The organism is Desulfocicer niacini (assembly GCF_054657595.1).
Window position 1 is genome coordinate 1 of the sequence record NZ_BAAHYK010000013.1, and the last position, 115,343, is coordinate 115,343.

The 115,343-nt window shown below is 48.6% G+C and carries 91 protein-coding genes and 3 tRNA genes (1 of these 94 running past the window's edge); 52 read left to right on the plus strand and 42 right to left on the minus strand.

The features are described 5' to 3' along the window. Positions 1-315 precede the first annotated feature (315 nt). From ACYQ2M_RS08595 to pdxA, 6 genes are all read right to left on the minus strand, one after another. Complete coding sequence (locus ACYQ2M_RS08595; RefSeq protein WP_459915924.1) at positions 316-8,391, minus strand: SDR family NAD(P)-dependent oxidoreductase; 8,076 nt, start codon at positions 8,389-8,391, stop codon at positions 316-318. 136 nt (positions 8,392-8,527) lie between these two features. Then, positions 8,528-10,192, minus strand: coding sequence for a PfaD family polyunsaturated fatty acid/polyketide biosynthesis protein (locus tag ACYQ2M_RS08600; protein WP_459915925.1), 1,665 nt, complete (start codon positions 10,190-10,192; stop codon positions 8,528-8,530). Between the two features lie 464 nt (positions 10,193-10,656). Continuing rightward, positions 10,657-11,550, minus strand: a complete 894-nt coding sequence (gene xerD, locus ACYQ2M_RS08605; protein ID WP_459915926.1) for a site-specific tyrosine recombinase XerD — start codon at positions 11,548-11,550, stop codon at positions 10,657-10,659. Between the two features lies 1 nt (position 11,551). Next, positions 11,552-13,678: a Tex family protein gene (locus ACYQ2M_RS08610; RefSeq protein ID WP_459915927.1), complete on the minus strand. Its 2,127-nt coding sequence runs from the start codon at positions 13,676-13,678 to the stop codon at positions 11,552-11,554. Between the two features lie 68 nt (positions 13,679-13,746). Further along, the gene (gene uvrA, locus ACYQ2M_RS08615) at positions 13,747-16,599 is read right to left on the minus strand and encodes an excinuclease ABC subunit UvrA (RefSeq protein ID WP_459915928.1); all 2,853 of its coding nucleotides are present in this window, start codon (positions 16,597-16,599) and stop codon (positions 13,747-13,749) included. Positions 16,600-16,625: 26 nt separating this feature from the next. Next, positions 16,626-17,636: a 4-hydroxythreonine-4-phosphate dehydrogenase PdxA gene (gene pdxA, locus ACYQ2M_RS08620; RefSeq protein WP_459915929.1), complete on the minus strand. Its 1,011-nt coding sequence runs from the start codon at positions 17,634-17,636 to the stop codon at positions 16,626-16,628. A gap of 682 nt (positions 17,637-18,318) precedes the next feature. Between pdxA and dnaA the strand changes: the two genes are divergently transcribed. Together dnaA and ACYQ2M_RS08630 are read left to right on the plus strand one after the other, a co-directional pair. Beyond that, positions 18,319-19,731 (plus strand): chromosomal replication initiator protein DnaA, encoded by a 1,413-nt coding sequence (gene dnaA, locus ACYQ2M_RS08625; protein ID WP_459915930.1) that lies wholly within the window; start codon positions 18,319-18,321, stop codon positions 19,729-19,731. Between the two features lie 36 nt (positions 19,732-19,767). Next, positions 19,768-21,147, plus strand: coding sequence for an FAD-binding oxidoreductase (locus ACYQ2M_RS08630; protein ID WP_459915931.1), 1,380 nt, complete (start codon positions 19,768-19,770; stop codon positions 21,145-21,147). Positions 21,148-21,362: 215 nt separating this feature from the next. On the opposite strand, the gene ACYQ2M_RS08635 is transcribed toward ACYQ2M_RS08630, so the two are convergent. The 9 genes from ACYQ2M_RS08635 to ACYQ2M_RS08675 all read right to left on the minus strand — a co-directional run bounded on the left by ACYQ2M_RS08635 (position 21,363) and on the right by ACYQ2M_RS08675 (position 29,728). Beyond that, on the minus strand, positions 21,363-21,584 hold the full coding sequence (locus ACYQ2M_RS08635; protein WP_459915932.1) for a hypothetical protein: 222 nt from the start codon (positions 21,582-21,584) through the stop codon (positions 21,363-21,365). 2 nt (positions 21,585-21,586) lie between these two features. Beyond that, entirely contained in the window at positions 21,587-23,248 is a 1,662-nt protein-coding gene (gene hflX / locus ACYQ2M_RS08640; RefSeq protein WP_459915933.1) for a GTPase HflX, read from the minus strand. A 129-nt stretch (positions 23,249-23,377) separates the two neighbouring features. Next, entirely contained in the window at positions 23,378-24,754 is a 1,377-nt protein-coding gene (gene dnaB, locus ACYQ2M_RS08645) for a replicative DNA helicase (protein ID WP_459915934.1), read from the minus strand. 269 nt (positions 24,755-25,023) lie between these two features. After that, the gene (gene rplI, locus ACYQ2M_RS08650; protein WP_459915935.1) at positions 25,024-25,479 is read right to left on the minus strand and encodes a 50S ribosomal protein L9; all 456 of its coding nucleotides are present in this window, start codon (positions 25,477-25,479) and stop codon (positions 25,024-25,026) included. 140 nt (positions 25,480-25,619) lie between these two features. Continuing rightward, the gene (locus tag ACYQ2M_RS08655; RefSeq protein ID WP_459915936.1) at positions 25,620-26,591 is read right to left on the minus strand and encodes a YybS family protein; all 972 of its coding nucleotides are present in this window, start codon (positions 26,589-26,591) and stop codon (positions 25,620-25,622) included. Positions 26,592-26,610: 19 nt separating this feature from the next. Next, complete coding sequence (rpsR, locus tag ACYQ2M_RS08660) at positions 26,611-26,862, minus strand: 30S ribosomal protein S18 (RefSeq protein WP_459915937.1); 252 nt, start codon at positions 26,860-26,862, stop codon at positions 26,611-26,613. Positions 26,863-26,864: 2 nt separating this feature from the next. Then, positions 26,865-27,311 (minus strand): 30S ribosomal protein S6, encoded by a 447-nt coding sequence (gene rpsF, locus ACYQ2M_RS08665; RefSeq protein ID WP_459915938.1) that lies wholly within the window; start codon positions 27,309-27,311, stop codon positions 26,865-26,867. 340 nt (positions 27,312-27,651) lie between these two features. Then, positions 27,652-29,466 (minus strand): ABC-F family ATP-binding cassette domain-containing protein, encoded by a 1,815-nt coding sequence (locus tag ACYQ2M_RS08670; RefSeq protein ID WP_459915939.1) that lies wholly within the window; start codon positions 29,464-29,466, stop codon positions 27,652-27,654. A gap of 10 nt (positions 29,467-29,476) precedes the next feature. Then, positions 29,477-29,728: a hypothetical protein gene (locus tag ACYQ2M_RS08675; RefSeq protein ID WP_459915940.1), complete on the minus strand. Its 252-nt coding sequence runs from the start codon at positions 29,726-29,728 to the stop codon at positions 29,477-29,479. Positions 29,729-29,965: 237 nt separating this feature from the next. Here ACYQ2M_RS08675 and ACYQ2M_RS08680 point away from each other — a divergent pair, with 237 nt between their 5' ends. The 3 genes from ACYQ2M_RS08680 to ACYQ2M_RS08690 all read left to right on the plus strand — a co-directional run bounded on the left by ACYQ2M_RS08680 (position 29,966) and on the right by ACYQ2M_RS08690 (position 33,889). Continuing rightward, complete coding sequence (locus ACYQ2M_RS08680; RefSeq protein ID WP_459915941.1) at positions 29,966-30,640, plus strand: response regulator; 675 nt, start codon at positions 29,966-29,968, stop codon at positions 30,638-30,640. 177 nt (positions 30,641-30,817) lie between these two features. Beyond that, on the plus strand, positions 30,818-32,233 hold the full coding sequence (locus ACYQ2M_RS08685; protein WP_459915942.1) for an ATP-binding protein: 1,416 nt from the start codon (positions 30,818-30,820) through the stop codon (positions 32,231-32,233). Between the two features lie 249 nt (positions 32,234-32,482). Further along, the gene (locus ACYQ2M_RS08690; protein ID WP_459915943.1) at positions 32,483-33,889 is read left to right on the plus strand and encodes a DegQ family serine endoprotease; all 1,407 of its coding nucleotides are present in this window, start codon (positions 32,483-32,485) and stop codon (positions 33,887-33,889) included. A gap of 201 nt (positions 33,890-34,090) precedes the next feature. On the opposite strand, the gene ACYQ2M_RS08695 is transcribed toward ACYQ2M_RS08690, so the two are convergent. From ACYQ2M_RS08695 to ACYQ2M_RS08705, 3 genes are all read right to left on the minus strand, one after another. Beyond that, on the minus strand, positions 34,091-34,363 hold the full coding sequence (locus ACYQ2M_RS08695) for a DUF6812 domain-containing protein (protein ID WP_459915944.1): 273 nt from the start codon (positions 34,361-34,363) through the stop codon (positions 34,091-34,093). Between the two features lie 332 nt (positions 34,364-34,695). Further along, a tRNA-Ser gene (locus ACYQ2M_RS08700) sits at positions 34,696-34,787 on the minus strand. 48 nt (positions 34,788-34,835) lie between these two features. Next, positions 34,836-34,923: transfer RNA gene (locus tag ACYQ2M_RS08705), tRNA-Ser, on the minus strand. Between the two features lie 357 nt (positions 34,924-35,280). Here ACYQ2M_RS08705 and ACYQ2M_RS08710 point away from each other — a divergent pair. The 7 genes from ACYQ2M_RS08710 to mutL all read left to right on the plus strand — a co-directional run bounded on the left by ACYQ2M_RS08710 (position 35,281) and on the right by mutL (position 42,524). Beyond that, complete coding sequence (locus ACYQ2M_RS08710) at positions 35,281-35,745, plus strand: hypothetical protein (protein WP_459915945.1); 465 nt, start codon at positions 35,281-35,283, stop codon at positions 35,743-35,745. Positions 35,746-35,752: 7 nt separating this feature from the next. Then, positions 35,753-37,426 carry an arginine--tRNA ligase gene (gene argS / locus ACYQ2M_RS08715; protein ID WP_459915946.1) on the plus strand — a complete coding sequence of 558 codons (1,674 nt, stop codon included), beginning with the start codon at positions 35,753-35,755 and terminating at the stop codon, positions 37,424-37,426. A gap of 5 nt (positions 37,427-37,431) precedes the next feature. Further along, entirely contained in the window at positions 37,432-38,139 is a 708-nt protein-coding gene (locus ACYQ2M_RS08720; RefSeq protein WP_459915947.1) for an SPOR domain-containing protein, read from the plus strand. A gap of 2 nt (positions 38,140-38,141) precedes the next feature. Then, on the plus strand, positions 38,142-38,429 hold the full coding sequence (gatC, locus tag ACYQ2M_RS08725; RefSeq protein WP_459915948.1) for an Asp-tRNA(Asn)/Glu-tRNA(Gln) amidotransferase subunit GatC: 288 nt from the start codon (positions 38,142-38,144) through the stop codon (positions 38,427-38,429). Between the two features lie 12 nt (positions 38,430-38,441). Further along, on the plus strand, positions 38,442-39,917 hold the full coding sequence (gene gatA, locus ACYQ2M_RS08730; protein ID WP_459915949.1) for an Asp-tRNA(Asn)/Glu-tRNA(Gln) amidotransferase subunit GatA: 1,476 nt from the start codon (positions 38,442-38,444) through the stop codon (positions 39,915-39,917). Between the two features lie 251 nt (positions 39,918-40,168). After that, positions 40,169-40,354: a hypothetical protein gene (locus ACYQ2M_RS08735; RefSeq protein ID WP_459915950.1), complete on the plus strand. Its 186-nt coding sequence runs from the start codon at positions 40,169-40,171 to the stop codon at positions 40,352-40,354. Between the two features lie 4 nt (positions 40,355-40,358). Then, a complete protein-coding gene (mutL, locus tag ACYQ2M_RS08740) occupies positions 40,359-42,524 on the plus strand; it encodes a DNA mismatch repair endonuclease MutL (protein WP_459915951.1) in 2,166 nt (721 codons plus the stop codon). Positions 42,525-42,702: 178 nt separating this feature from the next. Here mutL and ACYQ2M_RS08745 read toward each other — a convergent pair whose 3' ends face one another. Both ACYQ2M_RS08745 and ACYQ2M_RS08750 read right to left on the minus strand, forming a co-directional pair. After that, a complete protein-coding gene (locus tag ACYQ2M_RS08745; protein WP_459915952.1) occupies positions 42,703-43,929 on the minus strand; it encodes a hypothetical protein in 1,227 nt (408 codons plus the stop codon). A 485-nt stretch (positions 43,930-44,414) separates the two neighbouring features. Next, positions 44,415-46,079 (minus strand): FG-GAP-like repeat-containing protein, encoded by a 1,665-nt coding sequence (locus ACYQ2M_RS08750; protein WP_459915953.1) that lies wholly within the window; start codon positions 46,077-46,079, stop codon positions 44,415-44,417. A 1,037-nt stretch (positions 46,080-47,116) separates the two neighbouring features. Between ACYQ2M_RS08750 and ACYQ2M_RS08755 the strand changes: the two genes are divergently transcribed. Both ACYQ2M_RS08755 and ACYQ2M_RS08760 read left to right on the plus strand, forming a co-directional pair. After that, positions 47,117-48,835, plus strand: coding sequence for an autotransporter outer membrane beta-barrel domain-containing protein (locus ACYQ2M_RS08755; RefSeq protein WP_459915954.1), 1,719 nt, complete (start codon positions 47,117-47,119; stop codon positions 48,833-48,835). A gap of 734 nt (positions 48,836-49,569) precedes the next feature. After that, complete coding sequence (locus ACYQ2M_RS08760; RefSeq protein ID WP_459915955.1) at positions 49,570-50,469, plus strand: hypothetical protein; 900 nt, start codon at positions 49,570-49,572, stop codon at positions 50,467-50,469. Between the two features lie 172 nt (positions 50,470-50,641). Here the strand turns inward: ACYQ2M_RS08760 and ACYQ2M_RS08765 are convergent, their stop codons facing one another. Together ACYQ2M_RS08765 and gatB are read right to left on the minus strand one after the other, a co-directional pair. Beyond that, positions 50,642-51,388, minus strand: coding sequence for a hypothetical protein (locus ACYQ2M_RS08765; protein ID WP_459915956.1), 747 nt, complete (start codon positions 51,386-51,388; stop codon positions 50,642-50,644). Between the two features lie 90 nt (positions 51,389-51,478). Then, positions 51,479-52,906, minus strand: a complete 1,428-nt coding sequence (gatB, locus tag ACYQ2M_RS08770; protein ID WP_459915957.1) for an Asp-tRNA(Asn)/Glu-tRNA(Gln) amidotransferase subunit GatB — start codon at positions 52,904-52,906, stop codon at positions 51,479-51,481. Between the two features lie 401 nt (positions 52,907-53,307). On the opposite strand from gatB, the gene ACYQ2M_RS08775 reads away from it, so the two are divergent. The 7 genes from ACYQ2M_RS08775 to amrB all read left to right on the plus strand — a co-directional run bounded on the left by ACYQ2M_RS08775 (position 53,308) and on the right by amrB (position 59,615). Further along, positions 53,308-53,499: a DUF2065 domain-containing protein gene (locus ACYQ2M_RS08775; protein WP_459915958.1), complete on the plus strand. Its 192-nt coding sequence runs from the start codon at positions 53,308-53,310 to the stop codon at positions 53,497-53,499. After that, positions 53,499-54,560: a tRNA preQ1(34) S-adenosylmethionine ribosyltransferase-isomerase QueA gene (queA, locus tag ACYQ2M_RS08780; RefSeq protein ID WP_459915959.1), complete on the plus strand. Its 1,062-nt coding sequence runs from the start codon at positions 53,499-53,501 to the stop codon at positions 54,558-54,560. Before ACYQ2M_RS08775 ends, queA begins: the two co-directional genes overlap by 1 nt. 4 nt (positions 54,561-54,564) lie before the next feature. After that, a complete protein-coding gene (gene tgt / locus ACYQ2M_RS08785) occupies positions 54,565-55,683 on the plus strand; it encodes a tRNA guanosine(34) transglycosylase Tgt (RefSeq protein ID WP_459915960.1) in 1,119 nt (372 codons plus the stop codon). Between the two features lie 277 nt (positions 55,684-55,960). Beyond that, positions 55,961-57,136 (plus strand): pyridoxal phosphate-dependent aminotransferase, encoded by a 1,176-nt coding sequence (locus ACYQ2M_RS08790; protein WP_459915961.1) that lies wholly within the window; start codon positions 55,961-55,963, stop codon positions 57,134-57,136. Positions 57,137-57,235: 99 nt separating this feature from the next. Further along, on the plus strand, positions 57,236-57,616 hold the full coding sequence (gene hypA, locus ACYQ2M_RS08795; protein WP_459915962.1) for a hydrogenase maturation nickel metallochaperone HypA: 381 nt from the start codon (positions 57,236-57,238) through the stop codon (positions 57,614-57,616). 95 nt (positions 57,617-57,711) lie between these two features. Next, a complete protein-coding gene (hypB, locus tag ACYQ2M_RS08800) occupies positions 57,712-58,380 on the plus strand; it encodes a hydrogenase nickel incorporation protein HypB (protein WP_459915963.1) in 669 nt (222 codons plus the stop codon). A gap of 386 nt (positions 58,381-58,766) precedes the next feature. Then, positions 58,767-59,615, plus strand: coding sequence for an AmmeMemoRadiSam system protein B (gene amrB, locus ACYQ2M_RS08805; protein WP_459915964.1), 849 nt, complete (start codon positions 58,767-58,769; stop codon positions 59,613-59,615). Positions 59,616-59,749: 134 nt separating this feature from the next. On the opposite strand, the gene gltX is transcribed toward amrB, so the two are convergent. Then, positions 59,750-61,159: a glutamate--tRNA ligase gene (gene gltX, locus ACYQ2M_RS08810; protein WP_459915965.1), complete on the minus strand. Its 1,410-nt coding sequence runs from the start codon at positions 61,157-61,159 to the stop codon at positions 59,750-59,752. Between the two features lie 489 nt (positions 61,160-61,648). Here gltX and rpmF point away from each other — a divergent pair, with 489 nt between their 5' ends. The 18 genes from rpmF to ACYQ2M_RS08900 all read left to right on the plus strand — a co-directional run bounded on the left by rpmF (position 61,649) and on the right by ACYQ2M_RS08900 (position 75,608). Beyond that, positions 61,649-61,837 carry a 50S ribosomal protein L32 gene (gene rpmF / locus ACYQ2M_RS08815; protein ID WP_459915966.1) on the plus strand — a complete coding sequence of 63 codons (189 nt, stop codon included), beginning with the start codon at positions 61,649-61,651 and terminating at the stop codon, positions 61,835-61,837. Positions 61,838-61,895: 58 nt separating this feature from the next. Continuing rightward, positions 61,896-62,129 (plus strand): acyl carrier protein, encoded by a 234-nt coding sequence (acpP, locus tag ACYQ2M_RS08820; protein ID WP_459915967.1) that lies wholly within the window; start codon positions 61,896-61,898, stop codon positions 62,127-62,129. Next, positions 62,126-62,590: a ribose 5-phosphate isomerase B gene (rpiB, locus tag ACYQ2M_RS08825; RefSeq protein ID WP_459915968.1), complete on the plus strand. Its 465-nt coding sequence runs from the start codon at positions 62,126-62,128 to the stop codon at positions 62,588-62,590. The genes acpP and rpiB overlap by 4 nt, the downstream gene beginning before the upstream one ends. A gap of 98 nt (positions 62,591-62,688) precedes the next feature. Next, on the plus strand, positions 62,689-63,921 hold the full coding sequence (locus ACYQ2M_RS08830; RefSeq protein WP_459915969.1) for a serine hydroxymethyltransferase: 1,233 nt from the start codon (positions 62,689-62,691) through the stop codon (positions 63,919-63,921). Beyond that, positions 63,921-64,388, plus strand: a complete 468-nt coding sequence (locus ACYQ2M_RS08835) for a deoxycytidylate deaminase (RefSeq protein ID WP_459915970.1) — start codon at positions 63,921-63,923, stop codon at positions 64,386-64,388. The genes ACYQ2M_RS08830 and ACYQ2M_RS08835 overlap by 1 nt, the downstream gene beginning before the upstream one ends. Positions 64,389-64,435: 47 nt before the next feature. After that, positions 64,436-64,912 (plus strand): transcriptional regulator NrdR, encoded by a 477-nt coding sequence (gene nrdR / locus ACYQ2M_RS08840; RefSeq protein ID WP_459915971.1) that lies wholly within the window; start codon positions 64,436-64,438, stop codon positions 64,910-64,912. Continuing rightward, on the plus strand, positions 64,909-66,015 hold the full coding sequence (gene ribD, locus ACYQ2M_RS08845) for a bifunctional diaminohydroxyphosphoribosylaminopyrimidine deaminase/5-amino-6-(5-phosphoribosylamino)uracil reductase RibD (protein WP_459915972.1): 1,107 nt from the start codon (positions 64,909-64,911) through the stop codon (positions 66,013-66,015). The genes nrdR and ribD overlap by 4 nt, the downstream gene beginning before the upstream one ends. A 35-nt stretch (positions 66,016-66,050) precedes the next feature. Beyond that, positions 66,051-66,710, plus strand: a complete 660-nt coding sequence (locus ACYQ2M_RS08850; RefSeq protein ID WP_459915973.1) for a riboflavin synthase — start codon at positions 66,051-66,053, stop codon at positions 66,708-66,710. A gap of 303 nt (positions 66,711-67,013) precedes the next feature. Continuing rightward, positions 67,014-68,237: a bifunctional 3,4-dihydroxy-2-butanone-4-phosphate synthase/GTP cyclohydrolase II gene (locus ACYQ2M_RS08855; protein WP_459915974.1), complete on the plus strand. Its 1,224-nt coding sequence runs from the start codon at positions 67,014-67,016 to the stop codon at positions 68,235-68,237. 18 nt (positions 68,238-68,255) lie between these two features. Next, positions 68,256-68,732 (plus strand): 6,7-dimethyl-8-ribityllumazine synthase, encoded by a 477-nt coding sequence (gene ribH, locus ACYQ2M_RS08860; protein WP_459915975.1) that lies wholly within the window; start codon positions 68,256-68,258, stop codon positions 68,730-68,732. 2 nt (positions 68,733-68,734) lie between these two features. After that, positions 68,735-69,151 carry a transcription antitermination factor NusB gene (gene nusB / locus ACYQ2M_RS08865; RefSeq protein ID WP_459915976.1) on the plus strand — a complete coding sequence of 139 codons (417 nt, stop codon included), beginning with the start codon at positions 68,735-68,737 and terminating at the stop codon, positions 69,149-69,151. 32 nt (positions 69,152-69,183) lie between these two features. Further along, positions 69,184-69,804, plus strand: a complete 621-nt coding sequence (locus tag ACYQ2M_RS08870) for an MBL fold metallo-hydrolase (RefSeq protein WP_459915977.1) — start codon at positions 69,184-69,186, stop codon at positions 69,802-69,804. Positions 69,805-69,829: 25 nt separating this feature from the next. Next, the gene (gene pabB, locus ACYQ2M_RS08875; protein ID WP_459915978.1) at positions 69,830-72,184 is read left to right on the plus strand and encodes an aminodeoxychorismate synthase component I; all 2,355 of its coding nucleotides are present in this window, start codon (positions 69,830-69,832) and stop codon (positions 72,182-72,184) included. A 67-nt stretch (positions 72,185-72,251) separates the two neighbouring features. Then, positions 72,252-72,491, plus strand: a complete 240-nt coding sequence (locus tag ACYQ2M_RS08880; protein ID WP_459915979.1) for a hypothetical protein — start codon at positions 72,252-72,254, stop codon at positions 72,489-72,491. A 168-nt stretch (positions 72,492-72,659) separates the two neighbouring features. Continuing rightward, positions 72,660-72,971 (plus strand): hypothetical protein, encoded by a 312-nt coding sequence (locus ACYQ2M_RS08885; RefSeq protein ID WP_459915980.1) that lies wholly within the window; start codon positions 72,660-72,662, stop codon positions 72,969-72,971. Positions 72,972-72,978: 7 nt separating this feature from the next. Next, entirely contained in the window at positions 72,979-73,605 is a 627-nt protein-coding gene (locus ACYQ2M_RS08890) for an HAD family hydrolase (protein WP_459915981.1), read from the plus strand. A gap of 148 nt (positions 73,606-73,753) precedes the next feature. Further along, on the plus strand, positions 73,754-75,031 hold the full coding sequence (sat, locus tag ACYQ2M_RS08895; protein WP_459915982.1) for a sulfate adenylyltransferase: 1,278 nt from the start codon (positions 73,754-73,756) through the stop codon (positions 75,029-75,031). A gap of 160 nt (positions 75,032-75,191) precedes the next feature. Then, complete coding sequence (locus ACYQ2M_RS08900) at positions 75,192-75,608, plus strand: DUF134 domain-containing protein (protein WP_459915983.1); 417 nt, start codon at positions 75,192-75,194, stop codon at positions 75,606-75,608. 50 nt (positions 75,609-75,658) lie between these two features. Here ACYQ2M_RS08900 and epmA read toward each other — a convergent pair whose 3' ends face one another. Genes epmA through ACYQ2M_RS08915 form a run of 3 tightly spaced genes read right to left on the minus strand, consistent with a single transcriptional unit; the run spans position 75,659 to position 79,675 of the window. After that, positions 75,659-76,567 carry an EF-P lysine aminoacylase EpmA gene (gene epmA / locus ACYQ2M_RS08905; protein ID WP_459915984.1) on the minus strand — a complete coding sequence of 303 codons (909 nt, stop codon included), beginning with the start codon at positions 76,565-76,567 and terminating at the stop codon, positions 75,659-75,661. A gap of 46 nt (positions 76,568-76,613) precedes the next feature. Continuing rightward, positions 76,614-77,933, minus strand: coding sequence for a histone deacetylase family protein (locus ACYQ2M_RS08910; RefSeq protein ID WP_459915985.1), 1,320 nt, complete (start codon positions 77,931-77,933; stop codon positions 76,614-76,616). 11 nt (positions 77,934-77,944) lie between these two features. Next, positions 77,945-79,675 (minus strand): hydantoinase/oxoprolinase family protein, encoded by a 1,731-nt coding sequence (locus ACYQ2M_RS08915; RefSeq protein WP_459915986.1) that lies wholly within the window; start codon positions 79,673-79,675, stop codon positions 77,945-77,947. A gap of 931 nt (positions 79,676-80,606) precedes the next feature. Between ACYQ2M_RS08915 and ACYQ2M_RS08920 the strand changes: the two genes are divergently transcribed. Then, positions 80,607-81,329 (plus strand): enoyl-CoA hydratase/isomerase family protein, encoded by a 723-nt coding sequence (locus ACYQ2M_RS08920; protein ID WP_459915987.1) that lies wholly within the window; start codon positions 80,607-80,609, stop codon positions 81,327-81,329. A gap of 135 nt (positions 81,330-81,464) precedes the next feature. Here ACYQ2M_RS08920 and ACYQ2M_RS08925 read toward each other — a convergent pair whose 3' ends face one another. Together ACYQ2M_RS08925 and ACYQ2M_RS08930 are read right to left on the minus strand one after the other, a co-directional pair. After that, entirely contained in the window at positions 81,465-82,718 is a 1,254-nt protein-coding gene (locus ACYQ2M_RS08925; protein ID WP_459915988.1) for a diaminopimelate decarboxylase, read from the minus strand. Positions 82,719-82,734: 16 nt separating this feature from the next. After that, positions 82,735-83,205, minus strand: a complete 471-nt coding sequence (locus ACYQ2M_RS08930; protein WP_459915989.1) for an Lrp/AsnC family transcriptional regulator — start codon at positions 83,203-83,205, stop codon at positions 82,735-82,737. Between the two features lie 356 nt (positions 83,206-83,561). On the opposite strand from ACYQ2M_RS08930, the gene ACYQ2M_RS08935 reads away from it, so the two are divergent. The 6 genes from ACYQ2M_RS08935 (at position 83,562) to ACYQ2M_RS08960 (ending at position 91,970) form a co-directional block, all read left to right on the plus strand. Continuing rightward, the gene (locus tag ACYQ2M_RS08935) at positions 83,562-85,082 is read left to right on the plus strand and encodes an HD domain-containing phosphohydrolase (RefSeq protein WP_459915990.1); all 1,521 of its coding nucleotides are present in this window, start codon (positions 83,562-83,564) and stop codon (positions 85,080-85,082) included. A 179-nt stretch (positions 85,083-85,261) separates the two neighbouring features. Continuing rightward, a tRNA-Pro gene (locus tag ACYQ2M_RS08940) sits at positions 85,262-85,338 on the plus strand. 529 nt (positions 85,339-85,867) lie between these two features. Continuing rightward, complete coding sequence (locus ACYQ2M_RS08945; protein ID WP_459915991.1) at positions 85,868-87,928, plus strand: Fe-Mn family superoxide dismutase; 2,061 nt, start codon at positions 85,868-85,870, stop codon at positions 87,926-87,928. A 246-nt stretch (positions 87,929-88,174) separates the two neighbouring features. Beyond that, the gene (locus tag ACYQ2M_RS08950) at positions 88,175-88,681 is read left to right on the plus strand and encodes a phosphate-starvation-inducible PsiE family protein (protein ID WP_459915992.1); all 507 of its coding nucleotides are present in this window, start codon (positions 88,175-88,177) and stop codon (positions 88,679-88,681) included. A gap of 132 nt (positions 88,682-88,813) precedes the next feature. Next, positions 88,814-91,495 carry a UPF0182 family protein gene (locus ACYQ2M_RS08955; protein ID WP_459915993.1) on the plus strand — a complete coding sequence of 894 codons (2,682 nt, stop codon included), beginning with the start codon at positions 88,814-88,816 and terminating at the stop codon, positions 91,493-91,495. A 1-nt stretch (position 91,496) separates the two neighbouring features. After that, positions 91,497-91,970 carry a tellurite resistance TerB family protein gene (locus ACYQ2M_RS08960; protein ID WP_459915994.1) on the plus strand — a complete coding sequence of 158 codons (474 nt, stop codon included), beginning with the start codon at positions 91,497-91,499 and terminating at the stop codon, positions 91,968-91,970. Between the two features lie 195 nt (positions 91,971-92,165). Here the strand turns inward: ACYQ2M_RS08960 and ACYQ2M_RS08965 are convergent, their stop codons facing one another. From ACYQ2M_RS08965 to ACYQ2M_RS09030, 14 genes are all read right to left on the minus strand, one after another. After that, the gene (locus tag ACYQ2M_RS08965; RefSeq protein ID WP_459915995.1) at positions 92,166-92,648 is read right to left on the minus strand and encodes a Crp/Fnr family transcriptional regulator; all 483 of its coding nucleotides are present in this window, start codon (positions 92,646-92,648) and stop codon (positions 92,166-92,168) included. A 53-nt stretch (positions 92,649-92,701) separates the two neighbouring features. After that, complete coding sequence (locus ACYQ2M_RS08970; RefSeq protein WP_459915996.1) at positions 92,702-94,501, minus strand: Na(+)/H(+) antiporter subunit D; 1,800 nt, start codon at positions 94,499-94,501, stop codon at positions 92,702-92,704. Further along, positions 94,494-94,742 (minus strand): hypothetical protein, encoded by a 249-nt coding sequence (locus tag ACYQ2M_RS08975; RefSeq protein WP_084066731.1) that lies wholly within the window; start codon positions 94,740-94,742, stop codon positions 94,494-94,496. Before ACYQ2M_RS08975 ends, ACYQ2M_RS08970 begins: the two co-directional genes overlap by 8 nt. Positions 94,743-94,974: 232 nt before the next feature. After that, positions 94,975-96,459 carry a monovalent cation/H+ antiporter subunit D family protein gene (locus tag ACYQ2M_RS08980; protein WP_459915997.1) on the minus strand — a complete coding sequence of 495 codons (1,485 nt, stop codon included), beginning with the start codon at positions 96,457-96,459 and terminating at the stop codon, positions 94,975-94,977. Between the two features lies 1 nt (position 96,460). Then, positions 96,461-97,987 (minus strand): proton-conducting transporter transmembrane domain-containing protein, encoded by a 1,527-nt coding sequence (locus ACYQ2M_RS08985; RefSeq protein WP_459915998.1) that lies wholly within the window; start codon positions 97,985-97,987, stop codon positions 96,461-96,463. A gap of 5 nt (positions 97,988-97,992) precedes the next feature. Then, the gene (locus tag ACYQ2M_RS08990; protein ID WP_459915999.1) at positions 97,993-98,427 is read right to left on the minus strand and encodes a cation:proton antiporter subunit C; all 435 of its coding nucleotides are present in this window, start codon (positions 98,425-98,427) and stop codon (positions 97,993-97,995) included. Between the two features lies 1 nt (position 98,428). Next, entirely contained in the window at positions 98,429-99,253 is an 825-nt protein-coding gene (gene mbhE, locus ACYQ2M_RS08995; RefSeq protein WP_459916000.1) for a hydrogen gas-evolving membrane-bound hydrogenase subunit E, read from the minus strand. Further along, positions 99,250-99,495 carry a Na(+)/H(+) antiporter subunit B gene (locus ACYQ2M_RS09000; RefSeq protein WP_459916001.1) on the minus strand — a complete coding sequence of 82 codons (246 nt, stop codon included), beginning with the start codon at positions 99,493-99,495 and terminating at the stop codon, positions 99,250-99,252. The genes mbhE and ACYQ2M_RS09000 overlap by 4 nt, the downstream gene beginning before the upstream one ends. A 19-nt stretch (positions 99,496-99,514) precedes the next feature. Continuing rightward, a complete protein-coding gene (mnhG, locus tag ACYQ2M_RS09005; protein ID WP_459916002.1) occupies positions 99,515-99,832 on the minus strand; it encodes a monovalent cation/H(+) antiporter subunit G in 318 nt (105 codons plus the stop codon). Then, positions 99,829-100,110: an MrpF/PhaF family protein gene (locus ACYQ2M_RS09010; protein WP_459916003.1), complete on the minus strand. Its 282-nt coding sequence runs from the start codon at positions 100,108-100,110 to the stop codon at positions 99,829-99,831. The genes mnhG and ACYQ2M_RS09010 overlap by 4 nt, the downstream gene beginning before the upstream one ends. Continuing rightward, the gene (locus ACYQ2M_RS09015) at positions 100,110-100,610 is read right to left on the minus strand and encodes a Na+/H+ antiporter subunit E (protein ID WP_459916004.1); all 501 of its coding nucleotides are present in this window, start codon (positions 100,608-100,610) and stop codon (positions 100,110-100,112) included. Before ACYQ2M_RS09015 ends, ACYQ2M_RS09010 begins: the two co-directional genes overlap by 1 nt. Before the next feature lie 135 nt (positions 100,611-100,745). Further along, the gene (locus tag ACYQ2M_RS09020) at positions 100,746-102,728 is read right to left on the minus strand and encodes a peptidase U32 family protein (RefSeq protein WP_459916005.1); all 1,983 of its coding nucleotides are present in this window, start codon (positions 102,726-102,728) and stop codon (positions 100,746-100,748) included. Between the two features lie 272 nt (positions 102,729-103,000). Next, positions 103,001-103,885, minus strand: coding sequence for an IF-2B domain-containing protein (locus tag ACYQ2M_RS09025; RefSeq protein ID WP_459916006.1), 885 nt, complete (start codon positions 103,883-103,885; stop codon positions 103,001-103,003). Further along, positions 103,882-105,186, minus strand: a complete 1,305-nt coding sequence (locus tag ACYQ2M_RS09030; protein ID WP_459916007.1) for an ArsB/NhaD family transporter — start codon at positions 105,184-105,186, stop codon at positions 103,882-103,884. Before ACYQ2M_RS09030 ends, ACYQ2M_RS09025 begins: the two co-directional genes overlap by 4 nt. 775 nt (positions 105,187-105,961) lie before the next feature. Between ACYQ2M_RS09030 and ACYQ2M_RS09035 the strand changes: the two genes are divergently transcribed. From ACYQ2M_RS09035 to serA, 6 genes are all read left to right on the plus strand, one after another. Further along, a complete protein-coding gene (locus tag ACYQ2M_RS09035) occupies positions 105,962-108,067 on the plus strand; it encodes a DEAD/DEAH box helicase (RefSeq protein ID WP_459916008.1) in 2,106 nt (701 codons plus the stop codon). A 267-nt stretch (positions 108,068-108,334) separates the two neighbouring features. Then, complete coding sequence (gene ettA, locus ACYQ2M_RS09040) at positions 108,335-110,017, plus strand: energy-dependent translational throttle protein EttA (protein ID WP_459916009.1); 1,683 nt, start codon at positions 108,335-108,337, stop codon at positions 110,015-110,017. A 14-nt stretch (positions 110,018-110,031) separates the two neighbouring features. Then, positions 110,032-110,901 (plus strand): DMT family transporter, encoded by an 870-nt coding sequence (locus tag ACYQ2M_RS09045; protein ID WP_459916010.1) that lies wholly within the window; start codon positions 110,032-110,034, stop codon positions 110,899-110,901. 292 nt (positions 110,902-111,193) lie between these two features. After that, positions 111,194-112,786 carry a peptide chain release factor 3 gene (locus ACYQ2M_RS09050; protein ID WP_459916011.1) on the plus strand — a complete coding sequence of 531 codons (1,593 nt, stop codon included), beginning with the start codon at positions 111,194-111,196 and terminating at the stop codon, positions 112,784-112,786. Positions 112,787-112,803: 17 nt separating this feature from the next. Beyond that, positions 112,804-113,889, plus strand: coding sequence for a 3-phosphoserine/phosphohydroxythreonine transaminase (gene serC, locus ACYQ2M_RS09055; RefSeq protein ID WP_459916012.1), 1,086 nt, complete (start codon positions 112,804-112,806; stop codon positions 113,887-113,889). A 21-nt stretch (positions 113,890-113,910) separates the two neighbouring features. Continuing rightward, positions 113,911-115,343 carry the 5' portion of a phosphoglycerate dehydrogenase gene (gene serA / locus ACYQ2M_RS09060; RefSeq protein ID WP_459916013.1) on the plus strand. 148 nt of this gene lie beyond the right edge of the window, so 1,433 of the gene's 1,581 nt are visible here — the first part of the coding sequence; the start codon lies at positions 113,911-113,913; its stop codon lies beyond the right edge, outside the window.

Sequence of the window (115,343 nt, forward strand, 5' to 3'; positions counted from 1 at the left end):
ATAAAGGCCCTGACCATTTTTAAATAATGGTCAGGGCCTTTTTTGTTTTTATAAATGATAATGACAAATTTTTCCCAGATAGTTTTTAACCTGAATTGTTTTTGGGGATCGGGATTTGACATAGTCCGGTAACAGCGGAAGCTTGCCTCCACCCATGGCAAGTCCTCAATAATCCGGGGTTATATAAGGGCTGCTTAGCCTTTAAATCCGAGTCGACTTATTGATAACTTACCACCGCCGCGGACAATTGGTTTACAACCGACTCTGTAGCTGCTGTCACGGCCTTCGCTGGGATAAAAACCTATGATTGAATGCTTATCTGGGTTCAAGGCAGATCATAAAATCTTCCATTTGATAAATACACAGCCCATCGGCAAGAAGTATGCCGTCCGCCTTGACGGTCATGGTTTCTTTATTGGCATCTTTAATATGAACCTGAAGTTCAATCTGCTTGCCCGCCGTGGTGATTTGACCTCGGTATATCCATTTGTGGGTGTGTGGGGGCATGCTTACCTGGTATTTTTGGGGATCGAATTTCCATGTTTTAAAGGCAAAATACTGCATGGTTTGTAAAAAGGATTCCACGCCCAAAGAGCCTGGACAAACCGGGTCCTGGTAAAAATGTGCCTTGAAAAACCACTCCTGTGGGTCCACAATTTTGCCGGCCCTGATATATCCTTTTTTATATTTCCCCCCCCTGGGGAGGAAGATATCCACCGAATCAATCATTCTTAGCGCTTTTGCAGGCATTTCATCCGGAGAATCCACGTTGGTATCCTCAGGTGTTAACGGAGCTGAATCTTTGAAGCGTTGCAAAAATATAGATTTCTTCTGCTCATCGGTCAATTGAAGGACCAGGGCAGAGTTCTTGATGCCGGTTTGATTGGAAAGGGATGACCGGGTGAAAAAACCAAAGTTGGTGTGTCCCTGGTAGAGCATTGTCCCTTTGTTGAGCACCTCCAGATCAAAGTCCTGGATGATCAGTCCTCCGGCTTTGGACACACCGGTGAGACGGCTTCGCATGGTCAAAGTTCCCATGGTACGATGCACCGAAGAGAGCAGTTTACCCTCCCCCCCCAAATTTCTGAAATAGAGCCTGTCTTGGCTGTGCAGGGCAGAACCGGCATAGGCAGCAAGCCATCCGCAGGGTTGCAGTGCGATTTCAAGGAGAATACAAAAAGGCAGGGTTTCTGATCTGGCTGCCTTGAAATACCAGCCATCGTCGGGCATATCAAATTCTGCCTCAATCCATCCCCCCGGTTCCATGTGCCAGGCTGGATGCTCGGTCTTTATCACCCGGTCCATGAAAAAATAAGGGGGGCCCGGCAGCCGGGCAATTTCCCGGTCTTTATCAAAAATTCGGTATGATTTGCCAAAAGCCTTTGACGGATCACCCACGGCAAAGGCCAGGATTTTTTCCCTGGAAAACAAAGGTTTATCCATGGCAATGGGCATATCCGTTCCCATTATTTTTACAATGGAAGATGTTTTCCGGCAATTGCCCTGGGACACAGTGTTCTGTGTTGATTGTTGCCCAGGCTTTTTCTTATCCATGGCTTCCCCGGGAGAAGATAAAACAGATGGTAATTTTTTATTCTTGAATTTGTCCACCAGAGTGGGGTCCATCACCGCTTCAAATCCAGTGATACTGGCAAGCACCTTGCCCTGTTCATCAATAAAGGTGAAATAGCCCTTGATATTGTGGGCGGTTTGCTCATTCACCGTCAGGAGAATGGTGACATCGCCATGGTGCTCCATTATGTTCTGGTAAATTCGTATATTGGCGACGTAGGTGGGAAGGCAGACCATGCCAAGGGTTTCATGGCACCAGATGATGGCCGCCTGGAAAGCAGAATCCATGATCAGAGGATCCAGTATCCATTTCTTCCGGTGTGGGGAGGCCATCCATGCCCCGGGGGCCGGTGCATGGGTTGCCACAACTTCAATGCCCATGGCGGAACATCCCACAATGGTTTTGATGCCATGAAGATCCCGCCCGTGGAACAGAATATCATCATATACCTTGTCCACGGACAGAGCACTTGGTGGCAGGCTTATTTGCCGGGATTTATCCAGAACCGGGGCAGAGGGCAGCTGACTGTCCAGCAAGATAGTTCCATTGACGTGCATGGTGGTGGTTTTTGTGGAGATAATTTCGCCTTGTACCATGAAGCCCACAGCCCTGGGGCTGCATTTTCCCACCTTAATATCAACAGCTTCTTCCTTTTCCCCCGGTTTTATCCCTTTGAGTACCCGGACTCCATCCATTCCCGTACATACAAGCCCGGGGTGGGAATGGATGGCTGCATGGGCCAGCCACTCCATCATCAAGGCAAAGGGTACCACCGGTTCCCCTGCAATGGTGTGGGAAGCCAGTACCGGGCAGGATTGAAGGCCTGTCATCTGGGTCATTACCGTTGTTTTTAAAGATGTTGAAAGGATGTTTTTTCCCTTTATCGGAACAGGTGAATGGTTTATACTGCAAGATTTATTATCGTTTTTGTTTCCAGGATCGGGGGATGGCTCCCGGGAGATAAGCCCACCCACAACCACCTCAACAGGCCCGGGATTCTCCGAGGTCATTTCCTGCACCAGCATTTGCGCTCCGGTTTTCAAGTCTATCAGGGGAATTCCCCTTTTGTGGAATTCTTTTTTAAGTGAAGTTGTGACCATGCCTCCTTCCCAGGGCCCCCAGTTCATGGAGAGTATTTTACAGCTGGTGTGACGCCTTGCAAGGCCCTGGGCTGTTTTATTTAAAATCTCATTGGCCATGGCATAGTCCACCTGGCCAGCGTTACCGGCCCGGGCTGCCACAGAAGAAAAGAGAACTAAAAATTTAAGTTTGTCCAGAGGGCAGGCTGCCAGAAGATTAGAGAGTCCCTTGACCTTGGTTTCAAATACTTGTTCAAATTGTTCAGGGGTTTTATCCTGAATAAAGCGGTCCGCCACCACACCGGCCCCGTGGATAATTCCGGTGATGGTCCCGTGTTCTGTTTTTATCTCCTGGATGAGCCTCTTGATTTTTTCTGTATTTCGTATATCCACGGAAGTATACTGAACCCTGGCTCCGGCAGCTTCCATAAGATCGATATTGTTATTCATCTCCCGGTTGGCTGATAATTGGCGAAAAGCTTTTTCCAGCACTGCAGGGGTGGGACGTTGATCTTTAAAATGGTGGGTGAGCATGGCTTTTTTTATCTCCCCTTCATTGGAAAGGGGCTGCAGCCATTGGGGTTCTGCGCTGGGGGGTGCAGAACGACCTGCAAGTATGATGGTGGGGGAAAAACAGGTGGCAAGTTCAATGGCACATTGGGCCGTTACCCCCCTGGCTCCGCCGGTGATGAGAAAAACATCCTTTTCGGTCACGTTGGTAGCCCCTGGAATTGCTGATGCCTCAATGCTTTGGGGCACGACAACTCCCTGGGGGTTGATTCCCATTTCAACGGGACCATGGGCGGTCATGAGCCCAACCATAAGGTCGGCATGGGAGATGGCAAAGGCAGGATCTTCGGGTAGATCAAAGGCCGTGCAGTTAACCTTGTCCCATTCCAGATCTGCAGTTTTTGAAAGTCCTGCAAGGCCTCCGCACAGGGGGTGATTAAAAGGGCTTGATCCAAATCCCAAACTTCCATCCATAAAGGAGATGGTGGTGAAAAAAGCATGCTCTTCAGCGGCAGAGCTGCTAAGGGTTGCACCGCTTTTTCTGGCCAGAAGAAAAGCTTTTTTTAGAAAATCGGCACAATCCATTTCTGATTTGCCGGGGATCAGCACAAGGCCGGCCATGTCACTGATGTCTTCTTGTTCCAGCAGGGCATCCACGGACAGACATTTTGTCTGTACCGATTTTTTTTCCAGGGCATTTTTCAAATGTAGGGCAATGCCCTGGTCATCCTGGGTCAAATAAATTTTCTGGCCTGTTTTAAGAGCAATTTCCCCCTTGATGGCGGTGTCAATGTCATCCTGGGGGAGATATTTAAGCGATATGATCTGTCTTAGGGCTTTTTTTTTTAGCCCCGTTTCCCGGGGGGAATCGGATGTTTCAGATTGATTTTTAACCGCTGTTGTCATGGAGTAAGGTGATTCCGGTCCAGGTTGCGGTGCCATTGCGCTGCCTTTTGCCACGGCAACCGGTGATAATGTTGTGGCAATCTGCTCCAGGGTTTTTAGTCCTGCCATTTCATCGGGGGAGATGGTTGCCATTTCAGGAAGGGACTCCTCCAGCCTGGATAGTATCTCCACCCGTTTGATGGAATCAATGCCAAGATCGGATTCAAGATCCATGGTCGGTTCCAGCATTTCCACGGGAAAACCTGTCAGTTCACTGATGGTTTTCATCACCACATCCATGACGGGTAAGGCCGGGATTTTTTCCCCGGAGGATTTCTCCGGTGCCCCGCCATTGAGGGGGATCATGGGCCGGGATGCCTGAACCGGGGTGTGGTTATCTTCCGGTGCAATGGCATCCATGACATCTTTCAATGTTTTCAAGGTTCCCATGTTGTCCGGGGAGAGACTGTCTGCCTGGGGAAGCATTTTTTCCAGTTCAGACATGATTTCCACCCGTTTGATGGAGTCGATGCCAAGATCGGATTCCATGTCCATATCCATGTCCAGCATCTCTTCGGGAAATCCGGTGAGACGGCTGACACAGGCCATGATCAGTGCTGGTATATTTTGTTGATCTTTCCTGGATGTCTGTTCTTTTGTCAGGGGAAGTATTTCCCCGGCCAGGGCCGTGGATGTACTCTCTTCTGGCATCCGTGGTGTACTGGAGTGGGCAGCCACAGCTTCTGAAGAAACCGGTTTTTCATGAATGTAAGGTATCGTTGCCTGGCGGGGTTGACCCTGAACCCCATGGCCATTATTTCCAGATCCATTATCCCGGGGGGAGTAGATGTCTGTATTTGTAACTTGTGCGACATCCCATTGTCGGGGTATGGCAGCAGGTGGCTGGGGGATATGGCCCACCATGGATGGCTGTTCAGGCTGGGCTTGGGAATGGTGACCCGGGGGGTGTTGAGAATAATGGGGCAATGATCCCGCCGTAACAGTGGTCACGGTGTCGGCAAACATTCGTGTTTGCTGCATCATATTCTGGAGTGCCTGGCTTGCTGCCGTCTGGGTGTCCAGAAATTTCTCATGTGCCCGGGCAGTGCCTGCCTGGAGCTCCTGCATGGATTCAAGCCCCTTATGGACCAGTTGCATGGCATGGTAGGCCATGGATGTTTGTGAATTGTGGGAGTCAGATGAGGGAAAATGATTCCCATTGTCGGGGGAGTGCATATCAGCTCCTTTGGCCCCCGTCCCGGTTAATGGTTGGGGACGGCAAGGTGTAGTTCTCCCTTCATTCCGGCATGGATTGCCAGGGGTGGAAGATTTTTTCTCCAGGGCCGGGGAATTGGGTGTTGTTAATGATGGTGTCTGGAAAGCGGGCATCCGTTGGGGTGCTGCATCCCCGGGGGAGGACAGGGGATTGTTCCCGGTATCCATGGCAGAAATTTTGGTTGATTCCTTTGTTGCGGGGTCTATTTCCATGAGGGGCGATGGGGGAATTTCGGTGAAGGGAGCAGGCTGCACATTGGCACCTGAGATGGGGATTCTCATTATTTTCTTTTCCGGTTTTAATCCCTTTTCTTCCCATTTATCCAGTTGAACACCATAGCCCGCCGCTGCAAGGGAGCAAAGTACACCGGCAAGATCTGCAATGCCCTGTTTTTTTCCATAGGAGGCATCCAGGGCAAGGCACTTATGGGGATGCCCCTGGATAATATTACGGGTGAGGCCTGAAAGAACGGTTTTGGGTCCCACTTCAATAAAGGTGGTGATGCCGTTTTCCACCATGCCCCGGATATTTTCCATAAAATGGACAGGGTTCAGAAGTTGTCTGCCTAAGAGGTTCCGGGCCTTGTCAGATTCTCTGGGATACACATCACCGGTGGTGTTGGAAAAAACCGGGATTGATCCTGGGTTGAAATTAATCGATGCCAGAAATTTTTCAAAGGGTCGGGCCGCATGGTCCACCAGGTGGCTGTGAAATGCTGCTGCCACGGGAAGTTTTACGCATCGCATTTTTTTTGCCCTGCATGCCCTGGATGCTCGCTTGATTTCTTCTGAGCTGCCGGACAATACTCCCTGGTCAGGGCTGTTTCTGTTGGCCAGAATCAGATCCAGTTTTTCATCCAGGATAAGGGATTCTATGTCATCCAATGGGGCTTTAATCGCCAGCATACTGCCGCAGTCTTCACTGTTTTTGGCATTTTTTGCCATATATTTTCCCCGGGCCACGGCCAGGTTGAGAAAATCCTCTGGGGTAAGCCATTTCGAGGCACAAAGGGCAGATAATTCGCCAAAACTGTGGCCGCAACTGGCATCAGGTTTAATGCCAAAGTGCTCCAGTACCCGTGTCATGGCAAGGCTTACACCACCGATGGCTGGTTGTGCAATGTCTGTGCGGCGAAGCATTTCCTCCGAGGTTGCTCTGTCCCGGACGTGGGGTGGCGGGGCAAAAACAAAGTCGCTGAGACGGTGTTCAGCTTTGTTTTCCTTGGCAAAAAGGGTGTCTGCGGTTTTTAACGCCTCCATGGCCTGGGGAAATAGGGCGCAAAGATCCCGGCCCATGCCCACATACTGACTTCCCTGTCCGGGGAATAGAAATCCAAGCTTTTTTCCTTGCCAGGGATTGCATCCAAAGAAAATATCATCTTTTTCCCAGTCAGCCGTGTGATTTTGTGTTAATTGCTTCATGGCCTGTTTGATTTTTTCACGGGGATCATGGGATTCTTTTAAAATCAGCACAAGGCGAAGTGGTGCAAGGCAGGAAAAGTGTTGGCGCATGTGGGCGGTTTCCCATGCCATGATCTGTGAACGTTCTCCAATATCCCATTTATCATAATCGGTCAGAGTTTCCAGAAATTTTGACATGTCGGCCTGGAGGGTTACCATGTCGTTGCCGCAAAAAGTGGCCAGTTGGATGGAACCATCCCATGAAATATGCTTCTTTTCAGGGGTATATTCCTCCAGAACCGCATGGAAATTGCTGCCACCAAACCCAAAGGCACTGACCCCGCATCGCCGGGGGCGGCCGTTCATGGGAATCCATGGTTTTGATTGGTCATTGAGATAAAAACCCGAGGCATTGAGATTTAAGTCAGGATCAGGTTCCCCGGCTTTGAGGGTGGGGGGAATTACCTTGTGGTGAAGGCTTAACACTGCCTTGATCATGCCTGCCACCCCGGCGGCGGCCTTGGTGTGGCCGATCATGGATTTAACGGTGCCAAGGGCACAATGGGGAAGGCCATCTGTGGTGTCCATGAGTTGTTTCAAGGCAGTGAGCTCAATTTTATCCCCCACCCGGGTTCCGGTGCCGTGGGCCTCGATGAGTTCCATGGAGTCAGGGGAAATGCCCGCCTCTTTATAAGCAGCATTAAGTGCCCGTAATTGTCCCGGGGCATGGGGGGCATAAATGCCGCCGGTTTTACCGTCACTGGAGGTACCAATGGATTTTAATACCGCATAGATCCGGTCTTTGTCCCGTTCTGCATCTTTCAGACGCTTTAACACCAGCATGCCTATCCCTTCACCAAGTACCGTGCCGTCGGCATCCTTGGAAAATGGCCTGGCATCGCTGGTATGGGAGAGTACGCCGGTTTTGGAAAAGCACATATGCATGAATATATCATTGAGGGTATCTACCCCCCCTGTGAGGGAGATATCGCACTTACCGGTCTGAAGCTCCATGCAGGCCGTGTGGATTGCCCCCATGGAGCTTGCGCATGCTGCATCCACAACGGTGTTGGTGCCCCCCAGGTCCAGGCGGTTGGCAATGCGGCCAGCCACCACATTGCCGAGAAGGCCGGGGAAGGAATTTTCCTGCCATTGTGCGTGGCCACCGGAGATACGTTCCAGGATTTCCCGGGACTTTTCCGGAGGAACCCCGGAATCCTTTAATGCTTTTTTCCAGATGGGATGGCTGAGCCGTGCCCCCAGTGGGATGACCAGTTCCTGGGTACCGGTGACCCCCAGAATGACATTGACGCGATGACGATCAAAATTAACGCCCCTGCCAAGACCTGCGTCCTGCATGGCCATGTCCGCCACCATGAGTCCCAGCAGCTGGGAGGTGTCTGTGGCTTCAAGATTGTTGGGGGGCATGCCGTATCGTGTCGGGTCAAAGGATACCGCAGGGATAAACCCTCCCCGGCTGCAATAGGTGTGATCAGGGGTGGCCGGGTCTTCATTGAAATAATCTTTAAGTTTCCAGTGGGTCTTTTCCGGAATCGAGGTAATGGCATCTTCTCCGTTAAACAGTAGTCGCCAATATTGTTTTAAACCGCCTGCTCCTGGAAAAATACAGCCCATGCCGATGATGGCCACCGCATTATTATTTTGCAAAATCCCTCCCTTTGACATAGGTGGATGTTTTTACTTGTCTCTATAAAAAAACTTATGGTTTCTCCTGCCGTATCACGGGAAACATAACTGTTTATGAGTGCTTTTGGCAGAAATGGGGATGATTTTCACAAAAATTTTACATTGGATGGATAATTGACATGAGGCTGGATCTATCCATGGGTTGAAACCGGGCGACATCAATGGGTACATCGCTGCACTGGCTTGAAAGCCATGCGGCCCGGGTACAGATGCAGGCCCCAGCAAGCAGGTTAAGGGCAATGTCCGCCACATATCGATTTTCATGATTTTCCAGAAAGCTGCCCTTTGCCCACTGGTTAAATGCTCCCATGGCCGGACCGCACCAGATCTGGTAGTCCATTCTTCGCTGGGCATCTCCGTTGATGGCCCACCGGGAGGCCTGCCCCAGGTAAGACCGAAATACCAGGGCCATTTTGTATCGGGGATCTTGTTCGGCCCGTTGTACTTCCTGGATATTTCTGTGCAGGAAAAATTCCCGGGTGCTCTGCCAGGTATCCTCAAAGCTTGCCTTGAGGATTTTTTCTTCCACTTCCTGTTGCAGGGCAGGCGGTACCGCATCAAAAGAATCACATGTCTTGTAAATGGAATATAATTTTTCCGCCCGGACGGAAAACATGGTTCCCCGTTTGAGCACCTGAACCCGGGCACCGATTTCAAACATGTCCGCCGCCGGAGCCATGGCCACATCTGCCTGCTCTGCCCGGGCCAGAAGTATCTTAACCTCGGGAGATGTGCCGGATTCCCGGCACGACTGGTTGACGGACCCGGTGAGGATATAGGCGGCCCCCATCTGGAATGCCGCTGCTGCGGACTCGGGGGTGGAAATACCCCCGGCAAACCCCACACACAGGGGTTCCGGGTATTGAAATTTTTGATTGAATTCATCTCTCAGTGAAATCATGGTGGGGAAAAGGGAAATGGCCGGTCTATTGTCGGTGTGTCCCCCGGAATCGGCTTCTGCTGTGAGATCCTGGGCCATGGGGATCTCCTGGGACAGGTCTGCCTCTTCCGGTGTTATCAGCCCCATTTGCAGCAACTCCCGGACCATCTTTTCCGGGGGAGGCGAGAAAAATTGCCGGGCCACTTCAATGCGGGACACTTTGGCAATGATCTGGTTGGGGGTATGGATGGTGCCGGAAATGTCCCGGTGAAGGCCCTTGAGGCGATAATAAACCAGGGGCAGGGTGATGCGCATGAAGGCGGCGGCGCTGATGCGTTGGACATGGTGATTTAAATAAAGATTCACAGTGGCCATCTCCATCTCCGGGTCCCCGTGGGAGTGGATGAGATTGCAGCCAAAGGAAAGATCACCAAGGGAAGCGTTCATGTGCTGAACCGCATCTTCCACCCGTGCAAGCGACAGCCCCCCGGCTCCGAAAAAGCCCATCATGCCCTGCCGGCCCATGGCTTCCACCATCTCAACGGAGGTGATGCCGTTGGCCATGGCACCAGCGATGTAAGGATATCGAAGGGCATGGCGCTGTTTAAATCCATGATCCCCCAGCTGTTCCAGCGTAAGGGGCGAGGCCGATGCCTTTATGGGAAATCCATGGGGATGTTCGCCTGCATATCCATCCGGGGAAATCCTTTCTTTAAGAACGGCCACACCGCCCCGGGCGCCCCCGGGTATGCCGTCCATGTCAACAATATAGATGGGGTGGTGAAGGGCCGTCAGTGCTTGTCTGATACCCTGGGCGCCTTTTACCGGGGCGTTTTGTCCAGGGGTCCACCATCCCCGAAAATCAGGAGTTTCATATGTCATGGCTCATCTCTCTTATTGCCTTGATTTTCGCACTTTTAGCTGTTCGTGAAAAAGGCGAAAGGATGTAGGCATATTTTATATGTTTATATGAAAATACCGACAGCAGGGCCCCCAACGGTCATCCGCTTCGGCACGATCGGAGCTAAAGGCGAACAGCCTTTTTGCCCTGCCGATTGTAACGAAGCGCAGACTGTTTGAGGACAATCCAGCCCTAAAGTTTCTGCGCTTTAGTCCGGCAGGCCAAAAGGGCCACCGATGGTCCCGAGCCGGACCGGATGACCTTTGGGGGCGGCATAATGCTATTTTCATTATTCGTTGTGTCGGTTGACCGACATGACTGTTATTTAAAAATTTGTTAAATAGCATGATTGGTGGTGTTAATCAATTGGGGTTTGACCATACTATCGGCCAGTCGACATCATTGGTGGAGCAATGGGGTCTGGAATTCCACTTATTAAAGAATTTTAGCCCCGGGGATGATATTTTTGGTGCATTTCAGTGAGGTAGGTACTTGACACATGGGTATAGATCTGGGTGGTGGAGATGTCTGAATGGCCAAGCATGGTCTGAACGGATCTAAGATCCGCCCCGCCCTCCAGCAGATGGGTGGCAAAGGCATGGCGGAAGGTGTGGGGGTAGACATTAGAAGGAATTCCGGCCATGTGGGCATACTTTTTAATGATTTTCCAGAATCCCTGCCGGGTCATGGGTTTTCCGGCCCGGGCCACAAAAAGATAGCGACTGGTCAGATTTTTTAATAATTGGGGCCGTCCCCGTTCCAGCCACTCCTGGGTTCTTTCCCGGGCATGAGAGCCTATGGGTACCATCCGTTCTCTGGACCCTTTCCCAAACACCTTCACAAAACAGGCGTTGAAATTAATGTCCTGGACTTTCATGTTGATAAGTTCAGATACCCGGAGGCCCGCCCCGTAAAGAATTTCCAGCATGGCGGCATTGCGTAGCTCCCGGGGTTTTTTAAGGTCCGGCAGTTCAAGCAGGGTCTTTACCTGGGCAAATCCCAGGATATCAGGAAGGTGTCTGCCTGTTTTGGGGATGTTCATGGCATCGGTGGGATTGACGGTGATGCGGTTTTCCTGGATGAGAAACTTGAAAAATCCCCGCACAGATATGAGGTGCCGAGCCCGGGAGGGAGCTGACAACCCGGTTTTTTTAAGATCCACGATCCAGGCCAGAAGCACTGTGGTGTCAATGCCCTGGACAGTGGTGATATGATTTTCGGCAAGGAACCGGGTGAACCGGGCCAGGTCTGCCCCATAGGATTCCAGGGTGTTTTCAGCAAGTCCCCTTTCCAGGGAAAGATGCTCAAGATAATAGTCCAGGGTCAGGTCAATGTTCAATTCAGGATCCCATGGCCCGGGTTTTAAGGGAAAGGGCAATTCGTTTACGGGGAATATCCACTTCCATGATGGTGACCCTTACCTTCTGATGAACGCTCACAATGTCCGACGGGTTTTTCACAAAATGATCGGCCATGTTGGACACATGTACCAGACCGTCCTGGTGCACCCCGATGTCCACAAAGGCACCAAATGCTGTGACATTGGTGATTATGCCCGGCACCACCATGCCTGGAACCAGATCTTTGATTTCATGGATATCTTCGGCAAAGGCAAAGGGAATAAATTGCTGTCTGGGGTCCCGGCCCGGGCGTACCAGCTCTTTGGCAATGTCTTTAAGGGTGGGCATACCCATGTCAGGGGTCAGATATTTTTTCAGATCAATGGATGCCACCAGGGCATCATTACCCACAAGCTCCTTAACGGACACCCCCAGATCCCTTGCCATGGTCTGGACGATTTTGTAGGATTCCGGGTGAATGCCGCTGGCATCCAGGGGATTGGTGCCCCGGGGAATTCTTAAAAAACCTGCGGCCTGTTCAAAGGCGCGGGGACCCAGGCGCGGCACCTTTAAAAGTTCCCGCCGGGTTTTAAAGGGGCCGTTTTCCAGGCGGTACTGTACAATGTTGGCGGCAATGGTTTTGTTCAGGCCCGCCACCCGGCTTAAAAGCTCTTTACTGGCGGTGTTTACGTCCACCCCCACCTGGTTGACGGTGTTGATCACCACATCGTCCAGGCACTGGTTTAACTCCTTTTGGTCCACATCGTGCTGATACTGACCCACACCAATGGATCGGGGGTCCAGTTTGACCAGCTCCGCAAGGGGGTCCATGAGCCGCCGTCCGATGGACACCGCCCCCCGCACGGTGAGATCATGGTCCGGGAACTCCTCCCTTGCAATGGGTGAGGCTGAGTATATGGATGCCCCGCTTTCATCCACCAGGATCACCGGAATTTTTTTTGAAAGGTTCAATGCGTTGACAAAGGTTTCTGTTTCCCGGCCAGCGGTGCCGTTGCCGATGGCAATGGCTTCTATGTCATGGGTGGTTATCCATTTCCTGATTGCTTGTCCAGCCTTTGCAGCACCTGATCCCAATGGAAAGATTACCATGTGATCCACAAGGTTTCCCTGTCTGTCCAGGCACACCATCTTGCACCCGGTCCTGAACCCGGGGTCAATGGCCAGCACCGCCTTCTGTCCTAAAGGAGAAGACAATAATAGGTTTTTGAGATTTTCGGCAAACACCTTGATGGCCACGGTGTCAGCCCGCTCTTTCAAGGTTTTTAAAGTTTCATTTTCCATGGCCTTTCCCAGCAGGCGTTTGTAGCTGTCGGATATGGCCATGGCCATGTGTGGGGCAGATTGAACGGCGGGATTGAGAAATCGTTTTTCAAGCAAATCCATGGCTTTTTCTTCAGGGGGCAGGGCATGCAGGGTGAGAATGCCTTCTTTTTCCCCCCGGAGCATGGCCAGAATGCGGTGGGACGGAGCCTTTGATCCGGGTTCGGACCATTCAAAATAATCCCTGTATTTAACGCCGTCTGTTTCTCGATTTTTTTTAACCCGGGTGGTCATCTGGGCCTGGTTCAAAAACAGATGGCGCATGGCTGTACGAAGGGCTGGGGTTTCATTGATGGTTTCCGCCACAATATCCCTGGCTCCGGCCAAGGCGTCTTCCGGGGAGGTGATCCCCTTTTCCCCATCCACAAATTGTTCTGCCCTTTCCATGGGGTCCCCTTTTTGGAACGACAAGATAAATTCAGCCAGGGGCATGAGCCCTTTTTCCTTTGCCATGAGGGCCCGAGTTCTCTTTTTGGGCCGGTAAGGCTGGTACAGATCTTCCAGTTCCGCCGGGGTGGCGGCTGTTTTTATGGCTTCTTGCAGCTGGGGGGTTAATAATTCCCGGGTGTCAAGGGAGTTCAGAATGGTCTCTTTTCTATCCTGCAGTGCCTTAAGGTGTGCCAGGGCATCCCGGATGGTGGTGATGGACACCTCGTCAAGGGAGCCGGTGTGCTCTTTTCGATATCTGGCAATGAAGGGAATGGTGGCCCCCTGTTCCATGAGGCCCGCCACGGCAGCCACCTGCTCTTTTTTTAAACCCGTCTGCTTGCTGATGGTATCGAACATGGTATGATGGATCCTTATTTTATATAACCCGCATGTCCTGGCGGACATACCGAATAATGAAAACGGCATTATGAGTTGCAGCAAGTTGAATGACCGTGATCGTTGTTTAAAATTTTTGCCAGAAATTTTCCGGTGTGGGAAGCAGCTACCTTTGCCACGGCTTCGGGGGTGCCGCAGGCCACAATGGTGCCGCCGCCATCACCGCCTTCGGGTCCCAGATCAATGATATGGTCGGCATATTTAATGACATCCAGGTTATGTTCAATGACCACCACGGTGTTGCCATAATCCACAAGTTTACTCAACACCGACAGCAGGCGGTTGATGTCATCGGTGTGAAGGCCGGTGGTGGGTTCATCCAGGATATAAATGGTTCGCCCGGTGTTTTTTTTGCTTAACTCCCTTGCCAGTTTGATGCGCTGGGCCTCTCCACCGGACAGAGTGGTGGCTGCCTGTCCGATTTTAATGTATCCAAGCCCCACATCCGCCAGGGTCTGCAGCTTGGTTCTGATGGCGGCGATCTTGTCAAAGAATTTAAGGGACTGATTGACGGTCATGTCCATGACCTGGGCTATGTTTTTTCCCCGGTATTTTATTTCCAGGGTTTCTCTGTTGTAGCGCTGTCCCTTGCATACATCACAGGACACGTACACATCGGGCAGGAAGTGCATCTCAATTTTGATGATACCATCCCCTGTGCAGGCCTCGCACCGCCCCCCCTTGACATTAAAGCTGAACCGACCCGGCTTGTAGCCCATGGCCCTGGCATCCGGGGTTTTGGCAAAGAGTTCCCGGATGTGGGTGAAAATGCCGGTGTAGGTGCCGGGATTGCTCCGGGGGGTTCGTCCGATGGGGGACTGGTCAATGTGAATGACCTTGTCCAGGTGGTTAAGACCCTCCACCCCGGTGTGGATGCCGGCAGGCATGCGTGATTGATATAACCGGTTGGACAGCAGTCGAAACAGGGTGGTTAGAACCAGGGTGGATTTGCCGGAGCCTGATACCCCGGTGACACAGGTGAAGCACCCCAGGGGAAAGTGTACATCAATTGATTTCAGGTTGTTGGCAGCAGCACCCCGGATGACAAGTTCATGCCCGTTGCCCCGTCGTCTTTCCGTGGGAATTTTAATACGTCTGGCACCGGACAAGTAGGCACCGGTGAGGGAATCAGGGGTTTTCAAAAGCTCCTGGGGGGTTCCTGAAAACACCACATTCCCACCGTTGATACCCGCCCCGGGCCCCATGTCAATGATGTGGTCCGAGGTGAGCATGGTTTCTTCATCATGTTCCACCACCAGTACGCTGTTTCCAAGATCCCGAAGATTTAAGAGGGTGTCCAGAAGCCTTTTATTGTCCCGCTGATGGAGCCCGATGCTGGGTTCATCCAGCACATACAATACCCCGGTGAGTTTGGAGCCGATCTGGGTTGCCAGGCGAATGCGTTGACTTTCCCCGCCGGACAGGGTGGTTGCCGAGCGGTCCAGGGTGAGGTAGTTGAGCCCCACGTTCTTTAAAAACGACAGTCGCTGGCTTATCTCCCGGATGATGTGCCGGGAGATGATTTGATCCTTGCCCGGAAGGGTTAATTCCTTGAAGAAAACAAGGGCCTTTTCCACGGACAGGGCGGTGATGTCGGAGATGCGCTTGTCCGTTATCCGCACCGCCCCGGAGGCATCGTTGAGTCTGCTGCCCTGGCAGTGGGTGCAGGTGGTGAAGTTCATGTAGGCCTTGATTTCTTCTCTGGCTCCGTGGGAATCGGTGTCATGGTACCGACGTTTCAGGTTGGGAATGATGCCTTCAAATTTTTTTTGGTAAATCACCCGACGGCCCTGTTTTTCAAAATAAAAAGGAATTTCAGTGCGCCCGGACCCGTGGAGAAGAACTTTCTTAAACTTTGCAGACAGTTTGGAAAAAGGGGTATAAATATCCTCGCCGTAAAAACTAGTCAGGGCATCAAGAAATTCGGCAAACTGAACCGAATCCCGGCCATTCCAGGGGGCCACGGTGCCCTCTCTCAGGGACAGGGCTTTGTTTGGCACAATGAGGTCCGGATCAAACTGTGTCACCGCCCCGAGGCCATCACAGTGGGGGCAGGCCCCCTGGGGGGAATTAAAGGAAAAGGTGGCCGGGGTGAACTCGCCATAACTGATGCCGCAGACGATGCAGGATGCATTTTCACTGAACAGGCTTTCCCTGTTCCGGGTAAGATCCAAGAGCTTTACAATGCCGTTGCCGAAAATAAGGGCAGTTTCCAGGGAGTCTGTGAGGCGCTTTGCCATGCCGGATTTTATGACCAGACGATCCACCACCACATCAATGGTGTGTTTGATGGTTTTCTTAAGCTCCGGGACCTCTTCCACAACATACATTTCATCATTGATTCTTACTCTGGCAAAACCTTCTTTTTTTAACTTTTCAATGGTTTTTACGTGGCTTCCCTTCTGGTTGACAATCACCGGGGCCATAATAAGGATGCGGGTGTCAGAAGGCAGTTCAAGCACCTGATCAACCATCTGGTCTATGGTCATGGAAGTGATGGGTTGGCCGCACTGATGGCAGTGAGGTTTGCCCACCCGGGCATAGAGAAGTCTTAAATAATCATATATTTCCGTCACCGTCCCCACGGTGGATCGGGGGTTGTGCCCGGCACTTTTCTGTTCTATGGAGATGGCAGGTGAAAGGCCCTCTATTAAATCTACATCGGGTTTTTCCATCTGTCCCAGAAACTGTCTGGCATAGGTTGAAAGTGATTCCACGTATCGTCGTTGTCCTTCGGCATAGAGGGTGTCAAAGGCTAGGGTGGATTTGCCGGAGCCGGACAGCCCGGTGATGGTGACAAGCCTGTTTTTGGGGATTGAAAGACTGATATTTTTTAGATTGTGTTCCCTTGCACCTTTGATAATAATGTAGTCAGAATTCATGATTGATGGGGTCCGGGTTTGAAAGATCATGTGGGGCGGCACATTTTTGCCTGGAGTGCAGCCATTTTAATGGCCTGGACCAGGCTTTCATGGTTGGCTTTACCCTGCCAGGCAATGTCATAGGCGGTGCCGTGGTCCACGGAGGTGCGGATGATGGGCAGGCCGAGGGTTGTGTTTACGCCGTCATGGAAATGAATCATTTTAAAAGGAATCAGGCCCTGGTCGTGGTACATGCACACCACACCGTCATATTTGCCCTTGGAGGCATGAAAAAAAAGAGTGTCCGGGGGATGGGGGCCGGTGGCATTTATGCCTTCATCCCGTGCCTGGGCCACCGCCGGGGTTATGAGATCCCGCTCTTCCGGGCCAAATAAAGAATCTTCTCCGGCATGGGGATTGAGACCGGCCACGGCCACGGCAGGATGGTTGATACCGAACCGGTGTTCCAAAGCATGGGCTGTGATGCGGATGGTTTTGAGAATATTATCAATATTTAATAGTTGACTCACCCGGGACAGGGGTTCATGGATGGTGACAAGCACCACCTTTAGTGTATCCCCTGCCAGCATCATGGCATAGTTTTCGGTGTGTGTGGCATGGGCGATGAGTTCCGTGTGTCCATGGAAGGCAGAGCCTGCAAGTTTCATGGCCGTCTTGGTTATGGGGCATGTCGCCATGGCATCAATGCTGCCAAGGGTTGCCATTTCAACTGCGGTGTCAATGTAGTCTATCATGGCCCTTCCCGTGGCGGTAGTGGGGTGTCCCGGAGTCAGGTCTTTTACTGAAAGATGAGAGCGGCAGATAAGGTTGATGATCCCAGGGGTATCAAGGGCCTGATCTGGCCTTTTAATCTCTCGGATTTCAAGGTTGGTGCCGGTGAGCTCAATGGCTCTGGTCATCATGCCCGTATCCCCGAGAACCACGGGAAGGCATATCTGTGAAAAATTAAAATTTTCAAGGGCACTGGCAATGATTTCAGGGCCGATACCAACGGGATCTCCCATGGTGACACCGATGACAGGATGTTGTTTGTTCATGATTGACAAGCTTCCATTTTTATGTCTGGCACCAGCACTTTGGCATGGTACCTGTTATGATCAGATGTTTAAATATAGTACTCACCCGTCACTGGATGGTCAAGTTTTTTAGATGGGTTTTTGCTATCACTCGTGTGAAACCACCGGAACCACGGCGTGATTATTAGATTTTTGTGAGTTTGATGAAAATCAAAGAAATTAATAGATATCGGTAGATTTGAAGAGAAAAGGAAAAACTCATAGGTGAAATTAAGATGGAGAATGTTAGAAAATTCCATGAAATAATAGTCCCTTATGCCATTGGGCTTAAAATCTGTAAATTGGATGTTTCACGGGTTGATTTTCTTTTAAAACAAGTGCTTATTGTTTTGTTTTTTTTAAATGCCTATCTGGATTGAATACAGGATCATTGAATTTGACTGCAAATTGACAATGGAATAAAAAGAAAACAATCATTATCCGAAAAAATGGAAGGGTGTTCTAACCTGCCAGAATTGATTTAATTGGCAAAAAATATGCCGTTGAGATGTCTATATTTGGAAGTGGTTCCCATTATGATCATGCTTGACAGATCCGGGTTTTCTGAACAATACAGGAAAACTTAAGGTTCCTGCCCACCATACATTAATCATAACCTCACAGATTTTAAATATAAATTGCCCGGGACGGTCATTGGAGTTCTATGGAGTCTTTTTGGAAAAAAGTTAAGTTGAAGATGAAGGGGTTGCTGCCGGACCACAGTTACAGAATGTGGGTGGGACCCATGGAGTTTGTTTCTGCCCGGGAAAATATCATCATTCTGTCATGTCCCAATCCCTTTTCCCAGCGAAGGGTGAAGGATCATTACCTTGCCGGTATTGAAAAAGAGTTCCAATCTCTCGGGGTGAAGGATGCCTGCCTGGAACTCCAGGTCCATGATCCAAAAGCCGCAAAACGCCTTCCAGACAGGGCCGGCAAACAAAAATCTTCCCGGATTCAGGCACTGGATGTTTCCGTGCCACCTGTGGCGCCACCGCCTCGACTTCCCCGGCAGCTCACCCTGCCCGGGCTGGGTAATCCCTTTGATTCTGGGCGACTGTTAAAAAAAACCTATACATTTGATAAGTTTGTGGTGGGAAGCAACAATGATTTTGCCTATTCTGCATCCCTTTCCCTTGCCCAGGGCGGTGCCAATGGAAATGGGGCACTTTATCTTGTGTCTGACACCGGGCTTGGCAAAAGCCATCTGTCCCAGGCGGTGGGACACCACGCCATCCATCAAGGGGTGACAAATAAGGTTTTTTATGTGACTGCGGAGGATTTTACCAATGAGATGGTTTCATCCCTGAAAAATAACCGAATCAACAGTTTCAAAGAAAAGTACAGAACTCGCTGTGATGTACTCATCCTTGAAGATGTCCATTTTCTGTCCGGAAAAAGCGCAATCCAGAATGAGCTTGCCATGACATTGGATTATCTTCTGGATGCGGAGAAAAAACTTATTTTCAGTGGATGCTATCTCCCCGGGGAAATTCCCAAAATGAATGAGCAGTTAAAGTCCCGTCTCAGTCTTGGACTGGTCACCCGGATTGATGCACCGGATTTCAAGACCCGGGTGAAAATTTTGAGAAAAAAGGCGGCCATGGGAAACACACCCATGCCCGGAGAAGTGCTGGATTACCTTGCCCAGGAATTGTGTGACAATGTTCGACAGCTGGAAAGCGGTCTTTCCGGGGTTACTGCCAAGGCATCACTGATGGGAGAAAAAATTGATATAAATCTTGCCAGAAGTGTGCTTTCCAATATTTCACGCAGTAAACAGCAGATCACCGTTGATGCCATCAAAGATCTGGTGTGCAGGGAATTTAAAATTGCCGAATCGGATCTTGTTTCTGCCTCCAGAAAGAAAATTTTTGTTCAGCCCCGGCAGATCGCCATTTATCTGGCCCGGAAATACACAGATCAGCCCCTGAAGAAAATTGGCAGAAGCTTTAACCGCTACCATGCAACCGCCATTTACTCCATCAATGCCGTGGAAAAAGCCATGAAAAAACAAGGCAGCTATGCGGAACAGATGAATTACCTGTATAAAAAAATTGAAACCGTCAAGGCATGATGGTCGGGGGGTATGATTAAGAACCAGGGGAATAAGATGGGAATGCGGGCAGCCGATGTGGATGCATTGGAAAGAATTGTGGGCCTTGACGGCCTGGAAAGGGGCAATGAAGAGCTTTTCTGCCATTCCTACGATGCCACCGGATGCTCTTTTTTGCCCGATGTCGTGGTGTTTCCGTCAAGCAGCGATCAGGTTTCCCAGGTGCTTAAACTGGCTTCGGAACGTCATTTTTCCGTTATTCCCCGGGGCAATGGTTCGGGCATGACAGGTGGAAGCCTTCCCCTTGAAGGTGGGGTGGTACTTGCCATGGGGCGCATGAATCGTATCCATGACATTGATCAAAATAATTTCACAGCCAGCGTAGAACCGGGGGTGATCACCGGAGATTTCCATAAAGCCGTTGAAAAAAAAGGGCTTTTTTATCCTCCCGATCCGGCAAGTTCGGCTTTTTGCACCCTGGGGGGAAATATTTCAGAGTGCGCCGGTGGTCCCCGGGCCGTTAAATACGGAGTGACCCGGGATTATGTGTTGGGCCTGGAGGCGGTGTTGCCCACGGGGGAGATTATTCACACAGGGGTTAGGACTGCCAAGGGGGTTGCAGGGTATGATCTCACACGGCTTATTGTGGGCTCCGAAGGCACCCTTGCCGTGGTGACCCGGATGATCCTGCGTCTGATTCCTCTTCCTGAAAAAATTGAAACTCTGTCCGCCTGTTTTGCAGATATGCACCAGGCCGCCTGCGCAGTATCTGCCATTATCCGCCAGGGCATTGTGCCCCGCTGTGTCGAATTTTTGGATCAATCATCTCTGAGACTGGTACAGGATGTCCTGGGGCCGGACGTTATTGTGCCCGGAACCAGAGCGCTTCTGATTCTTGAGGTGGACGGTAAAAAGGACATGGTCAAGGCCGCTGCCCATGAACTCAAATCTCTGTGTGCCGTCATGAAAGCCATCAAGGTGGTTACGGCCCGGGGTCCCGGAGAGGCGGCAGAGATCTGGAAGGCCAGAAAAACCCTTTCTCCACTGCTTTATAAACTGGCACCCCATAAGATAAATGAAGACATTGTGGTGCCCATCAGCCGCATTCCTGACATGGTGGGGTACATTGAACAGCTTCAAATACAATCAGGCTTGACCATTGTCAGTTTCGGGCATGCCGGAGACGGTAATATTCATTGTAATATCATGTATGATAAAAGGGATGCGGGGCAGTGTCAAAGGGCACAAAAGGCCGTGGATGCCCTGTTCGATCAGACCTTGAAACTGGGGGGAACCATCACAGGCGAGCATGGGGTGGGGATTACAAAAAAGAAATATCTTGCAAAGGAAATAGGTCCGGTGGAAATTTCGTTGATGAAGCAGATCAAGCAGCTGTTTGATCCTGAAAACATACTGAATCCGGGGAAGATTTTTTAATCCGGGTCCTGTCCCCTTGCAAGTCAGGTCCTGGATTTTGGGGATCGTCCAATCCGGGAGGGGGAAGTCGGGCTTAGTTTACCGGCACTTATCTGAACCCGTTACTCCAGCAATTGTGATGGGTGACCCATGTTGTGATCTAACCCTGATTTTTGTAATCGGGGAGGAGATCAAAGCATCCGCTGCTTTTAACAGCAGCGGTGACAGATGCCCGATTATTGCATTCGTACCGGAAAATAATTGAGTATCAGCAGCTCTTCAAATATGTCAATACCGGGGTTGTGGGTGTGCTCCAAAGCACATTGGATGGAGGCGGAGCAATAACGGGTGCAAACTTCATCTGTTTTGCAGAATTCTCCAAAACAATCCAGGTTATCCTGTGAGTCCTCCAAGGTCGTGTCATGTGCAAGATCCTCAACAATACGTTCAAATTTCATATTTATTCCTGTGTTTCCCGGGTATGATAGGGTTTTTCTGTGATCAATTCGTATATCATGGATTCCAGGCGGCTTACAAGGGGTTTAAGGGTTTCCCGTCGGGTGGCGGAAATCCGTATGCCCTGGTTGAGCAGCCAGGGGTTGTCAAACCCGCTGATGTCCATGAGGTCCTGTTTATTAAATACAAACAGAACCGGCAGGTGATCCAGGGAGAGCTTTTTTAAAATCTGCTCAACGGATTGAATCTGCTGTTGATATCTCGGGTTGCTGATATCAACCACATGGAGCAGAAGATCCGCCTCTTCAAGCTCCTCCAGGGTGGCGTGGAAGGCGTCCATTAATTCATCCGGAAGATCCTGGATAAATCCCACGGTGTCAGTGATGATAACCTCAATGTCTTTGGGGAACCGCAACCGGCGGCTGGATGGATCCAGTGTGGCAAAGAGCTTGTTTTCAGCTGTGATGCTGCTTTGGGTCAGGCTGTTTAACAGAGTGGATTTTCCCGCATTGGTGTACCCCACAATGGAGATCACCGGCACCCCTTTGCGGTTGCGCCGGGCCCGCTGCTGGGATCGCTGTTTTCTTATTTTTGCAAGATCCTTATTGAGCTTTGCGATGCGTTCCCGGACCCGTCTTCGGTTAATTTCAAGTTTTGTTTCACCGGGGCCTCTGCCACCGATGCCTCCGGTAAGTCGGGACATGGCTGTGTTTTTGGTGACTAGGCGGGGCAGCATATACTGCATCTGAGCCAGTTCCACCTGGAGTTTACCCTCCCGGCTCCTGGCATGATTGGCAAAAATATCCAGGATAATCTGGGTGCGGTCCAGTACCTTCATTTCCACAAAATCAGTGATGGATCGGATCTGGGAGGGACCCAGTTCCCGGTCAAACACAATCATGGTGGCGTGCTTCTGTATGGCCTGTATGGTGAGTTCGGCAAGTTTTCCTTTGCCCACCACAAACTTGGGATCAATTTTTTTGCGTCTCTGGATGGCGGTGTCAATGACCTGGACCCCGCTGGATCGACAAAGCTCCTTGAGTTCCTCAAGGGATGCCTTTGCCTCTTTGGGATTGTCCGTGGTGACATGGATGAGCAGGGCCTTTTCCATGCCTTTTTCTGCAGTGTAAAGGGCATTAAGGCGACTTAATTCCGATTCCAGGGCCTTGATGACTGCCGTACAGTCCATGGCAAGAGCATCTGAAAATATGGGAGGCGTTACCTCATAGGGCAGCCCTTCCTCCCGGGGAAGAATGTGCCCGGGGTAAATTTTTCCGGGCTCCCCCGTGGGGGTGACGGTGACGGCGGCCATGAAGTCCAGGCGCAGCAGTGCAAGATCGGTGAGATCATCCCGGGAAAGGGGATCATCCTTTAAATGGGTATGTATACACCGAATGCCCTTGAGCTGGCCGGGCAGGGCACGGTAATCCGGGGTGTCCGGGATGACAATGCCATGGGCATCCCCGGCAATGACATGGATGGTTTTTCCGGACCGGTCAATGAGAATTCCCACCTGCCTTCCAATGTCGTGGGAGATGGCTGTAAGTTCCCGGATCTGCTCTTTAGAGATGAGATATTCAGGTTCGGTGCGGTGGAGGTATAGATTTTCCAGCTGCCTTATCTGGGTGGCCTTGAGGCCTGAGATATTGCCGATGATTTTTTTCATGTGGCTCTTTGGTTCGTTAAAAATCGGGGGTTAGGATTTGGGTGCTTGGTACAAGTTTTTGGGTGGTTCTTAACGGCTAACTGGGTTTTTAATGGATCTTTGTTGGAATCGGCCCTTCTGTCATTATGGCTATTCGTAGTTTTGGTATGAGCCTGTTGCCAGCTCTTCAAACCGGGTGTATGCACCGACAAAGGCCATGTGGGCAGTACCGATGGCACCGTTTCTGTTTTTTGCAATGATGATTTCGGCCTTGCCTTTGTTGGGATTGCTTTCTTCTTTGTTGTATACCTCATCTCTGTATATAAAGGCAATGATATCTGCATCCTGTTCCAGGGCGCCGGATTCACGAAGGTCGGACATCAAGGGGCGCTTTTCCGCCCGTTGTTCCAGCATGCGGTTGAGCTGGGAAAGGGCGATGACCGGAATTTCAAGTTCCTTGGCCAGGGCTTTTAGTGCCCGGGAAATTTCGGCAATTTCCAGATCCCGGCGGTCGGAATGAAAAGGGGCCTTCATCAGCTGGAGATAATCAATGATGATAAGTCCCAGTCCCTTATCCATTTTTAGACGGCGGGTCTTGGCCCGGATTTCCATGGCGGTGATGTTGGGGGTGTCATCAATGAATATGGGCACTTCGTTGAGTATTCCTGCGGCATCCGTGGCATTTTGCCAGTCTTCCTGGCTAATGAATCCGGTTTTTAACCGGTTGGAATCAATGCGGGCCTCGGAGGTGAGCAGGCGCATGGACAGCTGTTCTCTGGACATTTCCAGGGAGAACACCGCCACAGGTACCCGTTCTTCTATTGCCACATTACGGGCCAGGTTCAGGGCAAAGGCGGTTTTTCCCATACTGGGCCGGGCCGCCAGGATAATGAGATCTGATTTTTGCAGACCCGATGTCAGCTGGTCCAGGCGGGGATATCCAGTGCTCAGACCGGAAAGACCGCCACTGGAACCCTGGCGTTCTTCCAGCATATCAATGTTGAGATTGATCAAATCCCCAAGGCTTGCAAAATTCTTGCTGGACTTGGATTCTGAAATATTAAATATGGCGTTTTCTGCAAAATCAATGATATCAACCACATCCCCCCGATCTTTCATGCAGCGTTCCACAATGGCCGTGGCGCTTTTTATCAGGGTGCGAAGGGACGCTTTGCCCTGGATGATCCGGGCATAATGAAGGGCGTTGACCGCCATGGGGGCCGCATCGGCAATGGCGGCAAGAAAGCTTGCACCGCCGATATCTTCCAGCTCATCTTTTTCTTTGAGCCGGGTGGCCACTGTGACAAGATCCGCAGGTTCATCCCGGTTAAACAGCTCAATGATGGCATGGAAAATTTTTTCATGGGCTTTCTTATAGAAATCCTCGGGCTTAAGGATATCCACCACGTCAAGCAGGGTGTCGTTGTCTATGAGTACGGCACTGAGAAGGGATTCTTCCGCTTCCAGGTCATGGGGAGGGGTTTTGTTTAGCAGGGGATCAATATTTTTTTGTCTGGGATTTACCATGGCATTGGGATCTTCGGGGGTTATATGATGAGTGAAAACGGCTCAGGTAAATCTTTCAGCACTTTTGTACGATAGTTTTTCAACATCAATGCCTTGCTGGGGTGATTCTAAAATAAATTAAAACATCTCTCCCGTTGGCATAAAAAGGGGGGAGAAGGGTCTTGGCAGTTCCCCATATTTGTTTGTTTGAACCTGTATAACATAATGCACTGATGGCATGTGAGCAGATCAAAATGGACAAATATGGGGTGCTGATCGAATATTTACCCTTATTCTGTTTTGTCTTCCGGCATTACCTTTACGGTGATTTCCGGTTCAACATCTTTGTAAAGCCTTACAGGCACCTTGTACTCGCCTGTTTCTTTGATGGGTTCCACAAGGAGGATGGAGCGACGTTCAATGATAACGTCCTGGGCATCCAGGGCAGCCTTGATGTCATGGGAGGTGACAGAACCGTAAAGTCGAATCTCTTCAAACACCTTGGCTTTGATGATGCATACGATGTCCTTGACTTTTTCTGCCATTTCCTGGGCCAGTTTTTTCTCTTTGGCAATCTGAAGATCAAATTTGGCCCGGGCCTGCTCAATCACCTTGCGGTTCTGGGGGGTTGCAGCAATGGCCTTGCCCTGGGGAAAGAGATAATTTCTGGCATATCCCGGAGCAACTGTGCATTCGGAACCCACAATGCCCAGTGTGTCTATAGTTTCTTTGAGTATAACTTTCATTTTAACCTCCGATAAAGGTTCAGTCTGTTGTCAGACCGTGTTGTTTTTTTAGGGGGATGGACAAAAAACCATGCCGGAAGTTAACGCGTCGGCAATTGTGTTTCAGGCTGATTGTCCTCTTTTATATCAGTTGTCCCAGACTATTTTACGGTGGTTTCGGTGATGTCTATTTTCCTGAAATTAACCCATGTGTCAAAAAAACCAAGTCCCACCACCACCAGTAGAAAGATCTGCTGAAGGGCAATGATGCTGTAAATGAAGATCTTGAGCATCCGTGGAAATTTTTTTTTTTCAAAAAAGAAAGAGACAATGGCAATGCCCTGGAAAAAATAAATAGGCATCAATACAATCAGGAAATTCAAACTGATAATCTTTAATGGCCTGGCCGGAAACAGCAGGCAGATGCCAAAGGCGATGACCAGCCACACCAGGTGTTCCGGTGCCTTCCACCGATTAAGGTTGGTAAGATGGGCAAGGTGAACCCCTTTGCCAGCAAGGATTTTCCTGATGAAAAGAATATTGCTCCAGATGACAACCAGAAGCATTGAGATGATCAGGGATGGAAGAATCCGTACCAGAACATATTTAATGGTGTCCATGGAATCGGCAAGCATGTCCATGTTTTCCTGGGGAATTCCCATATTGCTGTACAGCTGCATGGTCAAGTCAAGGTTGGCTCCCACATAGGTTGACACCATGGGAAGAAGTGCTTTTCCTGTGAATAAACTGTGGGCAAGAATCAGGAACATGCAACCTGCAAGGATCGTAAGCCCCGTGTAAAGCCCTGTTCGGGCAACGGAAAAGTTTCTTTCCATGCATTCACCCATCATGAAACCGGTGAGCAAAAGAGCACCGTAAAACAGTGTGTCAATGGATAGTTCCCCTGAAGCCGTTGCAATGACTCCAAGTACCAGCGTGGCAATGATCGCACCGGATGTCCTGCCCAGCTTAAGCCGATAGAACAGAACCGGCATGGGCAGGAGCATGGCCATTAAAAATCCCAGCAGAGGTACATAAATGGTGATCGATACGATCACCAGACATGCGGATACACCAGTGAGAATATCTCTCAATGGGCCGGTCCAAGCATTGGGGTGGGGTAACTGATCCATGTATATTCGCTTTGGCAGACTAACTGAGTTTACCTACATAGGGCAGAAAGGCGATGGTTCTGGCCTGTTTGATGGCTGCCGATAATTTTCTCTGATGCTTGGCACAGGTGCCGGTGATACGTCGGGGAATGATTTTTCCCCGTTCGGTGATAAAAGGTCGCAAGGCCTTGGCATCTTTATAATCAATTTCAAGGGTGCTGTCCGCGCAGAATCTGCACACTTTACGGCGCTGGAAAAATCTTTTTTTGGTGTTTTTTTTCTGGAAAGCCATGATTAATTTTCCTCCTGTGCGTCGTCGGCGGTTTCAGTGTCTTCCGTGGTGTCAGCCTCTACGTCTTCGGTGGCTTTTTCGGTATTTTCCGTTGCGGGTTTTGCTTCTTCTTCGGATTCCGCCGCTGCGGCAATTTCCTGTTCCAGATCGCTGGGATTTACATTTTTTTCCAGGAGCACCGTCATGAATTTCATGATTTTGTCATCCAGGCGGAAGTTACGCTCAAGTTCGGTGACCAGTGCACCGTTGCCGCCATAGGTCATGCACACATAATGCCCCCTTGCTTTTTTCTTTATTTCATATGCAAGCTTCCTGTTTCCCCAGTCATCAAAGTCAACGAGGATACCGTTTTCCTGTGCCAGCAGGTTTGTGAATTTGTCGAACAGATTTTTTCTTGCATCTTCCTGGAGATCAGGATCTGCAATAAAGATGGTTTCATACCTTCTCATGTACGCTCTCCTTGCGGATTACAGCCCCGTTTTTTTGTACGGAGCAAGGATAAATCGAGTGAAACCGGACCACCCGGTTTCCGTGTCAGATCTTGGTGTGCCCTCTGATGGACATCAGTTGTTTGTATTTTAGGACCAGAGGTCAAACAAGGACTTCAGTGAAGTTCATGTTTAAATACAAACAATAATTATATCATCCAATTGTTTACAGGTCAAGATTGTTTTTTTGTCGGTTCCTTCCGCAGAGTGGTCGAAGTGGTGTCAGGCTTTTTTCATCAACGGGCCTGGATAAAATGGGCGGCCAGTTGCCCTTAATACCGTAAATGAAAAAGTGGGGAGGCTATGACTGGGATTTTAGGTCTTCCAGGGTCTCCCATCTGGCGTAGAGGGACTCCACCTTTTCCTGGGCTTTTTGAAGGTGGGTGTAGGCCGTTGCCAGTGCTTCGGGGTCTTTCATTGTTTCAGGGGCCTCGGCAGTTTTCTGGATTTTTGCCACCTTTGCCTCGGCCATGAGAATTTCTTCCTCCATGTGGTCCAGCTCATACTGGTGTTTGTAAGAAAAACCGGGGGCCTTTTTAGGGGAGGCGTCCGGGGTTTTGCGGGAACGGGGGGGGTGTTTTTCCGGCGGGGCAGCTGGTGGTTTTATCTGCTGTTTAAGGCACTGATTGTAATCGGCAAACAGGTTGGCCCCTCCTTTTCCGTCAAGGAAGAGAATGGTGTCGGTGACCCGGTCCAGGAGAAAACGGTCATGGGAAACGATGACCACAGCCCCGGGAAAGTCCATGAGGCTCTCTTCAAGTACTTCAAGAGCAGGGATGTCAAGATCATTGGTGGGCTCATCGAGCAAAAGAATGTCCGCTGGCTGCACCATGAGATTGGCAATGAGGATACGGGCTTTTTCACCGCCGGAAAGCCGTTTGACTGGAAGGGTCAGCTGATCGGGAGTGAAGAGAAATCGTTTGGCCCAGGAGACAATATGAATGCTTCTGTTTTGAAACATCACCGCATCTCCCGCCGGTGACAGGGCCTCTTTCAGGGTGGTTTCCGGGTCCAGGTGGGATCTTGTCTGGTCAAAAACAGCCACTTTTAAGTTGTCCACCCTTTGCAGGGTACCGGTGTCCGGGGCGGTTTTATTTTCAAGGATATTCATGAATGTGGTCTTGCCGCTGCCGTTGTTTCCCATGAGGCCCAGTCGGGTTCCCGGGGTCAATTTCAGGGAGATATCCTGGAACAGGGTGCGACCCTGTATGGATTTTCCCATGTCTCGGCAGGTCAGCAGTTGACGGGTTTTTCGCTGGGTGGTATCAAAATCAATGTCCAGTCGCCGGGTGCGCAGATTCATACGTTTGACCATGGCAAGTTCGGCTCTGAGGACTTCTGCCTGATCAATGCGGTACCGGGCCTTGGTGGATCTGGCCTTGGCCCCCCGGCTGAGCCATTCGGTTTCCCTGCGCATTTTGTTGGACAAAATGGTTTCCTGACGGCTTTGGGCCTCCAGGAAATTTCCCCGCTGCTCCCGGAATGTCAGATATCCCCCGGAAACCGACAGGTGGCCATCGGGATAACAGCGGCCAAGTTCCATGATGTCTGAACATACATTTTCAAGGAAACACCGGTCATGGCTCACCACCACAAAGGCAAAGGATGGCTTTTTCAAGATATCTTCAAGCCAGAGAATGCTTTTTATGTCCAGATGGTTGGTGGGTTCATCCAGAAGCAGCAGATCCGGCTCCAGAATAAGTGCTCGGGTGATGGCCAGGCGTTTTCTCCATCCGCCGGACAGGTTTCGGCATTTCTGATTCTCATCGGGAAACTCCCCCAGGCCTGTGGCACGTTTCACCCGTCGGTATCGTTCTGGATCATCCACAGGTTCCTGGTTCAATGCATCAAAGAGCGTCTGCTCAATGGTTTTATCTCCATCCAGGATATCTTCCTGGGGAAGGTATGTTATGCGGGTGAGCGGTTTTATGTATTTTTCTCCCCGGTCCGGCACATCTTCGCCTGCGATGAGTTTGAGCAGGGTTGATTTTCCACTGCCGTTACCGCCGATAAGGCCTCGTTTTTCTCCGGCCTTGAGATTGAAGGAAAGGTCATCAAATATGGGGGTATCTCCATAGGTTTTATGGAGCGATCTATAGCTTAAAAGAAGGGTCATGGGTACCTGGTTATGGTGTTTTTTTTGTGGAAGCCGGGTGTGTGTGCCCCTGATATCTTTTGATCATGCGGGCCACAATGCCGACAAAAAGAGCAAGACCAATGAGAATGATAAAGGATGCTGAAAAAAAAGTCATGACAAAGGATATGGGGTCTTTGAGTTTATAGGCGGCCACAAGGATATTAATGCCGAACAGGGTGAAAAAAATACAGATAAGGGAAAGGGCCGTCTGCAGGGGCCACCAGTAGTAAGCTTTTGTCATTATGGTTGTTTATTCCTGAAGGTCACAGTGTTGTATCTGTTGGGTCGCATGGCCGTTTTTTTAAAATTTTAGTTGTTGCAGCGGTTTGTTGTTATGTGGGTTATATTATAGATCAACGGATGTGTAAAGTGCTTTGGATTTCAAGTTCAGGGATGACGATGTTCAGAACAGCCACTTTGAATTTGATGTTTCCGTTTTTTTTTGATGGGTTTTCGGAGAGCTTTAAAAGGGGGTGAAATGCGAATTCTTTTAGTAGAAGATGATAACAAGATTGCCGAGTTTATCACCAGAGGGCTGGATTCCGCCGGGTATGTGACCGACCGTGCCGTGGATGGATTTGACGGCTTAACCATGGCACGTTCCGGTGACTATGATGTACTGGTGGTGGATGTGATGCTGCCGGAACTGGATGGCATCACATTGATTGGTAAATTAAGACATGAAAAACTAAACACCCCGGTGATTATTTTAAGTGCCAGGGACAAAGTGGATGACCGGGTCCGGGGTTTGGAGGCCGGGGCCGATGATTATCTTACCAAGCCCTTTGCCTTTACGGAGCTTCTGGCAAGAATCCAGGCGCTTTTGCGCCGGGCCGGGGGAAATGTGGAGCCCACCCTGCTCTCCTATGAAGATTTGAGCCTTAATTTGATTTCCAGGGAGGTGAAAAGAGGAGCGGATATTATTGATCTTCAGCCCCTGGAATTTTCCCTGCTGGAATATCTTTTGAGAAATAAAGAGCGGGTGGTATCTAAAACCATGATCATTGAGCATGTGTGGAATTATAATTTTGATCCCATGACCAATGTGGTGGAAGCCAGAGTTTGTCGCCTCCGGGAAAAGGTGGACAAAGCCTATGGGGTGAAGTTGATCCACACCGTTCGGGGGGTGGGTTATGTTTTGCGCCGGGGTTGATTTGTGCCCTGGATGCCAAGCCCTGTCTCCATTGCCTCTCCACCAACTATGATAAATAAACCGTTTTGTGACCAAACCGGAAAAATGGAAATGCGTTCCGTGGCGATGTTATGGTTCTGTCCGACAAAATAGATATTAAACCTGAAACTTGATCATCCAGTGAAAGAAGGAAAAATAATGCGGGTTCCAAGAGTATTTCATACCCTGGCTTTCCGGCTGACCATCTGGTATGCCGGGATTTTTGTTGTTTCTTCGTGTGTGGCATTCATGCTGTTTTATTTCCTGGTGTCCCGGACCATTGTGACGCACATGGATGATGAACTGGGTGGTATTGCCGCACGGTTTTCCACCATTCTTTCGGTGCAGGGGATGCCCGGCATTAAAAGGCTTGCTGCCCTGGAGGCCCGGGCCGCCGGAGAAAAAAAGGTTTTTTTCCGACTGCTGTATCCCGATGGAGAGGTGTTTGCATCTTCTTATATGGCCTATTGGGAACGGATTCCAATTTCAAAATTGACCCTGGAACGACTGGTGAGCACAACGGCGGATGTGTATGACACCGTTCATGTGAAGGGGCAGGGGCAGGGTATTCGGGTGCTGTATCACATGGTGGGCAACGGGGTGGTGCTGCAGACCGGTCTTTCCATGGACGCCTATTCTGGCTTTTTCAATGCCTTTGGCGGTGTCTTCATTGGCGCCATGGTTCTGGTGATTCTATTTTCTGCCGTTCCTGGCTGGTTCATGGCCCGAAAGGCATTGGCAGGGGTGGCGACGGTTACCCGGACGGCAGCGGTGATTTCCGGGTCCAGGTTGTCTGAGCGGGTGCCGGTGACTGGGCATCAGACGGAATTGGATCAGCTGGCCACAACCTTTAACGGCATGCTGGACCGCATTGAAAGCCTTGTGAAAAGCATTCGAGAAATGGGGGATAACATTGCCCATGATCTTAAAGGGCCGGTGACCCGGATTCGGGGGCTTGCCGAGGTGACCCTGGTGCATGGCACAAGCCTTGATGAATATCAGGCCATGGCAGGATCAACCATTGAAGAGGCCGATCGACTGCTGTCCATGGTCAATACCATGCTGGTAATTGCCAGGACCGACAGCGGGGAAGGGCGGTTCCATATGGCGGCGGTGGATCTTGGTGAGCTGGTGACAGAGGCATGTCAGCTGTTTTCTCCGCTGGCAGAAGATGGCGGCCTTGTGTTGGACAAGGTTCTGGGGGAAAAAATGACAGTATGGGCCGACCGGGGGATGATGCAGCGCTGTCTGGCCAATCTGCTGGACAATGCCATCAAATATACACCCTCCGGGGGCAGGGTGACGGTGTCGGTGAATCCCGGAAAGGGACAGCAGGTTGAGGTCACCGTGGAGGATACCGGTATTGGTATTGCTCCTGAAGATCTGGACCGTGTATTTGATCGTTTCTTCCGGGCTGATCCGTCCCGGAGCTGCGGGGGTACAGGTCTTGGATTGAGCCTGGTCCGGGCTTTGGCCCGGGGGCATGGGGGGGATGTTCTTGTGACAAGCGTTCCGGGTCAGGGCAGCACGTTTACCCTTGTGTTGCCCTTGTCCCAGGATGGACGGGGGGGGTAATTGACTCCATTGCCCTGCCTGTTATGACGGTTGGCCGATTTCATGGGCAGTGTCGGGTTTTTTGCATTTATTACCAAATGGTAATGTTTAAGTCATTTAACCATCATCTTTGTGCATTATATTAATGCCATTAAAGGAAAACGGAATTGATTCTATTTTTCCACCCCTGATAGTTCCTGGGGCATTGGAAACGGAATAATTCCCATGCCATGGAAATGGCTTTGTTATTACTTGAATTCGGAGGGTGTTATGAAAAATCTCAAAAAACAGATGATGGTTATTGCCCTGGTGCTTACCCTGATGGTGCCGGTGATTTCCTTTGCAAGGGTGAATATGGTGCCCGCAGACTTCAGTCAGCTGGCCGAGGATGCAAGACCCGCGGTGGTGAATATCCGCACCGTTAAGACCATACAGGGCGGTGGACGGGTATTTAACCATTTTTTTGGTCAGCCTTTTGATGATCGGGATTTTTTCCGGCAGTTCACCAATCCTTTCAACCGTCGGGGGCCTTCCCGGGATTACAAGGAGAACAGCCTGGGTTCCGGTTTTATCATTGACCGGAAGGGTTATATTGTGACCAATTACCATGTCATTGATGGGGCCGATGAAATCCAGGTCAAAATGTACAATGACAAGGAATATGCTGCCACGGTGGTGGGGGGGGATCCTAAGACGGATCTGGCCCTCATTAAAATAGATGCCAAGGGGCTTGTGCCCCTGAAGCTTGGCAATTCCGATGATCTTAAGGTAGGTACCTGGGTGGTGGCCATCGGCAGCCCCTTTGGGCTTGAACAGACGGTGACGGCAGGTATAGTAAGTGCCAAGGGCCGCATATTGGGTTCTGGTCCCTATGATGATTTCATCCAGACCGATGCGTCCATTAATCCGGGGAACAGTGGGGGGCCTCTGCTCAACATGGATGGCGAAGTCATTGGTATCAACACCGCCATTATCAAATCCGGCCAGGGTATCGGGTTTGCCATTCCATCTGATCTTGCCCGGGGCATCGTAAAACAGCTGCAGGACTCCGGGTCTGTTACCCGTGGTTGGCTGGGGGTGGCCATACAAGATGTGACGCCGGAGCTTGCCCAGTATTATGGTATCAAGGTTACAGGGGGAGCCCTGGTGGCCCAGGTATATGATGATAATCCGGCCCAGAAGGGCGGCATTAAACCCGGGGATATTATTGTAAAGGTCAATGATACCCAGATTAAATCCAGTCACGATCTGTCCAGTGCCATTGCCGGATTCGGCGTTGGGGAAAAGGTGGTGGTGACCTATATCCGGGAGGGACAGACCAGGCAGTCAACGGTGACCCTTGATAAGAGAAGTGATGATGATCGCTTGACAGTTGGTGCCAGCAATGGATTTGATGAGCTGGGAATGAGATTTGCTTCCACAACGGACGAGGCGGCACGGCCCTATGGGTATGCTTCGGGAACAAAGGGGATTGTGGTGGTGGAAATTGAGCCCGGCAGCAAAGCGGATCAGGCCGGCATCCGGGAAGGAGACCTTTTAAAAGAGGTCAACCATCGGCCCATTGAAACACAAAAGCAATACCTGAAAGCCATGGAAACAGTGGATAAAGGCGAATTGTTTCAGCTGCTTTTCAGACGGGGAAATGTCAGTTTCATCGCTGTTCGATTGACACGCTGATTTTATAATGGGGAGGGTGTTGCATGCCTCCCCATTATATATGAAACTCCGTTCAATAGGCTGTAATTATGAGGGTCTCAATTTTCGTTGTGGCTGGTGGTCATGTTGGTTTATAAGAAAATCCGGGCTTGGTAACAGCGTGGCTCACCCGTCATAGTTGAGGGCCAATGAGGTCGGGCTGTCGTCAAGCCCAATGTTTATTTATTGATCTTCATCCGGTGCTGCCCAGAGGATGTGGTCTCGGTTTATGAACAGGGTCTGGTGAAATACCGGGGTGTCACTGGCCTCTTTTTTAACGGAGACGGAAAACAGTACAAGAAACCGTTCCGGGTTTTCTGTGACAAGGTCGCTTACCCGTTCATAGCCCGGGGTTCGATTGAGATTCACGTGGCCTTTGACGTGGGTGCCGTCTGTTAATTTTAAACGGACCACCCGACTGTCAACTTCTCTGTTGATAGGTTGTGTGTGCTCCATATTGGCATCTCCTTTCCCGTGGTCGTTTTTCTTTGTTCCATGCGGATACCTTAGCGAATTCCTGTGGTTTGGGCAATACGTAAATAAGCTTGTTCCTGGGGAACGGCCGTATGCGGTATGGATATGTGGGTCTTGCCCAGATATCTGATTTATGGTGATCCGGGTGAAGCTTTGTTAACAGGTATAAATAAATCCAGCTGATTCAAGAATTTTATTTGGATGAGCTGGATTTTTTTGTCTGTGGTATGAATGAGCTGAAATTTTATTTGACCCTACCAAACGAAAAAAGGGTTGACACCATGAATGGCATCAACCCTTGAATCGCTTGTAAATGGCGGAGAAAGAGAGATTCGAACTCTCGATGGAGTTTTATCCCCATACTCGCTTAGCAGGCGAGCGCCTTCAGCCACTCGGCCATTTCTCCACATCTTTAATGATTCTGTTCAGAAATAAAATAGAATCTTGTTTCTGATGGCGGAGGAGGTAGGATTCGAACCCACGAAGCTTTGACACTTAACGGTTTTCAAGACCGCCGCCTTCAGCCGCTCGGCCACTCCTCCCAACAGATCTGAAGGTGTATATCATGTTGTTTTGAGCAGGTCAACACCCAAATTATTTTTTTTGCTTTCCCGTTTACTTTCCTGAAAAGGGCATTGAATGGTTGACAGGGGATGAAGTTCCGCTATATTAGAAGGTTTGTTGTAAGTGATTAGAATTTTGTTCTTGATTATATCCATTGAACCTGATCCCATTTTTTTAAGATGACCTTGCTCCCAGTATAAATTGTACGCAAGTCGTTTGTTTTAATTCGTTTCTGATAAGGTAGATAAGGTCGGGGATCGGCGGTTTAATGTTTACAGATTCGTTAATATTCAAGGGAACTCAAAAAATCCGAGTTCATAACCAGGGAGAAAAAAATGAAACAAAAATTTACCTTCATCATTGATGAAAAAAAAGAGAACATTACGCTCCAGGAGGCGGGTGAGGCGGATCCCGGTGCCTTTATAAGTGTCCATGAAGAGCGCTACCCCTATGAGGATATAAAAAATGCCCTGGAAGGGGGGCAGGATCTTTTTATTGAAATCCTGCGCCGGAAAAATCTTTTTCCTCCCTTTGATCTCAGCGTAAAGATATTTGAAACCCTGAAAGCCTTTTTAACGGAGGGGCATGGAGACAAGCTTGTCATAGAATATGAGGACATTGAAGCCTTTCCCAAGGAGAACGAAGAGGTGGATGAGGTGGATGATGCCGACGTGGATGAGCTTGAAAGCCTGCTCAAGGATGAAACGGAAGACCTCACTGAAGACGACATTAAAGAGATCGACGGAGATGACGATACGCCCAAATTTCAATTGGACAATAACTCTGAGCATGAGAATTGATTAGACAATGAAGAAAACAATAAAAGATATTCTTGTGGGTGCAGCCCGACGGGCTTTTGAAGCCGGTCTCTTGAACTCTGATGTCCTGCCGGACATGGAAATTGAGGTGCCCCGCCATGACAATCATGGTGATTTTTCCTCCAATGTTGCCATGGTTTCAGCCTCGGTGCAGAAAATGGCCCCCCGGAAAATTGCCGAAGCCCTGGTGTCCCATCTGGACGACACCCGGGGCATTATTGATAAATGTGAAATTGCCGGTCCCGGATTCATCAATTTCTTTGTAACTCCTGCTGCCTGGCATCCCCTTATTGCAACGGTGTACGAAAAAGACCATGCATTTGGTGCCGTTGAAGTGGGGAAGGGCAAAAAAGTTCAGGTGGAATTTGTCAGTGCCAATCCCACAGGACCGCTACATGTGGGCCATGGCCGGGGAGCGGCTGTGGGGGATGCGGTGGGTAATATTCTTTCCTTTGCCGGGTATGAGGTGCAGAAGGAATACTACATCAACGATTCCGGCAGACAGATCCGAACACTGGGGCTTTCGGTCTGGCTTCGGTTGTGTGAGGCCATGGGCCGAAAGATTTCCTTCCCCGAGGATTGCTACCAGGGGGAGTACATCCGGGAGATTGCAGCTGAAATTATCACCCTCATGGGGAAAGATATCGCTGAAAAGGAAGAAAAAGAAGGGGTTGAAATCTGCGCCAGATACGCTGCCGATAAGATTTTAGCAGGTATAAAGGACGATCTGGCCACATTTGGTGTTTGTTATGATCAATGGTTCAGCGAGCAGAGCCTCTATGATTCAGGTCGGGTACAAAAAGCCATAGAAACCTTCCGGGAAAAGAAGGTTATCTATGAAAAGGACGGTGCCCAGTGGTTTAACACCGAAGCCTTCGGGGATGAAAAAGATCGGGTGGTGGTGAGACAAAACGGTATCACCACCTATTTTGCCTCGGATATTGCCTATCACATGGAAAAATTTGAAAGGGGCTTTGACCGGGTCATTGATGTGTGGGGAGCAGATCATCATGGATACATCAACCGCATCAACGCCTCCATTGACGCTTCTGGGTTGTCCAGTGATCGCTTTGATGTGATTCTGGTTCAGTTGGTGTCTCTTTTAAGGGGAGGCGTTCCGGTGGCCATGTCCACCCGGGCCGGGGAGTTTGTCACCTTAAAGGATATTGTGGATGAGGTGGGCAGGGATGCGGCCCGTTTTCTTTTCTTGAGCCGCAGTTATGATTCCGGTCTTGATTTTGACCTTGAGCTTGCTAAACAGCAGACCAGCGAAAATCCCGTGTATTATGTGCAGTATGTCCATGCCCGCATTGCCGGTATCATGTTAAAGGCCGTGGAGCAGGGGATCCTGAAAACCGATGAAATGCCCTGGCAGACCATTGATATTTCCTGTCTCACCGAAGTCGAGGAAATTAAATTGATTAAGGCCCTGGCCGCATTCCCAGAAGCCGTGGAAAAAAGTGCAGCAACTTTGCATCCCCATGTGGTTTTCACCTATCTCATGACCCTTGCATCCACCTTCCATGGATATTATAACCGCCACAAGGTGATCACCGATGACAGCAGCACCACCCTTGCCAGACTATGCCTTGTGGGGGCGGTTAAAAAGGTGATTCGGAATGCCCTGGCCTTACTTGGCGTGTCTGCACCGGAAAGGATGTAGGGTATATGTTCGTCCGGGCTGTCATGGTGTCGATGGGGCTGTTTTGCCTTTGTGGCATCATGTTCTTCACCGGTGTGATGGTGGGGCGGGAAACCGTTCCTGTTCATTTTGATACCCGCCCACTCCAGAAAAAATTGGCAGAACTGGCCAACAGGGAAAAAAGGGAAAATCCCCCAGAAAAGACAGAGTTGGCATTTTATAATGAATTGAAAAAAAAAGTTTCAACGGATTTTTCTCTGTCTCAGCAGCCCTGGGAAAAAAAAGATGCTGGTGTTTCAGGCAGAGATGTTCCGGATCTTGGGGGATCACAGGAGCCGGTGCCCATGAAAAAAGCCTTGAAAGCTAGGACCCGGGCCGTGGAATCCACTGAAACTGAGCTAGACCAAGGATTAGAGGGCCAGGGGATATCCCCCGGAAGCGGGACAACTCCGGTTCAGTTACAAGAACGGTCTGAAAGCAAAGTCGTTTCCCGCCCACTGGAGGGTGCCTACACCATTCAGATCTCTTCCTTCAGGCAGCTTCTGGATGCCATAAAGCGTATGGAAACCCTCAAGGTAAAGGGTTTTAGCCCCCATCGTTCCATTGCGCTTGTGGACGGCAATGTATGGCACCGGGTGAGGGTGGGGACATACCCGGACAGTGTTTCTGCGGAAAAAGCCCTAAAGGTCCTGGAATCCCGGGGCGTTTATGGCATAATTATACAAAAGGAATAAGAATGAAGATCACCAGAAAAGATATTGAATATATCGCACACCTGTCACGACTGGAGGTGGATGATACCCTTGTGGATAAATTTGCCGATCAGGTGAGCCGGATACTGCAGTATATAGATAAACTCAAAGATGCCGATGTGTCCGGGGCGGAACTCATGTCTGGGGCATCCATGGATCACAATGTATTCCGGGAGGATATTCCCCATACCCCGCCGGGCCCCGACATTACCCTTGCCAATGCCCCGGAGCGGGAAGATGATTTTTACATAGTGCCCAAAGCGGTGGGGTAGAGGAGAATAAAAATGCACTTTCATGAACTGACCATATCTGATGCCAGAAAATTATTGGATACAAAGGAGATCTCCTCTGTGGATCTTGTCACGGCATTGTTAAAACGCATTGATGTCTGTGAAGCCGATATTAAAGCCTTTATCACCGTGGATGAAAAAGGTGCCCTTAATGGGGCAAAAAAAGCCGATGAACGCCTGGCTGCCGGAGAGTCTACCCCTCTTCTGGGTATTCCCCTGGCATTGAAGGATCTGCTCTGTACCAAGGGCCTTGCCACCACCTGTGCTTCTAAAATCCTTGAAAATTTTGTGCCTCAATATGATGCCACTGTGGTGGAAAAAATCAAGGATGCCGGGGCCGTGATTCTTGGAAAAACCAATTTGGATGAGTTTGCCATGGGGTCTTCCACGGAAAACTCCGGTTTTCACATCACCCGGAATCCCTGGCATCGGGATCATGTGCCCGGCGGTTCCAGCGGCGGATCTGCGGCGGCTGTGGCGGCCCGGATGTGCACGGCGTCGTTGGGGACTGACACCGGAGGGTCCATACGCCAACCGGCCTCCCATTGCGGTGTTGTTGGGATTAAACCCACCTATGGCCGGGTTTCCCGGTTTGGCCTGGTTTCCTATGCATCATCCCTGGACCAGATTGGACCCATCACCCGGGATGTCCGGGATAGTGCCATTATGCTCAATGCTCTTTGTGGTCATGATCCCAGAGATACAACTTCGGCCAATGTGGATGTGCCGGATTTCACAGAAGCCATTGATGCTTATAGTGCCGAAGGACTCAAGGGAATGACCGCCGGGATTCCCAAGGAATTTCTTTCGGTAAAGGGGCTGGATCCCGATGTGGAAAAGGCGTTTTACCATTCGGTGAAACAGCTGGAATCTCTGGGGATGACAATGAAGGAAATCTCCCTGCCCCACACCGATTATGCCGTGGCCGCCTATTATGTCATTGCACCCTCTGAAGCCAGTTCCAACCTGGCACGGTTTGACGGGGTGCGGTTTGGCTACCGGGATACCAATGCCACTGAGCTTATTGACATGTACAAAAAAACAAAATCCAAAGGATTTGGAGATGAGGTGCAGCGCCGCATCATCACCGGCACCTATGCCCTTTCTGCGGGGTACTATGATGCCTATTACGGCCAGGCCACCAAGGTGCGCTCCATGATCCGTGAGGATTTTTCCCGGGCCTTTGAGACATGTGATATCATTGTATCTCCGGTGGCTCCCACCCCAGCCTTTAAAATAGGTGAAAACGTGGATGATCCTTTGACCATGTATCTCACAGATATCTTTACCCTTTCCACCAACATGGCAGGTCTTCCCGGCATTTCGGTTCCATGTGGCCATGCCCAAACAGGATTACCCATCGGGTTTCAGATGATGGCCAGCCGGTTTGATGAGATGGCCCTGGTGCGGGCGGCCTATGGACTGGAGCAGGCCCTGGATCTGAAGAAACGATTTCCAGAAATGGGTTGATTGTTTTTGAATCAGCAGGGTGATATGTGCTTTATTGCCAGTGCCAGGCTGCTCCGGAATCAGCGTTGCAATTTAAATCAGTGAAACTCGATGATCAAGTTTTTTATATTGACATATATTGGGAGGGGGCAGGGTTGGCATTATTATTAGTTCTGGCCTTGCATAGATCTTGGTCAATAACGCAAATAAGCCAAGCCTGATCCCGTTTTCCCACAAAAATTTGATCTTTGAGTGAAAAAAGGAGGTTCGATATGACCACATTACAACCCCAGGGTGAAAAACTTCGAAAGGCAGTACAGTGGGTATCTGACGAAAGACAGAAAAATACAAAGATATCTGTTCCTGCAATAGTGGATCAGGCCTGTGTCCGGTTTGATCTGAGCCCCGAGGATTCCGAATTTCTGTCCCGGTTTGTGAAATCCTCCCAGGAAGGGTGAGATCATGGGTGATATCCGCGTCCTTCCCGAACTCATCACCAACCAGATTGCCGCTGGAGAGGTGGTGGAACGCCCGGTGTCCGTGGTGAAAGAACTCATGGAAAATGCCCTTGATGCCCATGCCACCCATATCCGGGTGGAGGTGGACCGGGGAGGCCGGGATCTCATCCGGGTATCCGATGACGGGGACGGTATGTCCCATGACAATGCATTGTTATGCATTGAACGTTATGCCACCAGCAAGATCGCTACGGCAGATGATCTTTTTTCCATTGCCACCCTGGGATTCCGGGGGGAGGCCCTGCCCTCCATTGCATCTGTATCAAAGATGACCATCACCACCCGGGAGCAGGGAGCCGACTATGGCACCCGGCTTTTTCTAAGCGGGGGTAAACTCATGGAGGTGTCTGAGATTGGTGCAGCTCCAGGTACTGTGGTGGACATCAGGAGTCTTTATTTTAATACCCCGGTGCGTCGTAAGTTTTTAAAGACCGTTAACACAGAAATGGGACACATCGCCGATGCCTTTGCCGCCATGGCCATGGGGGCCGTGGGGGTGGGGTTTTCTTTGATTCACAATGGACGTTTGGTTAAGGATATCAGTTGTGATCAGGCCCTTGAGTCCCGGGTGGCATCGGTTCTGGGAACAGATGCCTCCGTGCAACTTTATCCACTTGATCTGCAATTCAATGGCGTTGGAATTAAGGGCTATATTGCCCATCCTGCCCACACCCGGTCCAGTTCCCAGCGTATCCGGCTGTTTGTCAATGGGCGAATGGTGACGGACAAAGGCATTGTATCGGCCCTTCTCCAGGGGTTTCGCGGCAGGATTATGAAGGGCCGCTTTCCCATGGCAGTGTTATTTCTTACGTTGCCCTTTGATGGTGTGGATGTTAATGTGCATCCCTCAAAACTTCAGGTGCGTTTTGTCAACGGCAAAGGTGTGTATCATGCCGTTCGCCGGGCGGTGTCTGATGCTTTGGTTCTTTCCGAGCAGAAAGATGCTTCCCTGGTATCACGGGAAATGCCATCTGCCATGTCAACCTCCCAGAAGTTGTCATCTGTTGATGTCACCTTCGCAGAATTTGATTATGAATTTCAAGTGCCCGATGACCAGGATGGCATTTCGCATTCACAGCCATCAGTGAAGGAAGGGGAACCTGGTAACGAAATCCAAAGCAAGATCAAGTTTGAGAACGATTCCACGACAGTTCCAGCATCACTTTTTAAATGGGGCCGTTCTGCCAATGCTGAGAATTATCAGAAGGCTTCATTTTTTGATATTGAAGCTGCTTCAGATAGTAGCCTAAAAACCCATGGGGATACTGTAAAAAAAAAATCTGATGATAGCCTTGATATCAAAAAGTTATCAACAGAAGCGATTAAGATAAAGGCTGGCCTGGAAGACGGACCGGTGGAACATGGTTCGGTGGAAGATGACGTGGACGGAGGTTCGGTTGAATTTGAAAATAAACAGGGAAAAACCATTTCCCCTCGTACTGAATTGTGTTTGAGTACGGATGCAGCAATTTCCAATACGCTGGCAGATTCCCTGGATATGACGCCCGGGCTGAAATCCCACGCCCGCATTGTGGGGCAGGTGCTGGGGACTTACATTGTCATTGAAACCCTGGAGGGGGTTGTGTTCATTGATCAGCATGCTGCCCATGAGCGTATTGTTTATGAATCACTTAGAAAGCGATCCAAAACCTTCAGGCCGCCCTCCCAGCATCTGCTGGTTCCCGAAGTCCTTGACTTGAATTTTTCCCAGAGTGCATTGTTGGAAAAAATGATCCCGGCCCTGTGCGAATTAGGCTTTGACATCGAACCGTTTGGGGGGACAACCTTTGCCCTGAAGGCCGTGCCTGCCATCATTGATCATTGTGATGTAAGACAATTGATTCAGGATATGGTGGATAGCATTATGGAGTCAGGCCTTGAATCAGGTGATGACGCCATTCATGGGGAAGCTTGGTTGGAGGATTGTCTTGTCCTCATGGCCTGTCACAATTCGGTTCGGGCAAATCAGACCATGAACGAAGTGGAGATGGCGGATCTTATCTGTCGTCTGGATGAATGTGAGAATGCTTTCTATTGTCCCCATGGCAGGCCCATTCGGGTGGTGTGGTCCCAACGGGATTTTGAGCGAATGTTTAAGCGAGTTGTTTGAGTTGGTAACTCGTAGTAAATTAAGACTTTTGGCAAGGAAATATACAAATCAGAATGTTTCCTACCGGGCACATTATCTTGTGGGAATCTGGGAGTAAACGTAAAATAAGGGGATCGAATAAAATTCGATCCCCTTATACAGTCATATTACAACTTCAAATTCAGGAATAATTTTTTGCTTAGAAATTAACCTGAAGTCTTGCAACCATGATTTCCTGCTCTTCAGTAAACATGGGGGTTGCACCATTTTCGTCATAATCTGAGTAGAAGTAGGCAAGAGCAAGTTCAGTGTTGGTGGCCAGCATGTAGGATGCCCATACGTTGAAGGAAGTGATATCATCCACATCTGTTACGCTGTCTTCTTCGGGGGTAAAGTAACCAACCTTGGCACCCAGAGAAAGTCCATCCATTACTTTGAAAGCACCAAACAGGGTGATACCCTGAACACCAGCACTGTCGCCAGTGGGATCAAAGGGGCTGAACCAGTTTGCGTTGCTGTCAAACGCGGTTACATCAGCATCAAAGGGGGTGTTGGAGGACATGGGAACAAAAGATGCCCAGTCACAAATATTGGTCAACTGCACTTCGTTGGCATCGTCGGTACCCAGAGCGTAGAGAAGCTCTGCACCCATGCTGAAGGCATCCGTAAGATTGGCACTGCCCTTGAGGTAGAACTGAGTTCCCATATAATCAATGTTATTACCAAAAGTATCGTTATAATCACCAGTGGCAAAATCAAGTTCCGCTGTCAGGTCAACCATACCAAGCTTAGCACTGCCGTTGAAACCGAACATTGTCCGTGAATCATCCATGGCAGTTCCATCATCTTGTATGATGGCATACAGATTACTGGAAAATGCATCTGTGTCATAGCTGAGATTCATTGCATAAAAATCGGTATCTTCGTTGGCACCATCATCATTCAGGCTTCCGTTTTCATCGGCTTTTCCATAAATCAGAGAAACCTTTACCGGAAGTTTCAAGGTCAATTTAGCGGCTGTTGCATTGGCATCCAGTACTTCCATGATTCCCAGAGCCAGATACTGCTGTCCAACTCTCAGAGCCCACATCTCTTTGTCAATGTTGAGAAAACCACGATCGATATCAAGTTCAGAGCTGTCGCCAGTACGGGGCCGAACAACATATCCAGGACCATAATTCAGACCCCAGGAACCTTCTCCGTAATCTGCTCTCATCTCAACATAAACATCATCTGCAACATTGATTCTTGTACCAATTCTGAATCGTTGATCAATGTTGTTGGTTTCGTCACCGTTGAGGTAGTTGTTGTCCCAGGCGCGAACCCGGAAGGATCCATACAGGGAAACCCTGTCATCAGCAAATGACGGTGCAATGAACATCGCCACACATACCACTGCAAGAATAGCAATAGCCAGTTTTTTCATCTTCGTTTTCCTCCTACAAAAAACTAAGGTGATTTCGCTTGTTTTAAGCGAACAATTAAATGTTGCCGGAACATAATCCTAAAAATATAAAAACAAATTATTTTACATTCTCAGTCTAGCTCCCCTCAGCAACTGCTTGCATGGATGATGATTCCTGACGTCAGAAAACACCATATTAACCCATACTGCTCAGTACCGATATCAGCACACGAAAAAGATGTCAAGCAATAAATGATTTGTTTTTCGGTGCAGTCAAAGTATTGTCTTCATAAAAGTGATTATATTTATTTGTCAGGCTTGGTCATAACTTGGGCCACTCGCCATCATTGCGGGCCGACGGGGTCAGGCTATGCGGTATTAGAGCCTGAGTTTTTTTCAGGTTCTATGGTATTATCAGTTATCTGTGTCTCAAGGCAGATTTCAACAAAAGGCTCAATAACACAAGCCTGATCCCACCTTTATATGGCCCCTGTTGTGAACAAGCCCTATCTGTCATTCGTTTTTAAAAGTTCATAAGCCACAAAGACGCTGCTGGCCTGGGACATTATTGTGGTGCCTTCTTTGGTGATGGTTGCAACCAGCAGCTCTTCAAATCCGTCATTGTCAAAATCACCAATAACAAAGTCGGAGATACGTCCAGGCAGGGGCGCTGTTTTCCAGTTCAGGTTCAGTCCCATGTCTGTCCAGGAGCGAGACTCCAGGAAACCTCTGTCAAATTTTCTGAATTTACTGAAAAAACTCATGGCCACATCGTGGTTAGTGGCAGTTATGATTTCAAGTGCTCCGTTTTTGTCAATGTCGTGGATTCTGGTGCGAAGGGGGAAAAACTGCAGTTGATCGTCATCTTCTGCATTGTCTTTGGGAAGCAGGAATCCTGCAAGGGTCCCCCCGGAAGGGTCCGGATTGCGCCACAGGGATTCCCCTGAAATTCCAAAAACAGTAAGGTGTTCTGCCGTATCATAGCCCGCTGTGGTTGCTGACCCATTGCCAAGGATGTCATCAATGCAAAGACCCATGACATTTGCGGTTTTTCTTTTTAAAATTTTGCTGGCAGATACATAGGTGTTTCCCTGCCATTGCATTTTGTAGATAGGTGAGGTGTCGATACCGGCATTCCTTTCCCGCTGTTTTTGTCCCAGGAGCAGTACCTCACCGTTTTTTTGTCTTGAAATACGGTAATACCAGGGTTCATTCTTAACGATGGTGTCGTAGGTTTTGCCGTTGTATTCCATCACAAAAGATGTAGCTCTATCCTGTTCCGGGGAAATGCTGGAAACAAAAATTTCCGGAATCCCATTACCATTGATATCCCCTGTGTCCAGCCCGATGTGATGGGACAATTTACTGATGGGGATTTCTGCGGTTTTTACCAGCCGATTGTTTTGCATTTGATAGATAATGATGGATTCATCTGTTAAAGCAACGCTTTCCAGAATGCCGTCGTTGTTTACATCTCCCAGATCCATGCCCAGGATGCGAAGTGGAATGGGTCTGCTTTTCCAGAATCCGCTGGTAAGCTGTCGTGAAGTGTCGGTTGTAAAATTTGGGTTAACGGCGACGGCTCCCTGGGACGCTGAAGCTTGTGGGGCCAGTGTCTGCTGGGGGGAAGAGTATGGTTGGTTGGACTGGGATTGCACCGGAATATTACCAGGGGAAACCATCTGACGATGAAACACCGTTTCATTGATTGTGGTTGCAAACCGGTTGATTTCAGGAATAACCCCTCCCAGATCATTGGTCTGACCGAAAAAAGGAAGCGGAGCCATTTTTCCGGTTATGTCAATCATCTTAGCATCAATACTGGCTCCCTGGCCAAGGATGGTCACGCTGCCGGTGATGATAAAGTCTGCTTTCAGCTGGCCACCGGCAAGCAAGGCAAGACTGTCATCTTTATATTGGCCCAGTTTTTTTACCGTGGTGTTTACAGCGGATCTGTCTATTACCATTACCTTGTCTTGCCATGCAAGGCGGGACCCCATCATGTCCTGAATGCCGGTTTTCAGAAATTCAAGATTCTTTTCTGCGTTGATTTGAAAAGGTAGGATCATTACTTTTACAGGATTAGCGAATGCTGAACCAGTAATAAAAAATAAGGTTGTTAACAGGGTAAAAAGGGTGAAAACCATGTATGGCGTTTTTCTTTTTTTCAAGATGGCTCCTAATAAATATGCTTTTATTTTTTTACCAATTTCTATTTCTGGCATCTCTCATACGATTTTAGCAAAAGTTTACAATTTTTTGATGAGCAAACCTCTGGGAAATGGATACCCTTTCTGAAAAGTGTAAACAGATGAAGATCAAGGATGCTCTATTCCTGATATTTTTTAAAGTTGTTTTCCTGTGTCAAATCCAAATTCTATACACATTTTCCCGAATGCCCGCAAGGGAATAATCCTAACTTTGCATAGAGTCCCATTAGCATTTTTCCGGTTCGACGATTAATTAAAGAGGGGTTGGACTCGAGCCGTTCATGTTTTTTGGTAAATCTGCCATGAAGCACAGATGGTTGCCAAAGGCATAATAACATAAGCCTGACCCAATTGTCCCGCCAATTGTGCCGACTGGACCATCTTATGTTCAAGACCTATGACCCCTAAGTTATTTTACAGTCTTTTGGGTAAATAGAATTTTCATATGGGGATTGTTCTAAAAAACTGCAAAGTATTTTTGAAGGATCTCTTAACGATATATAAAATGTTCGAGCAATAACGTTGTTTATCTAATAAAACGCTTGACAATTTTTTGATCGTATGTGTACAGACTATTGCAAGGATATGGCTTATTGGTAAGTTCCAGTCCCTTAGGAGTTCATAGGCAATAATCCAAATCATAAATAACTTACCCAGGTCTATCCTGAAATCCCTAATGCTGCATTGTAATGTGAGGCTTGCTCACAAGTCGTAATAATTGGCGGACATCTTCCCCAGGTGACACATGTTGTGACCAAGCTCGAAATGTGAGTAGCTTTATTAATATGAATTTCCTTGTCAATTCGCTGTAGATTAAACTTTAACTCAGAAATGTTATTAAATGTTAAGGAGGGCTTGAAGTGGCTGAGGTGGAGAGATTTCTTAAAACTGTTCACTAAAAGGAGAAATACATAAACATAACCAATTACAATACTTATGCTTTTTGAATTGTCGGTACAAATGTATAAAATTTACGTTTCCAAAAGGAGGGAATGTCAATGAAAAACCATGTGAAATTTATCGTGGTGGCGACTGCGATTTTGTTCGTAAGCTCCATATCATGTTTTGCTGCGCAAAGTGCTTCTGATCTTGATAAACAGTTGAAGCTTGCCGACGACATCACAAAAGAAGCCATCGTCGGGCCGGGAAGTGTACAGGTAACTACAGGTAAAGATATTCTAATGAGTTTTGGTGCCACTGCCAGGATTATTCCTACATCTGAAAGTGATTGGGATTTCGGTGTGTCAGATAGCAATCCGGTTAAGGCCGGCGGGCTTGTGTACGGCGGTCTTGCTGGTGAATATTTCAAAACCCATTCCAACGAGAGTGGTTCAGTGCAGGATAGCTATATCCGGACCGAAGCAAAAATGTATTTTAATGCCATGCCCAAGGACAGGGCATGGAGTTTTTATGCCGCTCTGGAATTTGACAGGCCCATTGAAACAGCCAGTGTTGATTCTCGTGGAGGAAAAACAAATAATTCGAGTAATTTCGGGCTTGAAAGGCTTCATCTGACCTATGCGCTACCCATGAATATGCGGCTCCATGCCGGATGGGATATCTGGCATCTGGATGCTTTTGAGGGAGCGGGCATGGTCTATGGAGACGATAACCCCGGGTTCTGGCTCACGGGAGAAAATGATTCCATCAGCTATAATGTAGGATATTTTAAATTGATGGAGAATGATTTTCAGGATAGTGCTATTGCAATGAAAGACGGTGCAGACGATGATCGGGATCTCTATGCAGGTTATGTAACTTGGCAGCCCAATGACACAAATAAAATTCAATTTCTGGCAGCCTTTGATAGGATAAGAGAGGTAGTCGCAAATGATATGTATGGTGCTGCTGGGTCTCCCTTTGGCATATCTGGGGGAACGCCTGATACTGATTCTTACCATGCCGGTGCATACTGGATTGGAAATTTTGGTGCCGTAGAGATTTTCACGGAAGCAGTGTATCAGTTCGGTTCGGCGGACAATACAGGGCTAAGTAGTACCGTTGGACCGGATCGAATCACCGCTCTTGAAGAAGATTATGATATAAATGCATACGCCCTGGCGGCGGACATCTCTTATGAATTTAAGGGAAAGTTGACTGATTTCCCCCTTAAGCCACACCTTGGATTTATGTATACTTCAGGTGATGATGATCCCTATGACGACAAACTGGAAGGATATAATGGCGTTGAAAATGCCCAAAGATTTTCTGCGAGATGGGGAGGGGAAAATACCATTATTGGGGATACAAACTTTTTGCTGGGTACCGCACTTTATGGTTATCTCCCAGAATTCTATGGAAATGGCACCCCGGTCATGACAGGAGGTCTTCAAAATTTTGCCGGTAATGGAAATGGTCGAGGGGATAATCCCGGATTAACGCTGATCAGTGCGGGAATCACTGTGGCTCCGAAAAGATTTCTCATTTTCAAAACCAATATCAACAGCTTCTGGTGGAATGAAGATATCTATGTAACCAATATAGTTGATCCGGTCGATGCAACAATAAACGGGCCTAAAAAAGTAGGTGCCGGATATGTTGGGACAGAATGGGATAATGAGCTAACCCTTGCCACCAGTAAACATTCCTTTATCAAAGGTCAGGCAGCATTTTTCTTTCCTGGAGAAGTTATTGAAGATGTGACAGAAGCATTGACAGGCGAATCCTCCGATGAGATGGCCATGCGACTGGCAGCAGAATTTATCATAAATTTTTAACATCAATGAGCTGAGTGGACATGCCTTTAAATGGGGCGGGTTGGTTCATCTTGTGATCTTTTTAAAAGGGTTCCAACCTCCATGTGTTTGGTCCTTGTAAGTTAAAGAGGCCTGGTTTTTCGGAATCAGGCCTTGACCTGTTTGGGCTCAAGCTGCTTCATTGATCGAATGATGAACCTTTGGGTTCGCTCATAACATGGGACGAAAAGGTCTGATCCCACATCTTGAGTGCTATGTGTTGTAATAAAATTTCCAAATTTTTTATGTTGACATATATCGGAGAAGGGGTAGGTTTGAGATATGGATATATTGTGTTTCTGTGGTGGGCCTGTAATGTTCATGTTAGCGAAAACAGGTTTAATCTTCAGTTTGAGAAAGTAACCCCCCAAGTTTAATTATGGAACATCACTTTAAAATTACTACAACTCGACATAACTCACCAGCCGCTTTTGGCTTTTGCTCTGCTTAATTATCCAGATAACGGTTAAAGAGTAGATTGAATAAGCATGATGAAATTTATGTCAAGGTGTACCAGCACTGGAACCTGAATTATGAAACCCAATTCAATTTTTATGTTTTATGTTTTTTTGATTTTTTTCTGCTGTGGGTGTGCGTCAAGTCCGGATATTGTCAGCACAGACAAAAAAAATATTACCGGGTATTCAAATGCCCAGATCAGGGAAGTCACCATTGATCAACCTAATTTATTGTCTGGAGATTTTTTCAGGGAAAGGTTGCAGCCTGAGACCAGTAAAAATGTTGATTCCAGGACAGCTTCCAGTGTTAATAAAGTGAATTTAGCAAATCAGGAAGCCCTTGAAAAAAGAGTAGATGCCCTCCAGCACGAAGTGGCATCGCTTAAGTCCTCCCCCGGGGATACAACTGCAATAGTGTCGGGTACGTTTGCGCAGGAGAAGAATAATCAGCTCCTGGCAAAAGATAAAATGAAGTTAAAAACAGGCTTACTCATTGATAGAAGTAAAGTGCTGCCGGGTACTGTTGAAAAAATATCACTGGCCTCTGAAAAATTTGCGGAAGGGGGGGGGATCGTTCTGGTTGGGAATGATGAAATCTACGAAACCCTTGCTCAAAACAATGTACTTGAAAATAAAGATTTGTATCGAACATCTGGTATTTTAACGGTTTATCCTGGTATCAGAATGCTTGTGCTTGTGGAGACTTTTAAATTGCCGGATGTCTTTCCCGGCATGGGCTCAGCCATGGTTTCAATTGTGGATGCCGGATTACTCTACCGGTATAAGCCTGTGAAGTTTGAGATGCCCATTAAAACAGATGAAGACGTCTCCAAATTTGTTGAAAACATTGTTTATTCAACCTTTGCTAAGGCCATTGAATCAAGTGAGATTACGCCGTGGTTTTGCCGGACTTTTTCCAGCGAAGAGAATTCCTTTTATATAAATGCCGGTGAAAAAACAGGGCTGGAAAAAGGGATGCTTTTAAGAGTGACTTCACCTGGAAAACAAATTAAGTCCCCTGCAGGAACTCCAGCAGGATGGATTCCAGGAGAAGTAAGAGGTGTTTTAAAGGTTGAGAGATTCTTTGGGAAGGATTTTGCTGCCTGCTCAATTGTTGAGGGCGAAAGACCAACTGTTTATGATTGCTTGGTAAGATAAGTTGGGGCTTGATCACAAGATCGAAGAGGCTGCGAGCCAAAAACGATAAGTTATTTTGCCCTGCCGGGCGTTAAAAAGTGCAGACTATTGGGGACAAAATTTGCCCGCAGTTGCTGCGCCTTAGACCGGCAGGGTAATGACTGCAGTCTGAGGACTTATGATTCTTGACAGATTACCAGAATTTCCAGACAGGCTTGTCTTTTTTTTCCACATCGTCAGCATTCACTTCATCTAGGACTTCGGGTATTTCAAAGTCCTTTTCCTCATCCTCTGGTTTTGTTTTTTTCCAGAACATCCAGAAAGGTTTCTTTTTCGCCGTCATTTCCATGGGAATCTGGGGAATGAGGGTTTCAGGATTGGCCCGGGTCAAGTCTTTTGTTTGGGGAGGGGGGGCTGCATCTGCGTTAAGCATTCCCGGGGTTTCACGGTGAAATACTTGATTGTTAATTTCACCGGCAATGCGGTTCATTGCGGGAATAATGCCATCCAAGGAATCGGCCTGGCTGAAAAAGGTGTGAAGGGGCGTGGAAGATACGCTGGAATAAACCCTTGTGTCCAAGCTGAAACTTCCGGCAAATTCGGTGATGCTTCCAGCAATAATGTAGTCAACCGGTGTGTTTCCGGCCACGGCCTTAATCAGGGCATCACCGGATAATGTCCGGGCATTATGAATTTTATCAATAATGGCTTTCCCGGGAACAATGATGGTTTTTTCTTTCCTGGAAATCCGTGAGGAGAGCATATGAGAAATGCCCTCCTGAATATAAGTTAAATCTTTTTCTGCGTTCATGGTAAAGGGAAGAATAGTCACCTGCTGCACCTGGGCTCGGGCAGACATTGGAAAGATCTGGCAACAGGTGATTGCAGTAAACAGAAAAATAACGATGGCTACTGATTGTGATAAACGGAACGGTTTCAAAAAATCACTCCTGGCCATTGGGTGCACTCCTTAATTGATTATGATGGAACTGGGGGCAGACAGGATGGTGTTAAAATGTACAAGCTTCCATCACAGTTGCTGTTTGAGCAGTTCCGTAATCACCTTTGGATCAGCCTTACCCCGGGTTTTCTTCATGATCTGTCCCATAAAAAAACTGAACAGTTTGGTTTTTCCGTTATTGTAGGCGGCATGTTCATCGGGATTGGCTTCAATGACAGCGCTCACTACGCCAGCAAGTTCCGACTGATCTGACACCTGCTCAAGACCCTTGGCTTCCATGATGGCAAGGGGGCCCTTATCTGAATGACTCATCTCTTCAAACACGGTTTTTGCCGTTCCGGCATTAAGTTTGCCTGCCTCCACAAGACCAAGAAGCTCGCCAAGGGCCGTGGCCGACACAGGGAGGGCATCAATGGCAAGGCCCTGACTTTTTATCAAGCCCAGAACCGGTCCCATGATCCAGTTGGCAGCCTGTTTTTTATCTTTTACATTGGTTGCTGCTGTTTCGTAGTAGTCTGCCAGTTGTCGGGAGCCTGTCAGCACTGCGGCATCATAGTCCGACAGCTCATACGTCTCCATGAACCTTTGTTTTCTGGCATCTGGCAGTTCCGGCATATCTTTTTTAACCAGAGAAATCCACTCTTCATCCACAATGAGAGGAACCAGATCAGGATCAGGAAAATACCGGTAATCATGGGCATCTTCCTTGCCACGCATGGATCGGGTGACATTCTTGTCCGGGTCCCACAGCCTGGTTTCCTGAATAATGGCCTTGCCCGATTCCAGGACATAGGTCTGCCGCTGTATTTCATGCCGGATGGCTTTTTCCACATGCTTAAAGGAGTTGAGGTTTTTCAATTCCGTACGGGTACCAAAGGCTTCCTGGCCCACGGGCCGCAGGGAGATATTAGCGTCGCATCGGAAACTACCTTCTTCCATATTGCCGTCACATATATCAATATATTTTAAAATGGCGTGGAGTTTTCTTAAATAAGCCCCGGCTTCTTCCGCTGATCGCATATCCGGCTCGCTGACAATTTCCACCAGGGGAACGCCGGTGCGGTTAAGATCCACCATGCTTTTGCCCCGGCCGGGATCATGGATGAGCTTTCCGGCATCTTCCTCCATGTGAATCCGGGTGATACCGATGCGTTTGGGGCTTGCTCCTTCGGGTTCCACCACGAGGTGGCCGTGCTCTGCAATGGGAAAGGCGTATTGCGAAATCTGGTATCCCTTGGGAAGGTCTGGATAAAAATAATTTTTGCGGTCAAACCGGCTTTCCCTTGCGATGGTGCAGTCGGTGGCAAGGGCACTTTTGATAGCAAAGGTGACGGCGGTGCGGTTTAAGACTGGCAGAACCCCTGGCATGCCGGTGCACACCGGGCAGGTGTTGGCATTGGGGGCGGCCCCGAAGGTGGTGGGGCAGCTGCAAAATATTTTGGTTTTTGTTTTAAGCTGGGCGTGAACTTCAAGTCCGATGACAGGTTCAAAAAGCATGATTAAAGTATCCTGTTTGTGCCTGGTTTTCACTTCGTGTCCCGGTCAGTTGGCTTATGCCCCGGGGGCGACTGGTTGTGTCTTTAAGGCGTAACCCCTCATATAAATTTAAGGTTAACGGGAAATGCCAATAAAAGTATCACGAATCCACGCCTGACAACCTTTTTAAGTCACAGAAGCTGGAAACCAGGTCCACGTGTTTTCTTGTGCATTGAAGGCCGTATTGATTGTTTGTCAACCTCTTCTTATATCTCTGATGATTTGTTTTATCAATACTAAATTTTGTGCTATAGTCCATAGATTTTGTGGGATAATCCATGGAGATACCTGACCCTTCCCTGGGATTGTCAATTTTTAAAAACGGGGTCATCAAGTGATAACAGGATAAGCGAGGCAGGCAAGTGAAGTTTTTTTTGTGTGTGATGGGAATGGTTATGATCATTGAGGGATTGCCCTATTTTGCTTTTCCTGAAAAAATGAAACAGGTGATGATGGTGGTGGTAACGCTTCCCCACAATGGTCTCAGGCGTTTTGGCGGAATCTTGATGCTACTGGGGCTGGGGGTGGTTTACCTTGGTAAATGTGTGCTGTAATGTATAAGCTTTCCGATTATGCCTACCATCTTCCGTCGGAACAGATTGCCCAGCAACCTGTGGATAACCGGGGCGGTTCCCGGCTTTTTTGTCTGGATCGGGCCACCGGGGAAATTGCCCACCGTCGGTTTGACGAGCTGGCCTGCCTGTTGAAGCCAGATGATCTTCTTGTCATCAACGACACCCGGGTGATTCCTGCACGCCTGAAAGGCCACAAAGAAACTGGTGGTCAGGTGGAGGTCTTGATCATAGACTACCGTGCTGGCATGACCTGCCTGGAACAACAGGGCTATTTTGAATGCGACTGCATGATCCGGGCATCCAAAAGCCCGAAACCAGGGACCCGTCTGATTCTGGGGGCTGGCATTACGGCCCGGGTGGAGGGTACGGCTTCGGGTCTTTTCCTAGTGCGTTTTTTTTGTGACACCGATTTCAGGCAGGCTTTGGAAGCAGTCGGAGAGATTCCGCTGCCCCCCTACATTCATAGAAACGGCACAACAGATGCCCGGCGGGACCGGGAAAATTATCAGACGGTGTATGCAAAAAAAGAAGGTGCCGTTGCTGCCCCCACGGCCGGACTTCATTTCACCCGGGACCTCATGGCTGGGCTGGAAGAAAAAGGGATCGAATTTGAAAAGATCACCCTGCATGTGGGCCATGGTACCTTTGCCCCAGTGCGGGTGGAGGATATCCGTGATCACCAGATTCATTCGGAGTTTTTCTCTATTTCTCAGGACACAGCTAAATGCATTAACCGGGCAAAAAAAGAAGGTCGACGGGTCATTGCCGTGGGAACTACCAGTGTGCGCACCCTGGAGTTTTGTTCAAAAGAAACCGGACAACTTGTCCCGGGCAGCGGCATGTGCAACCTTTTTATCTATCCCGGATACCGGTTCCGCATGGTGGATGCCATGATCACTAATTTTCATCTGCCCGAATCCACCCTGCTCATGTTGGTATCAGCCTTTGCCGGACGAGAAACCATGCTCCATGCCTATAAAGAGGCCGTGGAAAACAAATATCGATTTTTCAGTTATGGCGATGCCATGCTGCTGGAGTAAAAAAATGCTGACCTTTGACATTGAAAAAAAATGCATAGACTCCCGGGCCCGCACCGGCAGGATCACCACTGATCATGGCCAGATCCCCACCCCCATTTTCATGCCCGTGGGTACCCTTGGTTCGGTGAAGGCTGTGTCTGTGGAGGAATTAAAACAGTGTGGTGCCAGGATTATTCTTGGCAATACCTATCATCTGTATCTAAGGCCCGGATGTGAGGTAATGGCCCACATGGGCGGACTCCATCGCTTCATGCACTGGGATCGGCCCATACTCACGGACAGCGGCGGCTTTCAGTTTTTTTCCCTGGCAAAGCTGGCAAAATTCTCCGATGAGGGGGTTAATTTTCAGTCCCACATTGACGGCTCCCGGCATCTGTTTACCCCGGAAAAGGCCGTGGACATTCAAATGGTGCTGGGCTCTGATATCATGATGTCCCTGGACTGGTGCATCCAGTATCCTGCCACGGAAAAAGAGACCATGACGGCCCTGGAAAAAACCACCATGTGGGCCCGGCGGGGCAGGGATCACTGGCTGGAAAAAGGGGGTGTGAATAACTTGTTTGGCATTGTCCAGGGCGGGATGTTTTCTCATTTGAGAAGCCTTTCCGCCGAACAGTTGATTGAATTTGATTTTCCAGGGTATGCTGTGGGAGGCTTAAGCGTTGGGGAACCCACGGACATGATGTATGAAATGGCCGATCACACCGTGCCACTTCTGCCCCACGACAAACCAAGGTATGTCATGGGGGTGGGCACTCCGGAAAATCTTGTGGAGATGGTGGGGATGGGGGTTGACATGTTTGACTGTGTCATGCCGTCACGCAATGCCAGAAACGGACAGCTCTTTACCTCCCGGGGCACCATAAACATTTCCAATGCACGGTTTGCCATGGATGAAAAGCCCGTGGAAGACACCTGTACCTGCCATGTGTGTCAAAATTATTCCAGAGGTTATCTGCGTCATCTTTATAAAAGTAGGGAATTGTTATCCTATCGCCTTAACACCATTCATAATCTTCATTATTACTTGAATCTAATGAAAGATATCCGGCAGTCCATCCGGGGAGATCGGTTTTCTGCCTTTAAAAAAGATTTTTTTTCCCAACGAATCAGTGATATCTGAAGTTATGGATTTCAGGTGATGTGCGAACAATACGCAGCAGTCATAGGGTCTCCAAAAATGAAAATGGCATTATACCGGCCCCCCCGAGGAACAATGGACCCGGCCCGGAACCGTAGACGGCTCAATTGGCCGGTTCCTATAGCCCCTCGGGGGGGGGGCTCTGCAGCGGTTGCCCAAACGTTTTATTTTCTAATAAAATTTCAAAACAACACACGCAGTATGAAGAATGAAGACTTATGACTTACGAGAAACTATAACAAGGAGCATGCTATAGACAATGATTGCATCCAGAATTGAACAGGCCATGACATCATCCTCATGGATTCGTAAAATGTTTGAAGAGGGCGCCCGGTTAAAGGCCATACACGGCCCGGAAAATGTGTTTGACTTCAGTTTGGGAAATCCCAATCTGCCCCCACCGCCAGCCTTTCATGAGGCTCTTGAAACTGCTGTTGTCCAGGGGAAAAAAGAAGGGCATGGCTATATGTCCAACGTTGGGTTTCCCCATGTGCGTGACTCCATTGCCCAAACCATGAAAGTGCAGCAGGCCGCGGACGTGACCGCCGATGATATTGTGCTTACCTGCGGGGCCGCCGGTGGCTTGAATATTGTCTTGAAAGCCCTGCTCAATCCCGGAGAAACGGTGCTGGTGCCTGCTCCTTTTTTCCCAGATTATCTATTCTATGCGGCCAACCATGGTGGAAGCCTGGAAACCGTTGCCACCCGGGAGGACTTCACCCTGGATCTGAATGCCGTTGAAGCGGCCATCAGTGAAAAGACCCGGGTGATGATTATCAATTCCCCCAACAATCCCACCGGACAGATTTACTCCCGGGAGAGCCTTGCCGATCTTGGAACTCTGCTGGAAAAAAAGAGCGCACAGTATGGGCGGGAAATTTATCTGGTTTCCGATGAACCCTATCGTAAAATTGTCTTTAACGATACCGAAGTTCCCCCGGTGTTCGGGTGTTATAAGAATGCCGTGGTGGTGACATCCCACTCCAAGGATCTGTCCCTTGCCGGTGAGCGCATCGGGTGTGTGATTATTCATCCAGATTTTACCTTTAAAAACGAGATGCGCGGCGCCCTTACCATGGCCAACCGCATACTGGGATTTGTCAATGCACCGGCCCTGATGCAGCGGGTTTTACCCTTTCTGCAGAAAAGTAGTGTGGACATTGATGCCTATCGTCGCAAGCGGGATATTTTCTGTGATGGGCTTGCCGATGCCGGATATACATTCACCGTGCCCCCGGGGGCCTTTTATATTTTTCCCACCACCCCTGTGCCCGATGACGTGGCCTTTGTAAAGGCTCTGCAGGAGGAGTTAATTCTGGCTGTTCCGGGGACTGGATTTGGAAGTCCCGGACATTTTCGGCTGGCCTTCTGTGTGGCGGATGAGGTTATCAAGGGTGCATTGCCGGGCTTTAAACGGGTGATGGAGCGATTCTAAATTAAATATTTAATGCTAATGGAATCAGAATAAATCAATTTAGCGGCAAATCCGGCTGAAAACTCCATATGTCTGAGTTTGGGAAAAATAACCGATAAATTGAAAATTTCTGAGTTCTTAAGGGAGGTGGCCGTGCATGAAATGGGAATTGCCCAGCAGATGCTCTCCATTGCACTGGGGGCCATCCCCGGTGATCTGCTGGACCCCAGGGTGGAACGCTTGAATTTGCGGGTGGGAAGACTAGCCGCCGTAGTGGCGGACAGTTTGAGTTTCTGCTTTGAGATAATTTCAAAAGACACCTGTCTTGAAGGCGCTGAGCTTGTCATAGAAACCATTCCGGTTAGGGCCAGATGCCGGAACTGCCACCATGAGTGGGAGGTGCCCGATGTGGTGTTTACCTGTCCTTCCTGCGGGATGGGTGAAATTAAGCTTGTTTCCGGCAGGGAACTTGAGGTGGCCTCCCTGGAGCTTGCGGACTGAAAAAATGCAGCCTTGGGTTTAAACTTCGATGTGTGGGCGGTGCGAGCGTTGAAAATTTGAGATTTAAGCTTGGATGCAAAAGGAGTGCATAATATATGGAAATCAATATTCAAAAAAGGGTGCTGGAGGCCAACGAGAACATGGCTGATAGAAACCGGCGGATGTTCCGGGAAAAAAGGGTGTTTGTCCTGAACCTGATGAGTTCCCCGGGTTCTGGAAAGACTGAAACTCTTTGTAAGACCCTGCTCCATCTCATGCCGGAAGTGGTCACCGGTGTTATTGTGGGGGATATCTGTACCAGAAATGATGCTGACCGGTTGGAGGCCACCGGGGCCGCCGTGGTCCAGATCAACACCGATCAATTTGGCGGCGACTGCCATCTTGCAGCCCATCTCATTGAAAAAGCAGCCCTTACCATGGATCTTGCTGCACTGGATCTTCTCATTGTTGAAAATATTGGGAACCTGGTGTGTCCGGCGGAGTTTGACATTGGAGAAAACGCCAAGGCCGTTATGTTAAGCGTCACCGAAGGAGAAGATAAACCCCTGAAATATCCCCTGATGTTTCAGGTGGCAGATGTTGCTATTTTAAACAAGATTGATTTGCTTCCATACCTGGATCTGGACGTCCGGGAGGCGGTGGAAAACATGAAGAAAGTGCATCCCGGATTGACGGTGTTTGAGCTGTCGGCCAAAACCGAAGTGGGTTTGGAACCCTGGGTTCAATGGCTTAAAACTGCTGTGGCCGGGAATCGTCAGGGATAAAATGAACAATGGGCCGGACCAGCTCTGCTGAGGTTGCCTTTTTATATAACTCACATGACAGACTATCCTGTCACAACGAATAATGAAAATGGCAATATGCCGCCGCCCCCCCCCCGACGGGCAATGGGCCCGGACCGGAACTGTAGACAGCTCGATTGTCCGGTTCCTATTGCCCATCGGGGGGCGGCTCTGCTGAGGTTGTCTTGGAGGTTGCCTTTTTATATAAAAAAATACATGGCTGTAACTACCAGCCACAACGAAAAATGAAACTCTAATAATTGCAACTCTTTATACGGAGTTTTATATAAAAAAATGTGGGGGCATGGCTGTGAAAACGGTGGGTATATGATTTAAATATGCCCTGATAATGCGTTTCAGGAGGGGTCATGATAAGAAAAACAGCACAGTTTGCCGGTTCCTGGTATCCGGCAGATGCCGGACAGTGTCAACGGGAGATTGAGGAATTTCTTAAAGGCGGAGAGTCTCTGCCCCTGGGAGACGTTGCCTGTGGCATTGTGCCCCATGCCGGGTGGTTCTTCTCCGGGGGGCTTGCCTGCCGGGTGATGGCGGCACTGGCAGCAAAAAAGTCTCCGGACCTGGTCCTTATCTTTGGCATGCACATGCATGAAAACCAGTCTCCCCGGATATTGTCCCGGGGGGGCTGGGAAACGCCTTTGGGAAATCTTGATATCCATGACGGGTTTGTCCGGGAGCTTGCAAAAAGGGTGAAGATGCAACTGGATACCCCGGAAACCTTTCCCGGAGACAACACCATTGAGGTGCAGCTGCCCTTGGTGAAATATTTTTTCCCCACCGCCTGCATGGTGCCGGTGGGTGTGCCGCCTTCACCGGTGGCAGAAAAAATTGGTACTGCAGCGGTGGCGGTTGCCCGGCATCTGGGGATTGACATGGTGGTGGTAGGTTCCACGGATTTGACCCACTATGGGGAAAATTTCGGATTTACCCCGGCGGGTTCCGGCACCAACGCCCGGGAGTGGATGGAAAGGGAAAATGATGCCGCTGCCCTGGATGCCATGAAGGCCATGGATGTGAATGAGATCCTTTTTCAGGGGCAGCAGCGCCGGAACATGTGCTGTGCCGGGGCCGTTGCCGCCACAGTGGCCGCTGCCCGGGCACTGGGGGCCATCAAGGGCACTGCCCTTGAATATGCCAACAGCTTTGATAAAAGTCCTGGCACCAGTATGGTGGGTTACGCAGGAATGCTATACGGGTAATATATTCGGCCAGCACCCCATCGTCACCTCACCTGTTTGGGTCTGCTCACATAGTATGTTGGTATACTACGCAGTCCCAAACAGGTGAAAATGAGGAATTGGCCAAACATTTACAATACCAACCGAATATTTGTTTACTCAGCCTGTGACCGGATATATTCCAGGGCCTTTTCAATGCGTGAAAGGGTTTTTTCCCGGCCCAGGGCCAGGATCATTTCAAAGATGCCGGGGCTTACGGTGGTGCCGGTGAGGGCCACCCGCAATGGCTGGGCAATTTTACCAAATTTCAGATCGGTCTTTTCCATAACCTTTTTTAATGCCTCCTCAAGGTTTTTTTCCGTGAATGTGTTGAGGTCATTGAGGTATTTCAGGGTCAGTTCAAGGGGTTGCCGAGCTGCTTCCTTGAGAAATTTTTTGGCCGCCTTTTCTTCCAGTTCAATGTCTTTTTTGAAATAAAAAGAGGCATTTTTGGCCATCTCCACCAGGGTTTTGCTCCGGGGCTGGAGGGTTTCAATGGCAGGTTCAAGGGATGGATCCTCTTCGGTAACCATTATTCCCAGCTTTTCAAAGAAGGGGATTAAAAGCGGAGCCAGTTCAGCCGGGGTTTTGCTCTGGATGTGCTTGCCGTTCAGGGCCACAAGTTTATCCATGTCAAACATGGAGGGAGACCGACCGATGTGCTCCAGGGAAAACTTTTCGATGAGATCCTGGCGGGTGAAAAACTCTTGATCTCCGCAGGACCATCCCAGCCGCACCAGATAATTGAGCATGGCATCGGGCAGAAATCCCATGTCCTGGTACTCGCTCACGGACATGGCGCCGTGGCGTTTGCTCAGCCGTGCCTTGTCCGATCCCAGCACCATGGGTACATGGGCAAACAGGGGCAGTTTGGCTCCCAGGGCCTTGTAAATCAGAATCTGTTTGGGGGTGTTCACCAGGTGGTCGTCCCCCCGGATGATGGTGTTTATGCCCATGGTGATGTCGTCTACCACCACGGCAAGATTATACATGGGGCTGCCGTCACTTCTCTGGATGATGAAATCATCCAGTTCACTGTTGGGAAAGGCCGTGTTTCCCTTTACAACGTCTTCCACCACGGTGGCACCGGCGGTGGGGGCTTTGATGCGCACCACCCTGCCGGGGGCCGGGCCAAGGTTTTTGTTCCTGCATTTCCCGTTGTACATGGGTTTTTTCCCGGCGGCCCTTGCTTCTTCCCGCATGACATCTACTTCTTCTGCACTGCAGTCACAATAATAGGCATCACCGTTATCCAGCAGTTTCTGGATGTATTCCTTATATATATCATAGCGCTGGGTCTGGAAGAAAGGTCCTTCGTCCCAGTCGATGCCCAGCCATTCCAGGGATTCAAATATGGCATCCACAGATTCGCTGGTGGACCTTGCCTGGTCGGTGTCTTCGATTCTCAAGACAAATTTTCCGCCTGTTTTTCGGGTGTAGAGCCAGTTGAAAAGGGCGGTGCGTGCCCCTCCGATGTGCAGGTACCCCGTGGGGCTGGGGGGAAAGCGTGTGATGATGGGTTCCATTTTATCTCCGTTTTTTTGTATGTTTTTTTATATGAAACTCCGTATAAGATACTGCAATGATGAGAGTTTCAACTTTCGTTGTGGCAGGTGCTTGCTGCCATGTGAGTTATATAAAAAGGTAGCCTTCAAGTCTACCTCAGCAGAGCCCCTCCCCCGATGGGCAATAGGAACCGGACAATCGAACTGCCTACAGTTCCGGTCCGGGCCTATTGCCCGTCGGGGGAGGGGCGGCATAATGCCATTTGGCTCCGCGTCTACGACCCATCAGGCGCTGTGACAGGATGGATGCCCTGCCATGGGTGTCTATAATAAAGTCAAATCTTCAGGTGGCATTTTTTATCACAGCAGGGGGGTTTGGGCAAGTTGGTTTAAAGGAAAATGATTATTTTCTTGACAAATATGTGTATTTGATTTAAATATTTTTGTTTACTGTGATAATGGTATTTTATATGAATTTTTAGACAAATTAGATAGTTAGGAGAGCATAAAATGGCAGTCCCAAAGCAAAAATCATCCAAGAGTCGTGGCCGGAAAAGACGTACCCATCAGAAAGTGGCGGTTCCCACTCTTTCCGTTTGTCCAGAATGCCAGGAAGCCAAGCTTCCCCATGCAGCCTGTCCCGAATGCGGTGCCTACCGGGGAAGAAATGTGAAAGCTGTTGTTGAAGCCGAAGCATAATCTGAGGTCATATTCCTGTGGCGTTACCACCTCTTAAAAAAGGAGAAACCGCTGGCCCATGAGTGTCGCAATAAAAGTAAAAAAGATAATCGCAGAAAAGCTTTCCGGCATTGACGTTGAAGATGTGGTTCCGGAAGCATCCCTTGTGGATGACCTGGGTGCCGATTCACTGGCGCTGGTTGAGCTGATCATGTCCATGGAAGAAGCCTTTGATATGGAAATTGACGATGATGATGCCGGAAACATGGTGACGGTGCAGGATATTATCCAGTATGTAGAGGCCAAATCATGACCCATACAGATGCGTCCCTTCCCGGGGCACAGAATTCGGATGCCATCATTATCGGCAGTGACCATGCCGCCTTTGAGCTTAAAGAAAAGCTGAAAACCTTTATCAGGAAACGGGGTATTGAGGTGGTGGATGCCGGCACCTATGATACGGCATCCGTGAACTATGCTGATTATGGGAAAAAAGTGGCGGGTGCCATATCAGATAAGATCCATACCCGGGGGATTCTGCTTTGCGGCACAGGCCTTGGCATGTCCATGGTGGCCAATAGATTTCCCAATGTCCGGGCAGCCCTTTGCAGTGATATCTTTTCTGTTCGCATGAGCCGACAGCACAATGATTCCAATATCCTTGTGCTGGGAGGACGTCTCATAGGTGATATCCTTGCCTGTGAACTGGTCCGGGAATGGCTTGAAACCCCCTTTGAGGGGGGGCGACACCTGGAACGGATTTCTACTTTTTAGTGCACCCCGGATGGGAGACATGTGAATCCGGGGGCAATACCCAAAGTATTGCAATATATAATTTGTGAAATGATGTGAAAAAATATGGAGATGTAAAGATGTCCTGCATTGAAGCGGTTGATCCTGATGTAGCAAGGATAATAGCAGACGAACGATTACGTCAGGAAGAGGGGTTGGAGCTCATTGCTTCGGAAAATACGGCCAGCAACGCCGTCATGGCTGCCCAGGGATCGGTATTGACCAATAAATACGCTGAGGGGTATCCGGCAAAACGGTATTATGGCGGTTGCGTAAACGTGGACAGGGCAGAAGCCCTTGCCATTGATCGTGCCAAGACCCTTTTTGGTGCAGACCATGCCAATGTGCAGCCCCATTCCGGATCCGGAGCCAATATGGCCGCCTATTTTGCACTGCTGAACCCCGGAGATACAGTCCTGGCCATGGACCTTTCCCATGGCGGACATCTGACCCACGGCAGCCCGGTGAGTTTTTCAGGACGGCTGTTTAACTTTGTGCATTACGGGCTTTCCGCCGATACCCAGCGCATTGATCTTGATGAAGTGGCGGCTCTTGCGGCAGAACACAAACCCCGATTGATTGTGGCCGGTGCCAGTGCCTACCCCCGGATACTTGATTTCAAAGGGTTTTCTGACATTGCAAGGGCAAACAATGCCCTTTTGATGGTGGATATGGCCCACATTGCAGGCCTTGTGGCAACGGGTCTGCATCCGTCTCCTGTCCCCTTTGCCGATGTGGTTACTTCCACCACCCATAAAACCCTGAGGGGCCCCCGGGGGGGATTGATCCTGTGTCGCGAGGAACTTGGGGCAAAAATTAACAGTCAAATTTTCCCGGGCATTCAGGGCGGTCCCCTCATGCACATCATTGCAGCCAAGGCGGTGGCTTTTAAAGAGGCCCTTGATCCTAGTTTCAAAGAGTATCAAGGGCAGGTTATCAAAAATGCCGCTGTGTTGGCCCAGACATTGATGGCCCATGATGTCAATCTGGTCTCCGGTGGAACAGACAATCATCTCATGCTGGTGGATCTGAGCAATAAAGACCTTTCCGGTAAAGATGCGGAAAAACTGCTGGGCCTTGCAGGTATCACCGTGAATAAAAACGCCATTCCCAATGATCCCAGAGGTCCCATGGTCACAAGTGGGATTCGCGTGGGTACGCCTCTGCTCACCTCCCGGGGCATGGGAGAGGCGGAGATGAAAACCGTGGCCCAGTGTATCTGTGATGTGCTTGACAAAAAGCTGGAGCCCGCCACGATTAAAGCCCGGGTGCTGGAACTGTGTCGACAGTTTCCCCTGTATGATAACCGCTGATGATGGAACCCGTGGTTTCCCCCCGGCCGTCGTGGAACGCCTATTTCATGGACATTGCCCATCTTGTGGCCACCCGTGCTACCTGCATCCGGCGGCGGGTGGGGGCGGTGCTGGTAAAGGACCGGCGGATCCTGTGCAGTGGGTATAATGGTGCCCCCACCGGGATACCACACTGTGATCAGACCGGGTGTCTCCGGGCAAAGCTCAATGTCCCTTCCGGAGAAAAACACGAGTTATGCCGTGGGGTTCATGCCGAGCAGAATGCCATTATCCAGGCCGCCTGCCATGGTATTTGTGTGAAGGGTGCCACCCTTTACTGCACCCATCAACCCTGTTCCATCTGTACGAAAATGATCATTAATGCCGGGATTGTCATGGTGTATTATTGCCATGGATACAACGACACCATGTCCCTGGAGATGTTCAGCCAGGCCGGGGTTGAGCTGGTTCAACTGACAACAATATAAACCGTGTGCCCACGGAACACCGGCATGCAAGATTGTGAGGTTCTGAAATGAAGTGTCCCTATTGTGGAAAACTGAACAGCAGGGTCATTGACTCCCGGTTGAGTCGGACGGAACTTGAAATTCGCAGGCGTCGGGAGTGTCAGGAGTGTCTTCGCCGGTTCACCACCTATGAAAAGGTGGAGGATGTACCGGTTATGATCATTAAAAAAGACGGACGTCGGGAGAGTTTTGTTCGACATAAGATCCTTGCAGGCATTAAAAAAGCCTGTGAAAAAAGGACTATTTCCATTGACCAGATGGAGGCGGTTGTTGACGACATTGAGCGAGACCTGAGAGATAACAGCGAAAAAGAGGTGCCGTCCCGGGAACTGGGAGAAAAAATCATGGCCCGCCTCCATGCCATGGATGATGTTGCCTATGTACGTTTTGCCTCTGTGTATCGGGAATTTAAGGATGTGGATGACTTCATCAATGAGTTGAAACGCCTTACCCCTAAAAAGAAAAAAATGGACGGTCTGCCTTGAAAAACAAAGAAGCGCACATGAAGCGAGCCCTGGAGCTGGCTGAAAAGGGTCGGGGATTTACCTCCCCCAATCCCATGGTGGGGGCTGTGGTAGTCAAGGATGGACGCATTGTGGGGGAGGGCTGGCACCGGGGTGCAGGCCTTGCCCATGCAGAGGTGGAAGCCATCAACGATGCCGGAGAAAAGGCCCGGGGAGCCGATATCTATGTGACCCTGGAGCCATGTAATCATTTTGGTAAGACTCCCCCCTGTACCCGTAAGATCCTGGATGCTGGTATTGCCCGGGTGTTTGTTTCCGTTGTGGACCCCAACCCCTTTGTAAAAGGCGGTGGCATTGCCTTTTTAAAAGAAAAAGGCATTGAGGTTGAAGTGGGTGTATGCCGGGATGCCGGAGAGACTTTGATAGAGGATTTTATATGGTACGTCAAAAATCGCAAGCGGCCCTTTGTGATTTTAAAATGCGCCTCCACCCTGGATGGACGCATTGCCACCCGAACCGGCGATTCCCGCTGGGTCACCAATGAAAAATCCCGTGCCCACGTTCACCTGCTTCGTCACAGCGTGGACGCAATTCTTATTGGATCCGGCACCCTCGCCGCCGACAATCCATCCCTGACATCCCGGGTGGAGGGTATGGAGACCCGGGATCCTCGACGGGTCATTTTGGATTCTCAACTTTCCATTGACCTTACAGCCCGGGTCATCACCGGACCTTCCAATGCAGACACTATTATAATGACCGCCATGGATGCACCTTCCCATAAGCTCAAAGCCCTTGAAGCCGCCGGTGTCACGGTGGTGGCGGTGGGCCAGGCTCCTGGTTCTGTGGGGCTGGACCTGGATGCCGTGATGGAGAGTCTTGGAGAAATGGGTATCATGAGCCTTCTGATTGAAGGCGGAGGCAGTGTGATGGCATCGGCTCTGGCTGCCGGGGTGGTGAACAAGGTGATGTTCTATATTGCCCCGAAAATACTGGGGGGAGATGATGGCATTCCCGTATGCCGGGGCCGGGGTCCGGCCCTGATGAAGGATGCATTTTCCCTGGACCGGGTTGACATGATGCGCTTTGATGATGATTTTCTCATTTATGGCTATCTGAAATAGTCCAATGACACCCTTTGACAAAACCGGGGAAAAATATGTTTACTGGCATTATTGAATCTGTGGGAACCATTGCAGCAATTAAAACCCAGGATCAGGGCAAGGTGCTGACCATTGACACGGATATGGATCTTTCTACGTGCCGTATTGGAGACTCCATTGCGGTGAACGGTGCCTGCCTCACTGCGGTTGCCCTTCAAAAGCACACCTTTTCAGTGGATATGGCCCCGGAGACAGTCAGCAGAACCACTTTTAGCAAAAAAAAGCACGGGGACCGGGTGAACCTTGAAAGAGCCCTGAGATTGTCCGATCGACTGGATGGCCACCTTGTGTCGGGTCACATCGACGGTACTGGTACCATATTATCCATACAGAAGTTAAGCAATGCTGTTATTCTCAAGGTGGGGGTATCTTCTGCCCTGGCCGGGGAAATGATTGAAAAAGGATCTGTGGCCGTTGACGGCATCAGTCTGACCATTAACAAGGTAATGGACAATGCATTTGAACTGAGCATTATTCCTCATACCGCACAGATAACCACCATTGCATCCATGAAGGTCGGTACCCTTGTAAACATTGAAACCGACATGCTTGGCAAATATGTTAAGCGATTTCTTCACACTGGTGTTGCATCGGGAAAACGCACCGTGGGCGGCGGCCTCAGCATGGACCTGCTGGCCAGAAACGGTTTTATATAAACCGCATGTCCTGTCGGACACAACGAATATTGAAAATGGTAAATGGCATTATGCCGCCCCTCCCCCGACGGGCAATGGGCCACCGGAACTGAAGACAGCTCGATTGCCCGGTTCCTATTGCCCCTCGGGGGAGGGGCTCAGCTGAGGTAGACTTAAAAGCGACCTTTTCATATAAAAAAGACGTATAGCAGTTTACACTGCTGTAACGAAGATTGAAACGCAACAGGTATCACAAATTGGTATCCACTGATTGCATTAAACTGCGTTTCCTTTAAAAGTTAAAAGGAGTGAAAATATTCACAAATGCCGCAAATAACAATTGAACAGGCCATTGAAGACATAAAAGCCGGTCGCATGGTGATTCTGGTGGATGATGAAGACCGTGAGAACGAAGGGGATCTGACCATGGCCGCCGAGGCGGTTACCCCGGAGGCCATTAATTTCATGGCCACGCATGGTCGAGGCCTGATCTGCCTTTCCCTGGCCGGTGACATTGCCGATCGACTGGGACTGTCCATGATGGTGGAGGACAACACATCTCCCTATGAGACAGGATTCACCGTTTCCATTGAGGCCAAAAAAGGCGTCACCACAGGTATTTCTGCTGCGGACAGGGCCACCACCATTCAGGTGGCTGTGGCCGATGGTGCCACTGCCAATGATCTTGTCCGTCCGGGGCATGTTTTCCCCCTCAGGGCAAGGGATGGAGGGGTAATGGTGCGCATAGGCCAGACCGAAGGTTCCGTGGATCTGGCTAAACTTGCCGGACTCAAGCCCGCTGGGGTTATCTGTGAAATCATGGATGATGACGGTACCATGGCCCGCATGCCCTCCCTGGAAAAATTCAGTGAAAAACACAATATCGGCATCTGCACGGTGGCAGATCTGGTAAATTACCGCTTGAAAACAGAATCTTTTGTGAGAAAGGCCGCCCAGACTGTTATTCCCACCCATTTTGGCGGGGAATTTAGAATCATTGCCTATGAAAATGATCTGGATAATCTCACCCATATCGCCATGGTCAAAGGAGAAATTGACCCTGCAAAGGCCATTCTGGTGCGGGTTCATTCCGAATGCATGACCGGTGATATTTTTGGTTCCATGCGGTGTGACTGCGGAGATCAGCTTCACAGGGCCATGGAACGCATGGAAAAAGAGGGGAGTGGGGTCATCTTGTACCTGCGCCAGGAAGGGCGGGGCATTGGTCTGGTAAATAAGCTCAAGGCCTATGAACTACAGCGAAAAGGGTGCGACACCGTGGAGGCCAATCTTAAGCTTGGGTTTGATGCGGACATGCGTGATTATGGCATTGGTGCCCAGATGCTTGCGGATCTCGGGGTTCGAAAAATGCGGCTGATGACCAATAATCCCACAAAGATGGTGGGACTTGAAGGCTATGGCCTTAGTGTTGTGGAGCAGGTGCCCATTGAGGTGGGCCCCAATAAATACAACAAGGATTACCTCTCGTGTAAACAGCTGAAAATGGGCCATTTGCTTAAAATGTGTACCCCTGATCTTAACGAATAACAGGGTAAAGGATGGAAAATGCCACGTATAATTGATGCCGGACTGCAGGCCGGTGGTAAAAAATTTGGAATTATTGCAGCACGATTTAACGATTTTATAACGGAACGACTGGTAAATGGTGCCGTGGATGCCTTGGTGCGAAGCGGTGCTGCAGATAAAGACATCACACTGGTAAAGGTGCCTGGTGCCTTTGAAATTCCTCTGATTGCCAAAAAAATGGCAGATGCGGGAACCTATGATGCCATTATCTGTCTTGGGGCCGTTATACGGGGAGCCACCAGCCATTATGACTATGTCTGTGCCGAGGTTTCCAAGGGCGTTGCTACGGTGGGCCTGGATGCAGGTATACCGGTGATCTTTGGCGTTCTTACAACAGATACCATTGAACAGGCGGTGGAACGTGCCGGAACCAAAGCGGGAAATAAGGGTTTTGATTCGGCTATGGCTGCCATTGAGATGGCCAATCTCATGGTGGATATGGGCGGGGCGAAATAAGCATGGGGGAACGCAGGCAGGCAAGAATACTCGCCCTACAAGCCCTTTATTATGCGGATGTGGACAAGGGTGATCCCCGGGAACTGCTGGATCTTTTTTGTGAACACCTGGCAGGTTCAGTCATTGAAGGAGTGAATCCACTTTTTTTTCAGTTGGTGAACGGTGTTGCGGAATACCTGGGAGAGCTGGACGATCTCTTGAATAAATATGCCACCAACTGGCGGGTAAGCCGGATGTCAGTGGTGGATAGAAATGTCCTTCGCATGGCCATTTATGAGTTTCTGTACTGCCTGGACATTCCCGCCACCGTTTCCATTAACGAGGCTGTGGATATCGGTAAAAGATTCGGTACCCGGGCATCAGGACCCTTTGTCAACGGTGTGCTTGACCGTATTCGCCTTTCTGAACAAATTGCCTGACTCTTGATAAAGCGATAAATGGAGGAATTTTTGTGATTATAGAGAAACGTGAAGTGGGACCCATCATGGCCAATTGCTATATATTGGGCTGTGAAGAGACAAGACAGGCCGTGGTCATTGATCCCGGTGCCGAGGCGGATGTCATCCTCACCACCCTTGCCTCTCTGAAATTAAAGGTGAAATACCTTTTAAATACCCATGGCCATTTTGACCATGTGGGGGCCAACCGGAAAATGAAGGATGCCACCCAGGCCCCCTTAATGATTCACCAGGCAGATGAACCTATGCTGGCGGATCTCAACCGGGCTGCAGCATCCTTTGGGCTTTCCGCTGAAAATTCTCCCAAGGCAGACGCTTATCTCAATGAAGATGAAGAGATCACTTTTGGCAAAATTACCCTGAAGGTGATTCATACACCTGGCCATTCCCTGGGGGGAGTCTGCCTTTTTACCCCGGGCCATGTGTTTGTGGGGGATACTCTGTTTGCCGGTTCCATTGGCAGAACCGATCTACCCGGCGGAGATTATCAGCAGTTGATTGATAATATCCGTCAAAAGTTATTCCTCCTTTCCGACGACACTGTGGTTCATCCCGGCCATGGACCTGAAACCTCCATTGGCAGAGAAAAAAAGATAAATCCCTTTCTTCGATGAACAGGAGCCAGGCTCTAAGCGTGTCATGACATCATTAAACGCTCTATTGAAAAGACTTCCACGCATAACTGCATTCCAACGGGAGTCCCTTCCCCTTTCCATACCTCTGGATGAATTTGCCCGTCCTCTTGCTTCGCGCCAGGGGACGGTGCTGCTTCTGAGCGGTGGTACCATGGACTGCGCCCGGTACCATATCCTGGCCACAGCCCCGTGGCTCACCTTGGTGTGTCATGGAAAAAAAGTTGAGATCAGACTGCCCGGGGAAACATTTTACTTTTACATGGATCCCCTTGATGCATTGTCCGCCATTTTATCCTTTTTCAAGGTGTCCTGTCCCCAAGGTACGGCAACGCCGGTGGCATCGGGGCTTTTCGGGTATCTGTCCTATGATTTGAAGGATCGCATTGAGACCCTTCCCCGCACCTGCTCCCCCCGTAATCTTCCGGATCTGTTTCTGGTGCTTCCTGCGGTGGTGGTGGTACATGACAAGATGACCGGCTGCACGGATCTATTTTCTCCTGAGCTGTCTCCTGACACGGAATTTAGAGAAATGGCCACATTTATTGGTCATCATCGTAGAGAGATTCTGCGCGGGGCCATTGCCAATCCAGCAGATGGGATGCACCCTTTTGGGAATTTTAAGAAGGACAATATCTCCGTGTCTCCAGGGTCGTCTGACAACACCGGGTCCTATGCCATAGATCCATCGGGTTTTACATCCAATTTTACCCAGGAATCCTATGTGGCTGCGGTGGAACGTATTTTGTCTTATATCCGGGCCGGTGATATCTACCAGGTGAACCTGTCCCAGAGATATGAAACCGGTTTCCAGGGAGATGCCTATGCCCTTTTCAGGGACCTTTATCACCGCAACCCGGCCCCGTTTTTTGCCTTTGTTAATGCCGGTGATCACCAGATTGTTTCTACCTCCCCCGAGCGATTCATACAGCAGAAGGGAGAATATCTTGAAACCCGTCCCATCAAAGGAACCCTTCCCCGGGGAAAATCCCCGGATGAAGATAGTGCGCTTGCGAGGGAACTCACTGAAAGTGCCAAGGATGAAGCCGAACTGTCCATGATTGTGGATCTCATGAGAAATGATCTTGGTCGGGTGGCAAGGGGGGGGACGGTTCGTGTTGCGGCCCATAAGCGCCTGGAGCCCTATGACAATGTGTTTCATCTGGTGTCCATTGTCACAGCCGAGCTTGACAGGAATATGGATGCCGTGGATGTTATCCGGGCCACTTTTCCAGGGGGCTCCATCACCGGATGTCCCAAAATTCGTTCCATGGAAATCATTGATGAACTGGAATCAATGCAGCGCCATGTGTACACCGGTTCCCTGGGATACATCAGTTTCCATGATACCATGGATTTATCCATTGCCATTCGTACCGCCACTGTGGCCGGGGGGAAAATCAATTATTCCGTGGGGGGGGGCATTGTGTTTGACTCCATCCCGGAAAAAGAGTACGAGGAAACCTTGCATAAGGGTAAAACCATCATGGACACCCTGTCTTTGATGGGTGCCAGTGGATATGAAAACCCTTTGTCTGCCTGGGTTAACGGCCGTATTATCTCCCAGGACAGGGCAAAAATTCAGGCCCTGTCACCGGGGGGGCAGTATGGTGCCGGTATCTTTGAAACCATCCGGGTGCAGGACGAAACACCCTGTTTCTTCAAAGCCCATATGGATCGATTCCATGCCAGTTGGGAAGGACTTTTTCAGACTCCGCCTCCGGACATTTCCTGGGAAACCATTATTTCACACTTGATAAAGATCAATAATCTCACCGGGAGGGTGGCCGCCGTTAAGATCATGGCTGCCATGGGCCAGGTCTCCCCTTCGGGAATGGCTGGTGTCTCGGATTTTCTGGCCGTTTTTGTACGGCCCTATGTCCATCGTCTGGATCTTCTGGGCCAACCCGGGCTTCGTCTGATAACCTATCCTTTTTATCGCCATACTCCCCTGGCGGACCACAAAACCCTGAATTATTTTTTCTATGACAGAGCCGGACAGTATGCCAGGGCCCATGGGGCCGATGAGGCCCTGATTCTCAACCCGGATAAAACCCTGTCTGAAACCAGCACCGCCTCTCTTCTTGCCCTGTCGGGTAACTGTCTTTATCTGCCCATGTCTGACCACGTACTTCCCGGGGTGACCGGCCGTATGGCCGCCGAATGTCTTGAAAAACAGGGCTATGAGGTGCGTATAAAAAAAATGACCATGCAATATGTCCATGCCATGGAGCATGTATTTGCGGCCAATGCTCTTATGGGAATTGTGCCCGTGCTTTCCATTGATGACCATGGATTTACCCCAGCCACTGATCTTTGTCGTTATCTCAATGAACAATTGCATGGAGGCAGTATGGATTAAAAATCCATGGCTGTCCTCTTATCATTATTAAACCTTGACTTTTCACAAACCAACGGGAGGAATTAAGATGAAAAATATCAAATTTATTTTTCTTGTGGCCCTGGTGTCCATGGCCCTTTGTGTGCCTGTGTGGTCCCTTGAAACCAAAGCGGAATCCCAAGCTGACGACCCTGTTCCTGTGGCGGAAATTGCTGTACCGGAGTACCGGTTTGATGCGGTGCCCGAAGGAACCAAGGTCACCCATGCCTATGTTATCAAAAATAAGGGGACAGCCCTCCTTGAAGTGGTTCGGGTCAAAACCGGTTGAGGTTGCACCGCTGTCTCCTATGACAGAACTATTCCCCCGGGTGGGGAAGGAAAAATAAACATCGCAGTTGCCACCGCCGGATATGGTGGAAAAAACCTGAGTAAAACCATTCAGGTATATACCAGTGATCCCATTCAAAAAGTCATCTCTTTAAAGGTGACGGGGGCAGTGGAAAAAACGGTTGAAATTGAGCCCAATGTGGTACGCCTCATGGGCAAAGCCCAGGCGGAGTTGAAAGCGGTGGTCAAGGTGGTTCCCATGGAAAAATATCCTTTTACCATCAAAGATATTTTTGTTAAAAATGAAAAAAATCTGGAAGTGGTGCTGACGGCCCCCGGGCAAGACAAGTTGGCCTGGGAGATCACGGTCACCAACAAAAAGAACCGTCCCGGCAGATATTTTGACATGATTACCCTTGTTACGGACAGCGCCCTTCAGCCTGAAATAAGAATCAATGTCTTTGGCAATATCCTGGAATGAATATAAAATGCAACAAATAAAAGCGGTGGTCTTTGACTGTGACGGCGTAATGTTCGACACTTCAGGCGCCAACGAAATGTATTATAATAAGGTACTGGCTCATTTTGGCAAAACACCCCTTACCCGGGAGCAGTTTGTCAAGGTGCATATGTTTACGGTGAAAGAGGCCCTCAAATACCTTTTTCCTGAAATGGATTCCCTGGATGCGGTGTACGCATTTATGGGAACTATGGGATATGCCCAGTTTATTCCTTACATGCAGCGGGAAAGGGGCTTGAAAAGACTGCTGACAGCCCTGGAAAAAAATGGCATGATAAGGGCGGTTGCCACCAATCGGACCAATACCATGGAAGCGGTCTTGACTGCCCATGACATGGAAAACTGTTTTGATCTGGTGATGACGGCGGCCGATGTCGCCAAGCCCAAACCCTCCCCCGAGCAGTTGGACATCATCATGAAAACGTTTTCCCTGACCTCGGAACAGATGCTTTTTGTGGGGGATTCTCAATATGATCAGATGGCCGCCAGATCAGCCGGGGTTCCCTTTGTGGCCTTTAAAAATAAGGCGCTTGAGGCGGATTTTCATGTGGAGACCATGGCTGAAATCGGCACCCTTGTGGGGATAAAACAATAATTATTCTTGACAAAAAGTCCAATCATTATTAGTTCATGGTAGGCATTTGAGTGCCCAGGCGTATTTTGGGGCAGAAGATGGAATTTGTATAAATGTTTGGTACAAACATTTATTTTGGTTAATATTATATTAAGGAGAGTTAGTAGTTATGTCTAAATTAGTTGCACCCCACGGTGGAAAAGGACTTGTTTGCTGTAAACTCGAAGGCGCAGAACTTGAAGCAGAATTGAAAAAAGCTGCTGGCCTGAAAAAAATTGAAATCAGCTCCCAGGTGAAAGGCGATCTGATCATGCTCGGCATCGGTGGTTTCAGCCCCCTTGACGGTTTCATGACAAAAGCTGACTGGAAAGGCGTTTGCGCAGACTTCCTCCTTGCCGATGGTACCTTCTGGCCTGTTCCTGTAATGCTGGATGCTGCCAAAGATGATGCGGCTGCCATCAACCTTGGCGACGAGATCACTCTGGAAAGAAATGGCGAGATCTATGCCACCATGAAGGTCACTGAAAAATTTGAGATGACCGAAGATGACAAGAAATGGGAATGTGAGAAAGTTTACAAGGGACACGGCGAAGAGTCAGCAGACGATGTGTTCTGGAAAATTGCCATGGAAGATCACCCAGGTGTTCAGATGGTTATGGCCAGAAAAGAGTTCTGCCTTGCCGGTCCTGTAAAAGTACTTTCCGAAGGCGAGTTCCCGGAAAAATTCAAAGGCGTATATCTTACCCCCAAAGAGACCCGTGCCATCTTTGACGAAAGAGGCTGGGCCAATGTTGCTTCCATGCAGCTGAGAAACCCCATGCATCGTTCCCATGAGCATCTTTGCAAGATCGCCCTTGATGTATGTGACGGCGTTCTCATCCACTCTCTCATCGGTAACCTGAAACCCGGTGATATTCCGGCAGAGGTCCGTATTGAGTGCATTGACACCCTGATCAAGGGTTATTTTGTTCCCCAGCATGTTGTCAATGGTGGATATCCCCTTGACATGCGCTATGCCGGTCCCCGTGAAGGCCTGCTCCATGCCACCTTCCGTCAGAACTACGGTGTAAATAAAATGATCATCGGTCGTGACCATGCTGGCGTTGGTGATTTTTATACACTGTTCGAAGCCCAGGAAATTTTTGACACCATTCCGACCCCGGAAGAGCCCGGAAAAGCCCTTCTTTGTGAACCTCTGAAGATTGACTGGACCTTCTACTGCCACAAATGCGATGGTATGGCTTCCATGAGAACCTGTCCCCATGGTAAAGACGACAGGGTCATCCTTTCCGGTACAAAACTGCGTCATGCCCTTTCCAACAATGAAGAAGTTGTGGATCACTTTGGTCGTGAAGAAGTGCTTGTCATCCTGCGTAAATACTATGCAAGCCTGACAGAAAAAGTTGAAGTCAAGCTCCAGAGCCATGCAGAAGGCTCAAAGATGTAAGGTTGTTTGCCTTGAAAGTTAGGTGTTAAAATAAAGAAGAGGGGCTTTTCCTTGTAAAGAGAGAGCCCCTCTTTTTGGTTTTCATCATGGCCTGTGCTCAACTCTTTATGGCTGTCTCATAAAATTTAAAACCCTTACTTACGAATTACTGGAAATCAAAATGGTGAGACCTGTAATAAGCAGAAAAGTCGGCTATCATCCGGAAGTCAGCTATTTTAAACCCAGGGGAATTCCCATGCTGGACCTTGAGGAGGTGGTGCTCACCGTGGATGAACGCGAAGCCATCCGTCTGGCAGATCTACAGGGGCTTTCCCATGAAGAAGGGGGCGAATTGATGGGGGTTTCCCGGGCCACCTTTGGCAGAATATTGAGAAATGCCCGTCGTATTATTGCCGATGCCATCATTTCAGGTAAAGCCATTAATGTTCAGGGCGGCACCTACGAAATTGTGGTAACTCCCCGCCTGTTCTGCTGTGATAGCTGCGGCCATGAATGGGAAGAGGAACCTGGGACCGGGCGGCCTGAAAACTGCCCTTCATGTGGAAATGACGATATTTTGCGCCTTAAAACCAGCTGACGGCAATGGCATAAATTTAAAATTTGTTGGGTTTTTCCGGGTAAGTGTGGTTACAGGGTTTCCGAGGTAAAAGTTACCACTTTATCAATGCTGTGGGCATTGGCAAAAAGCATGACAAGACGATCAATACCCAGGGCAATACCTGCGGTGTCCGGCATCTGTTCAATGGCTGACAGAAATTTATACGGCATAGGAGTCAGAGGTTTTCCCGCGGCCTTTCGCAGGGCTATTTCCTTTTTAAAACGTTGCCTCTGCTCAACTGGATCGGTGAGTTCTGAAAATCCATTGGCCAGTTCCATACCGCCAATATACAATTCAAATCGTTCTGCAATCTCGGGTATTCCGGGTTTCAGGCGTGCCAGCGCTCCCATGGCGGCAGGATAATCAAACAGAAAAACGGGACATTCCTCTCCAAGTCTGGGTTCTATATCAAAGGCCATGATTTCGTCAAACCTGTCTGTTTCAATGGCTTTTTTCATGGAGATTCCCCCATACATTTCAAAGGCCCGGGAAACGGTGAGGAACTGCCAGGCCCTGTCCAGCGAGATGGTCTTGTTCCCATAGGTCAGGCTGTTTTTTAGGCCAAGGAGCTGGGCCACATACCCAATGAGTTCCCGGGTCTGATCCATGAGTTCCCTGTAGGAATTTTTCGCTGTGTACCATTCAAGCAGGGTCATTTCCGTGAGATGCCGAGGGCTTGTTTCTTCCTTTCTGAAACATTTACAGATCTGAAAAATTCTATCAAATCCCATGGCCGCCAGGCGTTTCATGCAGATTTCCGGAGAGGATTGAAGATGCCATCCCTCGGAGGTAAACCCGTCAATGTGGGCTTCGGGGATGGGTACCGGTATCCTTAAAGGGGTTTCCACCTCAAGATATCCGTTTTCAATGAAAAATGCCCGGATGGCCTGTAGCACCCGGGCACGTAAGATTAAATTTTCGTGCTTACTGTTTTGCATTTATTAAACTATATCCGTTTTTTAAGCTTCGTTGCCAAGCCTGGTATTAATTGCCGGGTGAAACGATGTAATTGTCCTGGGATTTATCCTGAAGGATTATTTTATCATATTTGTTTCTGGGGGCAGTTTCATACATTTCATAGCCCTTTTCCCGGCAGATGGGGCAGGCGTATTGGGGAATATGGACAGCCATTACCCGGAAACCCGGCATGGCCGTGGATTCCACCTGAAAGGCACCTCCACAGTCCCTGCAGATTCTTATTTTTTCTTTTTGCCTTTCAAGAATATTGTCGGTGTCGTAGTAGATTTCCCGCTGGCGCTCCTGGATATTTCCGGGTTTTCCGGTTGCCTCACGCATGGCATGACGATTGGCCCAGTGGGTGTTGATGATCTCCACGGTCTTTTTAATTTTTTCCGTGACATGGGGGGACTGTTTTAATTTTTCCGGGTTGTAATTGGGTTCCACCACCTGGGAATAGTCAAGTCCTGCAAGGGCCAGAATAATGCCAAGATTGACGTAGGGAAGCGCTCCTTCAATGGCGTAGCCCCCTTCTAAAACTGCAATGTCGGGTTTCAGAAGGCGGGTTAGATCTGCATAGCCCTGGGCGCAGAATTTCATGTTGGTCAAAGGATCGGTGTAGTGATTGTCCTGGCCTGCGGAGTTGACCACGATATCGGGTTTGAAGGTCTCTATGGCCGGCAGGATGGTGTTCTCCAGCACATACAGATATCCTTCGGTGGCCGTTCCCGGGGGAAGGGGGATGTTCAGGTTGGAGCCCAGTGCATTGGGACCGCCAAGTTCTCCTGTGAACCCTGAACCGGGGTACAGGGTTCTGCCATCCTGGTGAATGGATATAAACAAGGTCTCTGGATCATGCCAGTAGATATCATTGGTGCCATCACCATGGTGGCAGTCGGTGTCAATGATGGCCACGCGTTTTACATCATAATGTCGCCGGATATATTCCACCATGATGGCTTCCATGTTGATATGACAAAATCCCCTGCCGCCATGAGTGATGTGCATGGCATGATGTCCCGGGGGGCGCACCAGGGCAAATCCGCGTTTGATTCTTTTTTCCATGACCGCTTTGGCAATTGCAACGGTACCCCCTGCACTTATCAGGTGGGATTCCGTAGTGATGGTTTCTTCATCCGGGATGCAGATGTGGGTTCTTTGAATGTCCTGGTGGGTGATCAGATCCGGTTTGAGTTCCACGATTCCGTCAATGTCAAAGATTCCCTCTTCTGTGACTTGATCCTGGGTGTACAAGAGTCGTTCTTCCCGTTCCGGGTGGGTTGGATCAATGGCCCAGTCAAAGGCCGGAAAAAACACCAGACCGGTTTTGTGTGCTGCCTTGAGCATTATATCCCCTTTTATATCTCCGGGTTGATGGTGCAGTGATGACAAACGGCATCATAGGCTTTGATGAGTCCTGGCTTAACCTGCATTTTTACTTTGAATATTTTTCCCCTGGGCGAAAAATTTCGCACTATGTTAAATTTTTGATATTCAATGATTTCCACTGCCATGTCTTCTGTGGATGCACCAGATTTAAGAGCTTTTTTGCGCAAAAGATCGTGGGTGGTATCCACGGCATCCTCTTCGGAAAAGGTGGGGGGAATTTTAATGGTGAAGTCTTCTTCCGGTGACATGGCTTTGCCCTGTTCTGTGTCTGCCAGCAGAGATACCTCACAGGTGGTTCGGGCCAAGGCTGCTCCGATGGCATTGGCAACGGCACTTTCAGGAATTGTTTTCGTGGGAATGCCGGATATGGCTTGAATTTCTTCGGCAAAATAGGGGGCAGGGCCCCCCAGCAATAATATTTGCCGGGGATTAATGGCGTATCCTGCCAGAAATTCATGTACGGTGTAGACCGGTTTTGTGTTGATGCGATGGACCAGGGCTCGGGCCTGATCCAGAATCATGGTGCATGTTTTTTTAAAAATGGCCTGGGCCGCTGCTTCGGGGCTGATGTTTAATTCCTGTGCAATGGCTTCAATCCCCTTTTGGGCAAGTAAAGGATCGCCTGTGTCCATTTTTTTTAGGAACACCAAAGCGTCGGTGGGGGTAGGGCTGGGGCCGCCAAAGGCCATGGCCGGACCCAGCCTGTCCGGTCCGATCCTTAATTTGCCTCTTTCCACCCGCACACGGCTGTCGCCGCCGATGCCCCGGGAATAGGTTTTAAGGGATCTAATGAGACTTTTATATTTCCCTCTTCGGATACCCAAGGGTTCCAGCAGGGGTACCTTGTCCACCAGAATGGCAATGTCAGTGGTGGTGCCGCCGATGTCAAGCACCATGGCATCCATATCCTCCGGAGCATAGGCAATGGAGCCCATGACACTTGCAGCGGGGCCGGAAAGAATGGTCTGCCCTGGAAAGGCCATGGAAGATTCAAGGTTCATGGTACCCCCATCGGCCTTGAGAATTTGGATGGGAATTTTAAGACCCTTCTGTTCCAGGGAATTTTTAACGGCATGGAAAAAATCCCGGTGCATTTCGTACACCGATGCATTGAGGTGCACCGTGGAAATTCGTCTGGGAAAATTGAGATTTCCCGACACATGGTGCCCCAGAAATATGGTTTCAAACTGATCTTTGAGCAGATTTTGAATTTCAATTTCATGGGTCGGATTGCGCACTGAAAATTTACCGATGACACCAATGATGGAAATATTTTGCTCCTTCATCTCTTTTGCGATGGCAAGTATTTCTTTGTGATCAAGGGGTTTTCGTTCTCTTCCACGGTGATCAATGGAACCTGCCACGGCATGATAATGGGCATCTGTGCGATACCATTCAGGATCAATACCGGGGCCGGAAGAGACGATGATACCAACGGTATTTAGTTGTTTTTGAACAATGGCGTTGGTGGTGAGGGTGGTGCTGATCACCACTCTTTTTATGCTGCCGATGGGTATATCTTTAAGAAGGTGATTAAATCCGGTGAGCACGGTTTTAAACAGATTTGATCTGTCCGTGGGTACTTTTATCTGTCGTAGAAGTCCCTGCTTAGTTAAAAGGACTGCATCTGTATGCGTTCCGCCAACATCAAGTCCAATGATCATGATCCATTCCCGGGATTCCTGGGCACACCATTTCATTTTTGTACCAGTACCATAGAAAGAATGACATGGTACCGGTGCGGGCAGTTAACGGTTCTATACGCTATTCAGTGCCTTTGCTTAAAACCGACACTATGAAAGGTTGTACGGCATCCGCCTGTGGTGTGTTTCAGGGACCTCTTTGTGTTAATACGGTTTTAAGAATTAAGAAACCCAGCAGCATTTAATCCAGACAAGATTCAGAAAATGTATAGATATCTGGAAATTATCAACAGTGAATTAAATTAAGGGCCTGGTCACAATCTGGGCCGGTTTGGGGCAGGGAGCAGGGGGGCAGTTAAGTGGGTATAAGCCGCCCGGGGGTTCGGCAATGCATTATTGTACCTTTGTCCATGGATGGGATATGGAACGGAAAAAAAGAATAAAATTGCAGCACCTTATGCCTGCCCAGCCAACAAGATGGCCGAAAGTGGGAAACAAGCCAATTATTTAAATTGAAGATAGCCAGAAAAAACCTGGGTTGTCAATCTAATTTTTAAGACAGGACAAAGGGCCTTTTGCATTGGTGAGATACCATGCTTCATGGAAAATCAATGGCTGTTCTTTGGGATCTGAGGCTTGATATTTTTGAAAAATTGATATAGATGTAAAAAAACAATGTTTATCATGTAAAACAAAAAGAATGTCACTCTGGATTTTGCCTTGGCAGCCTTTCATATGACTGCCATATCGTTGACAGGACATACAATCAACACAGATTTGAAGAGCTTGGCCACAGCATGGTGCATTCACCACATTTGGTGGGCCAGCGGAGCTGGACTTGTGCTCTTGGATGCTGAAGGTTTTGTCAGGCTTTGTGCTTTTTGCAACTACCTGTGTTTCAACGCAAGCCTGAACCCCACCCCAAAGTGGTCCATGTTGTGATTAAACACGGCTTTTTAATATTTTTCAAGACTTAAAGGAGATAACAATGGCCATTGCAGACTGGAAAAAAGAGGGAAGTGTTGCCGTGTTGACACTGAGTAACGGTGCCAATACCCAGAATCTTGATTTTGCCGTCAGGATGAACGAAATATTTGATGAGGTGCTGGCAGATAAAGGGATTCATGCGTTGGTTATTACCTCAAATGACCCCAAAAATTTTTCCCAGGGGATTGACATTGAGTGGTTGGGGCAAAGACTCCAGAAAAAGGACTTTGAGGTCATCAAGACCTTTATGTATGGCATGAATCGAGTTTTTAAGAGATTGCTGCAGATGCCCCTTCCCACCATTGCTGCCATCAACGGTCATGCCTTTGGTAATGGTGCCATGCTGGCCTGTGCATGTGATTTTCGATTCATGAAAAAAGATCGCGGGTTTTTCTGTTTTCCCGAGGTGGATATCAACATTCCCTTTCTTCCGGGAATGATTGCCTTTGTTCGCAAGGCAATACCTGAGTACAAGTTCAATGAACTCAAGCTCACCGGCAAACGCGTGGGAGCAGATGAGCTTGCAGCGCACCACGTAATTGAGAAGGCCAGTGAAAACCTTGAGGAACTCATGGCCGATACCATGGCCTTTGCCGCCGCTTTTCAGAAAAAAAGGGGCATTTTCGGGGAGCATAAAAAGCGGATGCACAAGGCTGTCATAGAGGTGATGGAAACAGAGGACAAGGTGTTCATCGACACCTTGAACCTGTTTGTTTCAGAATAGAAAATTTGGGGCACATTTCCAGTTCAGACGGGCTAATGTCGCCCCAAACGTCCAATTGATACGGCCCTGGATGGGGGGCAGCTTATGGTCATTTCTCAGAAAAAATGTTCACGAAGAGAACCTTCACATGTGACATCAGACGCTGACCGGATCAAATTGCAATGTGGCAAAATAATCCTCCACCGTTTCTTTTCTTCGAATGAGTTCTACTCTTCCATCTGTTCTGAGTAGCAGTTCCTGGGGGCGAAGCTGACCATTATAGTTGAACCCCATGGCATGGCCATGGGCCCCAGTGTCATGGATAATCAGCAGATCTTTTTCCCGGGTCACCGGCAGAGTCCTCTGAACTGCGAACTTATCATTGTTTTCGCACAGGGCTCCCACCACATCCACCACGGCGGTTTCCATGGTATCATCCTTACCATGGATGTGTATATGATGATAAGCATCATACATGCCCGGTCGCATGAGGGCAGACATGGACGCATCAACACCCACATATTTTCGATAAATGTCTTTGTGGTTGATCACCTGGGTTACCAGTGCGCCATGGGGGCCTGTCATGTATCTGCCACTTTCCATGAACAGTTTGGGTGCCCAGCCGTTTTTGCGTTGAAATGTTTCCATTAATTTGAAAATGTCCTTTCCCATGGCCATGATATCAATCTCAGGCTGGTCAGGGCGGTAGGGGATGCCAAGGCCTCCGCCGATATTGATGAATTCAAAGGTAATATCCAGGATCTGGGAAATTTCTTCCACCATGCCAAGGAGCATGCGGCTGGTTTCTACAATATATTCAAAATCAAGTTCATTGGATGCAAGCATTGTATGCATGCCGAATCGGGTGGCTCCCCTGTCCATGGCCTGGCGATATGCATCTGCCAGCTGTTCATGACTGACCCCGTACTTTGCTTCAATGGGATTGCCGATGATTTTGTTACCCTTTCGACGGGGGCCGGGATTGTAGCGAAAACAGATCAGTTCCGGCATCACAGGTACCTTGGCTATGAGGGAAATATCGTCAAGGTTGAGAATGGAGCCGCCGTCCCTGGCTGCCGTTAGAAACTGTTCATGGCTGGTATTGTTGGAGGTGAACATCAGATCTTCCCCCCTGCTGCCGATTTTTCTACCCAGCAACAGTTCCGGGGATGAACTGCAGTCAAATCCAAAGCCCATCTCCTTCATGAGGGCCATGATACTTGGATTTGGAAGGGCTTTCACCGCAAAATATTCCCGGAATCCCTTTAATTGTGAGAATGCCTGGTTCAGAAGTTGACCGGTTTTTCTTATGCCAGCCTCATCGTAAATGTGAAAAGGGGTGTCGAACTGCTGGACAGTTTTTTCAAGTACAGCTGAGAGGCGTTGTTCAAAGTCCCTGGACATGGGCATGGTGAATCTCCTTGGGTTAAGGGGTGTTGATATAGGTTTCCGGCAAAGGGATCTTTGCCGTTTCTTTAAAGGTGGAAAGAACAATGGCGGTTTTTGTCCGGGCCACGGATGCCATGGGATTTATCCGGGTATTTAAAAGTGTTTCAAGGGCCGTTATGTCTGCAATTCTGGCTTTGGCCATGAGGCACTCTTCACCGGCAATGTAGTGGACTTCCTGTATGGATGGCAGCTTGGCAAGTTTCGTGGCGGTGTCTTGTATCAGGGCATCCCGGGTGAGACGGATGTGGAGAAAAGCGATGAGTGCCCCCCCGAACCTGTCGGGATTGAGTCGCACTTCGTATCCATCAATGATACCCTGGGCTTCGAGCTTTTTAATACGTTCCAGAACCGCTGAGGGTGCCATGCCGACCTCCCTAGCTACTTCCACATTGGGAACCCTTGCCTTGGTCTGGAGAATTTTTAAAATTTTAAAATCAATGTGATCCATGGGTCCTCTTTCGTACTTTACACAGGGCAAATTCCTCTGACCCATTGATGTGCTTCGATGGGCAACGGTGTAATCAGTCCTGGCCCTCCTTCAGGAGCGAGATAAAAGAACAGGCACCCTAAGGAGGGAGAGATGATGTTATAGATCGAATAATATTCTCTGTTATCGTTAAAGTCAAGAATAATGTTCGTTTTTTAATGCATTATTCAGATAAATATTCATTGATTCTCCCCAAAAAGTGTTGTGTATAGGCCCGTTTTTTTACATTGATAAATGGCGGTCCCTTTAGTATATTGAAGCAACCAATGGAAAAAGAGTCACAACGAAACCCGAACAGCTAACAGGATTTCTTTAGTATGATAGAAGATGACAGCCGAACCACGATTCTGGTAGTGGACGATGAAGAGGGAATCCTCGAAATAACGGAGGAGTACTTCGCACGGAAGGGATACGAGGTGTTTACGGCCCGCAACGGCCTGGAAGCCATGGCTATTATTGACACTGGTATCCGCATCGGTTGTTGTTTCACGGATATTAATATGCCCGTCATGGATGGCCTTGAACTGGCCGAGCGCATTCGTAAAAAAGATGCGTCTTTACCGGTGGTGGTGATGACGGGATTTCCCTCCCTGGAAAACTCCATTGAAACCCTTAAAAACGGTGTGGTGGATTATCTGATTAAACCTGTTAATCTGGAACAGATGGAATTAAGTCTGCGTCGTATTTTAAGGGAGCGTGAACTGTTTGTGGAAAACCTGATTCTACGGCAGGAAGTGCAGCGCCAGGAACGCATCAAAGCCTTGAACCTCGAACTCACGGCTAAGGTGGAAGAGGTGAATCTGTTAAATAAAATTATGGATGACTTTTCTTCCTTTAATTCAAGCCATGACATCTTTAACCGGGTTGTGGGCTTGGGCCTTGAGGTCAGCAGGGCTGATGAAGTATGCCTTTATATTTATTCAGAAGCTGGGGACAATTTGTTTCCCATCACTGCTTCCGGCCTTGAGGATGCCTGTGGAAAAGGGATGCACCAGGAATTAAAAAACACGCTCTTATCCACAATTGCCGAGGATAGCCCGCTTCTGGTGGCCCAACCCATGGATGAAATTGTGTTTTGCGGTATTCGTTCTTTCATGGCGACTCCCTTGAAAATCAGGGACAAGGTTTTTGGCATTGTCACCGCCGCTATTTTAACCGGTGAGGGTAGATTTACGGAAAAAGATATCTTTTTCCTTAATTTTATTTCCCACAAAGCCGCATCTGCCATTGAAAACACAGCACTTTATGAAAATATTTATGATAACCTATTTGCCACGCTGTACGCTTTTGTTGCCGCCCTTGAGGCCCGTGATCCTTATACGCAGAGACATTCCAGACGGGTGGCAGAGGTGTCTGTCATGATTGGTAAAGAGCTTGACTGCACCGATGAAGAACTGGATGTGCTTCAATTTGCCGGGCATCTCCATGATATCGGCAAAATCGGCATCCGGGATGATATTCTCCTCAAGCCCGGACGTCTGACCGATGAAGAGTATGAGAAAATCAAGGAGCATCCCACCATTGGTGCTGATATTGTCAGTCAGCTGGGGCTCTGGACAAAAGAGCAGGAAATCATTCGTCATCACCATGAGTTCTATAATGGTAAGGGATATCCAAAGGGTGCCTGCGGAGAAGAGATTCCAAGGCTGTCAAGAATTTTATCCGTTGCAGACGCCTTTGATGCCATGGCCTCGGATCGGGCTTACAGAAGAAAAATGAGTAAAGAAAAGGTTCTGTCAATAATCAAAAATGAGTCGGGAAAGCAGTTTGATCCGGATGCGGTGGCTGGGTTTTTAAAAATCAGTGAAAAGGCATGGGAAGGCAGCAGGGCCCATTGAGTTTTGAATGGGGGCACGTGTTTTGAAGATATGCCTATGTTGTGATCAAGCCCCAGGATCATTTCAATGGGTATTGAGACTGTGGATTTTTCGTTTTTTTAAATTAAAAATAGAATTGATTTAAAAACCGCTTGACACCTGATAGCAATGGTGGTAAATCGTATTTGTTTTTAAGTGATCGGGGCGTAGCGCAGTCTGGTAGCGCACTTGTCTGGGGGACAAGTGGTCGCTGGTTCAAATCCAGCCGTTCCGACCAAATAGAATTTTAGGGGTTATGGTTTTTTACCATAACCCCTTTTAGTTTTGGTCGCACATTCGGTCACATGCTCGTAAATATTCGGTCAACATCCCAGGGCGCATTCCCATTTTCCCGGTACGACCCTTAATGTAGGTTCGCAATAAGTCCAGGCATTCAGGAAATCTTTTTGAATAGTAGCCAGCATTTAAGGGTAGACAGGCTTTCCCACCCCGAGTTATTGAAAAGAACTTCCCTTTTAATCAGAGAGGGGGCAGGCTTGTATTATTGGCATTATCGGTGATTTTGGCATTTGCACAGGCTGTGGTCGATAATTCCAACATATGATTTTAGCAAGTTATGGATTGATCCCCCACTTCGTTATAATCAGGATTTTGGTTGGGATAATTATCCTTTGTTTTGACATTCTTTTAACAAATTTCTCTCTAATCATCATCAAAAACACCATTGCGCCTCACGATAATGTTTGCTATAAGCAGTTTAATAGGGTAATATTTCGCATCACATCATAAACCAGGAAAGCTCCGAGGTGGTATCGGGTAAAATTGTTATAGAATCTAGTGAGTTACACGCTCTAAGGGGAGTTACTATTTTGCCAATGAATAATCATGTAAAAAAAAAGATTAACAAATGTGCATCATTGCTTATGATGATTCTGGCAGGACTTCTTTTGACCCACTGCGGCGGAAAAGAAGACCATATGTATTCACAAAAAAAATTGCCTTATGCCCTGGATGCACTTGAGCCCGTGATTTCAAAAACAGCCATGGCGCTTCATTATTATAAGCACCATGCAGGGTATGTGACAACGACCAATCGACTTTTGAAAGAAACAGGTCTCACCATGACCTCTCCGGTTATGTTGCTGCATGAAATAAAAGGAAAAGAAAATTATAAACCTTTATTTAATGCATTGGCCCAGGCCTGGAACCATGCTTTTTACTGGGAATGCCTCAAACCTGACAGTGGAAACATACCTGGGGGAAAACTTCTTGATAAGATTAACCAATCTTTCGGCAGTTTCTATGCATTTAAACAACAGTTTGTGTCTGCGGCAGCCTCTCAGTTCGGCAGCGGTTGGGTCTGGCTGGTGAAGGAAAATGACGGCCTGACAATCCTCACTACAGCCAATGCAGACACGCCAGTGGCCTACGGGATAAAACCAATATTTGTTGTGGATGTCTGGGAGCATGCCTATTATCTGGATTACAAGAACAGACGAAAAAACTTCGTACAATCGGTTCTGGATAATGTGGTTAACTGGGATTTTGTTCAGGAACAATTGAGTTCAGCGGAAGAACTACCATTAAAAAAAAAAAAAGAGCAAAAAAACATAACATCGATTTGTCAAATTGATCAGTTTATAGATGCGGAAACGTGTGGGGGGTGCCACTCGGATATCTACATGCAGTGGGAAAATTCACTGCATCATTTATCACATAAGGATTTGATATATAAAAGTATTTCTGATTATTTCCTCAAAGACCTGAAACATCTGGATGAAATTAAGGAAGCTGAAGCGTGTGTGAAATGTCATACCCCTGTTGGTGTTATTACCGGATATCCAACCAAATCCTCTGACGATAGAAGCAAAATTCCAGAACTTGCCCAGATGGGTATTCAATGTGATTATTGTCATTCCGCCACAACAGCACATAAACTCTACAATAATGGTCTTCAAATTGAACCTGGAAACGGAGAAGATGATCCTGGCGTCAAACGTGGGCCATTTAAGGACTCCGAATCAGATTATCATGGGGTTGCCTATTCAGAATTTCATACAAATTCAGAGATTTGCGGCACATGCCATGATGTGAAACATGTGGTTTTCGGAACCGATTTGGAAACAACCTACACAGAATGGAAAAATGGCCCTTACAATTCCAAAGATTTGAGTAAGCGCACTACTTGTCAGGGATGTCATATGTATCAACGGCCGGATATGCCGGCAACGGGAAGTACCGAAAGACCCAGAAATCCGGGAGTGGCATCTGATGATGGCCCGGAAAGAGAGCATATATTTACACATTATTTTGTTGGCGCCAATGCCCACCTGCCGAAATTGAATGGGGATCTGGAGAAAGCCCAAATGGCCATATCACGGCTTCAACACTCAGCCGCCCTGTACATTGATAAAAAACAACTGGATCAGCACAAATTGGTAATAGAGGTTAAAAATATTGGTGCTGGCCATTATTTGCCCACCGGTCTTACCGATATCCGCCAGATGTGGCTTGAGATTTTGGTAAAGGATAAATCAGGTGGGATGGTCTTTGTTTCAGGTCTGAAGGATGAAAACCAATACTTACCGAAAGATACGATAATTTATAATACAATTTTCGGTGATGGCAAAGGAAATCCTGTTCATAATATCGCCAAAGCCCGTGAGATACTGAAAGACAGAAGGATACCTCCTAAAAAATCATTGATTGAAACCATTGAATTACCATCAAAAAATTTAAAAGGGGGAGAGATCAACGTATCTCTTTTTTATCGAAGCGCTTCTCAAAAATTGATCGACACCATCATGGATAAAGAAAAACATCTGCTTCCCATAATAAAGATGGCAGAAATAAAAGTTGAAATTTAAAACAATTTTTATAAAGCTGTAAAAAAATAAATATGTCTGATAAATTTATTTCGCTCATAATATGCCTCTCAACTCCTTGTTCAGTGCGCCTGCGGCGCACTGAACAAGGAGTTGAGTATGGGTTTGACGCGCTCCGCAGCACACTGAACAACGAGTTGGAGCAGCCAACCCAAGTGGGTCGCTCCTCAACTCGGCATTAATTTGGCAAGCCATCAGCGTATAGATTAATTCAAGCAGGAATAAAAAATGAATGAATGTAATAATCTCGATGATCCACTAATCCAAAAACTTCACACCGTCATTAGATTTGCCGTAAAAATTCTGGCTATAATCATGACTGCTGTGATCATCTGGGGCGTGGTAGATGTTTGCTGGGTCCTTTATAAAGAACTGATGACACCGCCTAAGTTTCTATTGACAATTAGTGACATACTTGCCACTTTCGGGGCTTTTATGGCCGTTCTGATCGCCATTGAGATATTTGTTAATATCACTATTTATTTGAAAGATGACGTCATCCATGTTCAAATTGTTATGGCAACTGCACTGATGGCCATTGCCCGGAAGATCATCATTCTCGATTTCACCAAAATCAGTTCAGACTATGTCTGGGCAATGGCAGGTGTGATATTTGCCATGAGTATCGGTTATTTCCTGGTATTGGAATCATCCAAAGAAAAAATCACAAAGTTAAACCGCATATTTTTTGATGATCATAATCAAATGGAAAAAGATAAGGGAAAAACTGACTGAGCATATTTCAGACCATCGAACAGTAGGATCATTAACCTGAGCATGTTTTTTACATGACTGGCGACAAGGCACATGACTTTAGGAATGACTCCGAAATAACTTACCCATATAATAAAAAAAGAAATGAAAAAAATGACTAATATAAAAAAGTGGATGACCTTCATAATCGGCTCGTTTTTGATACTCGGTATCCTGATTGCTGTTGTAAAATTTATATTCGTGGATTTTTTTGTTGATTTGTGGTGGTTTCAAACCCAAGGGATGAAATTATATTACATCCTGAGGACCTTTTATCCATACCTTGTACTTATATTTTTCACGAGCATATTTTCCGTAGTTTTTTATATCAACTTCAGGGTGGCTTTCCAAATTGTCGGATTTACAGATGAAGAGCCTGTTGTCAAAGGAAAAAACTGGTTGAAATATGTCAACCACGCATTGCGAAACATGTACCTTATTCTTTCCGTTGTGATGGGGTTGATCATTGCCATACCGATTTTCAAAGATTGGGAAAATTCGCTGTTGTTTCTCTTTGGCAATAATAGTAATGTTGTAGACCCTCTGTTCGGCAAGGACATCAGCTTTTACCTTTTTTCTCTCCCGATCTATCATTTGCTCCAAAAAGAAATTCTTATAGTAATGGCATTGATGCTCGCAGGCGTCTTGTTTGTTTACTGGTACAAGGAGGTTTCCACGCCCATTGAATACCGCAAGCCCCCCAAGAAAGCACATTGGCACACCAGTATTCTGGTGATATTTATTTTTTTGGTCTTGTGTTGGGGATTTATGCTGGAGCGGTATGATCTTTTGTATGAAACTGTAAACCTTCCTATTTTCAAAGGTCCCGGCTATATAGAGATGAATGTGACTCTTCCTCTTATATGGCTTACAATGATTTCCCTGTTCCTGACGGGTATTTTCCTGGTACTCAAATTCAACAAAATCGTGGGATGGAAACTGCCCATTATCTTTTTCTCGATTTTTGTTATTGCATTGCTCGGAAAAAATGTTGGGCAATTTGAGGATGTTATTCGAAAATACATCGTGGCACCAAACCAGATAGCGAGAGATCGGGACTACATTGAGGCAAGTGTAAAATCTACGCTTGCGGCATATGGACTTGACAAAGTCGAATCCAGGGATTTTGAAATGAAGTCGGATGTGGTCTTCGCCGCCGATGATCCGAATGTCCTGCGCCGTTTACGTAATATTCCCGTCTGGGACAAGGATGTACTTAGGGGGGTCTTTGAGGAACTTCAAGGCATTCGGACATATTATTCATTTCCAACCATCGATGTCGACCGCTATTTAATAGATGGCGATTATCGGCAAGTCTATCTCGGAGCAAGGGAAATAGATAAATCAAAACTGCCCGAAGTCGCTCAAAACTGGATTAACATTCATCTTCAGTACACCCACGGTCAAGGGGTGGCGATGATTCCGGCTGCCCAGGCTGGTGATGAATTCATGACCTGGTTTGTCAAAGACATCCCCCCTAAATCCGAGATTGGATTATCCAGCGATCAAACGAAGATTTACTACGGTCAGGAGGATAAGCCTTACGCAATCGTTCCAAACGCCGTCGGGGAAATCGGCGAAGGTCAGAACATCGTCCATTATAATGGAACGGGCGGGGTCGCGGTCAACTCCCTCTGGCGTAAATTTTTACTGGCAAACTATTTCAATGATCGAGACATTTTCTTTACCACCAAAACCAACAATCAGAGCAAAATACTATTTCGACGAAATATTACAGAACGAATTCTGCATATTACCCCATTTTTAAAACTGGATCAGGATCCCTATATTGTAGCCACGCCAAAGGGGCTTTTCTGGATACAGGATGCGTATACGACGGCATCCAATTATCCTATTGCATTGCCATACAAAGAAGAAGGATTTAACTACATTCGCAATGCCGTAAAAGTCGTGGTCGATGCTTATAATGGAAATGTCTCATATTATCAAGCCGATTCCAGCGATCCCATCATCAACGCGTACAGCAGAATGTATCCTGGAATGTTCAAGCCATTGTCCGAGATGCCGGCATCTTTGAAGCAACATATTCGGTATCCCCGCGATATCTTTTCCATTCAAATGTCCATGTATGCAACCTATCATCAAACAGATCCGGAGCGGTTCTTCCGACAGGAGGATCTCTGGATGTTTTCCAAGATCGCTGTGGGGACAGAATTTTTTCCAGCTGAACCTTATTACCTGACTTTGGATTTATTAGAACAAGGAAAAGATGAATTTCTATTGTTTCTCCCCATATCCCCCTTTGGACGGGACAACCTGCGGGCATTGATGGTGGCGAGAAGCGACCTTGAAAATTACGGAAAAATCTATGCTTACCGTTTTCCACGTAATCAACAGGTGTATGGGCCGGCACAGGTTCATTCTCTAGTGAACCAGGACGTGGTGATTTCAGAACAGTTCTCTTTGTGGGACCAGAAAGGCTCCGAGTTGGTATTGGGAAAAATGATAATAGAACCCACTGGAGGAGGTGCACCGCTCTATATCCAACCGGTTTATCTCCAAGAGGAAGGGCCATTGAAAATACCGCAAATAAAGCGGTTAATCATGTCTTTGGAAGATGTGGTTGTGATGGCGCCGAGTCTTGAGGAAGCAGCGGTGAAGTTAGAACAGGAATTGCGTCGAAAATCCGGACGCTCTGATGGGATACAGGTTCCGGTGTCGCCGTCCACTCAAATTCAAAAAATACCGGCAGATGATGTAAAAGAACCGAAACCTGATATGGACAATGAAAAAGAAAAACCTGCCACCCCCACCCAGTCGAATTTAGGAGGTTAAAATGATTGAAATTGTTGAAAAGATGCTAAACCAGACTAAGAGTTATTTAGAAAAGGGCATGGGCAAACTCGAGGAATTGTTAATAGATGAGGATATCGGGCGAAGTTCAATGGTATTGGCTGCATGTATTTCAGCCGCTGATGGAACCATTACCGAAAGCGAAGTCGCAGAGACAGAAAGATTTATTAAGGACACAGAATACTTTGAAGAAAAAGATCATGCAAAGCTAATTAAAGAGTATCGGAAATGGTGTAACCATTTTATAAAACATCCAGAAGATGCCCTTGCCGATGCATTTATAGAAATTACGCCCTTGATAAGTCGCCCCGAAGCTGTAAATGCGGTTCAACTCGCTTATAAAATTGCAAAATCGGATAAAGATTTCACGAAACGTGAATTAAAACTCATCACAAGAATATGCATTTTTCTCGGCGTCATCTGTGATGGTGAATTTGAATGTGTTTTAAAAGATTGAAAATCCGGCAGTTTTGCCGAGTGTTCTTTTAAAGCCTGCCCGGACCGGATCCTTCGGCTGTCCAGAAAAATGAAAAGCCCTATGAAAATTTTTTTCATAGGGCTTTATTTTTTTATTTACTGCTTTGATTCAATCAGGGGGAAGCGTGTTTATTTCTGATAATAACACCCATAATCCTGGCCTGACCTCAACTTATCAATTTGATTCCAGTTCGTGGATGTCCGGATGGGAGTGCATGGATCTCAAGAATTGTTCGGTTCTAAGGATTAAGCGTGTGTTCAGTACCCGGGCGGCCTGCTTCATGATAAAATATCCCATGGAGTGATCCTGGTCCATGAGGTCGAGCAGGGCGTTTTTGTGGATGACATAAACGGTGGCCGATTCACTGCAGATAGCCGTCATCAGCCGTCGGGGTTCATATAAAAGAACGGACAATCCAAAGGATTCTCCTGGGTCCACGGTACCCACCGTTGCAATGATATCTTCGGAAATCTTTTGTTCAAGCAAGATTTTTCCTGATTTTACCATGAAAAAATTGTCAGCAGAATCTCCCTCGTTAAAAATGATCTCACCGGATTCAACGGTCCATTCTTCGGTCAGAGGTATAAATTTTTCAAGCATTTCATCGGTGAGAGATTCCAGAAATTCATCTTTTTTTAATTCAGACTTGGTTATCATATGGTCCCCATATTGGATGTTATTTTGTTATAAGGGCGTCACAGAGCAAATTATTAAGCAAAAAAGTACATTGCCACGATCATCAATCCGGCACAGGCGGCAAATATGCCAATGGGTGATGTCCCGGTGCTGAAGGCTTTTTCCACATCCACGTCACGCGGAACAAACTGTGAGGATTGTGGCTTTTCATCCGGGCCATGATTTCTGGCGTTGGCACGCAATACAGGGGAAAGCAAGCCGTTGGTGAGTTTTGCCGTGGCATTGACGGCAAATCCGTTGATCTGGGCCGTCAGAGTTTTCACAAAAATAAGGTCACATACACTGTTGATGCCATTAAAAATCCGGGCACAAAGAGCTTCCACAGCGTTAAGGGGCTTTCGGTAGAACCAGTCAAAATCAATGTTGATGGCCCGCATTTCCGCCGGGTAAATCCCTGACAGCAAGAGCAGGGTGAATGCCAGGGCCGAGTAAAACAGCAGCTCCGTCTGGGTGACGATGTGGGACAGGGTATAGGGCTCATAAGTGGCCGCATAGGGAAGAATGCTGTATAGGGGTTTATAAAAGGTACCGTTAAAGATGCACAAAAAGGCGGCAAGACCCATGGCAATGAGCATGTGGGGGGGCGCTTCCTTCACACGGTGACCGGCATCATGGCCGAAAAAGGCAAAAAAGGGAATCTTGATACCCGCATGGTGGAATACACCGGCAGAGGCAAAGAGCAGTACCAGCCACACGGCGATCATGTGATGGTTGCCCGCAGCGGACATCACCATGGATTTACTCACAAACCCACTGAAAAGGGGAAAAGCCGATATGGACGCGGCCCCCACAATACAAAAAGCAGCTGTCCAGGGCATGGATTTATAAAGTCCTCCCAGATCCGTGGCATTGATTTTTCCGGTGCGGTACATCACCGCCCCCATGGACATAAACAGGAGACCCTTAAATAAAATATCATTGAACGCATGGGCCACAGCCCCGTTGATGGCAAGCTCTGATCCAATGCCAATGCCCACCACCATGAACCCCACCTGGTTTACCAGACTGTAGGCCAGTACCCGGCGAAGATCATTTTCAATCACCGCAAAAAAGATGGGAAAGGCCGCCATACCAACTCCGATCCAGATGAGGAGTTCGGTGCCGGGATAGGCCCGGGCAAGGGCATAAATGGCTGTTTTCGTGGTGAATGCACTTAAAAAAACCGTGCCGCCAATGGTGGCCTCGGGGTAAGCGTCGGTGAGCCATGTGTGCAGAAAAGGCCAGGCACAGTTGACGCCGATTCCCATGAAAATAAACCAGGAGGCCGTATCGGTGAGTCCGATGAATCCGAATTTGATGGAACCGGTTTTCATGACCATCATGACGATACCGGCCAGTAGACTTAATCCGCCAGTGACATGGACCAATAAATATCTGAACCCGGCTGCGGCAGAGGCTTTGGTTCCCCTTGCCCAGATGAGCATCACAGAACCCACGGTGAGGGTTTCCCAGAAAACAAAGAAGGTAAACAGATCCCCGGCAAAGATGGTGCCAAGGGCCGCTCCGGCATAGATAAAGCCTGCCACATATTCAAGGTTTTTCTTCACATGCAGGATGTAGATGATGGTGATAAAGGAGATGATGTGGAAAATATAGCCAAAGGCAAGGCTTAAGCGATCAATCCTCACAAGGGTCAGGGTATAATCCAGAAAGGGCACGGTCATCAAGGTGCCCATGGGGATGGAGATCAAATTGATGAAACCTACCACCGGCAGGAGTACCACATATGTGGATCTTGCCTTTCCGCTAAGAAAGGGAATGAGCAGACCGCCGACGATGAAAATGAATGCCGGGGGGATACAGACGTTATTCATAATAATCCTCCTTTCGTTTCACCAGGGGCCTTAGTATGAATCTGGAGACCAGCACCAGTAAAACGCAGGCCACAAATCCGAAGATAGCATAAAAGACCGGCCAGTTTTCCCAGGGGAAGTGGGCATGTTTATGAACGAAGAAATCCAAGATAAAGAGAATCACCACAGAGGTGAAAAAAATGGCCAGGAGCCGCTTCACATTTTTTGGATTGTCAAACATATGCTTTTTTTCATTTTTCATGATCAGTGCATCATCCTTATCGCTTTTGTAACGGCCAAGAAATATTGAAAGTCTTTTCAGGGGGATTTAATACGTTGATAATTTCTGCGTTTAAACCACACGGAAATATTTAAAATGAGCTTAAGAACACCACACCAAGGTAGAGAACACTCAAGATAAAAACCACCAGAAATACGGGTTTGTATCCGGGGACTGCGTCGTGTTTCAGTTCAAATTTTTCTTCGTTCATAATTTATCCTCCCAGTATGTTTTGGACGGCCAGCTTGGCAAGGTTTAAAAAGGGCTGGGGATAGAAAAAGAGAACCACAGAAATACCGGCGGTGATGACCAGGGGTACCACGCACCAAACAGGGGCCTCGTCCACTTTATCTTCAAACAGCATTTCTTCGGGGCTGCAGAAAAAGGCGTTGTAAAACACCGGGAAAAAATAGGCCGCATTTAAAAATGAGCTGGACAGCAGCACAAACAAAAAGGCGATCTGCCCGGCTTCAATGGTACCCAGCACCAGATACCATTTGCTGATGAACCCGCCGCAGGGGGGAAGCCCCACCACACTTAAAGATCCAATGAGAAAGGCTGTCATGGTGATGGGCATGCGTCGACCGATGCCCTTCATTTTACTGATATACTTGATGCCCGTGGCGCAGAAAATGGCACCGGCACAGAAAAACAACGTGATCTTGCCAAAGGCGTGCATGGCAATGTGGAGCATGCCGCCGGTCATGCCGGATTCTGATAACAGGGCCACTCCCAGAATAATATAAGACAGCTGACCAATGGTGGAAAAGGCCAGCCGTCGTTTCAGTTCATCCTGGGACAGGGCAATCATGGAGGCCACAATAACGGTGAAGGAGGCAATGATACAGACAACAAGGTTGATGTTGTATTCGGCCAGCACCCCGGTGCCCACAATGCCTGTGAACACCCGGACCACACTGAAGGCACCCACCTTGACAACGGCAACGGCATGTAAAAGGGCACTAACGGGGGTAGGGGCCACCATGGCAGCCGGCAGCCAGGAGTGCATGGGCATGATTCCCACCTTGGCAAATCCGAACAAAAACATCAGACTCAGCACCAGGGCCGTACCCGAGGTGACATGGCCCGCCATTACTCCATGGCCGGTGAAGTCAAGGGTACCGGTGAAGTGGTAGGTGATCAGCATGGCGGGCAGGGCAAAGCCGATGGAGCCGCCAAGGATGTACAAGAGATATTTTCTCCCCGAGCTTCTGGCCTCTTTGTCCTGGTGATGGGTGACAAGGGGGTAGGTGGCAAGGGAGAGCATTTCGTAGAAAAGATACATGGTTAACAGATTGGCAGAAAAGGCAACCCCGATGGTGGCGGACAAAGCCACGGCAAAGAAGCAGAAATACCGGGTCTGGCTGTGCTCGTCAAGGGCCCTCATGTATCCGATGGAATAGATGGAGGTGACAATCCACAACGACGATGCCACCAGAGCAAAGAGCATGCCAAAGGCATCCACCCGAAAGGCAATCCCCAGATTGGGAAATACCTGACAAAGCGTGTATTCCACCACGCCACCGTTGAGCACCAACGGGAGCATTGAGAGCACCAGGGCAAGCTTGATGGCTGCCGCAACAAAGGTCCATGATTCCCTGATATTCTGTGATCGGCTTGAGATAATACAGGGTATGGCAATCAGAGAAACAAGAACGGCCAAAAAGGGCTTTACAGAGAAGACGGTTTCCATTGGCATATTAGATCACCCCTGTCGGTATGGCAAATTGAATGATATTGGTAACGATTGTTCCTGAGTAGAGTCCCAGAACAATAAGGGTCATGGATGCAATGAGAAATGGAACCAGCATGTCCAGGGGGGCTTCTTTAATGGCAAGCACCCCGGTGTGGCGATGGCTGCTGCTTCCATGGCTGCCTCCACCATGGCCGTGGCCTTCGGTGAAGGGCTCAAAATAGGCAATCTCAAACAGTCTGAAAAACAGAACCGCATTTACAAGGGAGCTGAAGATCAGGGCGGCCACAAAAAGATAGTTGCCCGCCTGGATGCCTCCGGAGATCAGATACCATTTGCTGAAAAAACCACAGGTGGGTGGCACCCCCACAACAGAGAGCGCCGCCAGGACAAAGCCTGCCATGGTAAAGGGCATTTTGGCAAACAGTCCCTTGAGATCACTGCGGGATTCTCCGCCTGTTTTCCAGATGAATATGCCCGCAGCAAGGAACAGAGCCAGGGTCATGGCAGCATCATTGACAATGTGAAGAATAGACCCGGAAATTCCCAAGCGGTTGCCCAGGAAAAATCCTCCCACCATGTAGCCCACTTCGGCGATAATGATATAAGTGAGCATTCTTTTAACATTTTTCTGGGCCAGGGCCGACAAAGACCCAAACACGATGGTGACAATGGCCAGTAAGACAATAAAGCCACTGATGTCCAGATGTCCAAAGGTGTATTCCGGGGTGAACACCGTCATGCAGATGCGAATCATGATGTACACGGTGACCTTGGTGGTCAGAGGGGCTATGAGCCCTGCTGACACCGAGGTGGCCTGGGAATAGGCGTCGGGGAGCCAGCCATGCACGGGAAACAGGGCCATCTTTACAAAAAGCCCCACAAGGCAGATAATAAAGGCAAACAAAATCACCCCGGATCCCATGTTCTGAGGAATGACGGTGGCAAGTTCTGCCATGTTCAGCGTGCCAGTGGCAATATAAAGGTAGCCAACCCCCAACAGATAAAAGGTGGCCCCAATGGTACCAAGGAACAGATAGTTCAGGGTGGCCAGGGGGGCACGGCTGTTGCCAAGACCAATCAAGGCATAACCGGACAGGGAGACAATTTCTAGAAGTACATAGAGGTTAAATGCGTCCCCGGTGGCTGTCATGCCGATGAGTCCGGCGGTGAACAACACATAAAGGGCGTTAAATGCCCCTTCTTTATCCTTGAACTCCGAGACGATGTTTTTCTTCTGGGCCACAAGGTTCAGAGTGGATACCGCAGTGATCACCACAAGCACAAGGGCGCTTAGGTGGTCAATGATATAGACAATGCCCATGGGACCGGCCCAGCCAGCCATTCTGTACTCCATGGCAATACCGGTGGTGACCACTTGGATCAACATCAGAACTGCACAGATAAACGAGAATAACAGCGCTGCAACGGCAATGCGAAACGGGGCTTTCTGGTTGATCCAGCCGGATCCGGCGGTGACAAGGGCGGCCAGAAGGGGGATCACGATGATTAAGGCAGGCAGATGACGGGTCATGGGTTTTATCCGCTCCTCAGCTGTTGGTTAATTTCATCTTCCTCCACGGTACCATAGGTATTATATACCTTTATGGCCAGGGCCAGGGCCACACCAAGGGTGGCCACGCCCACAACAATGGCCGTGAGCATGAGCACATGGGGAAGGGGATTTATGTAATGGGAAGCATTGACGGCGTCCATGGCATGGGCCACCACCTTTTCAGCCCCATGGGTGGCCGTTTCCGGGGAGGCGTGGTGCTCCAGAATGGGAATGCTTGCCCCCCTTTTACATCCAATGGAGACATAAAACAGGATAATGGCCGTCTGGAAAATACTCATTCCGACAATTTTTTTAATGAGATTGTTTTTGACAATCATGGCATAGAGTCCCACCATCATGAGGATGATGTAGACCACATAATTTGCCTTGGCAAGGATAAGTGCGAATATCGATTCCATATCAGAGTCCCTCATCCTGTTTTCCGGCAGAAGACAGGTTGTAATAGATCCAGATCATCACCGCAGTCACCGCAACGGCCACACCGATTTCCACCATGAGAATGCCATGGGATCGGGCCATGATGCGATCGCTTCCAAACAGGGGCGCAAGGGCGCTGTAGTTGAGAAAGACCTCTCCAAATATAAGGCAAAGGGCACCGGTGCCGGCATAGATAAAGACCCCGGTGACACTCAGGAGAGCCGCGGCTTTTTCGCTGAAACTCTTTATGGCGGCTCGCAAGCTGTGCGAGATGGCAAATAAAATCACCGAAGCCCCCATGAGAACGCCCCCCTGGAAACCGCCGCCGGGGCTGTGGTGTCCATGGGCCACAACATACAGGGCGAAAATCTGGATAAAGGGGATAATCAGGCGGCAGGTGCGGCTGATGATAAAGTCATAGGGGACCCAGTTGGCATCCATGCGCTGGAACACTGCAGAATTTTTGGGAAATTTTTTTCCTTCCATGCGAAGTGTCACCCCGGTGGGCTCATGGCGGTAATACCGATGGGGCACCTTTTTTCTTTCAATACGCAACAAAAGAAAACAGGCCAGACCCGCCGTTAAGATCACCGTGGTCTCAAACATGGTGTCATACCCTCTGTAGTCGGCCAAGACGGAGGTGACGATATTGGGTACGGCTGTATCTTCCATGGTGTGCTGGATAAAATAGGGGGAGAGATGGGTGGATGCCGGGGATTTCGGGTCCCCCCAGTCGGGGAATTCCATGGTGAAAACCATGAGAAGCACCCCACAAAGCAGTATGGTCAGTTTCCCAAGAATTTTCAATCTTTGGTCCTCCTTGTAGTGTGAAATACCGCTGCAACACAGAAAACAGTGCTGACGCCAGCGCCCACAGTGGCTTCGGTAAAGGCCACATCCACAGCCCCCATCACGGCCCATATCAGGCACAGAAGAAAACTGTATGCCCCCAGAAGCAGGGCGGCGCTTAACAGATCCCTCACAGTGATGGCTGCAACGGCGCATACAATAACCAGTAAAAGAATAATCAGTTCAAGTTGCCAGATCATGGGGTGTCACCTTTGCGGGTTAATTTTTTTTGGTCCATGGTTTCAGGCCTGCACGTACACCGGCATCCACAATGGCATGGGTTGCCGTGGGACTTGTGATGAATACAAACACCACAATGAGAATAATCTTCAGGGCGGACAATAAATTTCCCAGGGAAAACTCATGGAGCACATACAGGGCCAGGCCCGCCATGGACATAAAAACCCCCATGGTATCCAGCATGCCAGCGGCATGGAGTCTGGAGTAAAAGTCGGGCAGCCGGATCATGCCAACGGAACCGCCGAAGAAAAAGATAAAGCCGATAATAATCAGTAAAGCAGATATCCAGATTATCATTTCATCTCCTCACTTAACCCTTTTCGTTTATGAAAATATCGTGAAGCAGCAATAACGGCGATGAAATTAAGCAGCGCGTAGGCAAGGGCGATATCTATGAACATATCCACCCGGTTAAAAACAAATCCGATCATGATCAAAAGAACCGTGGTCTTGCTGCCAATGGCGTTTACACCCATGAATCGGTCCAGAATCGTGGGGCCCATGACGGCCCTGTAAATCGGTACACCCATGAGTATGGTGAGTACGATGGCTGAAAAGAGGATAAATTTGTCCATTATTCACCAAAAATTTTGGCAACCCTTGTTTCCATATCGCCGGGAAGTGGGGCTGCAGATTCATTGTCAATGGCGTGTATCGCCATATCGCCGTATGTGGTGGCGGCGACGGTGATGGTGCCGGGGGTCAGCGTGATGGAGTTGGCAAATGTGACCAGCCCCATGTGTGATTTGATGGTGCTTCGAAATTTGATGATCTGGGGATTAATTCGACTGTGCATGTCCCGACTCAGGACAAGGCGGAGAACATGAATGTTGGCAAGGATGATCTGCCATATAAGCCATGGAATATACTTGATAAATCCAATCCACATCTTTGAAACAGTGATGAAGCTAGGTGCCGTGATGAGAAAGTCTGCAGCCATCCACGCCACAAGACTACAGGAGATGACCCCCAGGGTAAGGTGAAAGAAATCAAATTTTCCAGAGAAAATCATCCAGAAAAGGAACAAAATAAAGAAGTTTGCAAGAACAATAGATTTACGTCGCGTCTTTTTCAAAGTAAAGCTCCATGTTATTGGGGTTAGAATAGCACCAGAATACTGAAGCGGAATTACTTATTTTATGACTTTTAAAAAATGATGACTAACCTTTATTTAAAAAAATAGAAAAGGTCAACATTTTTTTGAAAAAAATCATAGCAATGTGAGGTTCCAGTTCCAGAGTCCAGGCCTTTGTTTTAAAGAAATTTCTTTATTTACAGGTTCTTCCATTGTGATGAAATAACGGTAACCCGCCTGATATAAAATTTTTTTCATGGGAGATAAATTTAATCGCCAACCAGGAAAAATCCAATAATTATTTTCTCTTCTGGAAATCCATGCAGACTCTCCCATGGGACTTGAAAAGGGCAAATCCGGTGAAATTTCCTGGGAAATAATCCGCGAAATTGCAAGGGGCCAGTTTCCTTCCATTACCACACCGAGGGGAAGGGGGCTGACATTGGGCAGGGTAACAAAGTCATTCTGGGTTAATTCTGGGCTGACAAAGGCACCGGAAAATCCCATGTCCCGTAGGATGTGCACATGAAGGCCATTGGCGATGTTGCAGAAAGGGCCTGCCCAGAGATTGAGCTTTTCAGGGGTGTCAAAAAGGGCAATCTGCCAGGGAATATTCAAGACAAAATGGCGGGCATGGCGCTCCAGGGCCAGGTCAATGGCCATTTTTAAATTTTCTTCTTCACCGGGCCACAGCACCGGGGGCAGAAACCACCAGGTTTGTTTGATTTTTTTCCCGCTTTCCCTTTTCACCGTTGACAGGTCCAGCCACCGGGCAATGGTTCCCGGTGTTCGACCCACGGGGGCGGATCTGAAAAGGGTGATATCCCGGAGGGGGGCATTTACCACGGATGCCGGTATAAGATTTTGTTGTCCCAGGGGTTCCGGGGGGATATCGGCGGGTTTTATGTCAGGAGGACTGAACCTTTCAAGTTCCCCGGCAAGATCCTGGATCAGTGCATGGACCTCGGGTTCTCTTCGATCCACGATGAATGCCGGTGCCCCCTTTGCCGGTCTGGGGCCTTTACCTGGCTTTAACACCAGCTTTCCTTTTTTGGGAATGGGGCGGGTGATTCGCTGGATCAGGTGGCCCTTGTCCTCTTCATACCCCATCCGCAACAGATCACCGTTCAAAAGGGCTTCCCGGGTTATCACATGGGGGGTATCTCCCTGCTTGACCCGTCCAATGAAGAGTCCGGATCCGGTTTCCGCATCTTTTTGCAAGGGGCTCTGGGGCCTCTGGGATAGCAAGTTATAGTGGGTTGCAGGTCTTCCCATGGCATATTCCAGAAAGGAAAGGGCAATCTTTTTCTGTTTGGGATCATGGCCATGATCCCTGAGCATTTTATAGGCTTTCACCGTGTAAAACACATAGTGGGGACTTTTTTTTCTGCCTTCAATTTTCCATGTGCTGACCTGGGGGATGTCCTTGAGCACTTTAACAAGCACATCCGCGGAGAGATCCAGACAGGAGAAGTAACGCTGTCGGTTGTTTTTCTGGCGATACATGCGTCTGCAGGGCTGTACACATCTGCCCCTCAGGCTGCTTCTGCCCCCGAACCAGCTGCTCCAGTAACATCGGCCGGAAACCCCATAACAAAGCGCCCCATGGATGAACACCTCAAGATCCAGCTCTTTGGGTGTTTTGTCAGCCATGATTTTTATTTCGTCAACGCTCAGTTCCCTCGGAAGGACCACTTTGCAAAAGCCCATTTCTTTTGCCGCATCAAGACCCATGGGAAAGGTGCAGTTGGACAGGGTTGAAAGGTGAAGTTCTCCTTTGAAACCCACCTCCCTTGCGATTGCGGCCACACAGGGGTCCTGGATGATAAGGGCATGGGGATTGACATATCTGGTAAGTTTGGTCAGAATCCGGTGCACCTTATCGATCTCCCCCTGCTTGACAAGGGAATTGAAGGCCACATGCATTTTTACGTCCTTGTTTCTGGCCAGGGCATTTAGCCGGGAGAGTTCTTCCATGCTGAAATTGCCTGCTTCCATGCGGGCAGAAAAAATTTTCAGTCCACAGTATATGGCATCGGTACCGGCGGCAATGGCCGCCAGAAAGGCATTCTGGTCACCGGCAGGTGCCAGAATCCGGGGTTTTAATTTTTTGTTCATTTTTTCTTATACCATCTATTTGGGTTGAATGTGTAATGCTGCCGGGAAAATGGGAGTGCGCCCGGATATTTTTGATATAAAAGGATATGTTGCAAGCCCCTGACTGAAACTGGGCAAGGGTATCTGCTTTGTGTTTAAGAATCAATGATTTTGTTGGAGGGCAACAGCGCCCACTCTTAATTAAAAAGCCCATCCCCCTTAACAGGGACGGGCTTTTTGATTTTTTTTTATTCATTTGCCTGAATCAGGCAGAAATGAAAATTTTGCCAGGATCAGGTAGGATAAGCGTTTTTATCCAGCTCACCGTTTTCAGTGACAATGTGATTGATCAGATCCAGGCTCACCAGGTCGTGGGAATGGGTGGTCATGGAAAAGTCCATATTCGCACTGTGGGTATTTTCTTCTTCTTGGTAAATGTACTGATCCATTGATGCCTTGTGGGAGTAGTGAAGCGTGTTGGCAAAAAGATGTACTGGAATACCATTAAGATGACAAAGGCTTACGCTGCCTGCGGTGCCTGTGGGCGCCACAATTTTTCTGTCCGATGTGATGGTCAGGGCACCTACAAACATTTTGGTGGCACGGTCAATGTGATGGCTTAAATTGTAGGCCGGTGCCACAATGTGATCAATGTCGTTATCCCGCAGGGCCTGGATGATCTGCCGGGTTCTGTCCCGGTTGTGCTCAAGGATAATAACCTCAAAGCGCTTGTTCCATTTTTCCTTGGCCTGTACCAGGATGTTGGTCACCACGGAACTGGGGGAATGGACAATGATGACATCATGGTTGTTGATGTACTTCAAGCCGTTTTCCGTAACCCTTGCGGCATTGTCCTGGAACTGCTTGATTCTTTCCTGGAGGTTTTCAATGGTTTTTTCCCGGATTTCTTCCAGATCCATTTCCGGTGTCATTATCTCCCCCATCTCCTTTTCAAACCGTTCCAGAAGGTGGATCAGGGGAATAATTTTAGGCTGGGAACTCTTAAGTGCTTCTGCCAGTTCAAAGTAAAGGGGTTGCAGCTGGTCTTTGGTGCATTTGAGTTGACGGATGGACTCAATGAAACTGTTTAAGGACAATACCGTCATCCGGGCAATACCCTGCATATCGCCAAGGTTGCGAAGCAGTTTGTACATATTTTGTCTATTTTTATCATTCATAAGGATATCCATAGATAGAGGGTGAGAAATGCTGAGGCAATTATCAGTGTCATGATGGTGATGGCCGCACTGGCCTTCATGAATTCAAGAAAGCTGATGTGTACCCCTGCCTGTTTGGCCATGCCCACGGAAACAATGTTCGCCGAGGCACCGATCATGGTAAGGTTTCCACCGAAACAAGCGCCCAGAGCCAAGGCCCACCAGAGGATATTGTTGGGAATGGGATTGACTTCCAGCATGAGTCTTACAATGGGAATCATGGTGATTGTAAAGGGGATATTGTCCAGAAAACCAGATACAATACCTGACACCCACAAAACGGTGAGTACCATGACATAAGGGTTGTCCCCGATTCTTAAGAATACCTTGTGGGCCACCCATTCAATAACTCCCTTGTGTTCCAGTACCCCCACCAGGATGAAAAGACCGGCAAAAAAGAGCAGGGTGCTCCATTCCACCTCTTCAAGCATATGCTCCACATCCACTCCGGAGATGGTAAACAATACCATGGCCATGAAAACAGCCACAACCCCCGGGGACATTTTGGTGACGGTCTGGGTGACAAAGAGCAGGATGGCAATGACAAGGCAGCTCAAGCCTTTTACCAGAAGTTTTTTATCAATGCGGGTATTGAGAAACTCAACCTTGATTTTTTCCAGCAGCAGCTGAACGGAAAACAGTTTTGCCAGATTGTTGTCAATGGGTTTGAATTTATCTTTGTTGGTGAACCAGATAAAGAGCAGGACGGCAAAAAATGAAATAATTACCGGAATGATGAGGTTTCCGATGAACTGGTTAAAGGTCAATCCCACCTTGGAGCCTATGATGATATTGGGGGGATCACCGATAAGGGTGGCCGTACCGCCGATGTTGGAAATAACCGCCTGACTGATGACATAAATCTTGGGGTCCAACCCCATTCCCCGGGTCAGTTCAATGATGATGGGAATGATGATAAGAACGGTGGTGACATTATCGAGAAATGCCGAAAGCACCGCCGTTACAATGGAAAAAAGAATTAAGATTTTAAGGGGGTTGCCCTTGGTCAATTCTGCAATCCTTACGGAAAGAATTGAAAAAAATCCTGATTTCCTGAGTACAGCAACAATGGACATCATACCCAACAACAACATGATGGTCTCAAAATCAATCAATGATGCCGCCGTGTGTTCATCCACAACATGCATGATCAAGAGAACCATGACGCCCAGAAGCGCTGATACTGCCTTGTTAACCAGTTCAAAGGTTATCAGGGCGTAAACAATTAGAAATACAATAATTGGTACTGTCGCACCTTCCATGACAAATCCTTTTTGAGAATACTCCCCTGGGTCAGTGCTATGGCCTCTGGGAGAAAAATCGGTTAGCGGTGGTTAAACCGTTTCAAAAATTAAAAAAATGAGTCTCATTGTAATATCAGTGATTTCAAAGGGATGGGCAGGTCGGACTTGCATTATTGTGCTTTTGTTCTTGCCCGTCCTATCCTGCGTCGTGTTTATACAACAGCACACTAAAATAAGTCCGACCTGCACCCTCCCCCTGTTCTCAGGTGGTCGATATTGCAAAAAAAGCCTCATAAAACATTGACCATGGCGCAGCATTGAGAATCGGTTAAAGACTGCTCGGGAACAGAACTCATCTTTAAAGCAGAATTCTGGTGCAACGCCGGGAGTTCCTATACTCTAAAAATACCTTAAATGCAACGATGAGGCGTATTTATTTTTATGATCTGGTTCATCGGGGCTTCCTGGAAGATTTTGATTTTAACCGGAAATCATAGGTTTCAATTCGGTCTTGTTCCACTGGATCAGATTTTGATATTTTAGAAAGGGCATTCTTCATATGACCCAAAAAGTAGGTTGCACTTTTTTTAAAACTTATCTTTAAACTGGGTGCATTGCTCTGGAAAATGTAAAGCATAAATGAAGCGTGCCTTTAAAAGCATTGGTTCTTGTTTTGATCAAGCCCTCACGGGGGGTGGTTTAATACGGTTTATGCCCATCCTCACCCCAACAAAAGCAAATAAATATCGCTGGCATCTTGCATACTTGTGGGAATTGTGGTTTTATCCTGTCCATGGAAAAAAAAAGAAATCATGGTGGAAAAAAAAGAAAAAATGGCATGGCTGGTTTTGCTTCCATGAAGCCCGGTGCGGACAGCTGTCTTAGACCCGTATTTGAGAAAATTGGTGTGCCCCACAGCCGTCCCTTTTCTCCAGACCCCTTCCAGCAAGAAGCCGTTGGGGCCATCGCCCAATGGGATTGTCTGGTCACAGCCCCCACCGGGGCAGGTAAAACATGGATTGCGCAAAGTGCGGCCCGGAGGGTTATAGACAGGGGGGAGCGGGTGTGGTACGCAACACCCTTAAAGGCCTTGACCAATACAATATATGCCCAGTTCATTGCCGAGTTTGGGCAGGATAAAGTCGGGATACTCACCGGTGATAAAAAAGAAAATGGGGATGCCGATATTATCATCGGCACCACAGAGATTTTAAGAAATCAGCTCTATGATGCCATGCACACGGGGGAAGATCTTTCCTGCAGCCTGGTGATTTTAGATGAAGCCCATTACCTGGGGGATGCCGAACGGGGAGTGGTGTGGGAAGAAACGCTTATTTATCTGCCCCAGCGGGTGTCTTTGCTTTTGTTGTCCGCCACCATCGGCAACGCCGATCATATTGCCGGATGGCTTGAATCCATGAGGGGGAAAAAATGTCAGGTAATCCAGGAGACCCAACGTCCGGTTCCCCTGTTTCCTTTGTTTTTTCATCCATCGGGCACATTAAATCCTCTGCTGAAAGAAAAGGGTATCCCCGGAAAAAACAGAGTGCACAGAAATGTGATGGCATATATCAAGGCAAAACAGCTGCCAGCCATTTCCCAGCCCGGTCGTCTTCCCCGGTTCGGTGAAATTTTAAAGGTGTTAAAGGCCTACGATCTGCTGCCGGCCATTTTTTTTCTAAAATCCCGGGTGGATTGCGACAGGGCCATTGGTCTTTGCAATGGAAAAATTCTCAAACAGGACCCCAAAAGAAAGGCCCTTCTGGCAAGAAGAATACAGGAACTTGTGGGAGACAATCCCCATTTAGCAGGCCATGACCAGCGTATGCACATGGAAAAATTCGCCGTGGGTTCCCACCACAGCGGTCAGCTGCCTGCCTGGAAGGTGGTGGTGGAAACCCTTATGTCCGAAGGGCTTTTAGATGCCATGTTTGCCACCTCCACCGTTGCGGCCGGGGTGAATTTTCCAGCAAGAAGTGTGGCTATTTTAAATTCCGATCGGTTTAACGGGGTCTCGTTTCTTCCCCTAACGGCCAGCGAGTTTCAGCAGATGACCGGTCGTGCCGGGCGAAGAGGTATGGACAATATCGGGTTTGCCATTGTCATGCCCGGTAAATTCATGGACCTTAAACATGTTGCCAAAATGGTGACGGCCCCCCCCATGGATGTGAACAGTCAGATTAAGATAGACTTTTCCATGGTGCTGAACCTTTTACTTTCCCATACGCCCCCCCAGATCCATGAACTGCTGGAAAAATCCTTTGCATCCTACCTGATTTCCCTTGGAAAACAGGGCCGTCAGGCCAGAAAAGAGTATGGCTATGGATTGAAATACCTGTGGCAGGATTTTTTGGCCCACCTGGATTTTTTAAAGGAGGAGGGATTTGTCACACCGGAAGGCACCTTGACCGAAGATGGCGAATGGACCTCCCAGTTGCGCATGGATCAGCCTCTTATGGTGGCCCAGTGTCTCCGCCAGGGGCTGTTGCCCGACCAGGACCCTGTGATGCTGGCGGCGGTGATGGCAGCCTTTGTCAATGAAAAAACCTTTGATGATGATGCCCTTCTGGGGCATCGCCTACCCAAACGTCTGACCCGGGAATTTGCAAAGCTAAGGGAAGCGCTTTTTCCCTTTGCAGAAAAATTACAGGCAGGTGGGTTTTCCGCCCCCAATCTGTATCTCCAGCCAGCCATTCCGGTTTTTTCCTGGGCCATGGGGGTGCCCTGGGATCAGGTGGTGGATGGTTCTGTGTTTGCCGAAGGCGATCTTGCCCGGTTGATTTTAAGAACCGGTGAGAATTTAAGGCAGCTTGCCGGGGTGAGCGGGCCTTTTCCCCGCATTGCAGAAAACGGGCGGGAGGCCATTGATATGATTTTCCGGGAACCTGTGATATATTAGGTGGTTAATGGGTACAGGGTGTTAAATCGTCTTGTCGTTTTGGCTTTTTTATTAGAAAATAAAACGTCTGGGCAACCTCAGCAGAGCCCTCCCGAGGGATAATAGGAACCGGCCAATTGAGCCGTCTACGGTTTCGGGCCGGGCCCATTGCCCCTCGGGGGGGGCGCATAATACCATTTTGATTTTTGCCACGCGTGTTAAAAAACAATGGAGGCAACAAAGGAATGTTGTCACCTTTATCAAAGTTATATTAAGGAGTTTTAAGTCATGTCGGAAGATACAAAAAAAGTTATTTACTCCATGATGCGGGTGAGTAAATATTATGATAAAAAGCCAGTGATCAAGGATATCAGCCTGTCCTATTTTTACGGGGCTAAAATCGGTGTGCTGGGACTCAACGGTTCCGGTAAGAGTTCCCTTTTAAAAATCATGGCGGGCATTGATACCGAATACAATGGAGAGACCATCCTTTCCAAGGGATTTTCCGTGGGGTACCTGGAGCAGGAACCCCTTTTAAACGAAGATGCCACCGTAAGAGAAATTGTGGAGCAGGGAGTCCAGGAAACAGTGGACCTCATGAATGAATACGAAGCCATCAGCGAAAAATTTGCAGAACCCATGTCCGATGATGAGATGGACAAACTTATCCAGCGACAGGGGGAACTCCAGGAACAGTTGGATCATCTGGAGGCATGGGATCTGGATTCTCGGTTGAAGATGGCCATGGACGCCCTTCGCTGTCCCCCCGAAGACATGTCTGTAAAGCTGATATCCGGTGGAGAAAAACGTCGGGTGGCCCTGTGTCGTCTGTTACTGAAACAGCCGGATATTCTGCTTTTGGATGAGCCTACCAACCATCTGGACGCCGAGTCTGTGGCCTGGCTGGAACACCACTTAAGTCAATATGCGGGTACGGTTATTGCGGTAACCCATGACCGTTATTTCCTTGATAATGTTGCTGGCTGGATACTGGAGCTGGACCGGGGTGAGGGAATTCCCTGGAAGGGCAATTACTCCTCCTGGTTGGAACAGAAGGGCAATCGCCTGAAAAACGAGGAAAAGCAGGAAAGTAAACGCCAGAAAACCCTGGAACGGGAGTTGGAGTGGATCAAAATGTCGCCCAAGGGGAGGCGTTCCAAATCCAAGGCCAGATTGAGTTCCTATGATCAGCTTTTAAAGCAGGACAGCCGGGATAAGGAGCGAGATCTGGAAATTTTTATTCCCCCGGGACCCCGCCTGGGAGACAAGGTGGTGGTGGCAAAAGGTATTGCCAAGGCCTTTGGGGAAAAACTTTTGGTGGAAGACATGAACTTCATTCTTCCACCCGGTGGGATTGTGGGGGTGGTGGGACCAAACGGGGCAGGAAAGTCCACCCTCTTTAACATGATTTCCTCAAAAATATCACCGGATAAGGGTTCCATGGAACTGGGAGAAACGGTAAAGCTTGCCTACGTGGACCAGGAGCGCAACATCCTTGACCCGGACAAGACCGTTTGGGAGGTTGTTTCCGGGGGCAACGAAACCCTTCTTCTGGGAGGGCGGGAGGTGAATTCCCGGGCCTATGTGTCCAAGTTTAATTTTTCAGGTGCGGACCAGCAGAAAAAAGTAGGAGTGCTGTCCGGCGGTGAGCGTAATCGTGTTCATATGGCCCGGATGCTCAAGGAAGAGGCCAACCTGCTTCTTTTGGATGAGCCCACCAATGATCTGGATGTTAACACGATGCGTGCCCTGGAAGAGGCCTTGGAAAACTTTGCCGGATGCGCCATTGTCATTAGCCATGACAGGTGGTTCCTTGACCGCATCGCCACCCATATTCTGGCCTTTGAAGGCGACAGTCAGACCGTGTTTTTTGAGGGCAGTTATTCCGATTATGACAAGGATCGAAAAAAACGACTGGGTATCAAAGGCGATCAGCCCCAGCGTATTAAATACCGCCAGTTGACAAGATAGCGCTGTACTGACTGATGTCTATTTTCATCAAACCGGCGGTGAAAAAAATAAACCCCGGTCTCCGGGATATACATCTGGCGGTGCTGCTGTTCGGTTTTTCCGGGCTGTTCGGGAAATTTCTCCTGTGCAGCCCGGTTTTAATTGTTTTTGGCAGGACAGTTTTTGCCTCCTTGTTCCTGTTGCCTTTCTTTTTCTTTCCCGGAAACAAAATATCAGCCCCCCGGGTCATGTTTATGCTGCAGGGGGCGCTGCTGGCCCTGCACTGGTGTACTTTTTTTATTTCCATCCAGATTTCCACGGTGGCCATGGGGCTTTTAACCTTTTCCACCTTCCCCGTTTTTGTCACCTTCATGGAGCCTTTTTTCTTCAAGGAAAGACTGGGGGTTAAAAATTGTGTGGTGGCGCTGGTGGTATTTGTGGGACTGGTGATGGTGATTCCCTCCTTTGATCTTTCAAGGGAGCCTGTAAAGGGGGCGCTGTGGGGGGTGACATCGGGATTTACCTTTGCCCTTCTGGGTCTTGTAAATCGAAAAAATGTAAAAACCATTCCTCCCCTGACGGTCTCCTTTTACCAGAATGTTTTTGCCGCATTGTTTCTGATACCCTGGGTGGTGTTCCTGGATATCGATTTTCCCACACCCCGGGAAATTTTTCTGCTTATCCTTCTGGGGGGCCTCTGTACGGCCCTTTCCCACTTTCTGTTTATTAAATCCCTGGTTTATATCAAAACCCGCACCGCCGGGATTATTACCGCACTGGAACCCCTTTACGGGATTTTGCTTGCCATGATTTTTCTGGGGGAAGTTCCCGGAATGCGCACCGTTGCCGGAGGCCTTGTTATTATCGGAGCCACCCTTACGGCAATGCACAGCCATGAACCCTGAGGGTTTGATCCCAACAAGGGGCACCCTGAATATTTGGATGGAATCTCTGGTGGGCAGAATCCGTGTTTGGGTGCTGCATAATTGCGTAATATCTCAGTTTTGAACTTACTAATCTGCTTATTTTTAAAAATATGATAATTATTTCCTTATAAGCCGGAAGGTTGTGTGATTGATGAAATCCATGGGCGTTTAAAAAGGAAATAATTAATTCATTGAAAAAAGCCCTTTTATGGACTATATAAACCAATTCGGTTGAGTTGTGTTATGGGAATACAAAATGTTTAAGGAATCCATGAAAACAGATCCACGCACGGTAAAAGAAATTGCAAGACGTCGCACCTTTGCCATCATCAGTCATCCCGATGCCGGGAAAACCACTCTGACGGAAAAGCTCTTATTGTTTGGCGGTGCCATTCAGCAGGCAGGTGCTGTCAAATCCAGAAAAACTGAACGCAAAGCCACCAGTGACTTTCTCTCCATTGAGCAGGAAAGGGGGATCAGTGTCTCGTCCTCGGTGATGAAATTTAACTACAAAGGCTTTGAGATTAATCTGCTGGATACCCCGGGGCATAAAGATTTTTCTGAAGATACGTATCGGGTACTTACGGCGGTAGACTGCGCAGTGATGATCATTGACAGTGCCAAGGGCGTGGAACCCCAAACCCAGAAATTAATGGAGGTGTGTCGCATGCGAAACACCCCCATTGTGACCTTCATAAATAAGATGGACCGTGAGGGCATGGAGCCCCTGGACCTGTTTGCAGATATTGAAGAAAAACTTCAGATTGAATGTACGCCCATCACCTGGCCCATTGGTATGGGAAAGCGGTTTCGGGGGGTGTACCATCTGGAAAAAAAAGAGTTGGGTCTTTTTTCGCCGGGATATAGCCCCCGGGATGGGGATGGGGTGATGATAAAAGATCTCAATGACCCCATTCTGGATCAGGAGCTGGGTGACCAGGCCCGGGAACTCCGGGATGATGTGGAACTGATCCGGGGGGCGGCAGATCCCTTTGATATGGATTATTATCTCAAGGGGTCCCAGACTCCTGTTTTTTTTGGCAGTGCCATTAATAATTTCGGGGTCCGGGAAATGCTTGACTCCTTTGTTAAAGTTGCCCCCCCCCCGGGTGTCCGCCAGGCTGCCACCCGGGCGGTTCATCCGGAGGAAGTGGGTTTTTCCGGCTTTACCTTTAAAATTCAGGCGAATATGGATCCGGCCCACCGGGACCGCATTGCCTTTTTCAGAATCTGTTCCGGACGATTTAAAAAGGGAATGAAGGTTCGGCATCACCGCATCGGAAAGGATGTGATTATTTCCAATGCCACCATTTTCATGGCCCAGGAACGAAGCAATGTGGATGAGGCCTTCCCTGGGGATATCATCGGTATCCACAATCACGGCACCATCAAGATTGGCGATACCTTCACCGACAAGGAACCCTTGAAATTCACCGGTATCCCAAGTTTTGCCCCGGAACATTTTCGGCGGATTATTCTGAAAAATCCCATGAAAACCAAGGCCTTGCAGAAGGGTTTGACACAGCTGGCAGAAGAGGGCACCATTCAGGTCTTTCGCCCCCACATCAACAACGATTATATAATGGGGGCCGTGGGTGTTTTACAGTTTGACGTCACCATGGCCCGCCTCAAGGCAGAATACAGTGTGGAAGCAGACTCTGAGCCGGTGGCCCTTGCTGTGGCCCGCTGGATTACCTGTGACAAACCGGAAATGAAGAAAAAATTTATCAGTCAGAATGCCGCAAGCATAGCCGTGGACTCAGAAGGATGGGTGGCCTTTTTAACCACCAGTGAATATCAACTCGGCTTTGCCATGGAAGCCTGGCCGGATATTCAATTTCATAAAACACGTGAGTATAATTAAATAAGGAGAATCGTGTCATGACGGAAAAGCGTATTTTTAATTTTAATGCAGGGCCTGCAGCATTGCCCCTGCCGGTGCTTGAAGAAATCCAGGCCTCTTTTTTAAATTTCAAGGGAAGCGGGATGTCCATCACCGAAATCAGTCATCGCTCCCCGTGGTTTGACGACGTTATCAATGATGCCGTGGCTCGAACGAAACGGCTGTTGAATCTGGATGAGCGCTTTCATGTGCTCTTTCTCCAGGGCGGAGCAAGTCTTCAGTTTGCCATGATTCCCATGAATTTCCTGGGAGAGGGCAAAACCGCAGATTATGTCAACACCGGCACCTGGTCCACCAAGGCCATTAAGGAAGCCGGCATACTCAACAAGTCTTATAATGTGGTGGCATCCTCCGAGGATAAAAATTTTTCATATATTCCCGGTGACATTGCCTTTAATCCCGAGGCAGCCTATGTGCACATCACCTCCAATAACACCATTAAAGGTACCCAGTGGGCATCCTTTCCTGACACCGGTGGTATTCCACTGGTGGCGGACATGTCTTCGGATATCTTCAGTCGGACCCTGGATATGGACAAGTTCGGGATGATCTATGCCGGAGCCCAGAAGAATATCGGGCCATCTGGCACCTGCATGGTTATTTTGCGGGATGATCTGCTTAAAACAGCAGAGCAGAACCTGCCCTCCATGCTCAAATATGACACCTTTGCATCCAAAAATTCCATGTATAATACTCCGCCATGTTTTGGTATCTATACCATTCAACTGGTGTTGAAATGGCTGGAAGAAGACATGGGCGGACTTGGAAAAATGCAGGCTCACAACGAAAAGAAAGGGGCACTGCTCTATGATTTCATCGATGGCAGTGATTTTTATCGCGCCACAGCTGATAAGGGCAGTCGTTCGTTGATGAACGTCACCTTCCGTCTGCCCACCGAAGACATGGAAAAAGAATTCATTGCCGCTGCCACGCAAAAAGGCCTTGGCGGACTTAAAGGTCATCGATCCGTGGGCGGATGCCGGGCATCCATTTATAATGCCGCCACCATGGAGGCAGTGGAAGCACTGGTTGATTTCATGACATCTTTTAAAAAAGAAAAATAAGAATAAAAGGAAAGCGTTGAGATGAAGGTTCTTGTAAGCGATAAATTGGGTGAGGCGGGACTTGAAATTTTCAGGAATGAAGAGGGTATTGAGCTGGATGTAAACACCGGGCTTTCCCCGGATGAGCTCAAAGCCATCATTGGTGCCTATGATGGTCTTGTCATCCGAAGCGCCACGAAGGTTACAAAGGAAATCCTGGAAGCAGCAACCAACCTTAAGGTGGTGGGCCGGGCAGGCATTGGTCTTGACAATGTGGATATCCCCTGTGCAACCAAACATGGTGTGGCAGTGATGAACACTCCGGGTGGTAACACGGTTACAACCGCCGAGCATGCCATTGCCATGATGATGGCTCTGACTCGGAATATTCCCCGGGGAACCTCCACGCTGAAGGGCTCTTTGTGGGAAAAGAAAAATCTCCAGGGTCGGGAACTGTTTAATAAAGTTCTTGGTGTCATTGGTTTTGGCAACATCGGCTCCATTGTGGCAAGTCTTGCCCAGGGATTGAAGATGCAGGTGATTATCTATGATCCCGCCGTCACCGCCGAGCACATTGAAAAACAGGGCTTTGAAAGCGTCAGCCTGGAAGAGCTTTATAAACGATCCGATTATATCACCATCCATGTTCCCAAGATTGAAAGCACCACCCACCTGCTCAACAAGGACACCTTTGCCATGATGAAGGACGGGGTCATGGTGATCAACTGTGCCAGGGGCGGCATCATCCAGGAAAAGGATCTTTATGACGCCATTGTTTCAGGTAAAGTTGCCGGGGCAGCCCTGGATGTATTTGAAGTGGAACCCCCGGTGGACAATCCGCTGTTGACCCTGGATCAGGTAATTGCCACCCCGCATCTCGGCGCATCCACCCAGGAGGCCCAGACCAATGTGGCCGTGGCCGTGGCCAACCAGATCATCGCCTATCTAAAGCACAATACAGTTATCAATGCCGTGAATGTGCCGTCGGTCACCGGTGAGTTGCTCAAAAAACTGGCACCATTCCTTTATCTGGCGGAAAAAATCGGTGCCATGCACGCCACCATGGCCAAGGGACCCATCAAGGAGATTTCCATTGAATATGCCGGTAATTTCTTTGATCTGGATTTAAAACCCGTTACCCTGGCCGCTGTAAAGGGCATTCTTTCTCCCATGGTGCCAGATGAGGTCAATTCTGTTAACGCAACCTCCCTTGCTGGAGAGATGGGTATCAAGATTTCTGAAATTTCCAGCCAGGAAAGTGCTCATTATATTAACCTTATTCGCATCCGGGTGGTGTATGAAAATGAAACCAATCTCATTTCCGGTACTATCTTTGGCAAGGATGATGCCAGAATCATTCGTATTAATAAGTTCCGTCTGGAAGTGATTCCCGAAGGGTATCTCTCTCTGATCCATAACAAGGATGTTCCTGGTGCCATCGGTAGCATTGGTACCTGCCTTGGAGAGCACAACAT

What these genes read in the sequence shown, in the direction of transcription:
- rpsF (WP_459915938.1), bottom strand. Translation starts at nt 27,311, where the DNA reads ATGAGAAGGTATGAAACCATCTTTATTGCAGATCCTGATCTCCAGGAA.
- ACYQ2M_RS09050 (WP_459916011.1), top strand. Translation starts at nt 111,194, where the DNA reads ATGAAAACAGATCCACGCACGGTAAAAGAAATTGCAAGACGTCGCACC.
- ACYQ2M_RS09030 (WP_459916007.1), bottom strand. Translation starts at nt 105,186, where the DNA reads ATGGAAGGTGCGACAGTACCAATTATTGTATTTCTAATTGTTTACGCC.
- gatB (WP_459915957.1), bottom strand. Translation starts at nt 52,906, where the DNA reads ATGCTTTTTGAACCTGTCATCGGACTTGAAGTTCACGCCCAGCTTAAA.
- ACYQ2M_RS09020 (WP_459916005.1), bottom strand. Translation starts at nt 102,728, where the DNA reads ATGAACAAAAAATTAAAACCCCGGATTCTGGCACCTGCCGGTGACCAG.
- ACYQ2M_RS08980 (WP_459915997.1), bottom strand. Translation starts at nt 96,459, where the DNA reads ATGCCAATGGAAACCGTCTTCTCTGTAAAGCCCTTTTTGGCCGTTCTT.
- ACYQ2M_RS09035 (WP_459916008.1), top strand. Translation starts at nt 105,962, where the DNA reads ATGGAAAAAAAAAGAAATCATGGTGGAAAAAAAAGAAAAAATGGCATG.
- ACYQ2M_RS08960 (WP_459915994.1), top strand. Translation starts at nt 91,497, where the DNA reads ATGATTGAAATTGTTGAAAAGATGCTAAACCAGACTAAGAGTTATTTA.
- ACYQ2M_RS08935 (WP_459915990.1), top strand. Translation starts at nt 83,562, where the DNA reads ATGATAGAAGATGACAGCCGAACCACGATTCTGGTAGTGGACGATGAA.
- ACYQ2M_RS08710 (WP_459915945.1), top strand. Translation starts at nt 35,281, where the DNA reads ATGAAACAAAAATTTACCTTCATCATTGATGAAAAAAAAGAGAACATT.
- ACYQ2M_RS08735 (WP_459915950.1), top strand. Translation starts at nt 40,169, where the DNA reads ATGACCACATTACAACCCCAGGGTGAAAAACTTCGAAAGGCAGTACAG.
- ACYQ2M_RS08970 (WP_459915996.1), bottom strand. Translation starts at nt 94,501, where the DNA reads ATGAATAACGTCTGTATCCCCCCGGCATTCATTTTCATCGTCGGCGGT.
- nrdR (WP_459915971.1), top strand. Translation starts at nt 64,436, where the DNA reads ATGAAGTGTCCCTATTGTGGAAAACTGAACAGCAGGGTCATTGACTCC.
- rpsR (WP_459915937.1), bottom strand. Translation starts at nt 26,862, where the DNA reads ATGGCTTTCCAGAAAAAAAACACCAAAAAAAGATTTTTCCAGCGCCGT.
- tgt (WP_459915960.1), top strand. Translation starts at nt 54,565, where the DNA reads ATGCTGACCTTTGACATTGAAAAAAAATGCATAGACTCCCGGGCCCGC.
- ACYQ2M_RS08990 (WP_459915999.1), bottom strand. Translation starts at nt 98,427, where the DNA reads ATGGAATCGATATTCGCACTTATCCTTGCCAAGGCAAATTATGTGGTC.
- nusB (WP_459915976.1), top strand. Translation starts at nt 68,735, where the DNA reads ATGGGGGAACGCAGGCAGGCAAGAATACTCGCCCTACAAGCCCTTTAT.
- ACYQ2M_RS08630 (WP_459915931.1), top strand. Translation starts at nt 19,768, where the DNA reads ATGGGAATGCGGGCAGCCGATGTGGATGCATTGGAAAGAATTGTGGGC.
- ACYQ2M_RS08880 (WP_459915979.1), top strand. Translation starts at nt 72,252, where the DNA reads ATGAAAAATATCAAATTTATTTTTCTTGTGGCCCTGGTGTCCATGGCC.
- ACYQ2M_RS09010 (WP_459916003.1), bottom strand. Translation starts at nt 100,110, where the DNA reads ATGGACAAATTTATCCTCTTTTCAGCCATCGTACTCACCATACTCATG.
- ACYQ2M_RS08925 (WP_459915988.1), bottom strand. Translation starts at nt 82,718, where the DNA reads ATGCCCATGTCCAGGGACTTTGAACAACGCCTCTCAGCTGTACTTGAA.
- ACYQ2M_RS08975 (WP_084066731.1), bottom strand. Translation starts at nt 94,742, where the DNA reads ATGAAAAATGAAAAAAAGCATATGTTTGACAATCCAAAAAATGTGAAG.
- ACYQ2M_RS08790 (WP_459915961.1), top strand. Translation starts at nt 55,961, where the DNA reads ATGATTGCATCCAGAATTGAACAGGCCATGACATCATCCTCATGGATT.
- ACYQ2M_RS08850 (WP_459915973.1), top strand. Translation starts at nt 66,051, where the DNA reads ATGTTTACTGGCATTATTGAATCTGTGGGAACCATTGCAGCAATTAAA.
- ACYQ2M_RS08600 (WP_459915925.1), bottom strand. Translation starts at nt 10,192, where the DNA reads ATGACATATGAAACTCCTGATTTTCGGGGATGGTGGACCCCTGGACAA.
- serC (WP_459916012.1), top strand. Translation starts at nt 112,804, where the DNA reads ATGACGGAAAAGCGTATTTTTAATTTTAATGCAGGGCCTGCAGCATTG.
- gatA (WP_459915949.1), top strand. Translation starts at nt 38,442, where the DNA reads ATGCACTTTCATGAACTGACCATATCTGATGCCAGAAAATTATTGGAT.
- ACYQ2M_RS08690 (WP_459915943.1), top strand. Translation starts at nt 32,483, where the DNA reads ATGAAAAATCTCAAAAAACAGATGATGGTTATTGCCCTGGTGCTTACC.
- ACYQ2M_RS08755 (WP_459915954.1), top strand. Translation starts at nt 47,117, where the DNA reads ATGAAAAACCATGTGAAATTTATCGTGGTGGCGACTGCGATTTTGTTC.
- ACYQ2M_RS08900 (WP_459915983.1), top strand. Translation starts at nt 75,192, where the DNA reads ATGGTGAGACCTGTAATAAGCAGAAAAGTCGGCTATCATCCGGAAGTC.
- ACYQ2M_RS08720 (WP_459915947.1), top strand. Translation starts at nt 37,432, where the DNA reads ATGTTCGTCCGGGCTGTCATGGTGTCGATGGGGCTGTTTTGCCTTTGT.
- ACYQ2M_RS08950 (WP_459915992.1), top strand. Translation starts at nt 88,175, where the DNA reads ATGAATGAATGTAATAATCTCGATGATCCACTAATCCAAAAACTTCAC.
- gltX (WP_459915965.1), bottom strand. Translation starts at nt 61,159, where the DNA reads ATGGAACCCATCATCACACGCTTTCCCCCCAGCCCCACGGGGTACCTG.
- amrB (WP_459915964.1), top strand. Translation starts at nt 58,767, where the DNA reads ATGATAAGAAAAACAGCACAGTTTGCCGGTTCCTGGTATCCGGCAGAT.
- ACYQ2M_RS08920 (WP_459915987.1), top strand. Translation starts at nt 80,607, where the DNA reads ATGGCCATTGCAGACTGGAAAAAAGAGGGAAGTGTTGCCGTGTTGACA.
- ACYQ2M_RS08675 (WP_459915940.1), bottom strand. Translation starts at nt 29,728, where the DNA reads ATGACAAAAGCTTACTACTGGTGGCCCCTGCAGACGGCCCTTTCCCTT.
- ACYQ2M_RS09045 (WP_459916010.1), top strand. Translation starts at nt 110,032, where the DNA reads ATGTCTATTTTCATCAAACCGGCGGTGAAAAAAATAAACCCCGGTCTC.
- ACYQ2M_RS08685 (WP_459915942.1), top strand. Translation starts at nt 30,818, where the DNA reads ATGCGGGTTCCAAGAGTATTTCATACCCTGGCTTTCCGGCTGACCATC.
- ACYQ2M_RS08910 (WP_459915985.1), bottom strand. Translation starts at nt 77,933, where the DNA reads ATGCTCAAGGCAGCACACAAAACCGGTCTGGTGTTTTTTCCGGCCTTT.
- ribH (WP_459915975.1), top strand. Translation starts at nt 68,256, where the DNA reads ATGCCACGTATAATTGATGCCGGACTGCAGGCCGGTGGTAAAAAATTT.
- ACYQ2M_RS08610 (WP_459915927.1), bottom strand. Translation starts at nt 13,678, where the DNA reads ATGTTCGATACCATCAGCAAGCAGACGGGTTTAAAAAAAGAGCAGGTG.
- rpiB (WP_459915968.1), top strand. Translation starts at nt 62,126, where the DNA reads ATGACCCATACAGATGCGTCCCTTCCCGGGGCACAGAATTCGGATGCC.
- sat (WP_459915982.1), top strand. Translation starts at nt 73,754, where the DNA reads ATGTCTAAATTAGTTGCACCCCACGGTGGAAAAGGACTTGTTTGCTGT.
- ACYQ2M_RS09000 (WP_459916001.1), bottom strand. Translation starts at nt 99,495, where the DNA reads ATGATCTGGCAACTTGAACTGATTATTCTTTTACTGGTTATTGTATGC.
- ettA (WP_459916009.1), top strand. Translation starts at nt 108,335, where the DNA reads ATGTCGGAAGATACAAAAAAAGTTATTTACTCCATGATGCGGGTGAGT.
- dnaB (WP_459915934.1), bottom strand. Translation starts at nt 24,754, where the DNA reads ATGGTAAATCCCAGACAAAAAAATATTGATCCCCTGCTAAACAAAACC.
- ACYQ2M_RS08930 (WP_459915989.1), bottom strand. Translation starts at nt 83,205, where the DNA reads ATGGATCACATTGATTTTAAAATTTTAAAAATTCTCCAGACCAAGGCA.
- acpP (WP_459915967.1), top strand. Translation starts at nt 61,896, where the DNA reads ATGAGTGTCGCAATAAAAGTAAAAAAGATAATCGCAGAAAAGCTTTCC.
- mutL (WP_459915951.1), top strand. Translation starts at nt 40,359, where the DNA reads ATGGGTGATATCCGCGTCCTTCCCGAACTCATCACCAACCAGATTGCC.
- pdxA (WP_459915929.1), bottom strand. Translation starts at nt 17,636, where the DNA reads ATGAACAAACAACATCCTGTCATCGGTGTCACCATGGGAGATCCCGTT.
- pabB (WP_459915978.1), top strand. Translation starts at nt 69,830, where the DNA reads ATGACATCATTAAACGCTCTATTGAAAAGACTTCCACGCATAACTGCA.
- argS (WP_459915946.1), top strand. Translation starts at nt 35,753, where the DNA reads ATGAAGAAAACAATAAAAGATATTCTTGTGGGTGCAGCCCGACGGGCT.
- uvrA (WP_459915928.1), bottom strand. Translation starts at nt 16,599, where the DNA reads ATGAATTCTGACTACATTATTATCAAAGGTGCAAGGGAACACAATCTA.
- ACYQ2M_RS08695 (WP_459915944.1), bottom strand. Translation starts at nt 34,363, where the DNA reads ATGGAGCACACACAACCTATCAACAGAGAAGTTGACAGTCGGGTGGTC.
- mnhG (WP_459916002.1), bottom strand. Translation starts at nt 99,832, where the DNA reads ATGATAATCTGGATATCTGCTTTACTGATTATTATCGGCTTTATCTTT.
- ACYQ2M_RS09025 (WP_459916006.1), bottom strand. Translation starts at nt 103,885, where the DNA reads ATGAATGATAAAAATAGACAAAATATGTACAAACTGCTTCGCAACCTT.
- ACYQ2M_RS08670 (WP_459915939.1), bottom strand. Translation starts at nt 29,466, where the DNA reads ATGACCCTTCTTTTAAGCTATAGATCGCTCCATAAAACCTATGGAGAT.
- ACYQ2M_RS08655 (WP_459915936.1), bottom strand. Translation starts at nt 26,591, where the DNA reads ATGGATCAGTTACCCCACCCCAATGCTTGGACCGGCCCATTGAGAGAT.
- ACYQ2M_RS08835 (WP_459915970.1), top strand. Translation starts at nt 63,921, where the DNA reads ATGATGGAACCCGTGGTTTCCCCCCGGCCGTCGTGGAACGCCTATTTC.
- ACYQ2M_RS08855 (WP_459915974.1), top strand. Translation starts at nt 67,014, where the DNA reads ATGCCGCAAATAACAATTGAACAGGCCATTGAAGACATAAAAGCCGGT.
- gatC (WP_459915948.1), top strand. Translation starts at nt 38,142, where the DNA reads ATGAAGATCACCAGAAAAGATATTGAATATATCGCACACCTGTCACGA.
- hypB (WP_459915963.1), top strand. Translation starts at nt 57,712, where the DNA reads ATGGAAATCAATATTCAAAAAAGGGTGCTGGAGGCCAACGAGAACATG.
- dnaA (WP_459915930.1), top strand. Translation starts at nt 18,319, where the DNA reads ATGGAGTCTTTTTGGAAAAAAGTTAAGTTGAAGATGAAGGGGTTGCTG.
- queA (WP_459915959.1), top strand. Translation starts at nt 53,499, where the DNA reads ATGTATAAGCTTTCCGATTATGCCTACCATCTTCCGTCGGAACAGATT.
- ACYQ2M_RS08890 (WP_459915981.1), top strand. Translation starts at nt 72,979, where the DNA reads ATGCAACAAATAAAAGCGGTGGTCTTTGACTGTGACGGCGTAATGTTC.
- ACYQ2M_RS08635 (WP_459915932.1), bottom strand. Translation starts at nt 21,584, where the DNA reads ATGAAATTTGAACGTATTGTTGAGGATCTTGCACATGACACGACCTTG.
- ACYQ2M_RS08965 (WP_459915995.1), bottom strand. Translation starts at nt 92,648, where the DNA reads ATGATAACCAAGTCTGAATTAAAAAAAGATGAATTTCTGGAATCTCTC.
- ACYQ2M_RS08915 (WP_459915986.1), bottom strand. Translation starts at nt 79,675, where the DNA reads ATGAAATGGTGTGCCCAGGAATCCCGGGAATGGATCATGATCATTGGA.
- hflX (WP_459915933.1), bottom strand. Translation starts at nt 23,248, where the DNA reads ATGAAAAAAATCATCGGCAATATCTCAGGCCTCAAGGCCACCCAGATA.
- ACYQ2M_RS08830 (WP_459915969.1), top strand. Translation starts at nt 62,689, where the DNA reads ATGTCCTGCATTGAAGCGGTTGATCCTGATGTAGCAAGGATAATAGCA.
- rplI (WP_459915935.1), bottom strand. Translation starts at nt 25,479, where the DNA reads ATGAAAGTTATACTCAAAGAAACTATAGACACACTGGGCATTGTGGGT.
- rpmF (WP_459915966.1), top strand. Translation starts at nt 61,649, where the DNA reads ATGGCAGTCCCAAAGCAAAAATCATCCAAGAGTCGTGGCCGGAAAAGA.
- ACYQ2M_RS08745 (WP_459915952.1), bottom strand. Translation starts at nt 43,929, where the DNA reads ATGAAAAAACTGGCTATTGCTATTCTTGCAGTGGTATGTGTGGCGATG.
- ACYQ2M_RS08955 (WP_459915993.1), top strand. Translation starts at nt 88,814, where the DNA reads ATGACTAATATAAAAAAGTGGATGACCTTCATAATCGGCTCGTTTTTG.
- epmA (WP_459915984.1), bottom strand. Translation starts at nt 76,567, where the DNA reads ATGCAAAACAGTAAGCACGAAAATTTAATCTTACGTGCCCGGGTGCTA.
- ACYQ2M_RS08985 (WP_459915998.1), bottom strand. Translation starts at nt 97,987, where the DNA reads ATGACCCGTCATCTGCCTGCCTTAATCATCGTGATCCCCCTTCTGGCC.
- ACYQ2M_RS08680 (WP_459915941.1), top strand. Translation starts at nt 29,966, where the DNA reads ATGCGAATTCTTTTAGTAGAAGATGATAACAAGATTGCCGAGTTTATC.